This is a genomic window from Arthrobacter sp. Soil736, from assembly GCF_001428005.1.
In the GTDB taxonomy this organism is placed as follows: Bacteria; Actinomycetota; Actinomycetes; order Actinomycetales; family Micrococcaceae; genus Arthrobacter.
Map to the genome: position 1 here is coordinate 1 of NZ_LMSB01000073.1, position 111521 is coordinate 111521.

The 111521-nt window shown below is 64.1% G+C and carries 110 protein-coding genes and 5 pseudogenes (1 of these 115 running past the window's edge); 56 read left to right on the forward strand and 59 right to left on the reverse strand.

All coding sequences use genetic code 11. The annotated features are described in order from the left end of the window. Positions 1–622: 622 nt before the first annotated feature. Complete coding sequence (locus ASG92_RS27925) at positions 623–1693, forward strand: TM2 domain-containing protein (protein ID WP_082579743.1); 1071 nt, start codon at positions 623–625, stop codon at positions 1691–1693. A 1109-nt stretch (positions 1694–2802) separates the two neighbouring features. Here the strand turns inward: ASG92_RS27925 and ASG92_RS25485 are convergent. Further along, a complete protein-coding gene (locus tag ASG92_RS25485) occupies positions 2803–3021 on the reverse strand; it encodes a hypothetical protein (RefSeq protein ID WP_157372489.1) in 219 nt (72 codons plus the stop codon). Between the two features lie 216 nt (positions 3022–3237). Here ASG92_RS25485 and ASG92_RS25490 point away from each other — a divergent pair, with 216 nt between their 5' ends. Further along, a complete protein-coding gene (locus ASG92_RS25490) occupies positions 3238–3600 on the forward strand; it encodes a cupin domain-containing protein (protein WP_056635409.1) in 363 nt (120 codons plus the stop codon). 89 nt (positions 3601–3689) lie between these two features. Here ASG92_RS25490 and ASG92_RS25495 read toward each other — a convergent pair whose 3' ends face one another. The 11 genes from ASG92_RS25495 to ASG92_RS25545 all read right to left on the reverse strand — a co-directional run bounded on the left by ASG92_RS25495 (position 3690) and on the right by ASG92_RS25545 (position 14679). After that, positions 3690–4361 (reverse strand): GntR family transcriptional regulator, encoded by a 672-nt coding sequence (locus ASG92_RS25495; RefSeq protein WP_056635412.1) that lies wholly within the window; start codon positions 4359–4361, stop codon positions 3690–3692. Between the two features lie 123 nt (positions 4362–4484). Next, a complete protein-coding gene (locus tag ASG92_RS25500) occupies positions 4485–5252 on the reverse strand; it encodes an amino acid ABC transporter ATP-binding protein (protein WP_056635415.1) in 768 nt (255 codons plus the stop codon). Further along, complete coding sequence (locus ASG92_RS25505) at positions 5249–6145, reverse strand: amino acid ABC transporter permease (RefSeq protein ID WP_056635418.1); 897 nt, start codon at positions 6143–6145, stop codon at positions 5249–5251. The genes ASG92_RS25500 and ASG92_RS25505 overlap by 4 nt, the downstream gene beginning before the upstream one ends. Before the next feature lie 44 nt (positions 6146–6189). Next, complete coding sequence (locus ASG92_RS25510; protein WP_056635422.1) at positions 6190–7116, reverse strand: ABC transporter substrate-binding protein; 927 nt, start codon at positions 7114–7116, stop codon at positions 6190–6192. A 245-nt stretch (positions 7117–7361) separates the two neighbouring features. After that, complete coding sequence (locus ASG92_RS25515) at positions 7362–8054, reverse strand: GntR family transcriptional regulator (RefSeq protein WP_056635425.1); 693 nt, start codon at positions 8052–8054, stop codon at positions 7362–7364. A gap of 37 nt (positions 8055–8091) precedes the next feature. Beyond that, positions 8092–9546, reverse strand: a complete 1455-nt coding sequence (locus ASG92_RS25520) for an NAD-dependent succinate-semialdehyde dehydrogenase (RefSeq protein WP_056635428.1) — start codon at positions 9544–9546, stop codon at positions 8092–8094. A 28-nt stretch (positions 9547–9574) separates the two neighbouring features. Next, a complete protein-coding gene (locus ASG92_RS25525; RefSeq protein ID WP_056635431.1) occupies positions 9575–10828 on the reverse strand; it encodes an aspartate aminotransferase family protein in 1254 nt (417 codons plus the stop codon). Between the two features lie 78 nt (positions 10829–10906). Then, a complete protein-coding gene (gene solA, locus ASG92_RS25530; RefSeq protein ID WP_056635435.1) occupies positions 10907–12043 on the reverse strand; it encodes an N-methyl-L-tryptophan oxidase in 1137 nt (378 codons plus the stop codon). Beyond that, positions 12044–12811, reverse strand: a complete 768-nt coding sequence (locus tag ASG92_RS25535; protein WP_056635439.1) for an amino acid ABC transporter ATP-binding protein — start codon at positions 12809–12811, stop codon at positions 12044–12046. It lies immediately after the preceding gene. Next, entirely contained in the window at positions 12808–13695 is an 888-nt protein-coding gene (locus tag ASG92_RS25540; RefSeq protein ID WP_240987308.1) for an amino acid ABC transporter permease, read from the reverse strand. The genes ASG92_RS25535 and ASG92_RS25540 overlap by 4 nt, the downstream gene beginning before the upstream one ends. A 57-nt stretch (positions 13696–13752) precedes the next feature. Next, positions 13753–14679 carry an ABC transporter substrate-binding protein gene (locus ASG92_RS25545; protein WP_056635445.1) on the reverse strand — a complete coding sequence of 309 codons (927 nt, stop codon included), beginning with the start codon at positions 14677–14679 and terminating at the stop codon, positions 13753–13755. Positions 14680–15085: 406 nt separating this feature from the next. On the opposite strand from ASG92_RS25545, the gene ASG92_RS25550 reads away from it, so the two are divergent. From ASG92_RS25550 to ASG92_RS25580, 7 genes and pseudogenes are all read left to right on the forward strand, one after another. Beyond that, the gene (locus tag ASG92_RS25550; protein WP_056635449.1) at positions 15086–15760 is read left to right on the forward strand and encodes a haloacid dehalogenase type II; all 675 of its coding nucleotides are present in this window, start codon (positions 15086–15088) and stop codon (positions 15758–15760) included. 27 nt (positions 15761–15787) lie between these two features. Further along, positions 15788–17065, forward strand: a complete 1278-nt coding sequence (locus ASG92_RS25555; RefSeq protein WP_056635451.1) for an FAD-binding oxidoreductase — start codon at positions 15788–15790, stop codon at positions 17063–17065. 143 nt (positions 17066–17208) lie between these two features. After that, on the forward strand, positions 17209–18633 hold the full coding sequence (locus tag ASG92_RS25560) for an aldehyde dehydrogenase family protein (protein ID WP_240987309.1): 1425 nt from the start codon (positions 17209–17211) through the stop codon (positions 18631–18633). Beyond that, the gene (locus ASG92_RS25565; protein WP_056635460.1) at positions 18630–19727 is read left to right on the forward strand and encodes a tartrate dehydrogenase; all 1098 of its coding nucleotides are present in this window, start codon (positions 18630–18632) and stop codon (positions 19725–19727) included. Before ASG92_RS25560 ends, ASG92_RS25565 begins: the two co-directional genes overlap by 4 nt. Then, positions 19724–20707 (forward strand): D-2-hydroxyacid dehydrogenase, encoded by a 984-nt coding sequence (locus ASG92_RS25570; RefSeq protein WP_056635462.1) that lies wholly within the window; start codon positions 19724–19726, stop codon positions 20705–20707. The genes ASG92_RS25565 and ASG92_RS25570 overlap by 4 nt, the downstream gene beginning before the upstream one ends. A gap of 96 nt (positions 20708–20803) precedes the next feature. Continuing rightward, positions 20804–22346, forward strand: a pseudogene (gene aspA / locus ASG92_RS25575) (aspartate ammonia-lyase). Then, complete coding sequence (locus ASG92_RS25580) at positions 22279–23322, forward strand: NAD(P)-dependent alcohol dehydrogenase (RefSeq protein ID WP_056635465.1); 1044 nt, start codon at positions 22279–22281, stop codon at positions 23320–23322. Before aspA ends, ASG92_RS25580 begins: the two are co-directional and overlap by 68 nt. Positions 23323–23402: 80 nt before the next feature. On the opposite strand, the gene ASG92_RS25585 is transcribed toward ASG92_RS25580, so the two are convergent. The 6 genes from ASG92_RS25585 to ASG92_RS25610 form a co-directional block, all read right to left on the reverse strand. Further along, complete coding sequence (locus ASG92_RS25585) at positions 23403–24149, reverse strand: YoaK family protein (protein WP_056635466.1); 747 nt, start codon at positions 24147–24149, stop codon at positions 23403–23405. A 71-nt stretch (positions 24150–24220) separates the two neighbouring features. Continuing rightward, entirely contained in the window at positions 24221–25510 is a 1290-nt protein-coding gene (locus ASG92_RS25590) for an amidase family protein (protein ID WP_240987310.1), read from the reverse strand. Beyond that, entirely contained in the window at positions 25507–26577 is a 1071-nt protein-coding gene (locus ASG92_RS25595) for an acetamidase/formamidase family protein (RefSeq protein ID WP_056635759.1), read from the reverse strand. Before ASG92_RS25595 ends, ASG92_RS25590 begins: the two co-directional genes overlap by 4 nt. Positions 26578–26671: 94 nt before the next feature. Then, entirely contained in the window at positions 26672–27325 is a 654-nt protein-coding gene (locus ASG92_RS25600) for an FCD domain-containing protein (protein WP_056635468.1), read from the reverse strand. 197 nt (positions 27326–27522) lie between these two features. Then, complete coding sequence (locus ASG92_RS25605) at positions 27523–28854, reverse strand: MFS transporter (RefSeq protein WP_082579745.1); 1332 nt, start codon at positions 28852–28854, stop codon at positions 27523–27525. Positions 28855–29115: 261 nt separating this feature from the next. Continuing rightward, on the reverse strand, positions 29116–30126 hold the full coding sequence (locus ASG92_RS25610) for a 1-aminocyclopropane-1-carboxylate deaminase (RefSeq protein ID WP_056635470.1): 1011 nt from the start codon (positions 30124–30126) through the stop codon (positions 29116–29118). 148 nt (positions 30127–30274) lie between these two features. Here ASG92_RS25610 and ASG92_RS25615 point away from each other — a divergent pair, with 148 nt between their 5' ends. From ASG92_RS25615 to ASG92_RS25650, 6 genes and pseudogenes are all read left to right on the forward strand, one after another. Continuing rightward, the gene (locus ASG92_RS25615; protein ID WP_056635471.1) at positions 30275–30694 is read left to right on the forward strand and encodes a hypothetical protein; all 420 of its coding nucleotides are present in this window, start codon (positions 30275–30277) and stop codon (positions 30692–30694) included. A 122-nt stretch (positions 30695–30816) separates the two neighbouring features. Then, on the forward strand, positions 30817–31503 hold the full coding sequence (locus ASG92_RS25620) for a DUF6308 family protein (RefSeq protein WP_056635473.1): 687 nt from the start codon (positions 30817–30819) through the stop codon (positions 31501–31503). Between the two features lie 212 nt (positions 31504–31715). After that, a pseudogene (locus ASG92_RS25630) lies at positions 31716–32635 on the forward strand (integrase core domain-containing protein). 43 nt (positions 32636–32678) lie between these two features. Then, on the forward strand, positions 32679–33122 hold the full coding sequence (locus tag ASG92_RS25635; RefSeq protein WP_056635476.1) for a helicase-related protein: 444 nt from the start codon (positions 32679–32681) through the stop codon (positions 33120–33122). A gap of 1086 nt (positions 33123–34208) precedes the next feature. After that, positions 34209–34901 (forward strand): metalloregulator ArsR/SmtB family transcription factor, encoded by a 693-nt coding sequence (locus ASG92_RS25645; RefSeq protein ID WP_056635478.1) that lies wholly within the window; start codon positions 34209–34211, stop codon positions 34899–34901. Next, positions 34871–35170, forward strand: a pseudogene (locus tag ASG92_RS25650) (integrase core domain-containing protein); the annotation flags it as partial. The gene ASG92_RS25645 and the pseudogene ASG92_RS25650, both read left to right, overlap by 31 nt. A 315-nt stretch (positions 35171–35485) precedes the next feature. On the opposite strand, the gene ASG92_RS29400 reads toward ASG92_RS25650, so the two are convergent. Both ASG92_RS29400 and ASG92_RS25655 read right to left on the reverse strand, forming a co-directional pair. Next, complete coding sequence (locus ASG92_RS29400; protein ID WP_240987311.1) at positions 35486–35656, reverse strand: hypothetical protein; 171 nt, start codon at positions 35654–35656, stop codon at positions 35486–35488. Between the two features lie 235 nt (positions 35657–35891). After that, positions 35892–36965, reverse strand: coding sequence for an amidohydrolase family protein (locus ASG92_RS25655; RefSeq protein WP_240987312.1), 1074 nt, complete (start codon positions 36963–36965; stop codon positions 35892–35894). A 645-nt stretch (positions 36966–37610) separates the two neighbouring features. Between ASG92_RS25655 and ASG92_RS25660 the strand changes: the two genes are divergently transcribed. Continuing rightward, positions 37611–37946 (forward strand): cupin domain-containing protein, encoded by a 336-nt coding sequence (locus tag ASG92_RS25660; RefSeq protein ID WP_056635480.1) that lies wholly within the window; start codon positions 37611–37613, stop codon positions 37944–37946. Between the two features lie 123 nt (positions 37947–38069). Here ASG92_RS25660 and ASG92_RS25665 read toward each other — a convergent pair whose 3' ends face one another. Further along, positions 38070–39155 carry a glycerophosphodiester phosphodiesterase family protein gene (locus tag ASG92_RS25665; RefSeq protein ID WP_056635481.1) on the reverse strand — a complete coding sequence of 362 codons (1086 nt, stop codon included), beginning with the start codon at positions 39153–39155 and terminating at the stop codon, positions 38070–38072. 207 nt (positions 39156–39362) lie between these two features. Between ASG92_RS25665 and ASG92_RS25670 the strand changes: the two genes are divergently transcribed. The 4 genes from ASG92_RS25670 to ASG92_RS25685 all read left to right on the forward strand — a co-directional run bounded on the left by ASG92_RS25670 (position 39363) and on the right by ASG92_RS25685 (position 41915). Then, positions 39363–39716 carry a VOC family protein gene (locus ASG92_RS25670; RefSeq protein ID WP_056635483.1) on the forward strand — a complete coding sequence of 118 codons (354 nt, stop codon included), beginning with the start codon at positions 39363–39365 and terminating at the stop codon, positions 39714–39716. Between the two features lie 224 nt (positions 39717–39940). Beyond that, positions 39941–40546 carry a DUF1326 domain-containing protein gene (locus ASG92_RS25675; protein ID WP_277310815.1) on the forward strand — a complete coding sequence of 202 codons (606 nt, stop codon included), beginning with the start codon at positions 39941–39943 and terminating at the stop codon, positions 40544–40546. Further along, on the forward strand, positions 40524–41420 hold the full coding sequence (locus ASG92_RS25680; RefSeq protein WP_240987313.1) for a DUF2182 domain-containing protein: 897 nt from the start codon (positions 40524–40526) through the stop codon (positions 41418–41420). Before ASG92_RS25675 ends, ASG92_RS25680 begins: the two co-directional genes overlap by 23 nt. Before the next feature lie 78 nt (positions 41421–41498). Further along, the gene (locus tag ASG92_RS25685) at positions 41499–41915 is read left to right on the forward strand and encodes an ester cyclase (RefSeq protein ID WP_056635489.1); all 417 of its coding nucleotides are present in this window, start codon (positions 41499–41501) and stop codon (positions 41913–41915) included. Here the strand turns inward: ASG92_RS25685 and ASG92_RS25690 are convergent. After that, complete coding sequence (locus ASG92_RS25690) at positions 41884–43488, reverse strand: beta-lactamase family protein (protein ID WP_240987314.1); 1605 nt, start codon at positions 43486–43488, stop codon at positions 41884–41886. The two genes, ASG92_RS25685 and ASG92_RS25690, sit on opposite strands and share 32 nt — an antisense overlap. Further along, the gene (locus ASG92_RS25695) at positions 43485–44558 is read right to left on the reverse strand and encodes a hypothetical protein (RefSeq protein WP_056635491.1); all 1074 of its coding nucleotides are present in this window, start codon (positions 44556–44558) and stop codon (positions 43485–43487) included. The genes ASG92_RS25690 and ASG92_RS25695 overlap by 4 nt, the downstream gene beginning before the upstream one ends. 423 nt (positions 44559–44981) lie before the next feature. Here ASG92_RS25695 and ASG92_RS25700 point away from each other — a divergent pair, with 423 nt between their 5' ends. Continuing rightward, the gene (locus ASG92_RS25700; RefSeq protein WP_157372490.1) at positions 44982–45611 is read left to right on the forward strand and encodes a hypothetical protein; all 630 of its coding nucleotides are present in this window, start codon (positions 44982–44984) and stop codon (positions 45609–45611) included. A gap of 617 nt (positions 45612–46228) precedes the next feature. After that, positions 46229–47593: an MFS transporter gene (locus ASG92_RS25705; protein WP_157372491.1), complete on the forward strand. Its 1365-nt coding sequence runs from the start codon at positions 46229–46231 to the stop codon at positions 47591–47593. Positions 47594–47619: 26 nt separating this feature from the next. Here the strand turns inward: ASG92_RS25705 and ASG92_RS25710 are convergent, their stop codons facing one another. Together ASG92_RS25710 and ASG92_RS25715 are read right to left on the reverse strand one after the other, a co-directional pair. After that, a complete protein-coding gene (locus tag ASG92_RS25710) occupies positions 47620–48132 on the reverse strand; it encodes a hypothetical protein (RefSeq protein WP_056635498.1) in 513 nt (170 codons plus the stop codon). Continuing rightward, entirely contained in the window at positions 48129–48989 is an 861-nt protein-coding gene (locus ASG92_RS25715) for a DMT family transporter (RefSeq protein ID WP_157372492.1), read from the reverse strand. Before ASG92_RS25715 ends, ASG92_RS25710 begins: the two co-directional genes overlap by 4 nt. Positions 48990–49162: 173 nt before the next feature. Here ASG92_RS25715 and ASG92_RS25720 point away from each other — a divergent pair, with 173 nt between their 5' ends. From ASG92_RS25720 to ASG92_RS25765, 10 genes are all read left to right on the forward strand, one after another. Then, positions 49163–50740 (forward strand): ABC transporter substrate-binding protein, encoded by a 1578-nt coding sequence (locus ASG92_RS25720; protein ID WP_056635504.1) that lies wholly within the window; start codon positions 49163–49165, stop codon positions 50738–50740. After that, positions 50740–51696, forward strand: coding sequence for an ABC transporter permease (locus ASG92_RS25725; protein ID WP_056635508.1), 957 nt, complete (start codon positions 50740–50742; stop codon positions 51694–51696). Before ASG92_RS25720 ends, ASG92_RS25725 begins: the two co-directional genes overlap by 1 nt. After that, a complete protein-coding gene (locus ASG92_RS25730) occupies positions 51693–52586 on the forward strand; it encodes an ABC transporter permease (RefSeq protein WP_056635510.1) in 894 nt (297 codons plus the stop codon). The genes ASG92_RS25725 and ASG92_RS25730 overlap by 4 nt, the downstream gene beginning before the upstream one ends. Then, the gene (locus tag ASG92_RS25735) at positions 52586–54514 is read left to right on the forward strand and encodes an ABC transporter ATP-binding protein (RefSeq protein ID WP_056635512.1); all 1929 of its coding nucleotides are present in this window, start codon (positions 52586–52588) and stop codon (positions 54512–54514) included. The genes ASG92_RS25730 and ASG92_RS25735 overlap by 1 nt, the downstream gene beginning before the upstream one ends. Then, positions 54508–56535, forward strand: coding sequence for a CocE/NonD family hydrolase (locus tag ASG92_RS25740; protein WP_240987315.1), 2028 nt, complete (start codon positions 54508–54510; stop codon positions 56533–56535). The genes ASG92_RS25735 and ASG92_RS25740 overlap by 7 nt, the downstream gene beginning before the upstream one ends. Positions 56536–56560: 25 nt before the next feature. Continuing rightward, positions 56561–57211, forward strand: a complete 651-nt coding sequence (locus tag ASG92_RS25745; RefSeq protein WP_082579747.1) for a TetR/AcrR family transcriptional regulator — start codon at positions 56561–56563, stop codon at positions 57209–57211. 201 nt (positions 57212–57412) lie between these two features. Then, positions 57413–57844 carry an ester cyclase gene (locus tag ASG92_RS25750; RefSeq protein ID WP_056635519.1) on the forward strand — a complete coding sequence of 144 codons (432 nt, stop codon included), beginning with the start codon at positions 57413–57415 and terminating at the stop codon, positions 57842–57844. 390 nt (positions 57845–58234) lie between these two features. Further along, a complete protein-coding gene (locus ASG92_RS25755) occupies positions 58235–59746 on the forward strand; it encodes an MFS transporter (RefSeq protein ID WP_056635523.1) in 1512 nt (503 codons plus the stop codon). Positions 59747–59950: 204 nt separating this feature from the next. Continuing rightward, the gene (locus ASG92_RS25760) at positions 59951–60271 is read left to right on the forward strand and encodes a GYD domain-containing protein (RefSeq protein WP_056635526.1); all 321 of its coding nucleotides are present in this window, start codon (positions 59951–59953) and stop codon (positions 60269–60271) included. A gap of 245 nt (positions 60272–60516) precedes the next feature. Then, positions 60517–60897 carry a VOC family protein gene (locus ASG92_RS25765; protein WP_056635529.1) on the forward strand — a complete coding sequence of 127 codons (381 nt, stop codon included), beginning with the start codon at positions 60517–60519 and terminating at the stop codon, positions 60895–60897. Positions 60898–61047: 150 nt separating this feature from the next. Here ASG92_RS25765 and ASG92_RS28790 read toward each other — a convergent pair. After that, positions 61048–61293, reverse strand: a pseudogene (locus ASG92_RS28790) (DUF664 domain-containing protein); the annotation flags it as partial. Then, positions 61280–61537 carry a PhzF family phenazine biosynthesis protein gene (locus tag ASG92_RS28795; protein ID WP_056635532.1) on the reverse strand — a complete coding sequence of 86 codons (258 nt, stop codon included), beginning with the start codon at positions 61535–61537 and terminating at the stop codon, positions 61280–61282. The gene ASG92_RS28795 and the pseudogene ASG92_RS28790, both read right to left, overlap by 14 nt. 91 nt (positions 61538–61628) lie before the next feature. On the opposite strand from ASG92_RS28795, the gene ASG92_RS29405 reads away from it, so the two are divergent. Next, positions 61629–61973, forward strand: coding sequence for a hypothetical protein (locus tag ASG92_RS29405; protein ID WP_056635535.1), 345 nt, complete (start codon positions 61629–61631; stop codon positions 61971–61973). 28 nt (positions 61974–62001) lie between these two features. Here ASG92_RS29405 and ASG92_RS25785 read toward each other — a convergent pair whose 3' ends face one another. From ASG92_RS25785 to ASG92_RS25795, 3 genes are read right to left on the reverse strand one after another with little or no spacing between them, the layout of a single operon-like run. Next, a complete protein-coding gene (locus ASG92_RS25785; RefSeq protein WP_056635538.1) occupies positions 62002–62442 on the reverse strand; it encodes a VOC family protein in 441 nt (146 codons plus the stop codon). 15 nt (positions 62443–62457) lie between these two features. Next, entirely contained in the window at positions 62458–62919 is a 462-nt protein-coding gene (locus ASG92_RS25790; RefSeq protein WP_056635540.1) for a hypothetical protein, read from the reverse strand. A 33-nt stretch (positions 62920–62952) separates the two neighbouring features. Beyond that, positions 62953–63765 carry an AraC family transcriptional regulator gene (locus ASG92_RS25795; RefSeq protein ID WP_056635544.1) on the reverse strand — a complete coding sequence of 271 codons (813 nt, stop codon included), beginning with the start codon at positions 63763–63765 and terminating at the stop codon, positions 62953–62955. A gap of 73 nt (positions 63766–63838) precedes the next feature. Between ASG92_RS25795 and ASG92_RS25800 the strand changes: the two genes are divergently transcribed. Continuing rightward, positions 63839–64351 carry a VOC family protein gene (locus tag ASG92_RS25800; RefSeq protein ID WP_056635547.1) on the forward strand — a complete coding sequence of 171 codons (513 nt, stop codon included), beginning with the start codon at positions 63839–63841 and terminating at the stop codon, positions 64349–64351. An 18-nt stretch (positions 64352–64369) separates the two neighbouring features. On the opposite strand, the gene ASG92_RS25805 is transcribed toward ASG92_RS25800, so the two are convergent. The 6 genes from ASG92_RS25805 to ASG92_RS25830 all read right to left on the reverse strand — a co-directional run bounded on the left by ASG92_RS25805 (position 64370) and on the right by ASG92_RS25830 (position 70436). Further along, a complete protein-coding gene (locus ASG92_RS25805; RefSeq protein WP_056635550.1) occupies positions 64370–65644 on the reverse strand; it encodes an MFS transporter in 1275 nt (424 codons plus the stop codon). After that, positions 65641–66018 (reverse strand): MarR family transcriptional regulator, encoded by a 378-nt coding sequence (locus ASG92_RS25810; RefSeq protein WP_082579757.1) that lies wholly within the window; start codon positions 66016–66018, stop codon positions 65641–65643. Before ASG92_RS25810 ends, ASG92_RS25805 begins: the two co-directional genes overlap by 4 nt. Positions 66019–66243: 225 nt before the next feature. After that, positions 66244–67389: an NAD(P)-binding domain-containing protein gene (locus tag ASG92_RS25815; protein ID WP_056635553.1), complete on the reverse strand. Its 1146-nt coding sequence runs from the start codon at positions 67387–67389 to the stop codon at positions 66244–66246. After that, complete coding sequence (locus ASG92_RS25820; protein WP_056635556.1) at positions 67367–67690, reverse strand: hypothetical protein; 324 nt, start codon at positions 67688–67690, stop codon at positions 67367–67369. The genes ASG92_RS25815 and ASG92_RS25820 overlap by 23 nt, the downstream gene beginning before the upstream one ends. A gap of 107 nt (positions 67691–67797) precedes the next feature. Beyond that, positions 67798–69483: a helix-turn-helix transcriptional regulator gene (locus tag ASG92_RS25825; protein WP_056635559.1), complete on the reverse strand. Its 1686-nt coding sequence runs from the start codon at positions 69481–69483 to the stop codon at positions 67798–67800. A gap of 158 nt (positions 69484–69641) precedes the next feature. Then, complete coding sequence (locus ASG92_RS25830) at positions 69642–70436, reverse strand: alpha/beta hydrolase (protein WP_056635562.1); 795 nt, start codon at positions 70434–70436, stop codon at positions 69642–69644. A 138-nt stretch (positions 70437–70574) separates the two neighbouring features. Between ASG92_RS25830 and ASG92_RS28805 the strand changes: the two genes are divergently transcribed. The 3 genes from ASG92_RS28805 (at position 70575) to ASG92_RS28810 (ending at position 71735) form a co-directional block, all read left to right on the forward strand. Beyond that, positions 70575–71162: a hypothetical protein gene (locus tag ASG92_RS28805; RefSeq protein WP_162256366.1), complete on the forward strand. Its 588-nt coding sequence runs from the start codon at positions 70575–70577 to the stop codon at positions 71160–71162. Between the two features lie 93 nt (positions 71163–71255). Beyond that, positions 71256–71477 carry a hypothetical protein gene (locus ASG92_RS25840; protein WP_056635568.1) on the forward strand — a complete coding sequence of 74 codons (222 nt, stop codon included), beginning with the start codon at positions 71256–71258 and terminating at the stop codon, positions 71475–71477. 3 nt (positions 71478–71480) lie between these two features. Next, entirely contained in the window at positions 71481–71735 is a 255-nt protein-coding gene (locus ASG92_RS28810; RefSeq protein ID WP_157372494.1) for a hypothetical protein, read from the forward strand. Positions 71736–71941: 206 nt separating this feature from the next. On the opposite strand, the gene ASG92_RS25845 is transcribed toward ASG92_RS28810, so the two are convergent. Further along, a complete protein-coding gene (locus ASG92_RS25845; RefSeq protein WP_056635571.1) occupies positions 71942–72700 on the reverse strand; it encodes an IclR family transcriptional regulator in 759 nt (252 codons plus the stop codon). 158 nt (positions 72701–72858) lie between these two features. On the opposite strand from ASG92_RS25845, the gene ASG92_RS25850 reads away from it, so the two are divergent. The 6 genes from ASG92_RS25850 (at position 72859) to dhaL (ASG92_RS25875) (ending at position 77732) form a co-directional block, all read left to right on the forward strand. Next, positions 72859–73614: an MIP/aquaporin family protein gene (locus ASG92_RS25850; protein ID WP_056635574.1), complete on the forward strand. Its 756-nt coding sequence runs from the start codon at positions 72859–72861 to the stop codon at positions 73612–73614. Then, complete coding sequence (gene dhaK, locus ASG92_RS25855) at positions 73611–74603, forward strand: dihydroxyacetone kinase subunit DhaK (RefSeq protein ID WP_056635578.1); 993 nt, start codon at positions 73611–73613, stop codon at positions 74601–74603. The genes ASG92_RS25850 and dhaK overlap by 4 nt, the downstream gene beginning before the upstream one ends. A 1-nt stretch (position 74604) precedes the next feature. Then, positions 74605–75255, forward strand: coding sequence for a dihydroxyacetone kinase subunit DhaL (gene dhaL, locus ASG92_RS25860; protein WP_056635580.1), 651 nt, complete (start codon positions 74605–74607; stop codon positions 75253–75255). Further along, positions 75252–75971, forward strand: a complete 720-nt coding sequence (locus ASG92_RS25865) for an HPr family phosphocarrier protein (protein WP_056635583.1) — start codon at positions 75252–75254, stop codon at positions 75969–75971. The genes dhaL (ASG92_RS25860) and ASG92_RS25865 overlap by 4 nt, the downstream gene beginning before the upstream one ends. A gap of 61 nt (positions 75972–76032) precedes the next feature. Continuing rightward, positions 76033–77040, forward strand: a complete 1008-nt coding sequence (locus tag ASG92_RS25870; protein WP_056635586.1) for a dihydroxyacetone kinase subunit DhaK — start codon at positions 76033–76035, stop codon at positions 77038–77040. A 26-nt stretch (positions 77041–77066) separates the two neighbouring features. Next, a complete protein-coding gene (dhaL, locus tag ASG92_RS25875; RefSeq protein WP_056635587.1) occupies positions 77067–77732 on the forward strand; it encodes a dihydroxyacetone kinase subunit DhaL in 666 nt (221 codons plus the stop codon). A 153-nt stretch (positions 77733–77885) separates the two neighbouring features. Here the strand turns inward: dhaL (ASG92_RS25875) and ASG92_RS25880 are convergent, their stop codons facing one another. The 3 genes and pseudogenes from ASG92_RS25880 to ASG92_RS25890 all read right to left on the reverse strand — a co-directional run bounded on the left by ASG92_RS25880 (position 77886) and on the right by ASG92_RS25890 (position 79856). Continuing rightward, the gene (locus ASG92_RS25880; protein WP_056635590.1) at positions 77886–78137 is read right to left on the reverse strand and encodes a hypothetical protein; all 252 of its coding nucleotides are present in this window, start codon (positions 78135–78137) and stop codon (positions 77886–77888) included. Between the two features lie 145 nt (positions 78138–78282). Then, positions 78283–79011: pseudogene (locus ASG92_RS25885) on the reverse strand (DEAD/DEAH box helicase); the annotation flags it as partial. 287 nt (positions 79012–79298) lie between these two features. Then, complete coding sequence (locus tag ASG92_RS25890; protein ID WP_157372495.1) at positions 79299–79856, reverse strand: DUF4190 domain-containing protein; 558 nt, start codon at positions 79854–79856, stop codon at positions 79299–79301. Positions 79857–80852: 996 nt separating this feature from the next. Here ASG92_RS25890 and ASG92_RS25895 point away from each other — a divergent pair. Beyond that, positions 80853–81992: a DUF1524 domain-containing protein gene (locus ASG92_RS25895; RefSeq protein WP_346763008.1), complete on the forward strand. Its 1140-nt coding sequence runs from the start codon at positions 80853–80855 to the stop codon at positions 81990–81992. Between the two features lie 172 nt (positions 81993–82164). On the opposite strand, the gene ASG92_RS25900 is transcribed toward ASG92_RS25895, so the two are convergent. After that, the gene (locus ASG92_RS25900) at positions 82165–83058 is read right to left on the reverse strand and encodes a potassium channel family protein (RefSeq protein ID WP_056635599.1); all 894 of its coding nucleotides are present in this window, start codon (positions 83056–83058) and stop codon (positions 82165–82167) included. 231 nt (positions 83059–83289) lie between these two features. On the opposite strand from ASG92_RS25900, the gene ASG92_RS25905 reads away from it, so the two are divergent. Both ASG92_RS25905 and ASG92_RS25910 read left to right on the forward strand, forming a co-directional pair. Beyond that, complete coding sequence (locus ASG92_RS25905) at positions 83290–83985, forward strand: hypothetical protein (protein ID WP_162256367.1); 696 nt, start codon at positions 83290–83292, stop codon at positions 83983–83985. A 502-nt stretch (positions 83986–84487) separates the two neighbouring features. Next, complete coding sequence (locus ASG92_RS25910) at positions 84488–84847, forward strand: hypothetical protein (protein ID WP_056635610.1); 360 nt, start codon at positions 84488–84490, stop codon at positions 84845–84847. 643 nt (positions 84848–85490) lie between these two features. Here ASG92_RS25910 and ASG92_RS25915 read toward each other — a convergent pair. The 3 genes from ASG92_RS25915 to ASG92_RS25925 form a co-directional block, all read right to left on the reverse strand. Then, positions 85491–87293, reverse strand: coding sequence for a BTAD domain-containing putative transcriptional regulator (locus tag ASG92_RS25915; protein WP_056635613.1), 1803 nt, complete (start codon positions 87291–87293; stop codon positions 85491–85493). Between the two features lie 69 nt (positions 87294–87362). Beyond that, complete coding sequence (locus tag ASG92_RS25920) at positions 87363–87767, reverse strand: hypothetical protein (RefSeq protein ID WP_200952097.1); 405 nt, start codon at positions 87765–87767, stop codon at positions 87363–87365. 577 nt (positions 87768–88344) lie between these two features. After that, positions 88345–89109: an FCD domain-containing protein gene (locus tag ASG92_RS25925; RefSeq protein ID WP_056635616.1), complete on the reverse strand. Its 765-nt coding sequence runs from the start codon at positions 89107–89109 to the stop codon at positions 88345–88347. Positions 89110–89203: 94 nt separating this feature from the next. Between ASG92_RS25925 and ASG92_RS25930 the strand changes: the two genes are divergently transcribed. The 3 genes from ASG92_RS25930 to ASG92_RS25940 all read left to right on the forward strand — a co-directional run bounded on the left by ASG92_RS25930 (position 89204) and on the right by ASG92_RS25940 (position 92290). After that, positions 89204–90082 carry a carbon-nitrogen hydrolase family protein gene (locus ASG92_RS25930; protein ID WP_082579749.1) on the forward strand — a complete coding sequence of 293 codons (879 nt, stop codon included), beginning with the start codon at positions 89204–89206 and terminating at the stop codon, positions 90080–90082. Positions 90083–90092: 10 nt separating this feature from the next. Continuing rightward, positions 90093–91448: an APC family permease gene (locus ASG92_RS25935; RefSeq protein ID WP_056635619.1), complete on the forward strand. Its 1356-nt coding sequence runs from the start codon at positions 90093–90095 to the stop codon at positions 91446–91448. A gap of 62 nt (positions 91449–91510) precedes the next feature. Beyond that, positions 91511–92290, forward strand: coding sequence for a carbon-nitrogen hydrolase family protein (locus tag ASG92_RS25940; RefSeq protein WP_056635621.1), 780 nt, complete (start codon positions 91511–91513; stop codon positions 92288–92290). A gap of 118 nt (positions 92291–92408) precedes the next feature. On the opposite strand, the gene ASG92_RS25945 is transcribed toward ASG92_RS25940, so the two are convergent. The 3 genes from ASG92_RS25945 to ASG92_RS25950 all read right to left on the reverse strand — a co-directional run bounded on the left by ASG92_RS25945 (position 92409) and on the right by ASG92_RS25950 (position 94328). Next, positions 92409–93365 carry a lipid kinase gene (locus tag ASG92_RS25945; protein ID WP_056635624.1) on the reverse strand — a complete coding sequence of 319 codons (957 nt, stop codon included), beginning with the start codon at positions 93363–93365 and terminating at the stop codon, positions 92409–92411. Positions 93366–93398: 33 nt separating this feature from the next. Next, on the reverse strand, positions 93399–93545 hold the full coding sequence (locus ASG92_RS28815; RefSeq protein ID WP_157372496.1) for a hypothetical protein: 147 nt from the start codon (positions 93543–93545) through the stop codon (positions 93399–93401). 66 nt (positions 93546–93611) lie between these two features. Beyond that, complete coding sequence (locus ASG92_RS25950; RefSeq protein ID WP_056635627.1) at positions 93612–94328, reverse strand: HAD hydrolase-like protein; 717 nt, start codon at positions 94326–94328, stop codon at positions 93612–93614. A gap of 76 nt (positions 94329–94404) precedes the next feature. On the opposite strand from ASG92_RS25950, the gene ASG92_RS25955 reads away from it, so the two are divergent. Further along, a complete protein-coding gene (locus ASG92_RS25955) occupies positions 94405–94872 on the forward strand; it encodes an Lrp/AsnC family transcriptional regulator (protein WP_056635630.1) in 468 nt (155 codons plus the stop codon). A gap of 95 nt (positions 94873–94967) precedes the next feature. On the opposite strand, the gene ASG92_RS25960 is transcribed toward ASG92_RS25955, so the two are convergent. Next, a complete protein-coding gene (locus tag ASG92_RS25960; RefSeq protein ID WP_056635633.1) occupies positions 94968–96380 on the reverse strand; it encodes an aldehyde dehydrogenase family protein in 1413 nt (470 codons plus the stop codon). Next, a complete protein-coding gene (locus ASG92_RS25965; RefSeq protein ID WP_056635636.1) occupies positions 96373–97425 on the reverse strand; it encodes a homoserine dehydrogenase in 1053 nt (350 codons plus the stop codon). Before ASG92_RS25965 ends, ASG92_RS25960 begins: the two co-directional genes overlap by 8 nt. A 297-nt stretch (positions 97426–97722) precedes the next feature. Between ASG92_RS25965 and ASG92_RS25970 the strand changes: the two genes are divergently transcribed. Continuing rightward, positions 97723–99162 (forward strand): amino acid permease, encoded by a 1440-nt coding sequence (locus ASG92_RS25970; protein ID WP_056635639.1) that lies wholly within the window; start codon positions 97723–97725, stop codon positions 99160–99162. 125 nt (positions 99163–99287) lie between these two features. Beyond that, positions 99288–100088 carry an IclR family transcriptional regulator C-terminal domain-containing protein gene (locus ASG92_RS25975; RefSeq protein WP_056635642.1) on the forward strand — a complete coding sequence of 267 codons (801 nt, stop codon included), beginning with the start codon at positions 99288–99290 and terminating at the stop codon, positions 100086–100088. Here ASG92_RS25975 and ASG92_RS25980 read toward each other — a convergent pair. Genes ASG92_RS25980 through ASG92_RS25990 form a run of 3 tightly spaced genes read right to left on the reverse strand, consistent with a single transcriptional unit; the run spans position 100085 to position 102092 of the window. Further along, positions 100085–100861 (reverse strand): IclR family transcriptional regulator, encoded by a 777-nt coding sequence (locus tag ASG92_RS25980; protein WP_056635645.1) that lies wholly within the window; start codon positions 100859–100861, stop codon positions 100085–100087. The two genes, ASG92_RS25975 and ASG92_RS25980, sit on opposite strands and share 4 nt — an antisense overlap. Positions 100862–100893: 32 nt before the next feature. Continuing rightward, positions 100894–101646: a cyclase family protein gene (locus tag ASG92_RS25985; RefSeq protein ID WP_056635648.1), complete on the reverse strand. Its 753-nt coding sequence runs from the start codon at positions 101644–101646 to the stop codon at positions 100894–100896. Then, a complete protein-coding gene (locus ASG92_RS25990; RefSeq protein WP_056635778.1) occupies positions 101643–102092 on the reverse strand; it encodes a hypothetical protein in 450 nt (149 codons plus the stop codon). Before ASG92_RS25990 ends, ASG92_RS25985 begins: the two co-directional genes overlap by 4 nt. A 164-nt stretch (positions 102093–102256) precedes the next feature. Between ASG92_RS25990 and mmuM the strand changes: the two genes are divergently transcribed. Continuing rightward, entirely contained in the window at positions 102257–103225 is a 969-nt protein-coding gene (gene mmuM / locus ASG92_RS25995) for a homocysteine S-methyltransferase (protein ID WP_056635650.1), read from the forward strand. Here the strand turns inward: mmuM and ASG92_RS28820 are convergent. The 3 genes from ASG92_RS28820 to ASG92_RS26005 form a co-directional block, all read right to left on the reverse strand. Beyond that, on the reverse strand, positions 103209–103379 hold the full coding sequence (locus tag ASG92_RS28820; protein ID WP_157372497.1) for a hypothetical protein: 171 nt from the start codon (positions 103377–103379) through the stop codon (positions 103209–103211). The two genes, mmuM and ASG92_RS28820, sit on opposite strands and share 17 nt — an antisense overlap. Before the next feature lie 86 nt (positions 103380–103465). Beyond that, a complete protein-coding gene (locus tag ASG92_RS26000; protein WP_240987316.1) occupies positions 103466–103849 on the reverse strand; it encodes a DUF1801 domain-containing protein in 384 nt (127 codons plus the stop codon). Between the two features lie 76 nt (positions 103850–103925). After that, the gene (locus tag ASG92_RS26005) at positions 103926–104864 is read right to left on the reverse strand and encodes a LysR family transcriptional regulator (RefSeq protein ID WP_056635781.1); all 939 of its coding nucleotides are present in this window, start codon (positions 104862–104864) and stop codon (positions 103926–103928) included. A 241-nt stretch (positions 104865–105105) separates the two neighbouring features. Here ASG92_RS26005 and ASG92_RS26010 point away from each other — a divergent pair, with 241 nt between their 5' ends. Both ASG92_RS26010 and ASG92_RS26015 read left to right on the forward strand, forming a co-directional pair. After that, positions 105106–106224 (forward strand): PrpF domain-containing protein, encoded by a 1119-nt coding sequence (locus tag ASG92_RS26010; protein WP_056635654.1) that lies wholly within the window; start codon positions 105106–105108, stop codon positions 106222–106224. 12 nt (positions 106225–106236) lie between these two features. Further along, positions 106237–107682 carry an SLC13 family permease gene (locus tag ASG92_RS26015; protein ID WP_056635657.1) on the forward strand — a complete coding sequence of 482 codons (1446 nt, stop codon included), beginning with the start codon at positions 106237–106239 and terminating at the stop codon, positions 107680–107682. A gap of 316 nt (positions 107683–107998) precedes the next feature. On the opposite strand, the gene ASG92_RS26020 is transcribed toward ASG92_RS26015, so the two are convergent. From ASG92_RS26020 to ASG92_RS26035, 4 genes are all read right to left on the reverse strand, one after another. Continuing rightward, a complete protein-coding gene (locus ASG92_RS26020; RefSeq protein WP_240987317.1) occupies positions 107999–108583 on the reverse strand; it encodes an FCD domain-containing protein in 585 nt (194 codons plus the stop codon). A 289-nt stretch (positions 108584–108872) separates the two neighbouring features. Continuing rightward, positions 108873–109511, reverse strand: a complete 639-nt coding sequence (locus tag ASG92_RS26025) for a hypothetical protein (RefSeq protein ID WP_056635659.1) — start codon at positions 109509–109511, stop codon at positions 108873–108875. Continuing rightward, entirely contained in the window at positions 109508–109873 is a 366-nt protein-coding gene (locus ASG92_RS30190) for a hypothetical protein (RefSeq protein WP_056635663.1), read from the reverse strand. Before ASG92_RS30190 ends, ASG92_RS26025 begins: the two co-directional genes overlap by 4 nt. A gap of 104 nt (positions 109874–109977) precedes the next feature. After that, positions 109978–110667, reverse strand: a complete 690-nt coding sequence (locus ASG92_RS26035; RefSeq protein WP_056635666.1) for a DUF998 domain-containing protein — start codon at positions 110665–110667, stop codon at positions 109978–109980. 311 nt (positions 110668–110978) lie between these two features. Between ASG92_RS26035 and ASG92_RS26040 the strand changes: the two genes are divergently transcribed. After that, positions 110979–111521 carry the 5' portion of a hypothetical protein gene (locus ASG92_RS26040; protein WP_056635669.1) on the forward strand. 6 nt of this gene lie beyond the right edge of the window, so 543 of the gene's 549 nt are visible here — the first part of the coding sequence; its start codon is at positions 110979–110981; the stop codon falls past the right edge of the window.

Consider the following 111521-nt stretch of genomic DNA (forward strand, 5'->3'; position numbering starts at 1 on the left):
GAAACAACGCCATCAGCAAACTCAACAGCCTTGGCTTCACCGTCACCCTCACTCCGTCCCCGGCGGCCTAACCGACTTCTACTTTCGTGTTAGTTGGGTGGGGCGCGCCACTGGCAGAACCCGAGGCAGTGGGGGAGTGCGGCCCTGCCCCGGCAGGGCGGCGCGGGGCATTTGGACGACGACGGCGGGATACCCGCCCGTCGTCGTTTTCGCCTAATGCCGGGAGCTTCACAGGCCGCCATACGGCGTGTTCCGGAACGCCACGCGGCGGTGACGCTCGGAGTCCGTGAAGGCAGGTATCATCCCTTCTGGGGGCGGGGACGCCGCACTTCAAATTGGGGGATATCAGCGCATGTGCATGCCATAAAAGCCTACGGAATCCGGCGAGCTTTCAGTGACCTGCGGGGCATCTGAAAGGTGCTTGCCGCACCGGGCCACGGCCCGTCACGCTCCGGAGGATCCGGCCTGCTCCTGCCTGCTGAACCTGCCGTCCCAGCCCCTTCCGCCGAACCAACTGCCTGCTGAGCATTACGGCTCCGTTGGCATGGCGGCAACCTCCCGCACCACCACTACTCCGCGCACAATCGGTGACCCCTGCCGTCGCCAGCCCGAAAGGACAACCATGAGCCAGCCCGGCCCAACCCCGCCGCCACCGCCTGCCTCCGACTACACCACCTACGGTGTGCCTCAGTTTCCCGCCGGGCAGCAGTATGGCGACGGGCAGTATCTTGGCCAGTTCGGGGCACCGCAGCAGTTCCCCGCTGTCCCGCAGAAGTCCTTCCTCACCACCTGGCTGCTGTCGCTGTTCCTGGGCGGGCTGGGCGTGGACCGCTTTTACCTGGGAAAGATCGGCACCGGCATCGCCAAGCTGCTCACCGCGGGCGGCCTGGGCGTCTGGTCGCTCGTGGACCTGATCGTCACGCTGGCCGGCAAGCAGACTGACAAGAACCGGCAGCCGCTGGCGGGGCATCGGCAGCACAAAGTTCTTGCAATTGTTGTCTCAGCCGTCCTGTTGGTGGGCGGCATGGTCATCGGAGCGGTCAGCGGGGCCGTGGCGGCCCTGGCCATCCAGAGCGCTGCTACCTCGCCGATCATCTCGGCTGCACCGGTTACGGATGAAGCGGCCGCTGCTGCCGATTCCTCCGAGGCGCCCTCGGCGTCCGCGGAAGCAACGGCGGACCGGCCGCACCTCGTGGCAAAGACCCTGACCGGTACCGGAGACGACATCAAGACCGTGGACCTGAAGGGAATGCCCGCGCTGGTGACCTTCACCTGCAAGGCGTGCTCCGGCAACACGGTGCTGGGGACCAACGGGGCCGAGATCATGCTGGTGAACACCATCGGAGGCTACACGGGCTCGCACCTCGTGGACACCAGCACCGGTTCACCCACGTCCGAGTTCACCGTCCACGCTGACGCGGCCTGGACCCTGAAGGTGGAGGATCTGGACGCCGTGCCCACGGCCGCGGGCAAGGCAAGCGGGCATGGCGACATGGTCATCTACTGGGATGCGCCCAGCGACCAGGCTGCCGTCACCAACAAGGGCGCGGGGCAGTTTCTGGTGGAGGGCTTTGGAACCGAGATCCCGGAACTGCCCGTTGACGGGGAGGGCGCCTACAGCGGCACCGTCCAGCTGACGCCCGGCTTCGTCCAGGTGAAGTCCGAGGGCTCCTGGACCATCACCGCGAAGTAGCAGCATCAGGGTACGGCCGCGCGAGCAGGTGGCCTGACTCGAAAACCAGACGGCCCCGCCGGACTTCCCGTCCGGCAGGGCCATCTGTTTGCCGGGCCACCTGCCAAGGAGAGACGACGGCGGGACGGCCGCCCGGGCGGGCTCCGCCGTCGTGCTGTCCAATGAGGGAACGATCAGCCCTGCGGTGCGTACGCCTTCGGCAGCTTCAGGCTGCGATCCTCCATGAGGGTGCGCAGACGGGCAGCCAGAACTGCTCATTGAACTACGTGGGCGCTCTGACATGGATCATCTTCCTGGCCGGGAATGCACTCGGCGTCGCCTACCAAGGGACGTTCTGCACAAAACGCAACGCCTGCACGAGCAGCCAGTGATCACAACGCTAAGTACAGGAAAGCTGGCTAAAGTTGCCGGCGCTCCGACATGGGCGGACAGCTTCCAAGCAAACCAAGCCTCGGACGTCGAGCGAATGCAGCCTCTGGGTCCGGCTCCTTGGGCACGGATCAGGAGGAACGCCGGCTAACCCAGCCACGTGTGCTTGGATTCACGGCACCTTGGCGCTGCCCGCTGACCTTACAGCTTTCCTTGGTGCCGTGCGAGGAGGTTTAGTTGCCGTGAAACGGCTTCTAGTCGATCGGCTCGCGACGCCGGCCTTTTGTTCATTCGGCGTTTCGGTTCGGGCGAGCCATGAGCAGACACGACACGTACGCGCGAAGGACTGGATTGCTGGTCGGACGCCGAGGTAGAGAGAGGGTCGTGGAATACCATCTCCGGACCGAGGTGTGGGGGAGCTACGGCCGGCAACGACTTCGGGCTGTTGCGGCTGGGGTCCGTGGCCATACTGGACATAGCCTCAGTCACTGGAACGCGCCCAGTTGAACATTAACAGCCAGGAGGACGGCACCCAGGGCAAGGACTCCGGCGGAGATCTGCAATGGAACGTTGCCTTCGCACTTCCTCCCGCGGCATTCACGTCTTGCTGACCACGGTAGATGCGAGACTGCGCTTGAGCTGGTTAGGAGCCCCGCTGTGATGAGCAAGATCAGGCTGAGCATTGCACCAGGCCCGACTTTCCGCAGAGGCTTTCGTGCCGACGTATTCCCATAGTCTGCCTAGTAGGAGTAGACATTGCCGGAAATCAGTAGGTCGTAGTCATCCTCGACATGGAAGAGGCGACGGTCTCCGATCTGGTCTGCCACCCAAATCGTTCGACCATCCTCAGTCCGCTCATCGATGGAACCCTTGTAGCATTCGACGCCCTGCCGGCAAAGAGTGATGACGTCTCCGCGCTGAAGGGACGTCCACATGGATACACGACGGCTCTGTCGCATTTTTGTGTGCCTTTCTGTGAATTGCCTCGGTGGCCGGGGCCTCTGGCCTCGCCATCCTTGGCTCCGGAAGGACGGTACGTTGTCCGGGGCGGCCACCGGTGGAAAATCTTCCACCCCGAGTCTATCGTCGATTGTTGACAATTGCTAGGATGAAAACCATGCCTTCCAAAGAGGTCAGGCATCTACGTACAGGGCGCAGCCCAAGAAGGAGCAACTATGGTCAAGGCGACCGTCATGAGCGACGCGACAACAGCAAACCCGGGGGAGCACAAGTCCAAGGAAACCTCAATTACCGAAGGACAGACTGAGGTGTCCCTGCGTCTTTGGGCCAGGGACGACTTCAGGACGGGCATTTGGGAGGTAACCCCGGGAACGTTCAAGAGCACCCGGCCCGGCTACGACGAGATCTGCCAGATTCTGAGCGGGACCGCCACCATCACGGAGCCGGATGGCACCAGCTTCGATATCGGCCCGGGTTCCTTGTTCGTTACTCCTGCCGGCTGGGAGGGCAGCTGGACTATCCACGAGACGCTGCGCAAGATGTGGGTTGTTAAGGACCTTCCGGCCACGACCGAGTAATCCTCAAACCGCAAGAGCTCCCGGGCAGCAGCAGCTGTCCGGGAGCTCTTGTCCAGAAGCTGTTGCCAAGTGCTGCGCCTGCATGTCAGCTATCTGCTGGCGGTGAGATCCTCCACGGCCTTTTGCATGTGCCGTTTGATGGCGTTCTGAAGTCCCCTTCTGTCTCGTGCTTCCAGGAGATCCAGGATGTTCTGGTGCTCCTGCACGAGAACATCCACGCGAGGATAGGAGACTTCCAGACGGAGAATACACATTCGGGATTCGGCGGCCAGTGTCTCGTAGATCCGGATCAGGCGGGAATTTCCTGTGCCTGCGACGAAGGAGGTGTGGAACTGCATGTCCAGCCGTGCGATCGCCTGCCAGTCGGAAACGGCAACCTGCTTCGCCATATCCTTGATGATTCCCTGCAGCACGTCGCAGGTGTCTGTGATCTGTTCCTTCCGGCCATCCAGCAGTGTACTTGCTGCGGCTATTTCCACGGCCTCCCGGACGGCGTAGATCTCCTTGATGTCCTCGGTTGTAAGGTCCAGGACGAACACTCCGCGGTTGCGGTGGTTGACCAGGATCCCTTCCTGGCACAGTCGCTGCAGTGCTTCCCGGAGCGGTCCCCTGGACGTGTGCAGTCGGCTGGCCATGGCAGATTCATTGATCTGCTCTCCCGGACGGAAGATCCCCTGCACGATTTGTTCCCGCAGTTGATCGGCAATCAACTGGGCCGTGGGCCTTCCTTCCAGGACAAATAGTCCTTCGGTTGCCGCCATGTCATTCCTCATCTCACTCTTCGGCATATTACATCTACTAGATAGCGCAGGACGCGTGCAGCCCTGGAGACCCTATCCGGCCCGAGGCCTTATGCGATTCACTTGGCTCTTTTCCGTTCATTGTTAGAGCACCTTTTCCAGGAAGGACTGGGTCCGGCGCTCCTTGGGATTGCGGAGGATTTCCCTGGCGTCGCCGCGTTCGACGATGCAGCCTTCGTCCATGAAGATCAGGGAGTCTGCGACTTCGCGGGCGAACCCCATTTCGTGGGTTACCACGACCATGGTCATCCCTTTGCTGGCCAGGTCCTTCATTACGGCGAGGACTTCACCGACCTTTTCGGGGTCCAGGGCGGACGTGGGTTCATCGAAGAGCATGATCTCGGGGTCCATCGCCAAGGACCGCGCCACCGCTACCCGCTGCTGTTGTCCTCCCGAAAGCTGCGCTGGATAGTAGTCGCCGAAACCGCTGAGGCCGACGCTGGCCAACAGCTCGTGAGCCTGCCTGGCTGCTGCCCCCTTTTCGGCCCCTTTGACCAGCACGGGGCCGGCCATGACGTTTTCCTGGGCAGTCATGTTGGGGAAGAGGTTGAATTGCTGGAAGACCATGCCGATTCTGGTGCGTTGTTCGGCGATTTTCTTCTTGTTGAGGCGATGGTAGGCGGTTTCAGTTTCGTAGTACCCCAAGTCTTCACCGTTGACTTTCAGGACTCCGGTATCGACGGTCTCCAGGCCGTTGATGCAGCGGAGGAGCGTTGATTTGCCGGAGCCGCTGGGGCCAATGATGCAACAGACCTCACCGCTGGCGATGTCCAGATCGACGTCTTTCAAGACTAATTTGGGGCCGAAAGATTTTCGGATGGCTCGGGCGTGAATGGTGCCGTCGGTGTTCATCGGGCAATACCTTCCGGTGCTGTCAGCACAACCTTTTTCGCCTTCCGGGGAAGCAGGGAAGTTGCACGGGAGTATTTTTTCTCGAGCTGGGCTTGCGGGTAGCTCAGGAGAAGGGTCATCACGAGGTACCAGAGGCTGGCGACGATCAGCAGCGGGATGGTCTCGTAGGTGCGGGCGTAGATGAGTTGGGCGCTTTGGAGCAGTTCGGCGACGCCCAGCACGCTGACGAGGGAGGTTTCCTTGAACATGCCGATGACCTGGTTTCCGGTCGCCGGGATGATCGAGGGCATGGCCTGGGGAATGATGACCTTGCGCATCTTCATCGCCCCGCTCATTCCCAGCGAGTCGGCGGCCTCGATCTGGCCCTTGCCGACGGCAGCGAACCCTCCTCGGATGATCTCCGCCATGTAGGCGGCTTCATTGAGGGTCAGGCCGATCAGGGCCGCCGTGATGGGCGCTATCAGGGCGTTGACATCGACGGCGGTGCTGATGTCGGTGAACGGAATTCCGATGGTCAGGTTCGGGTACAGCGCAGCGATGTTGAACCAGAAGATGAGCTGCACCAGGACCGGTGTGCCACGGAACAGAGTGATGTAGACGCCGGCCGTGGCCGCGATCGGTTTGATGCTGGAGGACCGCATGATCGCCAGCACCAGACCCAGAAGCGTTCCGAAGACCATGCTGGCGACCGTGAGGAAGATGGTGAGCATCAGGCCGCGGATGATGGTTTCGTGGGTGAAGTACCGGGCGACCACATGCCACTTGAAGTTTGGATTGGTCGATACGGAAAAGAGAATGCCCACGGCCAGCAGGCAACATATGATCCAGGCGAAGTATTCGAAGGTACTTCGCCGCCGCAGCCGTGGTTTGAGTGCCGGGTCTACCCCGCTCACGGTGGTTTCACGTCTGTGGCCATTGGAATTCAGCACAGTGTCCCCTAGTTAAGCTTTGCTTCGGTAATGGCGCCTGATTCGAGGCCCCAATTGGCGAGCGACTTCTTGTATTCGGCGCTGTCGAGAACGGACTGGACGGCCTTCTGCAGGGCCGGCGTCAGCGGCGAGCCCTTCTTTAGGGCAATGGCAACCACGTGATCCGAGCGCGTGTCCACCTGCGGAGTCAGAATCGTGAAAGTGTTCGGCTGCTGCGTTTCTGCCCAGACGAGCGAAACAGTGTCGTAGAAGACGCCGTCGATGCGCTTGGAGGCCAGCTGCGTGAGTGCCTCCTGGATGTTGGGAAGCGTGACGCCGTTGATGGCGGGCTTGCCCTTGGAGGTGCAGGTCCACTCAGAGACGTTCGGTAGATGCTTCAGCTGAGCATTCGAGCCTTTCGTGACCGCAATGCTCCTGCCGCACATATCATCGTTGCTGATATTTAGGGGATTGCCTGTGCTCACGGCAACAGAGACCCCTCCATTGAAGTAATCGATCATGTCCAGCACCTTCAGCCGCTCAGCGCTGGGGGACATGGTGGTGGCGGTGAAGTCATAGCGGCCACCGTCAAGACCGGGAATGATGGTGTCGAACGCAGTGTTCTCGAACTTCAGCTTCAGTCCAAGTTTCTTGGCAATCAGCCGTGCCATGTCTGGGTTGAGGCCGATGGGTGTGCTGTTGTCATCGGCGAGGAAGGTCGTGGGCGGGTAGTGAAGGTCCATGGCCACCGTGAGTTCGCCCTTGTCCTTGTAGGACTGCGGCAAGAGCTTGACCGCGGCATCGTCCGGCTGGACGCCCTCGGAGACGTCAGCCGTATTTGACGTGTTCGAGCCCTCCCGTGCCGGATCACTGCTGCAGCCGGCGCCGCTCGCGCCGAGTGCCAACAGAATCATCAATCCTGCAACTGCGCGCTGGACTTTGCTTCTGGTCTTCATCGCTGCTTCCCTGGGCGAGGGCGTGGTGCCGGAGTCGACTCCTGATCGGACCGCCCCTAACGTTCTTACCTAATAATGGAACCACCCGGATCGCAGATCATCGACAATTTACAGAAGTTTTTTTGGGTATCTTTTCGTCTCGTCTATACAGGTCGCGGGCTTCCCATAAGGGCAAAAGGGAAGAGGTGGCCAAGGTCCATGGGACCTGGCCACCTCTTTACTGTGGACCCTGCTCGAGGAATGCCCTAGGCGGTGATTTCGGTGTCTAGCCTCGCGACGGTGAGATCCTCAACAGCCTTTTCCAGGTGGCGCTTGACGGCCTGCTGCAATCCCTTCCGGTCGCCCGCTTCGAGCAGGTCCAAAAGGTTCTGGTGTTCCTGGACCAGAACATCCAGGCGGGGGTAGGCAACTTCCAGGCTGAGAATGCACATTCTTGATTCGGCCGCGAGTGTCTCGTAAATCCGGATCAGACGGGTATTGCCCGTGCCTGCAACGAAGGTGGAGTGGAATTGCATGTCCAGCCGTGCAATCGCCTGCCAGTCGGATACGGCAACGTGCTTCGCCATGTCCCTTATGATTTCCTTGAGCACCCGGCAGGTGTCGTTGATCTGGTCCTGCCCGGCGTCCATCAAGGTGTTGGACGCGGCCAGTTCCACCGCCTCGCGGACGGCGTAGATCTCCTTGATGTCGGCAGTCGAAAGCTCCAGGACGAAGACTCCACGGTTGCGGTGGCTGATCAGCAGACCCTCCTGGCACAGGCGCTGCAGTGCTTCCCTGAGTGGGCCCCTGGACGTACGCAACTGCGCGGCCACTGCAGATTCATTGATCTGCTGTCCAGGGCGGAAAGTCCCTTGGACGATTTGTTCCCGCAGCTGATCAGCGATCAGCTGCGCCGTGGGTCTTCCTTCCAGGACAAATAGTCCTTCTGGTGCCGCCATTGGCATCCCCCTTCATTTCATTCTTCGGCTTACTGCGCTAGACCGCTATTGCGGTGTACTTGGTCTCGAGGAATTCTTCAATACCGATCTTGCCGCCTTCGCGTCCCAGCCCGGACTGCTTCACGCCTCCGAACGGTGCTGCAGGATTGGAGACAAGGCCGGTGTTCAGTCCGACCATGCCTACTTCCAGTTCTGCGGAAAAGCGAAGGGCCTTGTCCATGTTCTCAGTAAATACGTAGCCAACGAGGCCCCACTCTGTGTCGTTGGCGAGGCGAAGCACTTCGTCCTCGCTGTCGAACGCGGTGATGGCCGCGACCGGACCGAAGATTTCGGTGCTCATCAGTTCAGCGTCCAGGGGCACGTCGGTCAGGATGGTGGGGGTGTAGAAGTATCCCGGACCCTCCGGGCGGTGTCCTCCGGTCAGGATGCGTGCGCCCTTGGAAACCGCATCGGCTACCAGGCTTTCAACCTTGTCCAGGCCCTTCTGCTCGATCAGGGGGCCGACCTCGGTTCCTTCCACGGCGCCGTTGCCTACGTGCAGTTCGGACATCCTCTTGGCGAACTTCTCGCTGAATTCCTCCACCACTGACCGGTGCACGAAGAAACGGTTCGCGGCGGTGCAGGCCTCTCCCATGTTCCGCATTTTGGCCTTCATAGCCCCGTCAACTGCTTTTTCGATGTCCGCGTCGGCCAGGACGATGAACGGGGCGTTTCCACCCAGTTCCATCGACGAGCGCATGACGTTGTCGGCCGCCTGGCGCAGCAGGATCTTGCCCACCTCGGTGGAGCCGGTGAAGCTGATCTTCCGTGCAATGCCGCTGCTCGTCCAGGTCCCCACGACACTGGAGGCACTGGAGGTCGTGACCACGTTCAGGACGCCGTCGGGAAGGCCTGCTTCCTTGAAGATCTGCACCAGGGCCAGGGACGTCAGCGGTGTCAGCTCGGCAGGCTTGAAAACCATCGTGCAGCCCGCGGCGACGGCGGGCGCGATCTTGCGGGCACCCATGGCCAGCGGGAAGTTCCACGGGGTGACCAGCACGCAGGGCCCTACTGGTTCCTTGGTGATCATGATCCGGGTGTTGCCGTCAACGGAGGTGGCGTGGTCTCCGCCAATGCGGACGGCTTCTTCGGAGAACCAGCGAAGCATTTCGGCGCCGTAGGCCACTTCGCCCTTTGCCTCGGCCAAGGGCTTGCCCATCTCGGCGGTCATGATTGCCGCTAGACGGTCAGTGTTAGCAATAACCAGCTCAAAGGCGCGCCGCAGAATGTCGGCCCGTTCGCGGGGTGTGGACTTGCTCCACCCCGCCTGGGCGCGACCTGCGGCCTGAATGGCGGCGCGGGCTTCGTCGGGGCCGCCGTCGGCTACCTGGGCGATGATCTCATGGGTGGCCGGGTTTTCAACGGGGAAAGTGGCGCCGCTGGCGGCCTTCTGCCAAGCGCCATCGATGAACAGGTCCGTGTGGAGAGTGGTTGGATCAAATGAGGAGCTCATGTCACGCTTTCAAGGATCGTAGGAGAGATTAGGAGGTGGCTGTCTTCAGCGCCTGGGTGAACCTGGTCAGCCCTGCCTGGATCTCATCGCTGCTGACGTTGAGCGCCGGGATGATGCGGACGACGTTGCCGTGCGGCCCGCAGGTGAGAAGGAGAAGCTCTTCCTTGACAGCGGCCTGCTGGACGGCCAGCGCGGTAGCGGCATCAGGGTCGTTGTCCGCGGTGGTGAATTCGACACCCTGCATGAGGCCGCGGCCTCGCACGTTTCCGATTCCCGCAAAGTCTGTCTTGAGGCCTTCAAGCCCTGTCCGCAGCTCGTCGCCGCGAAGCAGTGCATTCTCCACCAGGTTCTCGCGCTCAATGACGCCCAGGGTTGCGACGCCGGCCGCGGCTGCGACGGCGTTGCCGCCGTAGGTGCCGCCCTGGGAGCCCGGCCATGCCTTGCCCATTAGCTCCGCTGAGGCGGCAATGGCCGAGATCGGGAAACCGCTGGCCAGGCCTTTGGCGGTGATGACGACGTCGGGGGTGATCCCTGCCCAGTCATGTCCCCAGAACTTGCCGGTGCGTCCCACGCCTGCCTGGACTTCGTCCAGGATCAGCACGATTCCGTGGCGGTCAGCGCGTTCCCTCAAACCCTGAAGGAAGGCAGGGGGAGTGGGGATGTAACCGCCATCGCCCAAGACAGGTTCAATGATGAATCCCGCCGTGTCTGCCGGGCTGCTGATGGTGAGGAGGAGGTGGTCCAGTTCCTTCAGGGCAAAGGCGACTGCCGTTTCCTCATCCCAGCCGTACCGGTAGGCATGCGGGAAGGGCGCAATGTGCACCCCGCCCATGAGCGGGGAGAAACCGGAGCGGAACTTTGTGCCGGCCGTGGTGAGCGAGGCTGCGCCCACGGTCCGTCCATGGAATCCACCCTGGAAGGAAATGATGTTGGGCCGACTCGTGGCCATTCGGGCCAAACGGACGGAGGCCTCCACTGCCTCGGAGCCGGACGTGGCGTAAAAAACGCTGTCCAGCCCCGAGGGCAGGAAGTCTCCCAGTTTTTCGGTGAGCTCAAGCAAGGGCTTGTGCATCACGGTTGTGTACTGGGCATGGACAATCTTGCCCACCTGTTCGCGGGCGGCCGCAACGACGTCGGGGTGGCAGTGTCCCGTACTTGTAACGCCGATTCCTGTCGTGAAATCGAGGTACTTCTTGCCGTCGGTCGCGTGAATCCAGCTTCCGAGCGCATGGTCGACGACTACCGGGGTTGCCTGCTTAAGGATGGGACTGAGAGATGCCATGGCTTCATACTTTCTTACGAACTGTAAATTGTCAACAATCGGCGATGCGAGGTGAATCACCCTTTGTTACCGCTGGTGTTAGTTGGTCTTGTACCGTTGGGGCCTGAGGAAATCCAGGCCCTCAAAGGAGCGCTTGCCCAAGGCCTCATGTGCTGCCATCTCGCCATAGCCCGAAGCCATTTTGAAGCCAGCGCCGGAGAAGCCGGTGGCGCAATAGATCCTGCTGTTTTCCCGAAGGTGACCGAGCAGTGCGTGCCCGTCCTTTGTGTAGAGGTCCGGGAACGCATCCGAGCGGACGATTGTGGGGAACAGGCCGGGGAAGAACTCAGTGACGGTCTCCGTGGTTTCCGCGATTTCCGCGGGCGTGAGGTCCCGGGGCACTGAATCGGCCTGCGGCGTTGGTGCTCCGCGGCCATCGAGGGTGGCTTTGACGGTGACGCCGTCGACGGTGGGTGCCCCGTACATTGAGCGGTCTCCGGAAATCCTGATGAAGACGGGGAACCTTTCCGGTGAGAATTCCGCCGCGTCCCTGGCCACGAACCAGGACAGGAAGATCCGTTTGGTCTGGGTTGCGGCCTTCAGGTAGTCGGGCATGAGCCGCTGGGACCAGCCGCCGGACGAGACGATGACGTTCTCGAAGGTCCAGGACTTGTCGCCCGAGGTGACCACCACGCCGTCGTCCGTTTCCTGGATGCTGTCAATCGGCGTATTGGTGTGAACTGTTGCCCCATTGGCCTGGGCGGCTGCGACTGCCGCCGTCACGGCACGGTCGGTGCGCAGGGCGCCGGCATGCGGATCATAGACGGCGCAGTCGTCGGGCCGGAGGTTGTGCTGCGGATACCGTTCCGCCATGGCTTTGCGGCTCAGTATTTCGTGGTCAGCGCCGTTCAGCCGGGTCGTTTCCAACAGGTGCGGAATATAGGGACCGTCAACCGTTCCGATCGAGAGTCCGCCGCAGCGGGTCAGGATGTCCTGGCCCGAGTCCGCCTCGAGTTCGGCCCAGAGGCCGCGGGAACGTTGCAGGATGGGGTAGTAGCTGGGTGTTCCGCGATACAGCATCCGGAACAGGCGCGTGTCACCGCCAACGGCGCTTCGGGCATGGGCCGGGGACTGTGCCTCGAACCCGACCACTGAGTCGGACAGGCGGGAGGCCTGCCACAACGCCATGCTTCCGATGCTGCCCAGGCCGATAACGGCCAGCTTGCCATCCGTCATTTAGATCACCTTTTCCAGGAACGCCTGGGTGCGGGGTTCCTTGGGGTTGCGAAGGACCTCCCGGGCGTCGCCGCGTTCGACGACGCAGCCGTCGTCCATGAAGATCAGGGAGTCAGCCACTTCGCGGGCGAAGCCCATTTCATGGGTGACCACCACCATGGTCATGCCCTTCTTGGCCAGGTCCTGCATGACCATGAGGACTTCGCCGACCTTTTCGGGGTCCAAGGCGGAGGTAGGCTCATCGAAGAGCATGATCTCCGGGTCCATGGCCAGGGACCGGGCGATCGCCACGCGCTGCTGCTGCCCGCCGGAGAGCTGGGCCGGGTAGTAGTCGCCGAAACCGGCCAGGCCGACGCTGGCCAGCAGTTCGTGGGCCCGCTTGGCCGCTTCCTTCTTGTCGGCGCCCTTGACCAGCACGGGGCCGGACATTATGTTTTCGTGGGCTGTCATGTTGGGGAAGAGGTTGAACTGCTGGAAGACCATGCCCACCCTGGTGCGCTGCTCAGCGAGTTTCTTCGGGGCCAGGGCGTGGTAGGCGGTCTCGGTCTCGTAGTAGCCGAAGTTCTCCCCGTTGACTTTCAGGACTCCTGAGTCGACTGTCTCCAAGCCGTTGATGCAGCGCAGGACGGTGGACTTTCCGGAGCCGCTGGGGCCGATGATGCAGCAGATTTCTCCGCTGGCGATGTCCAGGTCGATGTCCTTCAGGACTGTCTTGGGTCCGAAGGACTTTCGGATTCCGCGGGCGTGAATGGTGCCGTCGGTGCTCATCGGGCAATACCTTCCGGTGCTGTCAGCACAACCTTTTTCGCTTTCCGGGGAAGCCTGGAGGAGGTGCGGGAGTATTTTTGCTCGAGCTTGGATTGCGGGTAGCTCAGCAGGAGGGTCATCACGAGGTACCAGAGGCTGGCGACGATCAGCAGCGGGATGGTCTCGTAGGTGCGGGCGTAGATGAGCTGGGCGCTTTGGAGCAGTTCCGCGACGCCCAGCACGCTGACGAGGGAGGTTTCCTTGAACATGCCGATGAACTGGTTGCCGGTCGCCGGAATGATCGAGGGCATGGCCTGGGGAATGATGACCTTGCGCATCTTCATCCCCGCGCTCATTCCCAGTGAGTCGGCGGCCTCGATCTGGCCCTTGCCCACGGCGGAGAAACCGCCGCGGATGATCTCGGCCATGTAGGCGGCCTGATTGAGGGTCAGGCCGACCAAGGCCGCCGTGATGGGTGCCATCAGGGCGTTCACGTCGATCGCGGTGCCGATGTCCGTGAAGGGGATTCCGATGGACAGGTTCGGGTACAGCGCGGCGACGTTGAACCAGAAGATCAGCTGCACCAGGACCGGGGTGCCACGGAACAGGGTGATGTAGACGCCCGCCGTGGCCGCGACCGGTTTGATGTTCGAGGACCTCATGACCGCTAGCGCCAGGCCCAGAAGAGTTCCGAGGGCCATGCTGGCGAGTGTCAAAAAGATCGTGAGCATCAGGCCACGGAGGATGGATTCATGGGTGAAGTACTTGGCGACCACGCCCCACTTGAAGTTGGGGTTGGTTGCTACGGAAAGGAGTATGCCCAGGCCTGCGAGGCTGCAGACCACCCAGGCGACGGATTCGAAGGTACTTCGACGCCGCAGCCTTGGTTTGAGGGCTGGATCCATCCCACTCATTGTGGTTTCACTTCTTTCGATAATCACTGGCTGCATGGAAGAACCCCGCTAGTTGAGCTTGGCGTCGGTGATGGCCAGACCGTCCAGGCCCCAGTTGTCGAGGGACTTCTTGTATTCGGGGCTGTCAAGGACGGACTGAGTCGCTGCCTGCAGGGCCGGGGACAGCGGTGATCCCTTCTTCAGGCCAATGGCAACGGTGTGGTCCGAGCGGGTATCCACCTGCGGCGTCAGGACAGTGAAGGTGTTCGGCTGCTGCTGGTCTGCCCAGACCAGCGCCGGAGTGTCATAGAAGACGCCGTCGATGCGCTTGGAGGCCAGCTGCGTGAGGGCCTCCTGGACGTTGGGAAGGGTGACGCCGTTGATGGCAGGCTTGCCCTTGGAGGTGCAGGTCCACTCGGAGATGTTCGGCAGATGCTTCAACTGGGCGTTGGAGCCCTTGGTGACCGCGATGTTCTTACCGCACATATCGTCATTGCTGATCTTCAGCGGATTGCCGGCCGCCACGGCCACCGAGACGCCGGTATTGAGATAGTCGACCATGTCCAGGACCTTCAGCCGTTCGGCGGTGGGTGACATGGTGGTGGCAGTGAAGTCGTACCGGCCGCCGTCGATGCCGGGAATGATCGTGTCGAACGCGGTGTTTTCGAACTTCAGCTTCAGTCCAAGCTTCTTCGCCACGAGGCGGGCAATGTCCGGGTTCAGGCCAATCGGGGTGACGTTGTCATCGGCCAGGAAGGTGGTCGGCGGATAGTGAAGGTCCATAGCCACGGTGAGTTCGCCCTTGTCCTTGAAGGACTGCGGGAGCAGCTTCACTGCAGCCTCGTCGGGCTGGACGCCCTCCGAGATGTCAGCCGTATTCGATGTCTTGGAGCCGCCCGCGGCCGGGTCGCTGTTGGCAGTGCCGCCGCAAGCGCTCAACGCCAATAGAACTGCCAAGCCTGCAGCTGCGGTCTGGACTTTGTTTCTGGTCTTCATGGTGCTTCCCTTCGAATGGTTTCGGCTGAATTGGATCCGCCAAAACGAGTGCATATTTTTGCCGGACCGCCCGGTCGGCAACCCCCGTGCTTCGAGGCCGGGGCCGGCACTTGCGTGCTGTGATTCATGCGGGGTGTGATCCGGATCTCGCTCCGCATCTAAGCCAATGCAACCCCCTTCAAACAAGATTGTCAACAATTGACGAAAAGAAAAATGGTGGGTTAACGGCTCCCGAAGGGGAGGCCCGAACTGTTGACAATTTACAATTTCCGGTTCTACAGTCGATGTATCGGGCAGCAGAGTCCCCTGCCACGGGGAAGAATCCAGCTCGCTCTGTACATGCCCTGGAACCACACTGAGGCTCGGCATCCCGGCCTTCGACACAACTTCAAGAAACGGACGAATCATGGCAGAAACGAACTTCCGGCCGAAGTACATCTCCTTCGATTGCTATGGCACCCTCATCAACTTCGACATTGATCCCACCACTCGCCGCCTGCTTGATGGCCGCATCTCTGAAGAGCAGTGGCCAGCCTTCAAGAAGCAGTTCCGCGGGTACCGGTTCGACGAGGTCTGCGGCGACTACAAGCCTTACGAGCAGATCCTTCAGGATTCCTTTGACCGCGTGTGCAAGCGGTGGGGCATTGGGCCGACCGAAGGTGCCGGCGCACAGTTCGCTGAGGCTGTCCGCGGCTGGGTTGCCCACGAGGACGTGCCGGCTCCGCTGAAGACGATGGGCGATAACTACCAGCTGGTGATTCTGTCCAACGCAGACGACAGCTTCCTGGACATCAGCGTTCCGAAGCTCGGTGCAGACTTCCACGCCGTCTACACCGCTGAGCAGGCCCAGGCCTACAAGCCGCGCTACCAGGCGTTTGAGTACATGCTGGACACCCTGAACGCCAAGCCGGAGGACTTCCTGCACGTCTCCTCGCACACACGGTACGACATGATGCCGATGCACGACATGGGCTTCCGGAACCTCCTGATGCTGGACCGTGGCTATGACCCCATTACCGAGGGCTACGACTACACCACTGTCAGCTCCCTGGACGAGCTCAACAAGCTCCTCGGTCTCTAAACCGGCTTCGAGGCGAAAGGTCAAACCGTGAAACTCATTCCTTACTGGCTGGACACTGCCGAGCCTTCCGGCGATTACCGGCAGACTCCGGTACCTGAGAATGTCGATGTGGCAATCATCGGCGCCGGATTTACGGGGTTGTCCGCGGCCCTGGAATTTGCCAAGCAAGGCGCGAGCGTTGCCGTTTTCGAACGCCACACGGTGGGGTGGGGCGCGTCCGGCCGCAATGGGGGAATGGCGACTACCGGGTTGGCCATCAGCTTCAGCACCGCGGTCAAGCGGTACGGGGGACCCCGTGCAGTGGAGATGTTCCGCGAATACAACGACGCCATCGACACCATCGAGAAGCTCGTGCATGACAATGGCATCGACTGCGATTACAACCGCTTTGGAAAGCTTTCGCTGGCCTTCCACAAGTCCCACTACGAGGGATTCCTGAAGTCGCAGGAGAAGCTGGCCACCCTGGCCGATCACCATGTCACCGTCATCCCGAAGTCCGAGATCCACAGCGAAATCGGCACAGACTTCTACCAGGGTGCGATGGTTGACCCGCTCGGGGCCGGTCTGCATGTGGGCAAGTTCGTGCATGGCCTGGCCGGGGCGGCTGCTGCCGCCGGAGCGGATATCTGCGAGAACGCGGCAGTGACCGAGCTGAAAAAGGTCTCCGGCACCGTGCACGACGTGCACACCACCCGCGGCATCACCCGGGCCAAGCAGGTCCTAGTCGCCACCAGCGGCTACACCGGCAAGATCACCCCGTGGCTGCAGCGCAGGGTCATTCCGGTGGGCAGCTTCATCATTGTCACCGACCCGCTGCCCGAAGACGTGGTCAACCGGATCCTGCCGAACAGGCGCCAGGCCTCGGACAGCAAGATGCTGACCTACTACTTCCGGATTACCCCGGACAACAGGCTGCTCTTCGGCGGCCGGGCCCGGTTCGCCCTGTCCAGCCCGGACTCGGACGTCAAGAGCGCCGAGATCCTGCGCAAGGCCATGCTCGAACTCTTCCCCTACCTCTCCAACGCCAAGGTCGACTACATCTGGGGCGGACTGGTGGACCTGTCGATGGACCAGATGGTGCACGCCGGCGTCCACGACGGACTCTTCTACTCCCTGTGCTACAGCGGCCACGGTGTCCAGATGGCGGCGCACATGGGCAAGAGGATGGCCCACTACATGGCCGGCGACAAGAGTGCCAATGTTTGGGAAGACCTGAAGAACCCGCCCGTCCCGGGCCACTTCGGCCCGCCCTGGTTCCTGCCCTTCATCGGCGCAGCCGCAAAAATCATCGACCGGATCAAATAGGTAAATTAAGGGTTCCCATGATCGCATCAACAACCGTGGCTGAAGCACGCCCAAAATCAGCCGAAGAAACCGCCTACAGGCGCACAAAATTTGCGAATCTCCCAGGAGGAGCGTTCTTCGAGGGCCAGTGGCAAACCGCCGACATGACCCTTGAAGTAAGGGACCCTGAAGACGGTGTCCTGCTGGGGCGCGTATGCACCTCCACGGCGGAGGACGTCCGGAGGGCGATCGCGCACATCCACCGCCACCTGCAGCTTGAGGAGTGGCCGTTGCGTGCCCGCCGTCAGGCGCTGGAAAAGGCAGCCCAGCTGCTGGCAGAACAGGCTGACAGGTTCGCCAACATCATTGCTTCGGAGAGCAGCAAAACCATCACCGAAGCCGAGCGCGAGGTCCGCCGCTGCATGGAGACCTTCAGGCTCTCTGCCGCAGCGTCCGGCGAGCTCACGGGAGAGACGCTGGGCTTTGAGGACAGCATGGCCGGTGGCAACAAGATCGGCTGGTACAGCCGCAAGCCGGTGGGGATCGTTGCCGCCATCACCCCGTTCAACGACCCGCTGAACCTCGTGGCTCACAAGCTGGGCCCGGCACTCATCGGAGGCAACGGCGTCGTACTTAAGCCATCGGCCCGCACCCCGCTGACCGGGCTGGCCCTTGTCCAGCTGCTGCTCGAAGCGGGCGTCCCGTCCGGACGCATCGCGGCGATCGTGAGCGGCCCGGGCGTTGCCGAAGCGCTCGTCACCGATGACCAGGTCGACCTGATTTCCTTCACCGGCGGTCCCCAGACGGCGGAACGCATCGCGGCTGCCGCCGGTGCCAAGAAGATCCTCTCCGAGCTCGGCGGCAACAACGCCACGATCGTCTGCGCCGACGCCGATGCGATCCCGGCAGCCAATGCCATCGTGGCTGGAGCCTTTGGCGTGGCCGGGCAGAACTGCCTCTCGGTTCAGCGCGTCTACGTGCACATCTCGCTGTTCGAGGAGGTACTCGAGCACGTAACGCGCGGCACAAAGGCCCTCGGGACCGGGCCGAAGCTCGACCGGAACACCGACGTCGGCCCTCTCATTTCCGAGGCCGAGGCCCGGCGGGTCGAGGAATGGGTGAACGAGGCCAAAGCCGCCGGTGCGCGCGTCCACGCCGGCGGGAAGCGGCGCAGCTCCTACTATGAGCCGACGGTCCTGACCGATGTGCCCGCGGAATGCAGAGTGATCCGTGACGAAGTGTTCGGACCCGTCGTCAGCATCATGCCCTTTATCAGTGTCGCGGACGCTATCCACGCCGCCAACAGCTCCGACTACGGCCTTCAGGCCGGTGTCTTCACACAATCCATCGACCAGGCGCTGGCCATCGCGGAGAAGCTGCACGTGGGCGCCGTGGTGATCAACGAGACCAGCGACGTCCGAATCGATTCCATGCCCTTTGGCGGATTCAAGAAGTCCGGAGTAGGGCGGGAAGGCGTCAGGTATGCCGTCCACGAGATGACAGAGCCTAAAAGCACCATCGTCAACCTTGGAGGATCCGGTGCCCGCTGGCAACAGCTGCCGGGCGTGCCAGAGCGGAAAATGTCATGACCACGCACAAAATCGCTGTTATCCCCGGCGACGGCATCGGGAACGAAGTAGTCCCCGCCGCTGTCGACTGCCTCGAGCGGATCGCGGAACTCCACTCCCTGGACCTGGAGTTCACGTATTTCGACTGGGGATCCGAATACTATGCCCGGCACGGACGGATGATGGCAGCTGACGGGCTGGAGCAGCTGGCCAAACACCACGCCATTTTCCTGGGCGCGGTGGGCTCCCCGGAGGTCCCCGATGCAGAGTCGCTGTGGGGGCTGCTGATCCCCATCCGCCGTGAGTTCCAGCAGTACATCAACCTTCGTCCGGTCAAAACGCTCGACGGCGTCGCGTCACCGCTCGCGGCTAAGAACCCCATCGATCTCCTCATCGTCCGGGAAAACAACGAAGGCGAATATTCGGAGGTCGGCGGCCGGATGTACCGTGGCCTGCCCGAGGAAAGCGCCATGCAGACCACCGTCATTACCCGTCTGGGCGTCCTGCGGGCAGCGCACTATGCGGCACGACTGGCTGCGACGAGGCGCGGACAGCTCACCTCGGCCACCAAGAGCAACGGCATCGTGCACACCATGCCGTTCTGGGACGAGGTCGTTGCCGAAACGGTCCGCGAGTACCCGGATGTCACCCTCACCAGCGAGCTGGTGGATGCACTCGCCGCGCACCTTGTCCTGAAGCCCTGGACCTTTGACGTCATTGTTGCCTCCAACCTGTTCGGCGACATCCTGTCGGACCTTGGCAGCTCTGTTACGGGCTCTATCGGCCTGGCGCCCAGCGCAAACCTGAACCCGGAGGGCGACTTCCCGTCCCTCTTCGAGCCGGTTCACGGCTCGGCCCCGGACATTGCCGGCAAGGGCCTGGCTAACCCGGTGGGGCAGATCTGGTCGGGGGCCATGATGCTTGAGCATCTCGGCCACCCTGAGGCGGCCGCCCACCTTCAGGCCGCGTTCGAGTCGGCCCTGCGCGACGGCTTCGGCACCCGCGACGTGGGCGGGACCTCTTCGACGTCGGAATTCACCGCCGCGGTACTGTCCGCGATCGATGCACTCGCCGCGAACCAGGCGGTCGCCGTCGCCGCAACGCCGGCCTCATGACCGTGGCCCGGGAACGCAAACGGCCGGTCGCCGCAGTCCTTTACCGGGAGGCGCTCCCGGCGCGTCTGGCAGAGATCGAGGAGCTTGCCGAGGTCCGGCTAACCAAGGCTGATGGTCTGGCCAAGGCGCTGGACGGCGCGGACGTGCTGTACCAGTGGCATTCGTTCTCGCCGGCGCTGCGGGAGAACTGGGATGCTGCATCGTCCCTTCAATGGGTCCATGTCTCTGCGGCGGGAGTCAGCCAGCTGCTTTTCGATGAACTGATCTGCAGCAATATCGTCTACACCAACTCCCGCGGGGTCCTCAGCCGTGCCATCGCAGAGTTTGCGCTCGGCTTCGTCCTGGACACGGCCAAGGACGCGCAAGGTTCGTTCAGGCTGCAGCAGCAACAGCGCTGGCAGCACCGCGTTACCCGCAAGATCCAGGGCCAACGCGTTTTGGTGGTTGGTACCGGGTCGATCGGCCGCGAAATTTCCCGCTTGTTCCGGGCGGTGGGCATGGACGTCAGCGGAGCTGGAAGGAATGCCCGCCCGACGGATTCGGACTTCGACCGGATCCACTCCTCCCGGGATCTGGCCGCAGTGGTCCAAGACTATGACTACCTCGTGCTCGCAGCGCCGCTGACCAACGAGACCCGCGGATTGGTGGATGCCGAAGTCCTCGGCGCCATGAAGCAGACCGCTTGCCTGATCAACGTGGGGCGGGGGGAACTCGTTTATACGGGCGCCCTGACGGAAGCATTGGCGTCGCGCTCCATAGCTGCCGCCGCCCTTGATGTTGTGCACCCGGAACCGCTGCCCGAAGGGCACGCTCTGTGGGGCATGGAGAATGTCATCATCACACCCCATATGAGCGGTGACACCGAAGACTACCTCGACGATCTTGGCAAACTGTTCGTCGACAATCTGAGGCGGTTCTGCAACGGCGAACCCTTGCAGAACGTCGTGGACAAGGAACTTGGCTTCGTCTCTGCTTCCTGAACCCTCCCTAACCAACCAACCCATCGATTGCTCCGTATGTGCCGTTTCGAGCGCCCACAAGGGCACTTACGGAGCAATCGACACAAGGATTGAGACATGACCGAGAAATCGTCCCTTTTGGAAACCACAGGAAGCAGGACAGAGACCGACTTTATGGGCGTCCGGGAGATCCCAGCCACCGCATACTGGGGGATCCAAACCCTGCGTGCAGTGGAGAACTTCCCGATTACCGGCACGGCGATCTCCGCGTACCCGATGCTCGTCAAAGCGCTGGCCCAGGTCAAGCATGCAGCGCTGCTGGCAAACTTCGATCTCGGCCTGATTGATCAGGTGAAAAAGGACGCAATCGCGCGCGCCTGCCAGGACATAGAACAGGGCCGGCTGCTGGAGCAGTTCGTCGTGGATGTGATCCAAGGCGGGGCCGGTACCTCGACGAACATGAATGCCAACGAGGTCATTGCCAACCGTGCACTGGAGCATCTGGGACTCGACAAAGGTGAGTATTCCACCATTCATCCGAATGGGGACGTGAACCTGGGCCAGTCAACCAACGATGTACCCCACGGCGATCAAGATCGCCACGATCCAGGGCGCCCTTGTGCTGCTGGCAGCCATGGCACATCTTCGCAGAGCGCTGGCGCGGAAGGCTGTGGAGTTCGACGACGTGGTGAAAGTTGGCAGGACGCAACTGCAGGATGCGGTGCCCATGACCCTTGGTCAGGAGTTCAGCACCTATGCGGTGATGGTTGACGAGGACGAACGCCGGATTCGCGAAGCCCTGGTTCACCTGCACGAGATCAACCTCGGTGCGACCGCCATCGGCACCGGCATCAACACCCATCCACGATATGCCGCCGAGGCCTGCACTCACTTACAGCGCATCACCGGGCTGCCGCTGGTCACGGCAGGCAACCTCGTGGAAGCGACCCAGGACTGCGGTGCCTTCGTGCTGTTCTCCGGGACCCTGAAACGCGTGGCCGTGAAGCTGTCGAAAATCTGTAACGACCTGCGGCTGCTCTCCTCCGGACCCAGGGCGGGCTTCGCCGAAATCAACCTTCCCCCACGCCAGGCAGGATCGAGCATCATGCCCGGGAAAGTGAACCCGGTCATTCCGGAGGTGGTGAACCAGGTCGCCTTTGAGGTTATCGGCAACGACCTGACCATCACCATGGCGGCCGAGGCCGGGCAGCTGCAGCTGAACGCCTTTGAACCGATCATCGCGCGCTCCCTGTTCGCCAGCCTGACCCACCTCACGGCAGCATGCACCACGCTGGCGGACCACTGCATCGACGGGATCACCGCCAACAAGGAATACCTGCGTTCCCAGGTCGAAGCGAGCATCGGTGTCGTCACCATCCTCAACCCGCTCATCGGCTACGACGCGGCAACCTCCATCGCCCGCCAGGCACTCTCCACTGGCCGTAGCGTCACCTCCCTTGTCCTCGAACGCGGACTACTCACGGCCGATGAACTCGACGAAATCCTCCGCCCCGAACACCTGGCCAACCCGCACGCCCACACCCCGGACTTTGTCGCCCCTCTAGACCGGGTCCATGTAGAAACGGAGCCATATGCCCACCCTTGCCAAAGCCTATGTCGCTGTCTCGGCGATGTCGCCCCTGCAGCCCGGCACCATTGAACGCCGCGAACCCGGTGAGTTTGAGGTGCAGATCGCCATCAAATTCATAGGGATCTGTCACTCCGATATCCACACAGCGCGAGGCGAGTGGGCTAGCGTCAATTACCCCGTGGTCGTTGGGCATGAAATTGTCGGCGTCGTGGAGGCCGTTGGAACCAAGGTGACGCGTCATGCAGTGGGGGACCGTGTGGGAGTGGGCTGCTTTGTGGATTCCTGCCGTGAATGCGACAACTGCCGTGCCGGCGAGGAACAGTATTGTTTGTCCGGGGCGACCAGCACCTACAACTCTATGGGCCGGGACGGCCTGCCGACTGCGGGTGGCTACAGCACCAGCATCGTCGTGGACGAGAAGTATGTACTGCGGATTCCTGACGGCATTTCGCTTGAGGTCGCCGCCCCTTTGTTGTGCGCGGGCATCACCATGTACTCGCCCCTGCGGAACTGGAACGCCGGACCCGGGAAGCGCGTAGCCATTATTGGTATGGGAGGGCTCGGCCACATGGGCGTCAAGATCGCGGCTGCCTTGGGCGCGGAGGTCACAGTACTCAGCCAGTCGCTCAAGAAGCAGGAGGACGCGCTCCGGCTTGGGGCGGAGCATTACTATGCCACGTCCGCCCCCTCCACCTTCGAGATTCTGAGGGGTCATTTTGATCTGATCATCAACACGGTCTCGGCTGATACCGACGTCGACGAGTACCTTTCGCTGCTTGCTTTGGACGGCTCCATGGTTCTCGTGGGGCTGCCATCGAAACCGCTGACGCAACGCGCCTGGTCACTGGTCAGCTTCCGACGCAGCCTCTCCGGATCCAAGATGGGCGGGATACGGCAGACCCAGGAGATGCTCAACTTCTGTGCCGCCCACGGGCTCGGGGCCGAGGTGGAGGTCATTCCGGCCAGCAAAATCAACGACGCCTATGAACGCGTCCTGGCCAGTGACGTGCGGTACCGCTTTGTCATTGACGCGGCAACGTTCTGAGCCGGGTCAACCGCGCGGCCCCGCGAACATCAGGACTGCAGTCCGACAGGGCCATCTGCGTATGCGCTCGACGTCGGCCGCTAGCGCGCCGCCGTCCCGGAAAGCGAGGCTGCGGGCGCCTTGGCTTCCGGCGCCTTCGCGTCCGGCCTCCGGTTGCTTGTGGCAGCTCCCAGGCCGGCTACGGCCACGCTAAGGATCGCGGACAGCAGGACTCCAAACCCGACATGAACGTTCAGGAGAGCGGCGCCCGCTGCCGCACCGGCCAGGATCAGGATGACCGCCCCGAACCGCCGGCCCCAGTGCTGCCCGGTTCCCCCGCCCAGCCTCGAATCCGCGGCGAGGCCTGTGAGCGTCGAGGTCACCACGACGGTGGTGACATCCTTGACGCTGAGGTGCCGGGCGGTGGCGGCCTGCATTCCCATGGCCGCCGCCATCGCGCCGGTGACGACGACGGTCACCGGATCGCCTTCCCGCGGTGCGTGGGCGAACAGGACGGCGGCGATCCCACCGAGGATGAGGCCCACGGCGGCAAGGAGAACGGTGGTCCTGCGGCTCCAGGCGGCAGCCTCGGGCTTGAGCGTCCGGCCGGCAATGACCGCGCCGGTCATGAACGCCGCGAGGGCGACGGCGGGGCCGAGCACGGGCAGCCCGTCGGCGCCGACCAGCGCCATGCCAAGGATGACGACGTTCCCGGTCATGTTGCCCGTGAACACGCGGTCCAGTCCGAGATAGCCGACGGCGTCAATCACCCCGGTGGAAAACGTCAGGACCAGCATCAGGACCAGATGCAGGCGGGCGGGATCAGAGTGTTTCAGGCGGGCAAACATAGGGAGTCTTTCGCTGGTTGGAATTTGGACGGGATCCGAGCGGCCGCGGGAATGGTGGCGGCCGGGAGGCGTCATGGGACGGCGAGCGTGCCGGCAAGGCGGATGAGCGCGGCGTCGCTGCCGGCCGGGCCGATGAGGCTGACGCCGCACGGCAGCCCGTCCCCGGTGGACAGCGGGACATTGACTGCCGGGAGGCCGGCGATGCCCGCGATGCAGGTCAGCTGCATGGTGGAGCGGCGGACGGCCTCGATGCTCTCGCCTCCGACGGCGGCCGCGTCGATGGGAAGGGCCACCGACGACGCGCTGGGAAGCACCAGCACGCCGCTGCCGACCACGGAGCGGATGTACCCCCTCGCGGCGGAGAGCAGTTCACGGGCAGCACCGCATTCGCCCGGCCTGATCTCTGACGCCGTCCGGAACCGCGCGGCGACGTCCGCTCCCAGGGAGTCCCAGTGCCGGCTGATCCACCACCCGTAGCAGTCCCACGCCTCGTAGCCCTGGACTGTCTGGAAGGCGGAGAGCCATCCGGGCAGCCCCGCCATCCGGAAACCGGTCCGCTCCAGCGGCGGGATTCCGGTGCCTGCGGCCCAGTCATGGAGGAATTTGTCGACAGCGGCGCGGACGTCCGGTTCGGCAAGCGCCAGCAGCTCCGGCGCGAAACGCGCCTCCTGCAGAATCCCGTCGTGCAGAGTCGCGTCCGGTGGATTCACGTCCGGCGGCGGCGCCTCCGGGCGGCTGGCCGGCAGCAGGACGTTCCCGACGGCGGCCAGCGTCCCGGCGTCGCGGGTCATCCAGCCCACGGTGTCGAAGGAGGGTGCCAGCGGCAGGAGCCCGCGGACGGAGACGGCGCCGTGGGTGGTGCGGATTCCGTACAGTCCCTGGTAGGCCGCGGGGACGCGGATGGAGCCACCCGTGTCCGTGCCCAGCCCGATGTCGGCCCGGCCAAGGGAAACCGCGCTGGCAGAACCGGAGGACGACCCGCCGCTGATCCTGTCCGGGGCCTTCGGATTGGGCGGAGTGCCGTAGTGCGTGTTGGTGCCGGCCAGGCTGTAGGCGAATTCGTCGGTGCGGGCGATCCCGGCGACCACGGCACCGGCGGCCAACAGCGCGGCCGGTGCGGCCGCCGTCGTCGTTTCCGGACGCGCCTCCGCCAGCCATTCCTCGCTGCCGGCGCCGGTGGCGAATCCTTCGAGGGCGAACAGGTCCTTGACGGCCACCCGCATTCCCTGCAGCGGCCCGGTTCCGGTCGCCGCCACGAGCGGATCGCCGAAAGTCCGCCAGACCCGGCCGTCCACGGCCGGTGCCGGGGTGGCCGGCGGGGTGTCCGTGCCTGATGCCGTCATCGCGTGCCGTCCCGTCATGGCAGGAAGTCCTCCACCCGGATGCGGGCGTGCACGCCTTTGACGACGTCGACCACTTGGGAGATGTTGAAATCCGTGGCGGCGCTAAGGTAGGCGTAAGCGAGGCTGGGATCCATGCCGTAGCGGGCCTGGAGCAGCGCGACGGCGGCGCGGACGCAGTTCTGCACCGCGGTGTCGAGGTCCTCGTCCATGCCGGTGGGCACCAGGAATTCCGGCGTCCGGGCCACCGGGCCGGACAGTTCGCCGAAGCTGCGCACGGCCTCGTCCTGGGGAACGACGTCGAAGCGCAGCCGCACCCGCAGGGACGCCTCCATGGCGGTGAGCGAGACTTCGCCGTCGCCCTGCGCAAAGTGGGGGTCTCCCACGTAGGCGAGGGCGTCGGGGACCTGCACCGGGAGGTACAGGGAGTTCCCGGCGGTCAGGAGGTTGATGTCGATGTTTCCGCCATGGCGTCCGGGCGGCACCGAATGCGGCCGCTTCGTGCCGTCGACCGCGACGCCCATGATGCCCAGGAAGGGCTTCAGCGGGAAATGCACCGACGGTTCCTCCCCGGGCCGCAGCGGCAGCCAGCCGGAGGGCGTTCCGTCCGATGTGTCGCGGACGGTGGCGAAGGCGCTGTAGGTGTCCGGGCCGAGCGGGAATTCGCCGGTCAGGGATCCCCTCCCGTGGCGGCTGGAGATGACGCCGTAGGGCACACGCGGGGTGGTTTCCAGCACCGTGATCTTCAGCAGGTCGCCGGGACGGGCCCCTTTGATGGCGACCGGGCCGGTCACCACGTGCGGGCCGAGTCCTCGCTGAAGCCGCTGGATGTCCGAGGCGGCGAGCGAGACGGCGTCGTCCAGCACCATGGAGACGTCCACGCCGTGGCCGCCGAAGAACGCGAGCGGGTCGCGGCCCTGGTCCTCGAGGATGCCTTCGTGGCTGATGGTGTCGATGGTGACTTCGGCTCCGGGATCCACCGTGAGCACGGGGCGGTCGCCGGCGCAGGGGAGGGCTCCCCAGAGCACGTTGTCCGTGGTGGCGGGAAGGTAGGCGGTTCCGTCGGGGACGCCGGCCCAGGACTGCAGGGCTGTGGCCGGCGCGGGTGCCGGTGCCGTGGACGGCAGGATGAGCGAGGTGGTCAAGATTCTCTCCCGTGGGTAGGGCAGCGTGGTTCCGTTGCTACGGCTGCTGCTGGATGAGGAGGGCGACGTCGGCCAGATGGTCGCGCATGGCGATGCCGGCGGCGGTGGCGTCCCTGGCCTGGACGGCTTCGAGGATGTGCCGGTGCCCCTCGATGGAGCAGCGGCGGCCCTCAACTGTGGAGTGCGAGCGGAGGCGGACGTCCGAGGTCCAGGAGTTGGCCAGCGTGAGGACGGTGGTCATGAGCTGGTTCCGGGCGGCCTGCGCCAGGATCGTGTGGAACTGCACGTCCATGCGCAGCGCTTCCTCGGGGGAGAGGTGCTCATTGGACGCGGCCAGCACATCCTGAAGCTGGATCAGGTCCGCGGCGCTGCACCGCAGGGCGGCCAGTTCGGCCACCAGCGGTTCCATCGCGCCGCGGAGTTCAGCCACGTCCTGCTGCGCGCGGTCAACGCTGGCGAGCCGCTCGTAGAGCTCGTTGACCGACGCCGGTGGTGCCGCCACAGAGGTGCCCCGCCCCTGGGTGCGCTCCAGGAGGTGCTTGGACTCGAGGTCCTGAAGCGCCGCCCTGACGGTTGCGCGGGAGACGGACAGCTGCGCCGCCAGTTCGCGCTCCGTGGGGAGCTTGTCTCCGGGCTTGAGGCCGCGGGAGGCAATTTCTCGTTCCAGGTAGGCGGCAACTTCCGCGCTCATCGACGCCGTCTTGCGGAGAGCGGGCTTTCCAAGCGCCGGCTGACTGAGTGCGGGCTGACCAAGTGCGGGGCGGGGACCCTGTGGGGCGATCATCATGGCCTTTCTGTGTGGGCAGGATGTGTGCGGTCTCGGTGATGGTGCGTGCCGCCGTCGGGCTTTGCCGCCGGCGGTACCGGTGCCGGTTGACCCGGCCGGCGCTAGCTGGCCGGCATGAGGGCGGGCTTCGTGAAGCAGAATGCCACGGCGCCGACGAGCAGCAGCACGGCCGAGAGGTAGAAGCCGGCCTCGAGGGCGCCCGTCGCATCTGCCAGGGCTCCGGTGATGTAGGGCGCGAATATTGAGGACAGCATACCGGCGAAGTTGAAGTAGCCGTAGGCGCGGGAGTACATGGAGCGCGGGGTGTTTTCGGCGAGGAACGCGATGAGGATCGGATCCAGGGCCAGCTTGCCCACCAGGCCGTAGACCACCAGCCCCACGATCATGAGCGAGTAGTCCCCGGTCATGGGCACCAGGATCTGGCACAGGCCGCCGAGCACCGCCAGGGCCACGATCAGCGGGCGGGTGTTGCGGAGGCGCCGGGCCAGCATGCTCAGCAGGATGGCGCCCGGAATGGAGGCCCAGGGCACCAGCGAGGCGATGATGCCGGTCTGGGAGGGTGCCACATCGCGGACCTGCTGGAGGTAGGTGGGCAGCCAGGTGAGCATGGAGAAGAAGCCGTAAAGCGAGCAGAAGATCAGCACGTAGGTGAGGATGTGGTTGCGCGTGAAGAGGGCCTTGTTCGACTCCCCCGCGTCAGCGGCGCCCTCGGCAGGGTCAACCGCGGCGGCGCTCGCGGCCTGGGCCTTGTGCTCGGCGTCGATGGGCGACAGGTAGTAGTGGATGAGGTAGGCCACCAGCAGCGTGGCGGCGCCGAAGACGACGAACGAGATGTGCCATTCCAGTCCCAGCGTGAACGTGAGGTAGCTCGAGCCGATGAAGCCCAGCGAGATGCCCACGGCCATGCCGCTGTTGATCAGCGCGGCCGAGACACCGCGCCACTTGGCCGAAATGTAGCTGGAGGAAATGCCGTAGACGGGGCTGTAGAAGGTTCCCTCGCCCAGGCCGGTGAAGGCACGCATCAGCAGGAAGATCATGAAGCCCGGGGCGAACCCGCTCAGGATGGTGCCGATGCCGAAGACCACGTAGCCGGCGACGACGACGCGTACCCGGCCGACGCGGTCGGCGAGGTAGCCGGTGGGGATCTGCATCAGCGCGTAGGTGATGAAGAAGACGGTGGACATGAGGCCGAGCTGGCCCTTGTTCAGCCCCCACTGGTCCTGGATGACGCTCATCACCGGGGACAGGATGTTGCGGTCCGCGTACATGAACACCCAGCCCAGGGAGAACAGGGCGGTGACGGCTATGGGCCCGGGCCGCTTGCCGGTGACGGGCAGGAAACGGCGGGACGACGGCGATGCTTGGGTCTCGGTGGTGGTGAGCGCCGGGGGTGTGGCAGCAGAGGGTGGCTTTTGTTCCGTGGTGACGTTCATGGAGGGGCTCCTGAAGGCGGTGGAAGATTGGTTCATTGGTCGAACCAATTCCCAAGCTAGACCACGAATTTGGCCAAAAACCCCGTGGTTAGAGTCTTTTCATGGCCCTGAAACAGGGTTTTACATGCCGTTCATGTGCCTGTTTCAGGGCCGAATCAAAGGGGCCAAAACCGGACCAATTGTCCTGGTTGACCTTGTCGAAAACCGCCGGGCCGCTGGCCTGTCGGGGCAACCATAGTTGCGCAGGCTGACCAGTGAGATCTACTGCCGGAACAGAGCCGAATAGGCGTTCAGCGCCGGCTGCCCGCCGAGGTGTGCAAAGAGCACCGTCGAATCCCGGGGAATCTCGCCGCTCGACACGAGATCGATGAGGCCCGCCATTGACTTGCCTTCGTATACGGGATCGATGATCACGCCCTCGAGACGGCCGGTGAGCCTGATTGCCTCTAGGGTCGACTCGACCGGGATGCCGTAAAACTCCCCTGCCCATTCCGGACGCACCGTGATCTCGTCGTCGCGCAGGTGGCGCCCCAGTTGGATGAGGGCGGCCGTGTTGCGTGCGATGCGCGCCACCTGGTCGCGCGTCTCCTCGATTTTCGCGGATGCGTCGATGCCGATGACCCGGCGCGGACGATCCTGCCCGGCGAAACCTACGATCATGCCGGCCTGCGTGGATCCGGTGACGCTGCAGACCACGATTGTGTCGAAAAAGATCCCGAGCTCCCTCTCCTGCTGCTCGACCTCCGAGGCCCAGTTGGCGAAGCCGAGCCCGCCGAGGCGATGGTCTGATGCGCCGGCGGGAATCGCGTATGGCACACCGCCCGCGTTCCTGACGTCATCGAGGGCACGCTGCCAGCTCGACTTGAACCCGATCCCGAAGCCGGCCGGATCGATGCGCACCTCGGCACCCATGATGCGCGACAGCATGATGTTGCCGACGCGGTCGTTGAGGGAATCCGGCCAATTGACCCAGTTCTCCTGGACGAGGACGCACTTCATGCCGATCTTCGCGGCGACAGCTGCGACTTGTCGCGTGTGGTTGGACTGGTAGCCACCGATCGAGACGAGCGTGTCCGCACCCTGCGCGATCGCATCCGGCACGAGGTACTCGAGTTTTCTGGTCTTGTTGCCGCCGTACGCCAGGCCGCTGTTGACGTCCTCGCGCTTGGCCCAGATCTTCGCACCGCCGAGGTGCTCGGAGAGCCGTGCGAGCGGGTGGACGGGACTCGGACCGAAGAGCAGCGGGTAGCGCGGGAAATCGGATATAGCCATGACTGGTTCCTTTTCGCGAGAGAGCGGCACCCAACGAAACACGGGACTATATGCAATATAGTCCCGGAGCTTTATTCGGGAGGAGAATTGATTCCATTGGATCAGGTCCCCGGCTCTCTTAGGCCGGGCCTTGGGCGGGAGGGATGACATGGATGATTTCATCGCATATCTCGATACGTCAGAGGTCCGCCCCGGCAAGCTTGACGAGCTCAAGGCAGCCATGGCGGAGTTGGCCGCGTTCGTCGAGCTAAATGAGCCTCGGATCATCTCCTACCGCGTCTATTTCTCAGCGGATGGCTCCACGATGAGCGTTCTGCACATCCACCCGGATCTGGCCTCATTGGAGTTCCACATGAAGGTTGCGGGACCCAAGTTCCCGCCCATGGCACCCTTCGTCATGATGCGGACGATCGAAATATTTGGCCGCCCCAGCGAGGAACTCGTGGCGCGGCTTCAAGCCAAGGCAAACCTCCTGGGCAGTGGAGCGGTCATTGTTCGTGACTTTCACGCCGGTTTCGCCCGCCTTCCACGCGAATGGAGCATTGGGGCAGGCGCGGCTGCCAAATAGCAACAGACAGGAAGCTGCAAGAAGGCGTCCCGGCTGCCGGCAGTATTCATTACTGCCTGCTCGCCGGGACGCCTTTCCACTTTGGGTGGCAAACACTTTGCTACTCAACAAAGGGACGGGGAATGTCGATGACGACACCAGACGAAGGTTGGAAGATTACCTCCGCGTTGGCAGCAATTACGGATGAAGCGGCTCTCAACTATCTGAAACAGTATTTTGGAATAGACGAATGGGCGGGGCGGGAATACACAGGTGCGCACTTCGACAGCTTTGTGGGGCCTGGACCCGACAGATTAACGGCGGAAGACATCATCGCAGTAGCATGCTTGTCGATTCATGTCCCTGCCCGCGCGGCACTCGAAATCCTCGGTAATGAGTCGGGAGAGATATCCCGCCTTCTAGACCTGATCCCTAATTCAGCCCTTGAGGACGTTCCATTCGAAGCGCACGATAAGTGGTTCGGCGAAGGATCTCCGTCCCTCTTATTCTGGCGACTCCTCCGCGCCCACTATAACGTGGGTGCGACAACCGCCAGCAAGATCATGGCGCGCAAACGGCTCGCGCTCATTCCGGTCTACGACTCCGTTATTGGGCGGCTAACAGGCTTTCCAACCGCGAACGGGACGTGGCGCGCGTGGCATCAAGCGTTCTCCACCGATGTTGAATTCACTGACCGGTTGCGGTCACTTCGCGAAGCGGCTGGCCTCGAACATGTCACACTTCTGCGGATCCTCGATGTTGTGCTGTGGATGCACGGTGCTCGCGGTGTTGAGGGGCCGGAAGGCGTAGATGACTCCGAAGGGGCCTGAAGAGTGACGGTGGGAGCGGCCCAAGCCGCCTTTCGTATCGCTGCCGCGCGTGACGGAATCCATTTCGAGGCGGCGAAGGTTCCCTGGATTAATCAGCCCGGTCACTTTGGACTCCCGCAGGAAGCTGCGGAAATTGGTTGGGTCCCCAGGTAGAAGTCCAGTGTTTGTGTGTTTCGTGTCCGAGAATGGACACAGGAGGAAATTCACGAATCATGGCACGCAGACACACCCCCGAGCAGGTCATCGCCAAGGTCCGGCAGGGCCAGAAAATGCTGAATGACGGGCGCCCGATGGTCGAGGTGATTAAGTAGCTTCAGGTTACCGAGGCGACCTGGTACCGGTGGCTGAATCAGTATGGGTCCGAGAGGAACGCCGAGGCGTCCAAACGGACCAAGGAGTTGGAGAAGGAGAACGCCCGGCTCAAGCGGCTGCTGGCGGAGAAGGAACTGGCCATCGACATCCTCAACGAGGTGGCTAAGGGAAATTCTGAGCCCCGAACCCCGCCGCCGTGCCGTGCGCATGGCAGTGGAGAAGTTAGGGGCGTCCGAACGTTTCGCGTGCGCGCTGCTGGGTCAGAACCGGTCCGCGTTCCGCAAGAAGAAACCCGACATGGGGTTCGAGGAAGCCCGGCTCCGAGCAGCCCTGCGCTCCATCGCCGGGAGGCACCCCGCCTGGGGCTGGCGGAAGGCCCGCTGGCACCTGCTGGCCCAGCCGGAGTGGGACGGCGTCGCGCTGAACAGGAAGCGGATCCGCCGGCTCTGGCGCGACGAAGGACTGACCTGCAGACCCAAGGCGCGGAAGAAACGCCGCACCGGGCCCGGCGCCGGGGAACAGAAGCGCCTCACCGCCGAGTACCCGATGCATGTGGTCAGCTTTGACCTCCAGTCCGATGTGACCTCCTGCGGACGGCACATCCGCTTGGCAGAAGGGCTTCATCGAATCCTTCAATGCCCAGTTCAGAAGGGAACAACTGTCCGGAGAAATCATGGACACCATGGCCGAAGCCAAATATTTGGCCGACGAATGGAAAGCTATCTACAATCATGAACGGCCCCATGGATCCCTGGACGGCATGACGCCAAACCGCTACTGGGAAACCTGGACGCAAGAAAACAAACTAGCTATCGCATAAACGCTGGACTGCTAACGGGGGCCAACCGTTAGAGCTGCACCGGATGTCTTACACGTACGATGGCGCCGCGGACCCGAGCGAGCCGGGCGGGATGTCCGCCATCTACAAGGACTTGATCGCCAATGAGGAATGCGTGCAGCAAATTTTCGACGACGTCATGGCGGCCTACGAACAGAACTCGCGAATCCTTTTACTGACGATCTGGAAAGCCCATCTTGAATCCTTCAGGTCCCGGTTCGAGGCGGCTGGTCTGAAGCCGGTGGTCTTCACCGGCGAGATGAAGGCGAAGGAACGACAGGCTGCCATCGATCGTCTTTCCGACTCCGATGACGCCCAGCCGTTGCTGGTGCTGGGAACCGGCTCCTACATTGCGGAGGGCTTTGACTGTCCGAAGCTGGACACCTTATTCCTTGCGGCACGTTTCCGAGCCGTTAGTGCTATTCGCAGGCGTGTTTTCGAGCGCACGGATAAAGCTGTGGCCAAATAACCTTGGGCTGCTCCGGTAAAGCAATCGGTGCGGCCGCCGTCGTCTCTCTCAACTCCGTGAAGCGGCTGTGGCCGCGCAAGTGGATGATCTTGCACGTGGGCCGGCAAAACCCATAAGGAAAACGGCGGCCGCGCTGCCAGATGCAGGAGTGCGGCCACCGCTCTAGGTTTTTCAAAATTGGTCAGGCAGGGTGTGTTGAGTCATTACTGTCAACACTTTCGGCGTCGGACTGGCTCGTAGAATTGGCTCGAATTGCCTATGTTTTCGGGAGTTCCCAGAGTCGGCCAGGGCTTGGGCAACATGACCTGATTCGCCCGGTGCATGACAGAGCGCCTGGCTGGATTAAGGGATTCAGTCTGTCGTGTGAGTGTCAGTCGTGTGTAATCGCGGGGCTTCGCATTCCGCTGTAGGCKGCCACGACCCCTACCAGGAAAATGAGGACGGCGAGGTAGATCAGGCCGAGGTGCCCAAGCGTGGCCAGACCCCATGGGTAGTGCGCGGGGAGGGCCACGGCGAGTCCGACGACCGGGNGCCACGACCCCTACCAGGAAAATGAGGACGGCGAGGTAGATCAGGCCGAGGTGCCCAAGCGTGGCCAGACCCCATGGGTAGTGCGCGGGGAGGGCCACGGCGAGTCCGACGACCGGGACGATAACGGCTGTGGCGAAGGCCCACCGTTCTCCGCGGCGCACCCCATACCAGGACAGGCCTGCGACGGCCAGCCCGGTCGCAGCAATGAAGCCGCTGACCGCGATGTGCAGATGGCTGATGTAGTGATACAGCTGCGGGCTGAAGGCCTCGATCTCCGCCTTCCCCTTGTCCACTTGCTCGGGGCCGATGCCCAGCTCGAGGAAGGCGTCCGTGAAGTTGAGTACCAAGAAGATTACGGCGTACCCCACGAAGGCCAGCCCGGCCAGCGTCATGAGAGCGGCTCCTGTCCGGAGGCGGGACTGTTGCCCTTGGGGAGTTTGGATGGTGGACACGGCCACCACACGGCCACCACCCCCTTTCTTATTCAAGTAGGTACTTGAATAAGAATCCCCTGACGGTAGGCTTGTCAAGAGAACTCTTGAATAGGAGGCGCGAGTGGGCGACCAGCAGGAAAAGGATGCGCTCTTCGACGCCCTCGTAGAAGCTGCCAAGGCGTTGGGGAACGGCAGGAGGGCGCAGCTGATCGATATCCTTGGGCAGGGCGAGCGGTCGGTTGACGAGCTGGCCGCAGAGATCCACCAGAGTATGGCCAACACATCCCAGCACCTGCAGCGCTTGCTGCGAGCCGGCCTCGCCTGCTCCCGACGCTCGGGGACGCGGATCTACTACTCCCTTGCCAGCCCGGCAGTGGAGCGGCTATGGCGAGCACTTCGGGAGACAGCCGAAGCGCACTCGGGGGAGCTGGGCGATCTCGTCCGTGCCTACGTCGGCGATCGCGCCGACCTGAGCATGATCACGCGCGACGAACTGCTGCTGCGGCTGCGGCAGGGCGACGTCGTTGTGCTGGACGTGCGGCCGCAGCCAGAGTACGAAGCCGGACATATCCCGGGTGCGCTTTCCGTGCCCTTCTCGGACGTTAAGTCTCGACTGCGCGAGGTTCCCCAGGGGAGCGAAATCGTCGCCTACTGCCGCGGACCATACTGCCTATATGCGGACGAGACCGTGCGGCTGCTCACAGACGAAGGGTGCCTCGCCACAAGGCTTGAGGAGGGCTTCCCCGAGTGGAAGGCGGCAGGGCTCCCGATAGAACAGTCGGCCATGGCCCGGAATTCACCGCCACGGCCCTGATCGAGTGGTGCAACACCGCCGGCGTGGACACTGCGTTCATCGACCCGGGATCACCCTGGCAGAACGGCTTCATCGAATCCTTCAATGCCCAGTTCAGAAGGGAACAACTCTCCGGAGAAATCATGGACACCATGGCCGAAGCCAAATATTTGGCCGACGAATGGAAAGCTATCTACAATCATGAACGGCCCCACGGATCCCTGGACGGCATGACGCCAAACCGCTACTGGGAAACGTGGACGCAAGAAACAAAACTAGCTATCGCATAAACGCTGGACTGCTAACGGGGCCCAGCCATTAGACCTTCCGGCTACAAACACTTGAGTTGTACCCGCCTAGCGTCCCTCTCGGTTTTGAGAAAGGTCAGTACGAGAGTCTTTGCCGACAGTGGGCGCCCCGTGCGGACAAGTACCGGGCCGCGAAGGACGCGGCTGGCTTCGGGCCAGGTGGCAGGCAGCGCGCCTAGTACGATGCATCGCGCGACCTAGCAACTCCCGCAATGGGCCACCCACCCGTCATCCGCATTCCGATTCTTGACGACAACGGTGAGGCAGCTTATTCACGGCATCGCGAAATGCTCCTGTCTAAGCTTTCACGCTAGGTCCGGGCTTCAGGCCGCGCTCTTCCATGAGGTTGCGCAGTCGCGTCGGGTGGTCGGTGATGATGCCGCCGAGGTTGGGGCTGGCGCCGGGCTTGCCCACCTCGAGCCAGGCGTCGCCGCTGGAGAGGGCCACGAGGGACAGCTGTGGGGCCATCGAGAACGCTGCCAGCCAGGAGGCGCGACAAAAAACAGCGCGCTGACCACGTCGTACTTCCCATGCTCGCACCTGCAACTCGGCTACCTTTCTCTTCACGGTATGGATGGCCAGGTGGAAGACACTGCACGTGGTGCGCGCGACTGAGCGATTGGTTCTGCTAGGCGCAGTCGAAGCTGGTGGGGGCGCCGGACCCCGGGGACGCCGCTGCGCACGGGATCCGACCCGCTACGGCTCAGAGCCCGTTGCGCACCAGCGCTCCCTGGGCCACCACGGCGCTGACTTTCTCCAGGGCGGAAGCGCTTGCCAGGGGATCGGCGTCCACGACGATCGCGTCGGCGAAGGAGCCGCGCACCAGTCGGCCCGCAGTTTCGTTCCAGCCGAGCAGGCGGGCGGCGTGGACCGTCGCGGACCGCAAGGCCTCCAGCGGGGAGAGCCCGGCCTCGGCGAGGAGACGCGCTTCCGTGCCGATCGGCGTCACGTCGGTCCCGAAGGAATCGGTGCCAGCCACGATCGTCACGCCTGCCTCCTGCGCGGCACGCACCGCAGCCTGGAGAATCGGCGTGTACTCCTTGCCGCGCGCGGCGAGGATGGGGTTGGCGGACGCTGCCATGCTGGTGATGGCATCCATGGTGGGCGTGAAGTAGGTCCCGCGCCGGGCCATCTCCGAGATTGTCTGCTCGCTGACGAAGACGCCGTGCTCGATGCTGCGCACCCCGGCCCGGACGGCGCCGTCGATTCCCTCGGCGCTGTAGGTGTGGCACAGGACGCCCGCGCCCTTGGCCGCCTTGACCACGGCGGAAAGCTGCTCGTGGTTATAGACCAGTTCGCGGGGATCCTGCTCCGGCAGCCCGGCGCGGGGATTGGCGCGGGTCTTGATGACCTCGGCGCCGCGCTTGATGTTGACCCGGGTCAGGTAGGCGAGGTCCGTCGTTTCCTTGACGCCCCCGGAGAGCGTGGCCAGCGGCGCGAGATCGGGGTCCGCGAGGAGGGAGTCGCCGAGCTCCGGAGAGATAAACAGTCCTGCAGGCACCATGCGCGGCGAGAGGCCGGGGGCCCAGTTGGGGAGCGCCGCAAGCGCGACGTCCTGGTAGAAACTGCTCGATCCGCTCCTGACGCTTGTCGCGCCGCTCTGCAGGATGGCGCGGGCATCGGCCAACGCATTCGCGTGGACATGCTCGTCGATGAGTCCGGGGAGCACCCACCGGCCCGAGGCGTTGAGGACGCGTGCACGGCCTGCGACGGCGGCGACGGCCTTGCGCGTGGCGTCCCGGCTTCCGACGGCGGCGACCCTGCCGCCGTCGAGCACAGTACGCCGTCTTCGACGGCGTCACCGGTCTTGGGATCTACGATGGTGCCGCCCTCGATGATCAGGGGCGGGTGTGCGATGGGGCTGCCCGGGTAGTCGGGCCCGGAGGGGCGCTCTGCGGCATGTGCGGCAGGGGCCCCGCCGAGCTGGGCTGCGATGCTCGCCACGGAGATTCCGGCGAGGGCGGCGGCACCCGCCAGGATGCCGCGGCGCGGGACATCGGCTGGCAGCAGCGGGGCTGAGGTGTGGTCGTGAAGGCACATCGTTGTCTCCTTGGGGAAGGCCGCCCTGGGGCGTCGGCGGGTTCCCCTTAAAGTTACTTGGTATTCCAAACAGAGACCACTACTTCTGCGGGGATTCTGGAACTCGGGCATGATTTGTCTGGAATCCCGGGCATTTTTGATCATATTGGCCGGCGCTGTGAAGGCTAGGGTCGTGACGGATGCGACGTTTGGTATTCCAAAGTGCCTCATCGCGCTCTTTGCCGGATGGCGGCACCGCGCAGTTCAATGCCATGGCTAACCCGTCCGAGTTGCCTCAAGCCGAGGGGAGACGGCGCGCAGCGTTTGCCGGCGTGAGAGCGTATTGAGCATGCAGGTCCACCGGCCTATATCGCCGGAAGGGCCTTCTGAGTACCGTGGCCTCATGCAGAAAATATCGATCGACGCCCTGGCCCGGCAGCAGCTTGTCGCGGCCCTTGCCGCGAGCAACGGGCGGGCCGCCGACACGGTCTATGGCGGGCACGAGAAGGTGCTCCGCCAGACCGTCATGGCGCTCAAGGCCGGCACCCAGTTGAGCGAGCACCAGAACCCGGGCGACGCCACGGTCTTCGTACTCCAAGGCAGCCTCCGGTTGCGGGCAGGTGGGAACTCGTGGGATGGAAAGCCCGGTGACCTGCTGATCGTCCCGGACGGACTGCACAGCCTCGAGGCCGAAGAAGATTCGACCTTCCTGTTCACGGTGGCGAAGAGCGCAAAGTAGCGGAGGCCGCTGAACTCATCCACGAGAATGCCCCCAAGGGCCGGGTCTGAGCGCAGGCAGCATCCCAAAGCGGACCGCCCCCAAAAGGGACGGCCCGCCGTCGTGCGTCTTGGCTGGAAAACTCTAGCCCTGCAGCGCGTAAGCCTTCGGCAGCTTCAGTCCGCGCTCTGCCATGAGCGTGCGCAGGCGCGTCGGGTAGTCGGTGATGATGCCGTCCACGCCGAGGTCCATCAGGTTCGCCATGTCGGCGGCGGTGTTCACGGTCCAGGGGATGACGGGCAGGCCGAGTTCGTGGGCTTCGGCGATCATTGCAGGCGTGACGGAGCGGAACGTGGGGGAGATGACGTCGTACCCCTGGGCCTTGGCGGCCTTGGCGAGGGATCCGCCGTAGGTGTCGATGTCGATGCCGCCGAGGTTGGGGCTGGCGCCGGGCTTGCCCACCTCGAGCCAGGCGTCGCCGCTGGAGAGGGCCACGAGGGGCAGCTGCGGGGCGATCTTCTTGGTCAGGTTCAGCGAGGACCAGTCGAAGGACTGCACGGTGGTGCGCCCGGACATGCCGGCCTTGTAGATCTCGATGACCACGGCCTTGGTCAGCGCCGCCATGCCTTCGCCGCCGGACTTGCCGTCCTCCACCTTGGTCTCCACGTTGAAGCGGACCTTCTTGGCGTCGTAGTCGCGGGCCAGCTGGTAGACGTCCTTGAGCTCGGCGATCTTGTTGCCCAGGATGACCTGCTGCTCCGGGTAGCCGGGCAGCTGGGTGAAGCCGCAGTTCAGTGTCTTGATCTGCGCGAGGGACAGCTCGGCGACGCGGTCCCCGACGTACGGGAATTCGGCGTCGCCCGGGATGGCCGGTGCAGTGTCGGCGCACTTGTTGGCCTGGATGGTGTCGTCGTGCCAGACGATGACCTTGCCGTCGTCGGTCAGGTGCGTGTCCAGCTCGAGGGTGGTCACGCCGAGCTTCAGCGAGTTGGCGAACGCGGCCAGGGATTCCTCGGTCCATTCACCGCGGCCCCCGCGGTGGGACTGCAGGTCAAAGGAGCCGTTGCCCTCGCTCGTCTTGACGGCGGACGTTGCGGTTCCCGCAGCGTTCGACGACGGAGCAGCGTTCGACGACGGCGCGCCGGCTTCGGCGGCAGGGGCGGCGACGGCGGGGCTCGCCAGGGAGGTGATGAGCGCGGCGGCGGCCGCGGCGGTCAGGACTGTGCGCATGGGAATGGTTCCTCCTGGATGAGACCGGTGCCGGCGCTGCGCCGGCTGACCCGTCCAAGCTATGGAGGCCAGATGGCGTGTGGTGTTCGGGGAGTTGGATGGGAGGTTAACAAGTCTGCTGATGGTCTGGTGCGAAATGGTGCGCTGACCTATCGGCCCGCCGTCGCGGCGGCTCAGGACTTCCCAGGACAGCGGTAGGCTCGGGAAATGATTGGACGCGTTGATGAGGTTGTAGTGGATTGCGAAAACCCGGCCGGACTTGCGGAGTTCTGGTCCTCGGTCCTCGGTGGCGAACCGGTGCATCGAAACGATGCGTGGTCCTTCATCGATCCGCCGGGATGGACGCGCCTAGCCTTCCAACGCGTGTCCGAGAACAAGCAAGGGAAGAACCGTCTTCATATTGATGTGCACGTGGATGACGTGCCGGCAGCCTCGGCCGCAGCTGAAGCCCTCGGAGCTGTCAGGATCGGCACGATCCACATAGATACTGTGGGCACGTTCCAAGTGCTCCAGGATCCGGAAGGCAACGAATGGTGCGTTGTGCGCCCAGCTACAAGCTAATGCTCTAGTTTGCCCCTGCTGCGCGTGTGTTTTTCGCTGTTTTGGCAGCACCGAAAATGAACTGATTTCACCCGTAATGGCGGCATATTGACATGCAGATTGGGCGGGAATACCGTCTGCCTTAACGGGGCGTTCTGCCCCGTTCCTAAGTATTTTCGGCGCTGAATCCGGGCCACTCTTGCTTGGCGACGGCGCCAGCGAGGAGGGTTCCCATGTCTTGGGAAATGTCCGGAAAGTATATTGCGAATTGCAACTGCCAGATGATCTGTCCGTGCGCGGTGGACGGTCCGCCCACGGGGCCGAACGGGGAATGCCGCGGCTCTGTGGTTTTCCACATCGCCAGCGGCCAGCTGGATGACACTGATCTTTCGGGCGTCGACTTCGTCTTCTGCATCCAGCTCCCGTCGAACCTGACCTCGGGCAACTGGAAGGTTGGCATCGTCGTCGGCGACGGCGCCTCGGACGGCCAGGCCAGTGCCCTGGAGCGCATACTCCATGGCGACGAGGGCGGGCCGTTCGCCGATTTCGCCGCCTTCTACGGCGACTGGCTCGGCGTCGAGCGCGGAAACGTCACCTTCTCCGACGGCGACACCCCGTCCGCCTCGGTGGCAGGGCACACCAACCTGGCGATCGAGTCGCTCCCGGGACCGGGCGGGGGAGTCACCACCGTCAAGAACGCGATGTTCGGCTTCGCCCCCGAGTACCAGATCGGTAAGGGCAAAGGCAGCTCCGACCTCTTCGGCCTCGACTATGCGGCGGTCTATGGCGAGACGGCGGACTTCACCTTCGCGAGCGAGATGGCTGAAGGTGCGTCCAAGGGCCGCGCATGAGCCCCGGCCGCACAAGCAGCGCAGCACTCTGATCCCGGGACCGGGCAGGCAGGCCAACGGCGGCGTTGCACGTTCCGGGACGGGCCTGCGCGGCTTCGATCTTCACAGGATTGACCTGCACAGGATCGACGTGCGCCAGACCGGGCTGATTGCCGTTCTGCTCCTCCTCGCGGCGGCGGGCTGGGTGTTCACCGCTGACCGGATGAACGGGATGGACATGGGAGGCTGGACGGATCCGGGGCCGCTGGACTTCTTCCTCATCACCTGGGTGGTCATGCTGGCCGCCATGATGTTTCCGTCGGTGGCACCCATGGTGACGGCGTACGCGAAGATCAGCCGCCGCCGTCGGGAAACGGGGCGGTATGCCCCGCGTGGTTCCACCGCGCTGTTCGTGGCCGGCTACCTCGTGGCATGGACAGCGTTCGGGCTCGTCGCGTACGGGCTCTATGAGGCGGTGGCATCGCTGGTGCCGGGCGGGCTCACCGCGGATCCCGGCGGGCGCTACGCCGCAGCCGGGGTGATCCTGGCGGCGGCCGTTTACCAGCTGACTCCGGCCAAGAACGTCAGTCTGATGAAGTGCCGGACGCCCCTGGACTTCATCCTGCACCGCATGCGGCCGGGGTATGGCGGGGCGCTGACCATGGGAGTGCAGCACGGTGCGTGGTGCGTCGCGTGCTGCTGGGCGCTGATGGTGGCGCTGTTTGCGTTGGGCGTGATGAGCGTCGGGTGGATGGCGCTCGTGGGCGCGTTCATTGCGGTGGAGAAGCTGCTGCCCTGGAAGCGGCTGGCCAACCGCTCAGTCGCGGCGGCGCTCGCCGTCATTGCCGTCAGCATCGCCCTTACGCCGGCGGCCATGGGCGGGACTGGGATGTAACAGCACGGTCCGCACGTCGTCTGTGCGGCAATGCACGCGGGGGAAATTTGAACGGTCTCATGCACAGAGGAGTCGGAAATGTCTGAAGGGACCGGACTGATCAAGCGTTTTTACACGGAGGTAATCGAGGGCGGGAATCTTGCCCTCATTGATGAATTGTCGACGAATGACTTTGTCGATCACGAAGAGGGTCTTCCTGGACAACCGCCCGGCTTGGACGGAGTCCGGTACTTCGTGAATGCGGTGCGCACTGCGTTCCCGGACATCAAAGCCAAGGCGATCGAGCCGTACCTGGCGGACGGAGACATGGAAGCGTGCCACGTAATTCTCACGGGCACTCACCGCGGGGAGATGGCCGGCATTCCGGCAACGGGCAAGACTGTCGAGTTCGGCGGCACCGACATCATTCGCGTCGTGGACGGCAAGGTCGCCGAGCACTGGGGAACTACCGACAACATGAGGCTCATGCAGCAGATCGGCGCGATCCCCGAGTAGCGGCGCGCATCCGGGCAAGCAGCCAAACCGTTCGGGGGACCGGCCAGAGGAGGGCAAGCGCGAGCACCGGCCCGAGCGAGACTCCGACGTCGGGAAACTGGCGGACGATTACGGCCAGATGGGTGTCGAACCGGGCCGGGGCGTAGACCAGGCACAGCCACAGCGCAAAAGCGTCGAGGGCGAGCGCTGCGGCGCCCCCTGCCCACGGCACCCACCGCTTCCGGGCCGCGGCGGGTCTCCGGAGCAGAACGGCGAGGGCCAGCGCCAGGCTCGCCAGCTCCGCGAATAGCAGCGTCAGCGAGACCGCCCAGCTGTAGCGCTGGAGCCAGTCCTCCTGCACTACCGTCGGCACCGGGGGCTGCCCGTGGAGGATCCGCAGGACGTTGGTGTCAATGGCTTTGAGCCGTGACGGGGCCGACGTGTCATTCGCGTTGATGACCAGCGCGACGCCGAGTCGCGAGGCCGGAACCATGGCCTTGTAGGTGTGGCTGTTGCCCCATTCGCCTTGATGCTCCAGGAGCAGCGGCAAGGCTTTGTTTGCTTCGGCGGGCGGGGCTGCGGGGTCAACGGACTCCACGAGCGGACGCGTGAACCAGCCCATGGCGTAGCCTTTCGACTCGTCGATCTGCACCTGTGGCTTGAGCAGGGTTTCCACGCTTTCCGGCCGGAGGAAGGGGCGGTCACGGTACCGGCCCTCGTCCAGCAGGGCGGTCAGTTCGTGGCCGATGTCCTCGGCCGAAGAGTACATCGTGGAAGACGGCATTCCCGTGGTGGGGGCGGGTACATCGGTCTGGCGCCAGAACGCGCCAAACCACAGTGAATAGCCGGCAGCCGCATTGTCCGCGCTGGCTGCCGCGCGCGTCGTGTAACTGTGGGCCATCCCCAGGGGCTCGAAGACGTGTTCCTTCATGTAGTCCCCGAACGGCTGGCCGGAGACCGTCTGCACCAGGAGGCCCAGGATGTTGAAGTTGGCGCTGGCGTACCGGAATGCGTCACCCGGTGCCCCGGCCAGCGGTGAGCCAGACAGGGCGCGCACGCCTTCTTCGATGGCCTCCGGGCCCTGGGCGTCAGAGGCTTCGAAGGCCGTGTCCTTGGAGGCCATGCCGCTGGTCTGGTGGAGCAGATGGCGCACCGTGATCTCAGCGGAGCGGCTGTCCCGCAAAGTGAACCAGGGCAGGTAGGTCCGCACCGGCTCATCCAGCCGCAGCCGGCCGGCCTCAACCTGCTGCATCACGGCCATGGCGGTGAGGGGCTTGGTGGTTGAGGCCAGCAGCACCGGCGTCTGGGCCGTCATCGGCCTCCCCGAGTCGTCCGCGCGGCCGAACGCGGCAGAGTGCACCTGCACGCCGTCCTTGACGACGACGACGGCAGCTCCCGGAAGTCCCATGGCGTCAATCTGCTCCCGCAGGAAGGCGTCCACCGCTTCGTAGGTTGGTTGCGGAGTGGCAGATCCGGTTGCCGGCGGTCCGGCAGGGTCTGCTGCGGGTGAGCCGAAGGCGCCGAGAACGCCCACAGCCAGGAAGCACGACAGAACAAAGCGCGACGACCGGGGGATCTTTCGGAGCGTCGTCACATCCTGCCTTCAACAACCCCGGCGTCCTGTGCGGAACGTGTGGCGGGGCCCCAGGAACTCAGGAGGGCAAGGCCCGCGGCGGCCGCTGCGCTGAGCACCACCGCCCCCAGCCAGAGCGATACTGGCCAGCGGATCCCGTCCGCCACCGCGTAGGCCGCCAGCTGGCCCGTCCACAGGAGCGCCGCGATTCCGGCTGTCACCGAGGGCAGCCGCCGGTCTACCCAAACTTTTGGCAGACGGGCAAGCAGCACGTCCGCCAAAATTGCGGCCGCAGTGGCTCCGGCAGCTCCGGCGACGGCGAAGGGGCGGAAGCCCACCATCGCGACGGGCAGCCAAGCGGCAGCTGCCACCAGCATGGTGACAATCCCGCGGGCAGGGCGCCGGGAGGCGGAGAGCGTAAAGAGGAAGGGCGCAATGATCAACGCCGTAGTCAGCAGGTAACTGGTCAGGCTGATGACCACCGGCATCTCCGACTGTAAGCGGCCAGGGGTGCCGACCGGCGTCGGGATGAAGAGGGCCGTCGGCCCGGGCCGGACGAAGGCGGAACAGTAGATGAGGAAAAAGGCTCCCAGCCCGGTCATCAGGACGACGGCGAACAGCGCCGCCGGGGTCCACTCCAAGTTTCCGGCGCGGCAGGCTGACCGGGCGCTTCGGACCGCGGTGCCCAGGATGAGGAAGAGGCTGAAGCCGAGCAACAGGTGCGTGGGACTGACCAGGGCATCCAGCGAGACTTCGATACCCAGAACTTCGTGCCACAGCAGGTCCAGGCCGCCGGCGACGGCGAAGAGGACCACCCCTACCGCCGTCCCGCGGTAGCCGGGCGGAACGGCCTGCGAGAGCGGCTGGCCGGGCCCCCGATTCCGCCAGATCACGGAGGCCGTCCACAGCGCCATGGCCACCATGCCGGAGTAGAGGGCCGCGTGCCATGGCGTAAAGAACGTCTCCAGGCTGGGGAGGTTCAGGTGCGCCCAGCCGTCCAGGAAGACGGCCAGCAGCAGCCAAACACCCAGGAGCTCTGTGACCAGGTCGCGGCGTCCGGTCGTCACAGAGTTGTCTGCCGTATCGAGCATCGTTGCCCACTTCCACGGAGCTGTTCGGTGAGGGGATGGTACTGCTCTGACCGGGGCGCTCACAAGGGAAGAACGACCGGTGAGCGGCGGGGCGTTAAACCTGATCCCATCCTGCGCCCTTGGGTTACGAGACGCTCCCCACCATCGGGATCGTACGGCGCTGAATGTTGAGGGTCCTGCCTGCCGCCTGCGATGGAAATACCTTCTTGCTGACATGGGCTGGGGCCAAGTCGCCGAAGGCCATCGCCTGGGACAGGTGTGGCAGGTACATACGTTGCCAGATGGCCCCTCCACTCGCAGGCCTTAGGGATCCCTTCTAATGTTCGGCGCCGGGGATGGGCGTTCGCGTTGACGAGACAGCTGCAGCGTCGTCACGTCATCATGTGGACCATGTTGAGGTCCAGCATCATGGATGATTGTCGAGTGGAAAAACTGCCTGAGCTCATCGGACAAGCCTGGACCTCCGTCGGACTGCCCATCATCGTCGCGCTCCTGACAACCATCGTTGTTGAAGCGTTCGCCAAGCCGCGCCTAGAGGCGCGGAAGGCACGTCTGATCAGGGATCGGCAGCAACTGGATGAACTCATCTACGCTTTTCAAAAAGTGTCTCTACTTGGATCATCCCTTCTGAGCCAGCCCCAAATGACCTCTCGATTCAAGGACATAGTCTCGTCGCAATTGGACGATTTTGTGGCTTCCATTGACGCTCTGCTGTCCTGCTTGTCGCGGTTGTCCCCGAAGTACGTGGGAAAGCATAAGACCCATATTGGAAGGACGGCCTCTTTTATGGGCTATCTCAAGGGACTTGCTGTCAGTGCAAGGCAGAGCGAAGGTTCTGAACTGGAGGGGCTAAGGAGTGCGGTCGGCTATCTGGAGCGGTTTGATGTTTATTTCCTAGTGCATCTCGATTTCAAAGATAGCCAAGAGAAGTTGATCAAACGCCTTTTCTGGAAAAACTTCTCGGCCAAGGACTATGAGGTAGACGCCGAGATGGCTCTCGCGAAATGTGGGTTACGTCCTAAGCCAAGCGCAACGCCAACATCAAACATCTGACAGCTTATTGGTACGACCACATTTTGGCTTCCCCCAGAGTGATGTTGCCCCGTGCCTTCGGAAGTAGGAAGAACAGAATTGGCGCTGTCTCACCTCGGCGGGCGGGATTTGCACCACGGCCCCCTGTTTGCGGGGATGAAGGCACAATGTGTTTGTCATCGGCGCTGAACACGTACATCCCGTAGCTTCCTTTGTCGGTATTGACCTTCGGGGAGCCGCATCGCGCTCGAGGTCAGGGCCATTGGGCGTTGGTAGACGGCGCTCAAGGTTGCCAGGCTTAGCAGAGTGCCTCAATTCACCTGACCTAACCAGTCCCGGAAGTCCTTGAGTGCTGGGCCCTAGATGATCTTTCAACCGCGGCCGCCAGCTCCCAGACGTTGAGGGAGGCACTAAATGGCGGCAACGCGCCGGAGTGCCGGAGTTCTGAGGCGGCGGTCAGGGCGCCGGTCGGCAATCGGCCGCGCGTCGGTACAGTCGGTGAGAGAGTCTTGCAAAGGCTCCATTCACGGAACTCGTGGAGCACGTAGCGCTGTTGGCGATGCAATGCGCTCGCGGCCGCAGCGCCTCAAATGTCACCAAGTTCGTGGCGAAACGGCCCGGTGCGTAAGACTGTTGCCGTGAGCAACACTTCCCGCGCCGGCCTCGCGGTGGCCGGACTTAGCCTCGGCACTTCGCTGAACCCGCTGAACTCATCGATGATCGCCGTCGCCCTGGTGGTGCTGCGCCAGGATTTCAGGCTCGACGTCGCCACGGTCACCTGGGTGATCACCGCCTTCTACATCACCTCGGCCGCGGGCCAGCCGCTGATGGGGCGGCTGGCTGACAGGTTCGGGCCGCGGCGGCTCTTCATGCTCGGCATGGCGCTGGTGGTGGTGTCCTGCGCGCTGGCGCCCTTTTCGCCCAACTTCGTGTTCGTCTGCGTCGCCCGCGCGCTCATGGCGCTGGGGACGGCGACGGCGTACCCGAGCGCCGTCGTCATGGTCGGTGTCCTGGCCAGGCAGGCGAACTCGACGTCCACCCGGCCGCTGGGGCGTATCCAGATGGCCAACACGTCCGGGGCGGCGGTCGGCCCGGTGGTGGGCGGGCTGCTGGTGAGCCTGGTGGGCTGGGAGGCGCTGTTCCTGATCAACGTGCCGCTGGCGCTGGCCGCCCTGTTCATCGTGCGGAGGGTCGCCCCTGCGGACCACGCGCGGGAGCAGGGCAGTGTGGCCAGCCTGCTGCGCGACTCGGACATCCCCGGCATCCTGGCATTTGTGGGCGGCATGGTGCTGCTGCTCATGGGGCTGCTGGATGCGCTGCCCGGGCTCCGTTGGTGGCTGCTGGGCGGCGCCATGGTTCTGGCCGTGCTGTTTGCCTGGCGCGAGCTGAGCTTCGGCCGGCCGTTCCTGGACCTGCGACTGCTCGGCAGGAACCGGCCGCTGCTGCTGGTATATCTGGGCTTCGTGGTGTTCAGTGCGGTCTACTACTTCGCGTTCTTCGGGCTGCCCCAGCTGCTGCAGGAGGCCGCGGGCTACGACCCCGGCCTGGTGGGCGTGCTGATGCTGCCGCTGGCAGCTATGTCCGTGGTCATCACACCGCTCGCCGTGCGCGCGATCGACCGGTTCGGCGTGCGGCGGGTGCTGATTGCCGGCGTCGTGCTGCTGACCGTGGCGGCAGCGGCGCTCTGGCTGCTCACGGCGTCGTTCGCCGTCCTGCTGGTGCTCGCCCTCACTGCCTTGATGGGAGTGCCCTACGGTTCGGTGAGCATCGCCTCCAACCAGGGGCTGTACCTTTCCGCGGCGCCGCAGGACAGGGGTGTGGCCGCCGGGATCTTCCAGACCTGCCGGTACGTCGGGGCCATCGGCGCCACCGTGATGATCGGCATCTTCTACGGCAACGGGGTGAACCAGGAGAACTGGGGCCGCATGGTCCTGGTCATGCTGGGCCTCTGCGCGGTGACGTTCGTGGTGGCGCTGCTGTGGCGGGAGCGGAAGGCGGGGTAGGCAGCTCCGCTCCAGGCGTTGATTGCCTACCCACTCGTGTAACTTTCCAGCTCCGTCAATGCGTCGACCAGTCCGGTAGCCAGGTTCTCGGCGTCGCTGACGCTTCGCTGGGTGTAGGAGCCCTTGCTCCCCAGCAGGTTCAGGCAGCCGAGGAAGACGCCGTCTCTCGCCACCACTGCGTTGATCGCGGCTTCCAGATGCAACGCGCCCAGCATGTCCTGGTGCTCGAAGGCATCCGAATCCAGCGCATCTTCATCCTCGGCCAGGAACGATTCCAACCCCACCACGCACCTGCGTGTCCAGTCTGCTCCCAGGGCGCTGGAAATACCGCCGATGCGGTAGAGCCTGGGCATGTTGGAATAGACGCGGACCAGATCGCGGGTTGAGGGGCGCCACAACGAGACCGTGATCAGCCGCCCGCCGACCAGCCGGGTCGCGGCGCCGGCCACGGATTCCAAGGCGAGGGCCGCTCCGGTGGGAACGGTGAGCTGCGCAAGGCTCTCGGTGATGGGCTCGAGGTCGGCGGGCTCCTGCTTCACGGCACCAGCCTCAATTCCTTCATTTCGGACGCCGGCGGTGTCGACCGGGAGAGGAGTATGACGCCCGCCAGGGCTGCAGCACCGCCGATCAAGGACGCGCCCGTGGGCACTTCAGCCAGCAAACCCCAGCCAAGTAGCAGGGAAATCACGGGGACCACGTAGAGCAGGGCGCCGCCCTCCGCGACGCTGGTCCGCGCCAGCGAGATGTTCCAGAAAGCGTAGGCGACGGCGGTGCTGACCACCACCAGGACGAAAAGCGCCGCCCACGAGGTCGGGCTGAACCTGGTCGGGTCGACATTGAACGTCGCAGTAGGCAGGGTGACCAGGCCGCCGATGACGCAGCCCCAGAACACAACTTCGACTGGTGGAATTCCCTTAAAGAGCGGCTGCTGGACGATGAGGAACACCGACAGCACCAGCGCAGCGGCCACGATGTACATCGCGTCGCCGTTGAAGCCGACGGCGCTGCTGTCCCCGAGCGTAATAATCACCACGCCCGCCACAGCAACAAGGATCCCCACATAGCCAAGCCGCGTAGTCCGTTCCTTGAGGATCAGGTAGCCGAGCATAAAGGCGAACACGGGGGAGATGTTCAGAAGCAGGCTGGTTGTACCCGCGGGGACGGTGGCCTGCCCCAAGTTCAGCAACAGTCCGTAGCCGGCGTAGCCAAGAAGCCCGGCCAACAGCATGCGCGGGACGTCCCGGCGGGTCAGCGCCAGCCGCTTCCGCCGGAACAGCAGGAAAATGCCAAGGACGACGGCGGCGCCCAGAAAGCGGACCGGCGTCAGGTCCTGGGGTGAAAGTACCTTCAGTGACTCCCTGGTCGCTACGTACGTAGGCGCCGAAGTGAGGACCATCAGCACATCTGGTCTTCGGTACCATCCCGTCACAATGTGGGCCTTCCAGGTGAAATGGCCCGTTGTTTCAGGGCTGTAAATTTATCGGCGAGCTATTGCTCTCTCAGACGATTTATTCGTACAGTACATGAATTAGCTCGTTCACAAAAGCAAAAAGCGAAGGATTCAGCACGATGGATTCAAGGATCGAAGCATCATCAGGGCGGCTGTCACGGCGCACCCTCCTCGCCGGTTCGGCGTTGCTGTTGGCCCCCGCGGTCCTCGCGGCTTGCGGGGTCAGCAAGTCGCCGTCGACAGCCGGTGCTGCTACCGGAACCGCCCGCCAGGGCGGCACGTTGCGCATTGCCCGCCCGCCGGCGTCGAAAGCCGAAACCCTGGACCCGGCAAGCTCCCTTTCCGCCTATGAATACCTGGGCGCCCTCTACAACCGCCTCGTCAAGCTTTCGCCCACAGGCGAGATCCTTCCGGACCTGGCCGAATCATGGTCGCTGTCAGCCGATGCCAAGACCTGGACCTTCCTGCTGCGCAAGGGAGTGACCTGGCACGACGGCAAGTCGTTTACGGCGAAGGACGTCATATTCTCCATTCAGCACATCCTCGATCCCGCCACAAAGTCCCCGCAGGCAGGGGTGCTTTCGCCGTTCGTTGACGGCAACTCGATCACCGCCCGGGACGCCAACACCGTGGTCTTCGCGCTGAAGTCCCCGAACGCCGAATTCGCCAGCCTGCTGACCGGCTACAACTGCTACATCATCCCCGCGGGGTCCGCGGCCACCATCGGCGCCAGCGGCATCGGCACCGGCCCGTTCAAGCTGAAGAGCTTCACGGCTGCCGGACCCGGCGCTGTCGTGCGGAACGAGAACTACTTCGGCGACAAGCCCAAGCTGGACAGCATCGAGTTTTCCTCCATCGCCGATACCCAGGCACGCGTGAACGCCCTGCTGGCCGGACAGGTCGACCTCATCGCCCAGACCAACCTGGACTTCGCCACCGCCAAAACGGTCTCCGCCTCGTCCGTGGCGACGGTTTCCAGCGTCAAGAACGCGCAGTGGTACCCGGTACCCATGCTCAACACCAGCGAGCAGTTCAAGGATGCGGACATCCGCCGCGCCTTCGCCCACGCCTACAACCCGGACGAGGTCTTCAAGCTCGCGGTGCAAGGCAACGGGACCATCGCACACAACAACCCGGTGCCGCCCACGGAGGCCTACTACCTCGACTACGGCCTGGGCTATGACCCGGACAAGTCGAAGTCCCTGCTCAAGGCCAAGGGTTTCAGCAGCTTTGATGTGCCGATCTACACCTCCAGCTACGACCCCGTCCTGTCCCCGCTGGCCCTGGCCCTGCAGAGCTCCATGAAGTCCGCCAACATCAACCTGTCGGTGACCAACTCACCCGCGGATTCCTACTTCACAGATGTCTGGATGAAGAAGCCGCTGATGACCACCTACTGGTACACGGGCCGGCCGATCGACCAGTTGCTGAACCAGATCTTCCGCACCGGCTCCTCCTACAACGAGACCGCCTACTCCAACGCGACCTTCGACCAGACGCTGGACGCGGCCCGCGCCACGGTGGACGCCGGCAAGCGCAAGACGCTCTACCAGGATGCCCAGAAGATCCTGATCGACGACGGCGGCTCCCTGACTCCCTTCTTCTCCGACCGCATCACCGGGCTGAGCAAGAAGGTCGTCAACTACAGCGAGCACGGTTTCGAGTTCGACTACATCAACATCGGGCTGCTGGCCTAATGCTGACGTTCTTCGCCAAACGGATAGGCTGGTCCGTCTTCACGGTGCTGCTGGCTACGGTGCTGGTTTTCAGCGCTATCCAGTCGCTGCCGGGAGACGCGGCCAGCCAGATACTGGGCCAGAATGCCACGCCGTCGGCCGTTGCCACGATGCGCCAGCAGCTGGGGCTGGATGATCCGCCGGTTTCGCGGTTCGTCTCCTGGCTGGGCAATGCGCTGCAGGGCAACTTCGGCAACTCGCTGGTAAGCGGGGGCAGCGTGGGGGCTGAGGTTGGCTCCGCACTGATAAACACTTCGCTCCTTGCCGGGATTACCATCGTGATCGGTGTCCTGCTGTCACTGGTCCTTGGCCTGGTTGCGGGCCTGACGCGTGACCGCTGGCCGGACATTTCAATCTCCACGCTTGCGCTGGTGGGGATGAGCGTCCCGGAGTTTGTGGTGGCCACGGTGCTGGTGCTGCTGTTCTCCATCTACATCCCGCTTTTTCCTGCGGTGGTGATTGCGGGGCAAAACGCCTCGGTCGCGGAGATCCTGCCGTCCGTCTGGCTGCCCGCCGGGGCGCTGATCTGCGTTCTTGCGGCGTACATCATCCGTATGATGCGCACCTCCGTGATTGATGTGATGGACAGCGAGTTTGTCCGCACAGCCATCCTGAAAGGGAACTCGACGCCGCGGATCGTGTTCAAGCACATCCTCCCCAGCGCCATGCTCCCGACGCTGAACGTCATCGCCATGAACGTCGCGTGGCTGGTCGGCGGTGTTGTGGTGGTGGAGAGCATCTTCAACTACCCGGGCATCGGCACCTTGATGATCCGCTCCGTCCAGACGCGCGACCTTCCCGCCATCCTGCTCATCACGGTGATGAGCGCCCTGACGTACGTGGTGTGCAATCTGTTGGCGGACTTTGCGGCGTTCCTGCTCAATCCACGACTGCGGTACCCGAGGAGCGCCAAATGAGTGCAACGACGACGACGGCGGCACCCGCCTTCACGGCGCCCGGCAGCTTTGGCCGGGTGGTCCGGTCCATCCTGAAATCACGGACGGCAACCTTCGGTTTCGCCCTGGTGATCCTGAACATCCTGCTGGCGCTGCTCGCGCCGGTGCTGACGTCCTTTGATCCGATCGCCACGGATGCGATGAATGCGCTGCAGGAAAGTTCCGGCGAGCACCTCCTGGGTACGGATGCGCTCGGCCGGGATACCTTGACGCGGACACTGTTCGGCGGCCAGTACGCACTGGCCATCAGCTTCACCGCCACCGCGCTAACGGTGTTGCTGGGATCAGTCATTGCCGGCATCGCCGCCTACCGCGGCGGCATCGTGGATGACATCATCACCCGGGTGCTGGATTCGGTGCTGGCCGTTCCGGCCATACTGTCCATGCTGGTGGTGGTGACCATCTTCGGCACCGGTCCGTGGGTGATTATCCTGGCGGTAATGGTCGTCTACACCGGCGGCGTGACGCGGATTGTCAGGGCAACGGTGATGGATGTCCTGCCCAAGGACTACATCACGGCGGCCAAGGCCCGCGGCGAAGGCATGTTCTCCATCCTGGCTCGCGAAGTGTTTCCGAACGTACTGGACATCATCCTGGTGGAGTTCGCCATGCGGGCTTCCTGGGTGGTGCTGCTGATCAGCTCGCTGTCCTTCCTGGGCTTCGGCGCCAGTCCTCCCACGCCTGACTGGGGACTGATGGTGGCGGAAAACCGCAACCTGATGTCAGTTGTCCCGCTTGCAACCCTGTCCCCGATCGTGGCGCTCGCCACCTTGATCGTCGGCCTGAACCTTGCAGCCGACGGGCTCGCCAAGAGCCTCGGTGTTGACCGTATGAAAGAAGTGCTGGGCTGATGACACCAGAGACCATAACCTCCAACGCCGGACGACGGGCTGTCAAGGACGGCGACGTGGTGCAGCTCCGCAACCTGGGGATTTCCTACCGGACCGGCAAGCGCGAGGTGGCGGTGCTCAAAGGCATCACCCTCACGCTCGGTAAGGGCCGCATCCTGGGGCTCGTGGGCGAATCCGGTTCCGGAAAATCCACGCTCGCCACCGCCCTGCTGGGATCTTTGCGTACCGGCTCCTTCGTTTCCACCGGAACCGCCAGCGTTTCCGGGCAGGACGTTTTCGCCTTAGGCTCCAAGGAATTACGCCGGTTCCGCATCAGCGAAGTAGCGATGGTTCCGCAAAATGCCGGCAGCGCGCTGACGCCGACCATGAAGATTCACGAGCAGATCGCAGAGGCACTGCATTCGCTCAAAGGCAACAGGGCTGCCCAGCGCAGTCGCGCCGAAGAATTGCTCCGGCTGGTCCGCCTGCCCAACCCCGCCCAGGCCCTTGAACGCTACCCACACCAGTTCTCGGGTGGCCAGCAGCAGCGCATCGGGATCGCCGTCGCGCTGGCAGCGAACCCCACCCTGCTGGTCCTCGACGAGCCGACCACGGGCCTGGATGTGGTGACGCAGGCCGCCATCCTGGACCTGCTTTCCGAGCTGCAGGGTTCGCTGGGCATGTCCATGGTGATGGTCAGCCATGACCTGGGCGTGATCGACAAGATGTGCACCGATGTTGCCGTGCTGCGGCGCGGCGAAATCGTGGAAGCCGGCGCCACACGGGAGGTGTTGGCGAATCCCAAGCACCCCTATACCCGGGGGCTCGTGGCGAGCGTCCCACGCATCGATGTCCCCGGCATCCCGCCCAGCATGGTCCAGGACGCGATCGACGCCGGCGAGGACTGGGTGCAGCACCAGGACGTTTACCGGCGTACTGCCCCGCAGGGGGCGGTTCCGGTGCTGAGCGTGGAGTCCCTCAGCATCGACTACCGGCGCAAGCACATTCCCGGCACCGGCGCTACGGTGCAGGACGTCAGTTTCACCGTAAATGCCGGCGAAGTGGTGGCTTTGGTGGGCGAGTCCGGCTCGGGCAAATCGTCCATCGCCAACGCGATCGCCGGCCTCCAGAAAACTGGCGGAGGCCGGATCGCCCTGGCCGGTGGCGGTGGAGCTGGCGGCGAGCTGGCCAAGACAGTGTCCGGCCGGCCCAAGAACCTGCGGCAGGCCATTCAGCTGATCTTCCAGAACGCGGATACGTCGTTGAATCCGCGGCAGACTGTCCAGACCGCCATCCAGCGGCCGATCAATCTCTTCAGCGTCAAGAATGCCAGCGTGCAGCAGGCCCTTGCCGACGTGGACCTGCCGGCGAGCTATGCGCGGCGGCTTCCCGGCCAGCTCTCCGGCGGCCAGCGCCAGCGGGTGGGAATCGCCCGGGCCGTGGCTGCGGCGCCGTCGCTGGTGCTGGCCGATGAAGTGGTGTCCGCACTGGACGTTTCGGTGCAGTCATCCATTCTGCGCCTGATGGATGAGCTGAGCCGGGAGAAGTCCTTGGGGTTCCTGTTCATCACCCATGACCTGGCCGTGGTGCGCGCCATCGCGGACCGCGTAGTGGTGCTGTACCTGGGACGTGTGGTGGAGGAAGGGACCGTCGAGGAGATCTTCGCCTCCATCTCGCATCCGTACACCAGGCTGCTGCTGGATTCCGTCATTGAACTCGGCGACGACCATGACGCCAAACTGAAGGCCGTCAAGGACGAGATCCCGGCCGCACCGCCGGAGCTGGGCTGCCCCTTCGCCAGCCGCTGCCCCTTGGTCCGGGACGTCTGCCACACTGTCGCGCCGCCGACCATTGCCGTCAGCGCCAGCCACAACATCAAATGCCATGCGGACGTCGCCGAGCTCACTGGCGTGTCCGCCGAAGCCTTGGAAGGAACCCGGACGTGCTGATCCGCACCGACTTCCCACACGCGGTTACCGTGTTGGAAAACGTCATGATCCCCATGAAAGACGGCATCAGGCTCGCCGCCACCATTTGGCTGCCCGAGAATGCTGCCGCGGAGCCGGTGCCGGCGCTGCTGGAATACCTGCCATACCGCCGCGGGGACTGGACTGCGCCGCGTGATGCCCAGCGGCATCCTTGGTACGCGGGCCACGGCTATGCCTCCGTCCGGGTGGATATCCGTGGCTGCGGAGACTCCGAAGGAGTCATGCTCGATGAATACCACCAGCAGGAACAGGCCGACGGCGTGGAGGTCATCCAGTGGCTGGCAGCCCAGCCCTGGTGCACCGGAAAGGTCGGTATGTTCGGCATTTCCTGGGGCGGATTTAACTCACTCCAGCTAGCTGCCGAGCAGCCGGAGGCGCTGAAGGCAATCGTCACGGTGTGCTCCACCGACGACCGCTATGCCGACGACGTGCACTACTTTGGCGGCGCCATGCTGGGCATCGACATGACCTCGTGGGCCGGGACCATGCTTGCGTTCCAATGCCGCCCGCCCGCTCCGTGGCGGGTCGGGGAGTCGTGGGAGACCTTGTGGAAGGAGCGGCTGGAAGCCCTCCAGCCCTTCTCCGAAATCTGGATGGACCATCAGGAACGCGACGACTACTGGCGTCACGGCTCCGTCAATGAGGACTATTCGAAGATCAAAGCGGCGGTAATGGCCGTGGGAGGCTGGGCGGACCCCTACCGGAACACGGTGTTCCGGCTGCTGGAAAACCTTGGCTCGCCCGTTCAAGGGCTGATCGGGCCGTGGTCGCACCAGTACCCGGACATTGCCCGCACTCCGGGGCCCACTATCGGATTCCTTCAGGAAACGCTGCGCTGGTGGGACTACTGGCTCAAGGGCATCGACACCAAGATCATGGACGAACCCGCAGTGCGCGCCTACCACCAGGACTCCGTCCGGCCCGCAACTTTCTATCCTGAGCGGGCCGGCACCTGGGTGGGCCTGGAGGGCTGGCCGTCCGCCGCCGTCGGCCGCTCTTCCTTTAACCTGGCCACAGAATTGCGCAGTCTCGCCGCGGACGCTTCCGGACACGTTGTGGTGGACACGCCGCAGCACAACGGGGCGGACGCAGCCCGTTGGTTCCCCTTTGGCAACGCCTCGGACCTGCCTCCGGACCAGCGGTCGGAGGACGGACGCTCGGTTGTTTTTGAGACTCCGGTGCTGGAAGAGGACATCAATCTGCTCGGCTTCGCGCGCCTGGGGTTGCGGGTTGCCAGCACGACGCCCAGGGCGAACGTCATTGCGCGGCTGTGCGATGTGGCGCCGGACGGCTCGTCCACCCTGATTACCCGTGGGGCCATCAACCTGGCCCGCCGTCATGGGATGGACCGGGCCGATGAGCTGGTTCCCGGGGAGTTCGTGGATGCGGAGATTGCGTTTGTTGCCATGTCCTGGCAGATACCTGCCGGGCATAGGCTGCGGCTGGCGCTGTCTACCACCTATTGGCCGTGGATCTGGCCGCACGGGGAGCAGGGCGCTGTGACCGTCGACGCCGCGGCAAGCCGGCTAACGCTCGACGAACTGGATCCGTCGGCGATCGGGGCGGCTGACATCAGCTTTGAGGAGGCCGAGCAGGCGGCTCCGCTCAAGATCCTCGCAGGTCCGCCGCTTCCGGTGCGTCCCGAGCGCGAGGTCCGCTACGAGCCGCAGTCGGAGAGCTGGACCCTCACGGTTGATCCGAACTATGGCGGAAACCGGATCTACCCGGACGGGCTGCATTTCGGCGAAGACGCCCTGGAGTCGTATTTCATCTCCGGCAGTGACCCCCTGAGCGCCAAGGCTGAATCACAGTGGAAAATCAGCATGAGCAAGGATGAGTGGGAGGTCCGGATTGAAACCCACGCCACGGTAACGGCCTCGGCACAGCATTATCTGCTGCACAGCACGGTGCGTACGTTTAAGGGCGAGGACCTATTCTTTGAAAGAACCTTTGAGAAGAAAATTGTCCGGACGTCCGCGTAAATCGGGGGAGAGCGAGCACAAGGAGATGGCAGCTATTTCACAGGATCATTTGGACCGCCCGCGGGCTAAGACAGCGGGGGAGCGCCAGCGCCACCCCACCGAGGTCCGTCGCCAGCTGGTGGTGGACGCCGCCCGGGACCTGATCGCGGATAAGGGACTGTTCAATGTGCTGATCCGGGATATCTCCAAGGCCTGCGGTGTCTCTCCTGGCACCATCTCCTACCACTTCAAGGGCCTGGATGAAGTGCTCATGGAAGTGGTGAAGGCCGAGACCGCCGATTTCTACGTGCCCCTGCAGCAGAGTGCGCAGGGCTCCGGGGACCCGGCGAAAGAGCTGCTGTATTTCCTGGAAGGCATGTTCGGCTCCGATGCCAGCTCCCGCCGGCACTGGCTGATCTGGCTGGATTTCTGGTCCGCCGCGGCCAGGGACGAAGAATATGGCCAATGGATGAATGACCACTACACGGCCTGGCGCAATGCCCTGCAGGACGTGACCGAACGCGGAGTCAGCGAAGGGGCGTTCCACTGCGCTGACCCACGCGGGTTCGCCATCGAAACCGCTGCACTGGTGGACGGGCTGGCAGTGCAGTGCTATTCGCGCGGATCCGTGATCCCGGTGGAGATGGCCCGGGAGCTGCTGATCAAGTTCGTTAAGCGGGAGTTGCGGATTTCGTAGGACCTGCCGCTATCTTGGCGCGATCACCGCCACCGTGATGGTGTTGGTCATGCTGGGTCTTTGCGCGGTGACGTTCGTGGTGGCGCTGCTGTGGCGGGAGCGGAAGGCAGGGTAGGGGACCGGTTTGCGCGCGGGCATTGACCGCCGCGCCGGAAGGCCTACCATGGGCCGCACCAGTACATTTCAAGGAGGAGATGTGTGATGTCACGCGCTGAAGTAGAGCAGCTTGATGACCGCGGAATGGCGGCCTGGGACCAGCATGATGCGGCGGCGTTCACCGCCCTGCTGGCAGATGAATTTACGTTTTCGGATGTGATGGCGCCTGAGCCGTTCCGCAGCCGGGAGCAGGTGCAGGCGTACATGGAAGGGTGGTTTACGGCGTTTCCGGACATGCGCGTCAAGACCACCAGCCGGGTAGTCACCGAGGATCAGGTGGCGGCGGAAGTGGAGTTCACCGGCACCAACACGGGGCCGTTGCGGATGGGAAGCCAGGAGGTCCCGGCCACCGGCAAGTCGGTCACCGGCACCGGTACATACTTTGCATCCATCGAGGACGGAAAGTTTGTCTCCTTCCGCGCCTATCCGGACGTGGCCGGCATGATGGCGCAACTGGAGCTGATGCCGGGGGCATGAATTGGGGCCGCGTTGGCGGCTTGGAGTCCGGTCCGGGCGCTGGCCAGTCGGTGTTGGTTACCTGACTGGCTGGTGCCGGTGGCCGCTGCCCTGCCCAATTCCATTGCCGTGCCAGTGCTGCAGTGGGAAAATGACCGGAGTTGCACCCATAGAGCCCGAACGGCCGGCGGGACAGGACTGATCACAGGGTCCTTCAAAGACATTCCCACTGGCGGACATCTCGGGCTCTTCTCGACAACCCGGAACATTGCCGGGCACCGGGCTCGGCCATAACGCTGAGACCAAAGCCAACGACGGCGCCAGTTGGGGATGACGCACGACCTCCACGGGAGGAATGAAGATGCCGCAGAGCCAGTGCCGCAGGAAAGTCGACGCGGGAGCGCCGCAGCTATGACCGTACAGCCGAAAAGCCGCCGCCTCCGCGTCTCCGACGTCAACGTCGTTGACCATCCCACGCTGAAGAAAGCGCTCGGCGGGACCATCGTGGGCAACACGATGGAATGGTACGACGTCGGTGTGTTCGGGTACCTGATCACCACCATGGGTCCGGTGTTCCTGCCCGAAGCAGACAAAGCCGTGCAGAACCTGTTCCTGCTGGGCACCTTCGGAGCCACGTTCATCGCCCGCCCGCTGGGCGGCGTCTTCTTCGGCTGGCTTGGCGACAAGATTGGCCGCCAGAAGGTGCTGGCCATGACCCTGATGCTCATGGCTGCGGCGACGTTCGCCGTCGGCCTGCTGCCGGGCTACTCGGTGCTGGGCATCTGGGCCGCGGTGCTGCTGGTGGTCACGAAGCTGGTGCAGGGCTTTTCCACCGGCGGCGAGTACTCCGGAGCCACCACGTTCGTCTGTGAGCATTCGCCGGACAGGCGCCGCGGCTTCTTCGCCAGCTTCCTGGACATGGGCAGCTACCTGGGCTTTGCCATTGGTGCGGCGCTGGTTTCCGTCCTTCAGCTGACCATGGGCCAGGACCAGATGGAGGCGTGGGGCTGGCGAATTCCGTTCCTGGTCGCCGGTCCGCTCGGCATCATCGCCATCTATTTCCGGTTGAAGATTGAGGAGTCACCGGTGTTCCAGGCAACCCTGGAAGCGGAAGAGGAATCGGCCAGGCACCCCGAGACAGGTGAGGTGCTCGGTGCCATGGGCCCGGTGGGGATCTTCAGGGCCTACTGGCACAGGATCGTGCTGGCCATGATCCTCGTGGCGGCTGCCAACACGGTGGGCTACGCCCTCACGTCCTACATGCCCACGTACCTGACCAGCAACAAGGGATATGACGAGATCCATGGGACGCTGCTGACCATCCCCGTCCTGGTGGTCATGTCCCTGTGTATCCCGCTCACCGGGCATCTTTCGGACAGGATCGGGCGCCGTCCGGTGCTCTGGATCGGAGCCGTCAGCACCGTGGTGCTGTCGATCCCGGCGTTCCTTCTGATCGCGCTGGGAAATATTCCGGCCACGCTCACCGGCCTCGCCCTGGTCGCATTTCCCGTCACGTTCTACGTGGCCAACCTCGCCTCGGCGCTGCCGGCGCTGTTCCCCACAGCCCATCGCTACGGGGCCATGGGCATCGCCTACAACTTCGCCGTCGCCATCTTCGGCGGCACCACGCCGTTCATCATTGCCTCCCTCATTCAGGCGACGGGCAACGACATGATGCCCGCCTACTACCTGATGGCCACCTCGGCGATCGCCGCCGTCACCATTTACTTCCTGCCGGAATCCGCCCGGCGGCACCTGCCCGGGTCAATGCCCAGCGTGGACTCGGAGGAAGCGGCCCGCGAACTGGTGGCGACGCAGGACGAGAACCCCCTGCTGGACATGGACACGCTGCCGTTCGACAGCAGCTACGAGGCCGCGAGGGCGGCGCACGTGGGACATCAGAGAAGGCCGGGGGAGAGCTGACGAGGGAGCGCGCCCAGGCGGGGACGAACGGGTACAGCAGGCCTCCCGTCCGCGGAGTTTTGCAGCAGCCGTTGTCAGTCCGCGGAAGTGGGCCTAGGCTGTGCGCACGGCCCCACCCCGGGGACCGCTCCAGGACCCTCCGTCACGGGTGTCAGGCACACCCCCGGGTGCCCGCGTCCTGGACATCACGGAACAGGAAAGACCATGACCAAGTATCTGTTTGAAGCGAATTACGTGGGCGAGGGAATCAAAGGACTCATGCGCGAAGGCGGCACCAAGCGACGTGACGCGGTGGTGGACGCCCTCAATTCCGTAGGAGGATCGCTTGAAAGCTTCTACTACGCCTTCGGGGACACCGACGTCCTGGGCGTCTTTGATATCCCGGACCAGGCCGGCGCCGCGGCCCTTTCGCTGATGATCAATTCGACCGGCAACGTGAACGTGCGTCTGAAGCCGCTCATGACGCCGGAAGACATCGACGAAGCGGCCAAAAAGACACCGGCATACCGCGCCCCCGGGCAGTAGCGCGAGGGCGGCTACCGGCCGCCGCGCACTATTTCCGTAGCCATGAATCGGTTCCATAATGGCCCCATAAGCTTCGGGGACCCTCGCGCCGATGATGGCAGGCGGGGCGTAGCAGAGTCCCAGGTGGCCGCCCCGGTAATTGGCGGAACTGGCGGCCACGCGGCCACGGGACAGAGACGTTCCGGAACCGCCACCGGGGGAGAGCCTCGCCATCAACGAGACAACAACGCACAAAGGAAATCATCATGCTCACGGATTCAGACATCATGGCTGTCCTGCCCGCGAAGGACATCAACAGGGCGAAGGATTTCTACCGGGACAAGCTGGGACTGGAACCTTCCGAGCCCGGGGCGGAGGACAACCTGATCTACAGTGGCGGCCACGGAACGGGTTTCCTCCTTTATCAGACTGAGAATGCGGGGACGGCGAAGAACACCCAGATGGGTTGGAGCACGGACAACCTCGAACGCGAGATGGAGGAACTGCGGGGCCGCGGCATCGTCTTTGAAGAGTACGACCAGCCTGGGTTGAAGACGGAGAACGGCGTTGCCACGGACGAGTGGGGGAAGGCCGCCTGGTTCCTGGACAGCGAAGGGAACATTCTCAACATCTTCCAGCGCGCATAACAACTGACGCCCGGGCGGAGCAATGCGGCGAGCGCCACAGGAAGCTGGGGCCGCGGCGTTCATGCTGAAAGAACGACGCCGGCGCTCGCCGCCGCGGTCCCCTCGCCGGCCGGGACGGGCGCCAGCGTCGTTAGGTTATGCAGCGTGTAGTCAGCCGTTGAGGATCTGCTCGCGCAGGATGTCTGCGTGTCCGCAGTGCTGGGCGAGTTCGCGCAGCATGTGAAGGTACACCCAGCGCAGCGGGAGCGGACCTCTTCGGTTGCCGTGAACCAGATCGTCCAGCCCCAGGGACGACGCCGTGCGGCGGGATGCCTCGCACGCCTCGCGGTGTGCCCGCTGGACGCTGGCGATGGAATCGCCGTCGTCGAGGATGAGCGATTCGTCAGGCGTGGCAGGGGGGCATGGCCGCAAAAGGCACCTCGGCAATCGGGGAGAAGTACCGGACACGGTTTCGGCGGAAGTCTCCGTCAACCGTCGCCTCGGTGACAAAGACCGTTTCCGCATATCCGATGTCGGCCGCGATGGCCTGCATCCGGGCGTCGTCGAGGCGGGTTGCGTCCAGGACTACTCCCGCCGGATTTCCGCCGTCGTGGGTGGTGGTAAAGGCGGCATAACGCAGTACTTCCGTGGTCGGTTCCATTCCGACATCGTCGCACAGCGTCCGGCATGGCCAGCCTGGTCAGCCCGGTCCGGGGTTGTTCCCCGGTGTCCGGGGGCGGGACGATGATTCCATGCTTCCTGAGGAGCGTTTCAACGCGCTGGTCGACGAATTCAGAGCCAGCCCAGGGGTCGCGGTTCCGGGTGAACCGGGACGCCGAGGGTTCGGATCGTCCGCATTGAAGGTCAACGGCTCGATTTTCGCGATGATCGCCGGAGGCAGGCTTGTTGTGAAGCTGCCACGTGATCGCGTCACCGCACTGATCGGGTCCGGGGCCGGTGCACCGTTCGACGCCGGCAAGGGCAGTGCGATGAAGGAGTGGCTCACCGTCACGACGGATGATGAGGGGTCATGGCTTGCCCTGGCCCGTGAAGCCCTGAACTTCGTGGGGTCTGCGCACCGTTCCAGCCGTGGATAACCCGGCTGACCCCAGCTGCCGACAGCGGTCAGCCGATCCGCTCGGCCAGGGACACGATGATTCCCTCCGGACCGCGCACGTAGGCCATGCGCCAGATGTGCTCGTACTGACCGATGTCGCCTACAAGCCCGTAGCCGTCCGCGGCCAGCCCGTCGACGGCCGCTTGGAGGTCGTCGACCTCGAAGGCCACGTTGCGCAGCCCCAGCTCGTTGGCCATCGCGGTGGGCGATCCGGGCTGGTGGTCGGGCCGGACGAAGCTCGAGAGCTCCAGCCGGGTACCTCCGTCGGGCGGCCGCAGCATGACGATCTCGGTGCGGGAGTCGGGGATGCCGATGACCGTGTCGAGGAACTCGCCCTCCACGAACATCCTGCCCTCGACCTCGAGACCCAGCCCGACGAAGAACGCCGTCACCGCGTTAAGGTCCGCAACGGTGATACCGACATGGTCGAAACGTCGTACATGTGTCATGGGGCCATCCTCCGGTCAGTACTCGCCCTTGATCACGAAGTAGGAGCCGCGAATAACGCCCGCCAGCTTCGATTTTTGGCGGGCGAACTTGAAGCGCGGCGCCAATTCCTCCGGAATTTCCATGCCGTCGGCGAGTTTGAACCCGACCGCTCGCTTCCCGCCGTCGATGCTGTACATGACGTTGATCGACAGCCCCGACTCGTAGAAAACGTACGCCATCCGCAAACCGTCGACTTCGAAGGCGGTCGCTTCTAGCGGCCGGGACTCGATGACGATGTCACGCTCGTCCCGGAGGATCCGGCTCACCCGGTCGACCACCTCTGGAACCCCGCTTGCAGGGCTCACTGTGAAGGCGTGGTCGTATTTGTTCCGGTAATAGCGAGCCTCGTTGGCGCGCAACCCGGCGAGGGCCTCGGCGACCGGAGACGATTCCAAGCCGACAGTAGAAACGTTCTTGAAGTCAACGATGTGCGGCATGCGCCCTCCTGGTCAGGCGTGTTGGGACCAATGCTAACGCGACGACGTGCTCCCGGCTTGGTCCTGGACGACGGATCGCCGGTACGTGCTTGGCGTGAATCCCAGGGTCTTTTGGAAGTCGTTCGTCAGATGGGCATGATCGGTGTAGCCGAGTTCGGCGGCTATCGTCGCGAGGTCCGCCGCCGGGTCGGTCCGTGACCGGTCAGCGGCCTCCTGCAGGCGGCGCCTTCGGATGAGCGCGGACGGGCTCAGGCCGATGTACTTCCTCGCCACCCGTTGAAGGGTTCTCGGCGAAACAAACAGGCGCGCGGCAACGTCTTCAACGCGGGTCACGTCGGTGCATGTTCCGACCATATCCATCATCGCGTTGGCAAGAAGCCCCTCCTCGGACACCTCTGGGCTCTCCAATACCAGCCAGTCAGTGAAAGCCTCCACCGCGCGTTGCCGGCGTTCCAGTGGATCGGTTCCGCTCATCGCCGCCGACACGGAGGCCTGCAGATCCGCGAGCGGTAGTGGCAGCTGGGCATCCCGCAGGCTCCCCGGATTATCCGTGAAACGCGGAACCAGCGCGGGACGCAGGAGGGCCCCCACCGCCCAGCCCCGGCCCGTGAGGTTGCGGTGTGACCGGCGGGTTGTTGGGCCTGAGAACTCAACGAGATCCTTCTGGACCACAAGGTTGGACGCCGGGAACGCGATCAGCTGCTGGCGTGACGTGTGCCCCGGCTCGACGTCCCATTCGGGGATCCAAAACCACTGCACCAGGTCCGTGACGGACTCAGGTGCGGGCACGCGGTGAAACGTGGGAAGCCGGGCCGGGTAGAGGATTCCCTTGAACGAATCCACCATCGGAGGCCACTCCTTATCCAGGCTGTCGCAATTCTCCAAGCCGCGGGACGGACCGCTGCGTACCGTGAGATTTATGACTGATACTACAAGCACCGAACTGACCGCTGCCGCCGACGGCAAGCACACAACATCCGGCATCCCGCACGGCTTCACGAGCCTCACGCCGTTCCTTGCGATCACCCCTGCCAAGGAGGCGATCACCTTCTACCAGGACGTTTTCGGCGCGCGCACCGTGAATGTCACCGAGATCGGCGGAATCGTCGTCCACGCTGAACTTGACTTCGGTCAGGGGCGGCTCCAAATTGGTGAGCCCAACCCCGACTATCACCTCGTCCCGGCGCCGAACGGCGACGATGATTGCTACTCCGTCGGCTTGTACTGCGCCGATGCGGACGCTCTGGTTGCGCGCACCGAGCGGTCAGGGGCTACCGTTCGGGAGCCGCTGTCCACCTTTGTGTCAGGAGACCGATACGCCAGCATCCGGGACCCCTACGGTGTGCGCTGGTCCATCATGACCCGCGTCGAGGACCTCTCCGAAGAGGAAAGCACGCAGCGAGTCGCCGACTGGGCCTCCAAGCAAGGCTGAACCCACGCATCTCACGGACTAGGATTCCGAGACCCTCATGCCGCGGGCTCGTTTACCGGGGAATGCGGTCCGAAGCTGTGCCCGGAACGTCAGCGGGCTGCGCCGGGTGACCGCGATTACCGCGAGCAGGCCGGTTAGCAGCACGATGATGCCGCCGGCGGCCACCGACCAGCGCGCGCCGAATTCCGTGCCGATCCACCCCATGAGCGGCGCCCCAACGGCAGTGCCGCCCTGGAGGACGGCCAGGTAGAGGGCCAGCACTCGCCCCCGGAACTGCGGCTCCACGGAGAGCTGAATGCTGGTGTTGCAACTGTTCAGGAAGGTGATGGAGGCGAGGCCCACCGGGATCAGCACTACGGCGTAGAGCCAGAACGACGGCGACACGCTGCCTACCAGCGTGAAGAACCCGAGTGCGAGGGCCCCGCCGAGCAGGAAACGCAGCCGGGGGCCGGAACGGCGGGCCGCGAGCAGGGCGCCGGCCAAGGTCCCGACGGCCATGATGGAGCCCAGAAGCCCGAATTCACCCGGTCCCATTCCGAACTCCGCGGTGGACATCAGCGCGTTGGTGATGGGGAAATTCATGCCGAACGCGCCAAGGACCCCCACCATGACCAGTACGAGCACCAGATCCGGCCGGCGCCGCACATAGCGCAGCCCCTCGGCCACCTGGTGCTTGCCGCGGACGGCCAGCGTGGCCGGGGCCAACTCGGAGGTACGGATCCGGAACAGCGAGATGATGACGGCGGCGAAGCTGGCTGCATTGAGCAGGAAGACCGGTCCCGTGCCCACCCATGCAATCAGGACACCGGCGATGGCAGGACCGGTGAGCCTGGCGGTGTTGAAGGACGCGGAGTTCAGTGCCACCGCATTAGCCACTTTGTCCTGGCCCACCAGTTCGGAGACGAAAGCCTGGCGGGCCGGCGCGTCAATGGCGCTGGCCAGTCCAAGGCACAAGGCAGCCAGGTAGGCGTGCCACAGCTGGGCGGTGCCCGTCACCACCAGAAGCCCGATGGCCAGCCCGCACACACCCATCGCCAACTGAGTCCACAGCAGGATCACACGTTTGCGGTGCCGGTCCGCGAGCACACCGCCGTAGGGGCCAAGCAGCAGCATCGGCAGGAACTGAAGGCCTGTAGTGATGCCGAGGGCGGTGCCGGAATGGTCGGTGAGCACGGTCAGTACCAGCCAGTCCTGTGCCACCCGCTGCATCCACGTGCCGACATTGGAGACGAGTGCCCCTCCGGCCCACATACGGTAGTTGGGGTTCTCCAGTGCCTGGAACATGGCGCTCATTTGGCGCTCAGCTGCTGCATGATGTGGGCGGCGCGGCTCAGGATCTGGCGGTCCTCGACGCTAAGGCCGGCGACGCGTTGGGCCAGCCAGGCCGTCCGCTGCCCGCGCGCCTCGGTCAGGACGGCCACGCCCGCCGGAGTGATTCCCACCTGGACCTGTCGGCCGTCCAGCGGATGGGCTGTCCGGGTTACAAAACCTTGCGCTGTTAGGGCGTTGACGATCCGGGTCATGGACGGTGCCTGCACGTGCTCGCGTTCTGCCAGTTCACGCAGGGTCTGCGGGCCGCTGCCGTGCAGTTGGGCGAGAACCGTGTACTGGCCGGGCGTGATGACGTCACCGGTCGCTTCCACGCGGAGCCGGCGGGAGGTGCGCATCACCGCTGTCCGAAGGTCGATGGCCAGAGTATCCGGTTTGATGCTGTCCCTGGGCTCCCGGTCCGTTGCTGTCACTGTGCGTTGCGCCTCCCGCGAATTTACTTAGCAGTGCTAATTAGCTCTGCTAACCATTATGCTCCGGTGCGGGTGCACGCGGCAAGTGGGGGCCGAGCGACGGGTTGAGTTAGGCGGTGCCGACCAGGGACGCGGACGTGTCCACGTCCGTTATGCCGCCAGCCCGCTCAGGATCTCCGCTTCGTCCTGCGGAGCCCGGGTGGCGGCCAGCCGCTTCGCCAGGTACTTGGCGTCCCGGCACACGCCGGGGAGGGTTTCCGATGCTGCCGCGAAGATGAGATCCTTCCCCAGCAGGTACAGGCCCGGCAGCGCAGCCACGATCCCGCGGTGCTGCTGCTCCCGCCAGTTCGCGGGCAGCGCCGGGATGTCCAGCCATGGGTAGGCCTCGGTGAAGCCGGTGCACCAGATGACGTTTGCCACCGGAAGGCTCTGACCGTCGTCGAGTATTACTTCGCCGTCCTGAACTCCGGCGACCCGCGGCACCAGGTGGACGCCGGCGGCGCGGAGGTCCGCGAGCTTGGTGCGGATCAGCGGCGTAGCCATGGCAGCCATCTTGGGCAGCACCTTGCGCCCGACCGGCGTGTTGGTGTTCAGCACGTGCAGCCCGGCGAAGCGGACCACCGGGATAAAGAACCGGGCCGCGGTCCGGCCGTGCCGGAACGGGATCTCGGCACTCGGCTTGCCGGCCAGCCAGGTTTCATGCGTGCGGCTGGTCTCCAGGGCGATCTCCGCCCCGGAGTTGCCCACCCCCACCACCAGGACCGGGCCGGGCTTGAGCTGGGCCGGGTTCTTGTAGCTGTGGGAGTGGAGCTGTACGACGCCGGACGGCAGTTCCGCCGCAAAGCCCGGCGTCTTGGGCAGGTGGCAGGCGCCGGTGGCGAGGACGACGTTCGCCGCCGTCCAGCGGCGCGCCCCGGCCGTGACATGGAACCGCTGCCCGTCGTGGCTCACCCTGGTGACGGTCGTGTTGGGCCGGACCGGCAGGTGGAACCGGGAGGCATAGTCCTCCAGATAGTCCGCCTGCTCGTCCTTGGTGGGGAAGGCGAGACGGTCGCCGGGGAAGGGCCGGCCGGGCAGGCCGTCGTACTTGGCCGGGGTGAACAGGCGCAGCGAGTCCCAGCGGCTCCGCCACGCCTCACCAACGCGTGAGCCGGCGTCGAGAATGACAAAGTTCCGGTGCTGCTGCGCCAGGTAGTAGCCCAGCGCCAGGCCGGACTGTCCGGCTCCGATGATGACGGTGTCGACGGCGGCAGTGCCGACGGCGCCGCCGGTGTCAGTTGCTGGGGTGGTGTTCATGGTGGTGCCTCCTTGGTGATGCATGTGCAGTTGGGTGGTTATGAACGCTCCGGAAGCGCAGGTACCAGATGAGCAGCAGTGCGGAGGCCACGACGTAGAAGCAGTGCAGCAGCCAGATCGGCCCCAGCGGGAGGCTGAAGACGTAAACGGAGTGCACTGTGTTGGCGGCGTTGCTCAGCGCGAGGTAGCCGAGGCTGTACGAGTCAAGATCCCTTGTGCGTAGGGCCTTGAGCAGCATGGGCAGGTAGCTCACCGCGAAGAGGACGGTGGAAACCATTCCTGCGAGCACTGAAACGTTCATGCCATTAACGCTATTTTTCGTCGCGGCGCGGCGAATCGGGCGAATCACCCATTTCCGGGGCGAAATCCGGCGGGCGGGGAATGGGTAATTTTATGCAGGGAGGGAGGTCAGACGAGTCCGTGCCGGTAGGCGTAGGCCGTGGCCGCGGCTCGGGAGGTCAGGCCCAACTTGGTGAAGATATTGCTCAGGTGCCGGGCCACCGTTTTCTCGCTGATGAACAGCTCGGCGGCGATGTCCCGGTTGCTCAGTCCGGCGGAGACGAGCTGGATCACCTCGGTTTCGCGGGCGGTGAGCGGCCCGGCGTCGGCGGCGTGACCGAAGTCGTTCCCGGAGGTTGGCAGCGGGGCTGTCCGGGCGTCCGGCGCAACGGACACCGATTGCTCAAGCGCTGATAACTCAAGCCCCGACAGCGCCGGCGCGGCGCCCAGCTCGGAAAATACTGCCCGGGCCGCCGCACGCTCCAGCCGGGCGGATTCCTCATCGCCGAGCGCGGCGCACAGGCTGGCCAGGAGGGCGCGGCAGCGGGCCGCTTCGAACGGTGCGTCGAGGCTGAGCCAGCGGGACCACGCGCGGCGAACCAGGACCAGGGCAGCCTGGGGGTCGCCTTCGTGGAACAGGACAGAGGCCTCGGACTGCTCGGCGAGGGCGTGCAGCAGGGGCATGTCGATCGAGGCGCAGAGCGAAGCCAGCTCCTCCATGGCGGCCCGCGCTGCCCGTGCATCGCCTGCTGCCAGTTCGATCTCCACCCGGGCGGCGAGCATCCGGCGCCGGTAGTCGGGGGCGGCACCGTCCATGGCCTGCCGGAGCAGGGACTGGGCCTGGTCCGGCTTGCCTTGGGCCAGGCGCAGGAGCGCCAGCCCGGGGTGCGGCGGGAATCCGGTCTCCTGAGCGTGCAGGTAGGCGGCCTCGGCGGCGTCAAAGTCGCCGCGGAGCCGGTGGATTTCGCCCTGTTCGTAGAAGCCGCCGTAGGTGGCCATGCGGTCGCCGCGCAAGGCGAGGTCCTGCGCGGTTTTGGCCGCGTCGATCGCCTCCGTCCAGGCGCCGTGCAGCCGGTACAGCTCGGCCCTGTGCATCTGGCACTGGCCGCTGAAGGCCACCAGGTTCTGTTGCGCGACGCACCACCGGTCCAGCGCCCGTGTCCACTCGTGGGCGCGGTGCAGGTCGAAGGCCAGATGGCAGGTTTCGATCACTGCGCAGTAGATGATCCCGGCGGGGACCGGCGAGATTTCCCCGACCGTGACGGCCACCATGGCTTCGTCGAGCAGGGCCAGGCCGTCGTCGAGCTGGCCCAGCATGATCTTTGCCTGCCCGAGGCCCAGCGTGCCCAGGGCCGCCGTGTCAGCGTCGCCACGTTCCCGCCCGAGGTCAGCCGCCCGGGTGAAGGCTTCCGCGGCGGCGGCGCCGTCGCCCTGGTAGAGGGCGCCCAGCCCGGCAGGGACGAACAGCAGGCCCTCGACGGGGCAGGGCTCGGGCAGGTCCTCGACGATCCGGTGGGCGCGGCCGAGCCAGCCGGTGCTGCGGGCCGGTTCGCCCAGCAGGATGAGATTCATCCCGGTCCAGAAGGCGCAGCGGGCGGCGGCGGGGTAGTCGCCGTCGGCGAGGTACTTCAGGTGCGCCCGGGCCAGGATGTCCACTCCCTCGGAGGCCCGGCCGGTGAGGATGACGGAGGTGGCCAGCTGTTCCAGATCGCTGGCCGGCAGTTCGGCGTCGTGGTCGGCAGCGGTGTACTGCCCGACGGCGTCCGGCCAGCGCCGTTCGGCGTAGGCTTCCCGGCCGTGTTCGAGTGTAGACATCGCGCCTCCCCGTTCCCGGTGGCGGGTCTGAGCCTGTGGGCGCTGCCGGGGCCGGCACTCTCGGAACCGGTGGTGGGTGGCGCGGCCCGTCATCTGCTTTTCAGGCTACCGCCGGGGTTGAGAGGGCGGCAAGGTGCGGGGCCCCTCCGTCACGGGTGTCAGGCACACGACGTGAGGAACGCCGCCGCGTCCTCGGCGACCCGCTCCGGACACTCCCACAGGACCAGGTGCGCCACGTCGGGGTACACCTTCAGCACCGCGCCGGGGATCCGGGCGGCCAGGGTTTCCTGGTCGCCGCGTGGCAGCAGGTTGTCCTTGGCGCCCCAGAGGATCAGCGTGGGGGCATGGATGGTTCCCGATTCCGCGGGCGGCGTGGCCTCGCACAGGCCGTTGAGGATGCCTTTCCACGCGCGGGCGGGCATCCTGAGGCCGTCGCGTACGCGGTCCGCGAGGAACCAGGCGGGAACCTGGTGCAGCATGGGAAACCAGGTCAGGGACTCCCGGACCCAGTCCGCGTCGAGCGGGTCGGTCAGGCCGTCCACTTCGTCGGCGAAGGCGGGCCGGCTCTGCAGACTCAGGGGAGAGCCCACCAGCACCAGGGCCGCAACCCGCTCGGGGTGCGTCGTTGCCAGCTGCTGGGCGACGTAACCGCCGCTGGAGGAGCCGACGACGAACGCCCGCGGCACGTTGAGGGCTTCCAGGATCGCCGCGGCGTCGTCGGCCTGTTCCGCCAGGGAATAGCCGTCCTCCGGTTTGTCCGCCTCGCCCTGCCCGCGGAGGTCGGGGGCGTAGACCCTGAGGCCGGTCAGCAGGGGAATCAGGCGGTCAAAGCTTCCGCGGGATTCGCCCCACGCATGCAGCAGCAATACCGGCTTCGCACCGGCGTCGCCCTGGACCTGGCACGGCACCGTGATGCCGGTGCGGAGCCTGAGATCCCGGACTTCGGATTCCATAGCCTCAGGGTACGCCGCGTCAGGACCGCCGGGCGGCGGTGCGTTGCCAACGCGGTATTCTTCCTTGGTTTGATCGCCGTTGTTCTTGCCATCATCGCTCTGGTTATCACACTTCGGGGACGCTCAACGATGCGGGGGATGGCCGTAGCCTCGCTGATTGTTGGCGTTCTTTCGCTTGTCGGAGTGCTTTCCACCCAAGCCTTCTACGCCTCTGTACTGGATGGTGTCTCGGATGCGGTCAGCGGATCCAACGAGAATGGATCTAACACCGGCGGAACGTCAGCGTCGAAGTCATCGTCCGGATCAAATACCACAGTGGCCCCGACTCCTAGCGCGATCGCTGGCTCAGCAAGCCAGCCGCTGGCTGTCGGCACGGCTGCCGCTGTGGGGAATGAATACCGGGTCGCCGTTACTTCGGTGAAGTTGGACGCCAATGCCGAAGTGCTGGCTGCCAATCAGTTCAATGACGCGCCAACGGGTCAATACGTTCTCGTGCAGTTGAGCGTTACTTACGTCGGAGCCAAAGAGGGCAACCCTTGGATCGACTTATCGGAGACCTTCGTTGGCACAGATGCCAGACAGTACGACGCATCCGACTGCGGTGCTGTCGTTGACCAAGGGGTCATGGACGTTCCCACCTTGGAGAAGGGTGGCAAGGCCTTCTATCAGCTCTGCATGGACGTGCCGACGGCCGCCATTGAAGGCGGCAAGATTTTCATCGAGTAGACCATCTCTTTCAACGACAAGTCACGCATCTACTGGGCGATTCGTTAGGCCAAAGGCTGGGCAGCAAGGTCCACCCATGAATCCCGCCACCCGATGCCTCTGGCCTCCGCCCAGCTCCGCGACGCGATCAACTCAGCAAACCCGGCACGGGCAGCACTCACAGCGATCGTGGCCTTCCACGGACTGAGATCCGGTCAACTACGCAAGCTGCAACTGACCGACATCCACGACGGACGCCTGCATCTGGACCAGCGCACCATCCCGCTGGCCCAACCGGTCCGGGGCCGGCTTTCCCATCTGGCTGGCCTACGGTGAACAGTGCTGGCCGTCGACGAGGAACCCCCACATCTTCATAAGCAGGCGCACCGCCCTGGACAGGGCCCTGTCGGCGTCCAGTGGATCACCACCTCGATGGGGATGACCGCCCAGGAAGCCCGCGAGGACCGGATCCTGCACGAACTGCATGCCACCGGCGGCGACCTCCGCCGAATCTGCGACATGTTCGGCCTGAGCATCACCGGAGCGAGCCGCCACTCCGCCGTCCTGGCCCACACAGGCCTCCAAAACGCCTAACGCCACCCACCCAAATATGCTGGCGCGCCCAACCGCTTCACGATCTCCCGAGGTCAGAACATGTGGTGAAGGAAGTAGTCTCCACGGAATGTCCGAAGTCGCCTGCACGACTTCCACTGCCTATTGCCGATCTCGGGAAGTCCTGGGCAGCGGTCGTCGCAGTGAGACATCCTGGCAACGCGTCCCAACACTGGTTGGCGCAAGGTCTAGCGGGCACCTTGGGAGGACCAGACGGAAGCTCCGAGTTCCCGTGAAATTGTCCAAGCGGCGTCGCGGAGTTCGCGGACAGTGGCCTCGCTTGCCGGCCACTCGCTCGCGGAGAGCACTACCGACAACACGGCGATGACGGTCCCGCTTTCATCGTAGACGGGGGTCGCGATTGAAGCCTCGCCAATCACCGCTTCCTCGTATTCCAACCCGAGCGCGTTCTTGCGCACTTCCTCAAGCTGGGATCGGAGGACGGCAGGGTTGGTAATCGTTTCGCCGGTGAATTCGGCCAGCGGCTTGCTAAGCACGTCATTTTCGAGCTCGGGGTTGTAGGCGAGCAGCACTTTTCCGAGAGCAGAGGCGTGGGCGGGCAGGTTGAGTCCTGTTTCCGGCATTTGCTCGGTGCCGTCGGGGCGGCGGTCGTGATGAATGATCAAAACCTCGCCCAGAAGGTTCACACCCAGTCGCGTCGCGTAACCGGTCCGTCGAGACAACTCGTGCATCCACCGCATCGCGCGAGCCCGGACGTCAAGCGTGTCCAGGTAGACGCTCGAAAGTTTCAGCAGCGCGGGCCCGAGCATGTAGCGGTTTCCGGAGCTTTCCTGGGCGACCAGCCCGTGTGCCTGCAGTGACTTCACGAGTCCATGGACGGTGGAAGGCGGAAGCTCCAACGCGGCGGCCAGTTCGGAGATTCCAAGGCGCCTGGCGCCCTGGAGGAGCCCGAGGATCTTGGCCGCGCGGTCAATCGACTGGATCACGGACCCACTCTCCCATCGTCGATTGGCTTCTCATTCCTCCGAGTCAATTTAGCCCCTTGACAGTCGGGAACGCTAATTCGATAATAACGAATACAAGTCGACAATGTCGAATCGGACTCGTCGTCTAATCACCCACCGTTCAAAGGAGAACTTTCGTTATGGACGAAAACCGCATGTGGCAGCGGCTAGCTGCCGAGTTCCTGGGGACCGCGTTCCTCGTATTCGTGGGCGTAGGATCCGTCCCCGCCCTCGCTATGGCGCGAGGCAATGAGCCGTTTACCGGTTCGGAGCTGGGCTTCATCTCGCTGTCGTTTGGTGCAGTCGTCATTGGCACCGTCTACGTTTTTGGCTATATCTCCGGAAACCACATCAATCCCGCAGTGACCGTGGCGCTTGCAGCAACAGGGAAGTTCCCGTGGCGCGACGTCCCGGGATACCTCGGAGCCCAGGTACTGGGTGCTGTTGCAGGTTCCTTCGCGATCATCGCAGTGCTCGGTCAGCACGCCAGCGAGCTGGGCCTCGGAGTGGCCGCCTATGGTGACATCCCCGTCTGGCAGGCATTCACCGCTGAATTCATCGGCACTTTCCTGCTGGTCTTCACAGTGTTCGGCGTGATCCACCGCAAGGCCGCACCGGGCTTTGCCGGGATCGTCATCGGGTTCATCGTGTTCGCCGCAATCATCCCCGTCGCACCGGTCACCGGAGCCTCGATCAACCCCGCCAGGACCACCGGGCCGATGCTCGTACAGTCCCTGATGGGCGGAACCGTGGCCTGGGAACAATGGCCCGTTTACGTGATCGCCGAACTTGCCGCGGGCGTCGCCGCGGGACTGCTGTTCGGTCTCATCTCACGCACCCAGGCTGACCGCACCTCCCTCACCGAGGCGCTGACCGAGCAGGAAACCCGGGCATGAACAAGCTGATCAACTCCCCGCAGACCCTGCTGGCAGACGCCCTGCGAGGCTTCGCCGCAGCCCACGGACAACTGTCAGTGGACTTCGAGAACCGCATCGTTTTCAGTGCCGCACCAAGGGAGGGCCGCGTCGCGCTGGTCTCCGGAGGCGGCTCGGGCCACGAACCGCTGCACAGCGGGTTCGTCGGCGCTGGAATGCTGGACGCCGCGTGCGCAGGTGAGATCTTTACGTCGCCGACGCCAGACCAGATTCTGGCCGCCGCTATCCGGGTGGACACCGGGGCGGGCGTGCTCTTCGTCGTCAAGAATTACACCGGCGACCTGCTCAATTTTGAAATGGCCGCCGAGCTCGCCCGGGAACAGGGTATCGAGGTCGCCTCGGTCGTCGTCGCCGACGACGTCGCAGTAGAGGACTCCACCTGGACAGCGGGCCGACGCGGTGTCGGCACCACGCTGATACTGGAAAAGGTTGCCGGCGCCGCCGCGGCCCGCGGCTGGTCCCTTGAGAAGGTACATGTGCTCGCCAAACGGATCGCCGACGCGGGACGTTCCATGGGGGCGGCGCTCACGAGCTGCACTGTTCCTGCCGTAGGTAAGCCCAGCTTCGATCTCCCCGAGGACGAAATGGAACTCGGCGTCGGCATCCACGGCGAGCCAGGACGTAAGCGCGTACCCGTGATGTCGGCCGCGGAACTGTCCCACGCGTTGGTCGAGTCGATCACCACCGACTATGACTTCAGCGGCAAACCGGTCATCGCCCTGCTGACCGGCCTGGGAGGAACCCCGCTGATCGAGCTCTATGCAATGTTCGCCGAGGTCTCCGAGCGGCTCAACGAGCGCAACATCACGGTGGCCCGATCCTTGGTCGGAAACTATGTCTCCAGCCTCGACATGGCGGGTTGTTCCCTGACTCTGGTCGGTGCAGACGACGAAATTCTCGACCTCTGGGACGCGCCGGTGAACACCCCGACCCTGCGTTGGAAGGATTGACATGCCGGAAACACTCACGATCGATGCGATCCAGCAGTGGCTGCACCGCTTCGCGTCGGAGATCACGACGCAGGCAGACTGGTTGACCGAGCTGGACTCGGCGATCGGCGACGCCGACCACGGGACCAACATGGTTCGCGGCACAGCCGCGGTGGTCGCCAAGCTCGATGTCAGGTCGACAAGCACCGTACAGGAACTGCTCAAGGCCGTCGGCATGACCCTGGTGTCCACCGTCGGTGGGGCCAGCGGCTCCCTGTACGGCACCTTCTTCCTTGAAATGGGCCGAAACAGCCCTTCGAGCGTGCAATTGGACGCATCGGAACTGGAGAACGCACTGCGTGCCGGCGTGAACGGCGTCATCGCCCGCGGCCACGCGGCAGTTGGCGACAAGACCATGATTGACGCCCTCGAACCGGCCGTCACGGTCCTGTCCCGGTCCCTGGCTGACGGCCGGCAACTGCATGGCTCCATTGCGGCCGCCGCCGCTGCGGCGACGACCGGCCGGGACTCGACCGAACCGCTCGTCGCACGCAAAGGCCGGGCGTCCTACCTTGGTGACCGCAGCGCCGGACACATCGACCCAGGAGCCGCGTCAGCGACCATCCTGGTTGCCGCGCTGGCCGCAAGCGTCGATGAAGGAAACGCACGATGATCGGCATCGTACTCGTCTCACATAGTGAAGCGCTGGCAAACGCTGCGATGGAACTCGCCCTGCAAATGGTTCACGGCACGCAACCTCCCATCCGGATCGCCGCCGGCGCCGCCGGAGGATTCGGAACCGACGCAACAGCAATCGCGTCCGCCATCGATGACCTCGTCACCACGGACGGCGTGCTCGTCATCACCGACCTGGGATCAGCGATCCTCAGCGCATCCTTGGCCTTGGAGATCCGCGCCAGCACCCACCAGGTGGTGATCAGCGACGGCCCCTTCGTCGAAGCAACGATGGCGGCCGTGGTCGGCGCCGCCGCAGGCAGTTCGCTGGCCGACATCACCGCTGAAGCGAGTAACGCCCTCAGCGCCAAGAAGACGCAGACCGTCACAGCCCCGGACGCTTCAGCTGGGGACGACACCGCCGCCGGGAGCCCAGCCGCCAGCGCGGAGGAACGCCTGATCAATCCGATGGGCCTCCACGCCCGCCCGGCATCGCTGCTGGTACTGACCGCCGGGGAGTTCAGTGCCGACGTCGAACTGACCAACACCACCGCAGGGCGCGGGCCGGTCAACGCATGCAGCGTGATCGGTCTGCTGTCCCTCGCCGCAAGCAGGAACGACCGGATCCGCATCGACGCCAACGGCCCCGACGCCTCCCAGGCCGTGAACGCCGTAAAGCAACTCGTCCTTCAAGGCTTCGGCGAACTTTCCTAGCCCTCCCCGTCCCCTTTTCGTCTCTCATTCCACTGCCCTAACAAGAACCGGAGTACTTTCCATGCCTACAGCCGTGCGCCGACACATCATCAACAACCCTCACCGCGTCATCGACGAAGCCCTGGACGGATTCGCCCTGACCTATCCGGAGCTGGTGACGTTCAAAAACGAACACAACCTCATTTCCCGCAGAATCCTGACACCCGGCAAGGTCGGCCTTGTTTCAGGCGGAGGCTCCGGCCACGAGCCGCTGCACGCCGGATTCGTCGGCAGCGGAATGCTCGACGTCGCCGTATGCGGCGCAGTGTTTGCCAGCCCCACTGCAGACCAGGTGCACGCAGGCACCAAACTCGCCAACACCGGCGCAGGCGTCGTGCAGATCGTGAAGAACTACACCGGCGACGTCCTCAACTTCCAGATCGCCGCGTCACTGGCCGATGACGACGGCGTCCCTGTCGAGCAGGTACTCGTTGACGACGACCTCGCCTCCGACAACGGCAACGACGGTCCCGGACGCCGCGGCACCGCCGCGGTCGTCACCGTCGAAAAGGTATGCGGCGCCCTCGCCGAGCGGGGCGCCGACGTATCCATCATCGCCGCCCGCGGCCGCGACGTCGTCGCCCGTTCCCGCAGCCTGGCGATCGCCCTGGACGCAGCCGCACATCCCGGAGAGTCCGCTGCGGCATTTGAGCTCGAACCCCACCAGGTCGAATTCGGGGTGGGCATCCACGGCGAACGCGGCACCGGCCGCATCGCCTACGCACCCGCCGATGACCTGGTCGAACAGCTCGTCACGCCATTGGTCTCCAACCTGGAGGTCAAGCGCGGCCAGTCGGTAATCGCCATCGTGAACGGCCTCGGCGGCGCCTACCCGCTCGAGCTCTCCATCGCAGCCCGCCACGTGCACAACCTTCTGAACTGTCGTGGCATCAGCGTCGCGCGCTCCCTCGCCGGCACGTACGTCTCTTCCCTGAACATGCACGGCCTCTCCGTGACCCTGACCGTCGCCGACGACGAACTGATCAGCCTGTGGGACGACACCGTTCGCACACCAGCCCTCACTTGGTAACAACACAACAAACCGAAGGAAACACCATGACCAACCTCATCAACGGCACCGCTGCACTGACGTGGATCACCTCGTTCAGCGAACGATTCGACTCGACTCAGGCCTACCTGACAGAGCTGGACCGGCTCGCCGGTGATGGCGACTTCGGCGTCAACATCGCCTCCGCCCTGGACCGCACACGAGCAGGTCTGCCGACCGCCACGGAAGCGACCTTCACCACTGTGTTCCAAGCCGCAAGCCGTGGCTTCATGGCCACCGGAGGCACCAGCGGACCGCTGTTCGGGATGTGGTTCCGCGACATCGCCAAAGGTTCCAAGAATGACGCAGCAGCCGTCACTGACATCGCCCAAGGCATCGCGGCGGGGCTGTCGACCATCCAGAAACTCGGCGGTGCCCGGGTCGGTGACAACACGATGATCGACGCGCTCCAACCGGCATCCGTTGCTCTCACCGCGGCCGCCGAGCGCGGCAGCACGCTGGGCGGCGCACTCCTGGAAGCAGCCCTGGCTGCCCGGGCCGGCGCTGAGTCCACCGCCGACCTCATCGCCGCCCGCGGCAGGGCCACCTACGTGGGCGAACTCGCGCGGGGGGTGCTCGATCCCGGCGCGGTGACCATCGCTTTGTTCTTTGAGGCCGGCGCGGACACTGTCGGCGCCGGCAAGGCCTGGCAACCGCTGGGCGCCTCGGCCTAGTGGGGTTGACGGCGATCACGCTGCCCGTTGAAGGTTCGGAACCGGACCGGCAGCAGCACCCCCAGCCAACATCACGGTGATGCTGCGCGCGGAATGTGCCACGAACCACGAGCAGCTAGCATCGGGCTGGCAGCTTTAGGAGACATACCCTAGCTAGGGGTGCTCCGCGTTCTGCCGGCGGATTTCTTCGCGGGTCCGTCGCCCGCGACGCAGCGCTCCGGACGGGACGCCCGGCCATTTCTTGCCGGCGTTGTGCTTGCCCTGCAGGCGCCTGACCTCGCGCATGGTTGCTGCCACGATGAGGTCCGACACGGAGGCGTACCCCTCCGGGGCGCCGCCGGCCAGGAACGCCGCGCGGACCTGGCCCGCCTCATCTTCCGTTGATCCTGCCGGCCGGGTTCGCATCCTTGCCGAACCACGGGTCGTCGTCGGCGTACTCCCGGTCGCTGATGGTGAACTCGTCCACCGGATGGGCACCCCCATTTACCGCACTTTCTGGCCTTGGGTTCGCGCTGGAAGACGCTTCACTTTTAGTGAACCCACGGGGGACGGCGGCGTACAGCAGGCCGGAACCCTTGAGCCCGGCCACCTGCTCCGTCACGGCGCGGCGCTTGTCCCGGTCGGTGAGGTGGCGGACCACGTCCAGCCGGATGTTGGGCCGGTCGAAGCCGCGCACCAGCACCAGCGGGTCCTTCATGCGCAGGCGCTGCTGGATTTCGTCGCGGACCGGGGGAGAGGCAGTGGCGGTGAGGCCGACCACGGGCGGGTTGCCCAGCTGCCCGCGGACCTCGCCCAGGCGCAGATAGTCGGGGCGGAAGTCGTGGCCCCAGGAGGAGACGCAGTGAGCCTCGTCCACCACGAACAGCGAGATGTCCAGGGCAGCGAGCCGTTCCACGGTTTCGGTCCGGGCCAGCTGCTCGGGGGCCAGGAAGACGAAGACGGCGTCGCCGCGCTCGGCGGCTTGCCAGGCGTCGTTCACCTCGGAGTCGCTGCGGCCGGAGTTGATGGCGACGGCGGCGTCCCCGCCGAGGTCCTCCAGCAGGCCGTCCAGCTGGTCCTCCTGCAGGGCGATCAGCGGGGAAACGACGACGGCGGGACCGCGCCTTGCCCTGCCCGGCCCGTCTGGGCTCTGGGCTGCTTTGACCTGGTGCTGGTTTCCGTGCAGGTACAGCGCGGCCACCTGGTAGATGGCTGACTTGCCGTAGCCGGTGGGCATCACGGCGAGGACGTCCCGGCCGGCGACGAGAGCGCGCATCCCGGCGAACTGGCCGGCGCGCAGATGGGGGAGCCCTAGGGTGCCAGCCGCGAGCTGGCGGAGGCCGGCGTCGGGGTCGTCGGGAACCGTTTCACCGGCGGTGGGTCAGTGGGGAATGCGGGGGTAGGCGCCTCGGTCATGATGACAGCTCCGTGGGTGGGATCCGATGGCCGGGTGTCTTCAGCCGAGGGTCCCAGCATAGCGCTGGCCGGCAGCACCCAAGAAAGCTCCCGGCGCCCGGTGGCACCGTCAGACGTGAAGGGCTGGTACGGGTAAAGAACTGAGTGCCCGGTACCAGCCCTTCAACGACTCTACTTCTGCCAGGTGCTTCCCGAGCAGTAAGCGTGGGCACCGGTGCCCTTGCCCGTGTTCTTCCCTGCGCTCTTGCCGTCGATCAGGATCTCGCAAGTGACAGCGGCGGAAGCGTCGGAGTAGCTCCCGGTGACAGTGAGGCTCGTGATACTGAATTCCTTCGAGGTGATGGACTTCTTCCATTTAGCCGTGATGTCTTCCGTGGAGGTTCCGCCCGGTGTCCAGTACGAAATGTGTGCCGGACCTGACGTAGTGACGACATACTCCACGGTGTGCTCGGCATTGATGCTTTCGTCAATGGACTTTGCAGCGACGCTCACGCCGGCGGTCACCAGCCCGGCGACGATGAGGCTGACGACGCCGAGGATGAATCCAGTGACTGCCATTCCCTTTTTCCGATTCTTGAGGAAGAGGGCGATGATGCCGAGGATGATGGCGACCGGCCCGAGGAAAAAGGCAATCATTCCTACCAGCGGAATGATGCTGAATACTGCGGCGACGATGCCCACGACTAGAGCCGCGACTCCCAGACCGTTCTTGCGCTTATCCTCGACCAATTTGACATGATGAATCTTTGGCTGATTGGCGGCCGGAATTGTTTGGTTCTCTGACACTATTTCCCCTTTTCAATGCGTTCTATTCAATGCGTTCTGATTCGGTAGAGCCCGGTTGACTGATGCAGATACGCCATTGTTGATCGCTACGGCCCTTGAGTTCATGACCTGCCTTCAAGAGGAGAATCATCGTGGAGAGCTTGTTGTAGCAAAAAAATTATGTCTCTAATTCCGCTTACCTAACCGAGTTTGCGGAAATCCTCAGGGAATACTGCGGGAAGGCTCAGGAGAAGTTGATGCAGGCAAAAGCCGCTGCACCAAAGCTCTCATCAGGAGTCGCTGCCGGGTTCGATCTCACGATCGGGTTGAAGACGGAGAACAGCATTGCCACGAATGACCGGGGAAGTCCGCTTGGTTCCTGGACAGCGAAGGGACATTCTTAACATCTCCCACCGCGCGTAACAACTAAAGCCGGAGCGGAGCAAAGCGGCGAGCAACACATGAAGCTGCGGCGTGGCGTTCATGCAGAAAGAGAACGACCTCGGCGCTCGCCGTTGCGGTTCCCTCACCGAAACGGGCGCCAGCGTCGTTTGCTTTATGCGGGTGCCCAAGCGCGGAAGGAGGACCGCCTTTTTATATAGCGAAAGCACAAATTTGCGCTATCGGAGCCTTTGCTTCCAATCATTAAGTACTGAGTTCACGGTGTGACATGCGCGCTCAAGATTGCCTCAAGGCTCAATCAAAGTTGTGGCAGGATCCGCGCAGTTTCGGCTTCCCGTAGGCGTCGTGAAATAGGCTCGGCATCGACGCAACTGTCGAAAAGTAAAAGGCCCTACTTTTTGTCGAGCCTTCAGTAATGGGGAAAGAATGTCGAACCATAAGTCGCTTCCGGGGTCGGCGGCGTCTGCTCCGGAGCCCGGGCCGAGGCCACCGCGTAAGCCACGAGCTTCCACTTTCATTGTCGGAGCCTTCACGGCCCTGTTCATGCTCATCGGGGCCTTGAGCGGCGGATTTGGAGGCGCGCTGATCTTCCTGTCCATCACGGCGGCCCTCACCGGTCTCTATGTCCTGGCGACCGGACGCCGTTCCTGGGCGTGGCTCCCGGCCAAGCGGAAGGCGGGGGCCATCGCCCTTGCCGTCTCCTTTGCCCTCTTCATCGCCGGTGCCGTCCCGTTGCCGCGGACCACTACGGGGGACCTTCAGGCCGCCTCATCGGAAAGCACTGCCTCGCCAGCCACCGCTGAAGCGAGCGCAACCGCCAAAGCGACGCCGACGCCGTCGCCCGCTCCAACCGTCCAGGAGACGGGCACCCCGGGCGTCAGCGTGACGGCTCCGAAGACGCAGCCTGCCTTCGCCACCAAGGCGATCGACCTGCTGGCCACCCTTCCCATCAAGGGCCGGGCACCCAAGACGGGATATGATCGTGCGCTGTTCGGGCAGGCGTGGGCAGACGTTGACCGTAACGGTTGCGACACCCGGAATGACACCCTCAAACGCGACCTCACCGGTATCACCTACACCAACAGCGTCCCCTGCAAAGTGCAGTCCGGAACGCTGGCGGACCCGTACACGGGCACTACCCTCAACTTCCTGCGGGGGGCTGCCACCAGCATTGCCGTCCAGATCGACCACGTTGTTGCCCTCAGCGACGCCTGGCAGAAGGGCGCGCAGCAGCTGACTACGGAACAGCGGACAGCCTTCGCCAACGATCCCCTGAACCTCCAATCGACGGACGGCCCGACAAACATGAAAAAGGGCGACGGCGACGCAGCCACCTGGCTGCCGCCGAACAAGGGCTTCCGGTGCGAATATGTCGCCCGGCAGATTTCGGTGAAGGCAACGTACAACCTATGGGTCACCCAGGCGGAACACGACGCGATGGCCAGGATCCTGGCCGACTGTTCCGGCCAGCTCGCACCGACAAACGACAAGGCGTCAGTCGTCGCGGCACCAGCACCGGCTCCTGAGCCTGCACCGGTGGTGGCACCTGCCCCGGCACCGGCAGCTCCGGCACCGGCAGCCGCCTATTACAAAAATTGCGACGCTGTACGATCGGCAGGTGCCGCACCGTTGGACGCCGGTTCAGCGGGCTACCGAGCAGCGCTTGACCGCGACTCCGACGGGATTGCCTGCGAGTAGCCGCTCCTTTGTTCCGTTCCTGACACATGCCGTGGATACGTCCTCTTCTGGAAGGTATCCACGGCAGACGGCTTTAAGGACCAAAGTTCCCCGTCCGTCAACGCAACCTGGGTCCGTGCCGGGCTATGCCACACCGCAGCCCGCCTCCAGGTGCCGGGGTTCCGGATGCACGCTAGTTTGGGTCCGGTTTCCCCGGCCGTCGGTGTCGGTGGTGCAACTCGTAGCTGTTGAACACATCGGAAGACGTGGTTCCTGAATGGCCGAATTTGCCGCGCAGGACCTCCGCAAGTCCGTCCAGCGCCGCGTGGAGCATCCGTCCGGCGAACTGTAGTTCAGGGCTCTCGCTGAGCTGGGCCTGGGATGCCAGCTCCTGCGCGTAGGCGACCGTGGCCGGCAAGGAGCCGCGCTGCTCGACTTCACGGAAGTAATAGGTTTCATGGAACGCAAGCAGATCTATGCTCACCGAAGCCACGTTTCCGGCCATTGACTCCAACAGCCCGGCGGCATGCCTGGGATCCAGCGACAATACGCCGGCCGGACCTGCAGCCTCCCTGAACAGGTTCAGCTGGTGGGCAAGGGCCCGGCGGCGGTTCAGGGCCGGGTACGTCTGCTGGATCCAAGCGACCGTTGCTGTCAGCAAGCCGAAACCGGTGACGGCCTGGAGGGCCACAACCAGCCTCAGCAGCGGATGCGCTGCCACGATATCGCCGAACCCCACGGTGGAAAGAGTGACCAGGGAAATGTAGAGGGCTTCGGCAAAGTCGGCCCGCAGCGGAACCCCGGCTCCGTAAACAAAACCCTCCGTCAGATGGGGCAGGTACAGCAGCGCCCAACCGATGGCTGCCAGGCCTGCCCAGGCGCCGATGACAGCGGCCATCGCCAAGGGTCCGGCGATGAAAGAGCCCCGGCCCCGCAGTTTTCTCGACACCAGCCAGAATCCGCGGATGATCGTCCGGCCCACTGGGCCGGAACCGTGCGGATAAAGGAGCGTACGAAACACGTCGACGAGCATCAGAAGAACCAGGCCGGCCCCCAAAACCGTCCAGAGCGTGTCCTCGAAGTCCATGCCTAATCTTATGGGCGGCATGGCCTGAGGAGCAGCCACAAGGTTCGGGGGAACGGGCGGGGGATAGCCCCGGCGGGCGGGTTCCCCAGCTGCTCGCAGACCTCGCGTAGGCAGGTTGTGGGCAATTTGGGTGCCAAGCGTGCGACCATCAAAGTGCCGGCAGCCTGTGGGTGTGCCGGCTGTATCGGTTCCTCGCGCAGAGTGGGCCAGAATGACGTCAAGGGGAGCGTTGTGGGTGGATCTCGGCCGAATGAAAGGGCCCTGCCGCGCTGGGCCAGAACCGCCGTCGTCGTCTATTTGTCGGTGACGGTTACCGTTGTTGTAGCCGCGCTCCTTACCAGAGGCTTCGAACTGGACCTGGATGCCAAGTTCAAGGAGGGCATGCTGCTCGTCATGGTGGTTCTGACACTGCCCGTTTCGGCGGCGTACTTCGTCATCGGCACTTTTGGCTCCGGGGGCGGATTGGGCCTGACGACGGTCCTCTACTATGCGGGATACCTCCTCCTAGCGGTGGTCAACGCGGGTGTCTTCCGATGGATTGTCCTCAGCACCCGGAAGCGTATACCGGTTCCCGCTGCCGGCACCCCCGGCGCCTCGCCTCAGTATCCGCCGGTGACGATCCGCGGGGTCACCCCGGACGTCAGAAAGCTCTTGTGGACCGTGCCGCTGGCAGTTCTGTTGAGTCTTCCACAGTGGATGGTGGCCGGTTTTGCCTGGTGCGGTATCAGCGGTTGCAGCGGCGGAGGCTTCGGGGTGGTCACCGGGACCGAATGGGTCGCGGTCATCCTGAGCGTCGTTAACGGCGTCATCCTGGCAGTCGCCGTGTTCGCAGTGCGCTGGCTGTACCCCACCCGGAAACGTGCCCTCATTGCCTTGGCGGCCGGGACGTTGTTCGGCCTGGTGGGTGCTGCAGTCACCCACGGGTAGCCGCTGGGCGTCGGCTGTTCCGCGTGGGTTTCCGCGGCCGTTCGCTTCTCAGGGGCGGGCTCATGTCCGCCGTTCGATTTGTGCAGCAGCGCGATCGTGTAGCGGATGAATTAGGCGAAGGACCGCATCGCGGTCACGTAGCTCTTGTGCGGAGTCCAGCCTGTTGTGCGTCGACCGTCCGAGTCGATTCGCCACGACGCTCAGGCGTCTCATAACTAGTGGTGAGTACCGCAATTCAACCTCACGGTTTCGACACATAGTTATGAGAGTCGTGGTCCCGCCGTCCGACGCCATTTCAAAGCGCGATCACCGGCGACCAACGAGACGCCTCGTATCTCTAGGCTTGCGAAACAGGGGCAGCGCCTGTTCACGAGGATGCTCTTCATGACCAAGGACCGGGGAGAGTGAAGGTACGCGGCCGGTCAGCGCGCCATGGTTCACACGCCTGCTCACACGGTGATGCCGCAGCCTTCTGTTATGGAATCGAACAGGAGAACAGGCCATGGAACTGAATGAACTACTCAATCGCACCGCCGATCACATTGTTGCCGATGGGACGCAGACCGAATCACTGACCCTACAAGCGATGGCCTCTGCCGCCGGGGACCTGAACCAGGGCGCAGCGGCCGCGCTCGTGGATTGGAACGGTTCGGAGATTGCGCGCCTTCGTGCCTTTGGCATTGTGCATGGCGTGTTGCTTCGGGAACTTCCGGACAGCGCACAGGCAGTATTGCTCACACACCTGCTGGACACTTCCTCTGCTGTGGTACTCGCGAGCGAACCGGCCATATTGCCGCCCCGCAGACACGATGCCTCGGCCACGCTGTCCATACTCTCAACTGGGGCCGGCTCATACCGGTGAAGAAGTTATGGCATCGTGCCGAAGGGGCACCGGCAGCGAATGCCAGATGACGCATGGCCGAGGCCTGGATTCGATTGCTCGGGATTCCTGGAAATTTTACAGCCTGAGGGAAGCCAGGTTCAGCAGCATGGCCGGAAGTGGGCACTTCTCGCATACCTGATTCTTGAACGCAGGAAGGCGACCAGATCAAGTCTTGCGTCGCTTCTTTTTGCCGATGCTGACGACCCGCTGGGCGCCCTGCGGTGGAACCTGTCTGAGCTCCGACGCGCGCTCGGCCCTGAGATCGAACTGACCGGTGATCCACTCACGCTCGTTCTGCCTGAAAACTGGCACTGTGATGCGGAATCAATACTCGGTCCGCCAGCATCCGGGTTAGTCGACCCTTCCGCTGTGGAAGGGGAGCTGCTGTCGTGGCGGCGTTTGGGTGCTGCAGGGCCGGTTGTGTCGGGACTGCCGGGTGTTCCTCCGGCCCCGCGAGGTATTTGCTCGCGTTCAGCAAGACGGTGATGAGCTGTTTCTCCGGCGCCGCGGAGGGCCGCAGCGATGGGTTCTGTGGCCCGCGGGTCATGACCTTGTCTGCCGCGGCGAATCGAGAAGCAATTCAAACCGCGAGGGACCGCCCGTGGCTATGAACCCGGCCAGTTCAGAGCTGCTTCCTCTCGGCCAGATGGGCGAGGAGTCCTGGGTTCTGGATGTCCCGTGCCAGCAACGGGATGGCTACGGCCGCTGCAGTGTCCCCGAGAAAGGCTCGGTGAGAGTGGGCGTGGAGGAGCAGTTCGCGCATGCCGCTTCGGCTGGCCAGGTTGCTCAGTTCTTCGGCGTAGGACACGGCCTTCGGCGACTTCTGGTCGATGGCGAATTGGCATGCAGTGTCCAGGACGCGGGCGCGAAACCACACATACCAGGGATTGGGCATCAGCCCCCGGGCAATCCACTGCGCAGCTCCCTCCGCATCTCCACGGGCCATATGGAGTTTGACCTCGGCGTTGGCGGCTGCGTCCATGTAGCATCGATCCCCGGATAGCTCTGCGAGGACGGCTGCATGGTCGATGATCTGCTCAGCTTCATCTAGCTGGCCAGCAGCAAGGTAGGTCTCACCGCGCAACGATTCAGGCAGCGGGAGGAAAACCACCCAATGTTCGGACTTGGCCGCCGCGATGGCGTGGTCCAGGGAGGCTGCGGCTGCGGGATAGTCGGCGCGAAGGAGCTGCACACGCCCCACCATCGCGGCTGTGAATGCTTGCTGACGGCCGCTGCCGACGACCGTAGCCAAGTAAGCTGACTGTTCCAGCGCTCCCAGCGCTGTGTCGTATTGAGCGGTGTCTGTGGTTGACATTCCGCGTACGCCGAGTATCTTCGCCTGCTCGTCCGGCAGACCTAGGGCTGCCGTCGCGGCCCGATCGAGCCATCGGCTCGCCCTGGCTGGCGTCCCTCGCTGAGCGGAAACAAAACCAAGCTCGCGGTAGGCAGCGGCCGCGATTCCGGATACGCCGCGAGGGGTGAAGGACAGCGCCCTATTAAGGAGGTCGTCAACTTCGGCTCCGCGTCCGCCTGCAGAGTGAATCAGGGCACCTGCCAGGGCGAGGAGGGATTCTGCCCGAAGGTCACTGTTTGCCGAGCGATCGGCGAGATCGTTCGCGAGCCTCAAGTGCTCCAAGGCCCTGTCCACGGCTCCGGCGGACAGGCAGGATTTGGAAGCATCAAGGTAGGAACGAACGGTGACCGGCGTGGCGGGCAACTGGGCCCCGGTGCGGAGGATAGGTGCCGCGAGGGCACGTTGGACTTCCGGCGGCATTCCGACACCGAGTTCACGTTGAAAGAGTTCGGCGCAGCGGACGGCATGGTCGCGGGCCCGGGCCTGATCGCCGGCCGCAACGAGTGCCCGCACGAGTACGGCATGGAAGTTGGCATTGAACGGATCGAGCCCGGTGGCCTGGGCAGCAAGCTCTGCCGCGCGCCTTGGTTCCCCTGACGCCAAGGCCGCCAAGGCGGTTTCGTAGATCAGCGTCTGCACGCAGTTTCGGATCCTGTGGCGCTCCCCGGCCAGCCAGGTTTCGAATGCGGGGCAGTCCGTGAAGTTGAGCCCTTCGAGGAGCTCGACGTCTGGCGGCTCGAAGTCACCTCCCTGCGCCTCCTGGATTCCCGTGGCGAGATAGACGTCACAGCGGTATTTGGCTGGCATCGAGACGGAGAGCGGGTCGCCGCCCAGCGTCACCTCAGGGCCCAAAGCCTTTCTTAGCTCCGATAAATTCCAGCGGAGTGCGCCGAGAGGGTCTTCGGCGTCGGGGAACAACATCGACGCAAGGTGGATGCGGTGGGTTGCCCTCCGCTGGACCACGAGGTAGGCCAGTAGCCCCCAGGCCTTACGGCCGCGCGGCTGTCTGCGGTTTCCAGCGGTATCTTCGATCGCTGGCGGCCCGAGAAGTCGAATTGTCACCTCGACCATGGCTAATCTTACTTCCACTCGGATGCGGGACGCCTGCGCCCTCCGCCGGCCACTGCTCCTGTCGATTGTTCAGCGTTCGACTGCACGTCTTCGTGCGGCCAGACGGCAAATCCAGATGGCGCTGGACACCGCATGGTCAGAGTCATGCGTTATTGATGAGGCAAGGCCTGGCTGGCGCACGCAGTTGGTTCCTTCCTTGCTTTCACGAGTGCCCCGCGCTTGTCTCCGCTCGTGCCGCAGAAACGCAAGGAACCGGTCGGCGTCAGATGGCGACGCCGTCCAGAGAGGCCGTCCCAGGAAACGGGAGAACTCGAAGATCACTGAACGCTCCGTCCCGATGAGCTGGTCGGTCAGACCCGCACCAACCTGCGCCAGCGCGAACTGGTCGACCAGTTCCTGCTCGAAGTCTTCCTCGTCCTGCGAAGATTGCAATGCCCGACTGAATCCGATGGAACGGACGGCGGCAAGGACCATCACCGAGTGCGAGCCGGAAGCCAGCTGTCGCGGTGAAGGTCACCCACGCGGGCCGGTAATCTCTACTCTCACCGCGTCCGGGGGCCACCCACTGTCTCGTAACCGAAGTGCTTCATAACCCATGGGATGTAAGACGACGCGAAGCCCGGGAGTGCTACATCGAACGGTCACAGAACGCCGTCAATTACCGCCAACTCCACACCAGCCAGTTCGCGGACGCGCGGGCACAGCGGAGTTATCGTTCATTGTTCCCCCAAAGGAAAGTGTGGCAGGTGAGCGGAATCACGCTAGCGACGGCGACTCAAGGATCCCTCAAGAAAGCGCAGGTCTCGTAAAAGTCGCGGACGGTGCCACAGGCAGGTTCTGAGTGAATTCGTGACGTACCGCTTTTGACGCGAGCAACACTTCCGCGCCTGCCTCGCGGTGGCCGCCCTCAGCCTGGGCACATCGCCTAACCAGCTGAATTCATCGATGTTCGCCTTCGCTGAGGTGGTGCTGGGCAAGGATTTCAGGCGGATCGCCATCCGGTTCTTCAGAGCGATCGGGCTGCTGCCGTCGTGCTCTAAGTCGCAGTGCCTCAAACAGGGGTGGATTGAGCTCCGCCCTCCGTCAGGCCGATGAACATGGTCTTGTGCAGGATGTCCACGTGCTTGCGGGCGATCTCCACGGCTTCGCCGCCATCGCCGGCACGCAGGGCTGCCACCAGCGCGACGTGGTCGCAGTTCGATTTGTGCAGCAGCTCGATCGGGTAGGGGATGAAGTAGGCGTAGAGCTCGGTCAGCGTCTCGTGGTAAACCTCGACGGCGGTCCCCAGCCCCGACGCCGTGCCCACCAGTTGGTGGAACTGCTCGTCCGCTTGATGATAGTCGGACCAGTCCGTGGATTCGGCCATGTCGCGGGTCAGCCGGCAGAGCTCATCCAGCTGCTCGGCCGTGGCATTGATTGCCGCGTAGTGCGTCACGGCGCATTCAAAGAGCAGCCTCCGGTCCACCAGGCGGTTCACGGCCTGGGATTCGGCCGGTGATGCAGAGAGTTCGGCCAGCACGCTCCGCGGGGGCTCGTCGGCCACGAACGTCCCGCCGCCCCGGCCGCGGCGGCGGACCACCACGCCCTGTTCCGCCAGGCTCGCCAGCGCGCGGCGGGCGGTGATCGGGCTGACCGACAGGCCCAGGGCCACGTCCTCCTGGTCGGGCAGGCGCTCGCCGGGCTTGAGCAGCCCGAGCGAGATCGCCATGCCGATCCGCAGCCGCACGGCATCGATGGCGCTGCGGCGGTCGATGCCAGCGAGCATGCCGGCGCCGATCGGCGACGGCTCGGCGGTGTCCTCCAACTGACGGGTCATATCCGCTACTTTACGGCCCAAACCTGCCTCTTCCCATAATTGGATCATTCTGATCTAATATAGTGCAGATCACATCCCCAACGTGGAGAACACCATGCAACGCATCCTTCCCCTCATCGCGGCCCAGGCCCGGCCGCGGCTCATCGGCGAACCCGTTTCGGCGTTCGCGGACGAGGTCAAGGCCGCCCTCGCCGTCCAGCCGCACAGCAGGCTGGTGGTGTTTCCGGAGCTGCACCTGTTCGGGGATTCCGACCCCGACCATCAGCGCACCGAAATGCTTCAGGCCTCCGCCGAGCCGCTGGACGGACCCCGGGTCAAGGAGCTGCGGCAGCTCGCCGCGGACCTGGGCATCTGGCTGGTCCCGGGCAGCGTGTGCGAGCGGGGCCCGGAAGGGCAGCTGTTCAACACCCAGCTGGTCCTGTCCCCGGAGGGGGAGCTTGCCGGCTACTACCGGAAGGTCTTCCCCTGGCGCCCGTTCGAGCCGTACGACCCCGGCGACCGGTTCACCACCGTGGACCTGGCCGGCGTCGGCAGGGTGGGCCTGAACATCTGCTACGACGCGTGGTTCCCGGAGGTGTCCCGCCAGCTCGCCTGGATGGGCGCCGAGGTCATCCTCAACGTCGTGAAAACCACGACGCCGGACCGCCGGCAGGAGCTGGTGCTCGCCAAGGCCAACGCCATCGTGAACCAGGTCTTTGTGGTCAGCGTCAACTGTGCCGGTCCCACCGGCAAGGGCCTGAGCATCATCGTCGACCCCGAGGGCAACACCCTGGCCGAGGCACCCGATGACGCACCGGTGCTGCTCACGGCGGAACTGGACCTTGCCGCCGTCGAGCATGTCAGAACCCACGGCACCGAAAACCTCAACCGCCCCTGGTCCCAGTTCCGCGACGGCGAGGACGCCGTCGAGCTCCCCGTCTATCAGGGCCGGATCAGTCCGGCCACCTGGGCTCCCCAGTCCTTCAACGCCTAAGGAACCACCCGTGACAACTTCACCCACGCTCACCCGCACGCTGAAACTGCCTTCCCTGGTCCTGTTCGGCCTGGCGTACCTGACCCCGCTGATCGTCCTGGGGATATTTGGCATCATCGCTGAAACCACCGGCGGGGCTTCGCCGGCCGCCTACCTGGTGGCGATGGTCGCCATGCTGTTCACGGCGCACAGCTACGGCCGGATGGCCATCGCGTATCCGGTGGCCGGTTCCGCCTACACCTACGTCCGCCGGTCCATCGATCCCAGGGTGGGGTTCCTCGTCGGCTGGGCCATCCTGCTGGACTACCTCTTCCTGCCGATGGTCATCTGGCTCATCGGCGGCTCCTACCTGAGGGCCCAGTTCCCCGGAATCCCCATCGGAGTCTGGATCGTGGGCTTCATCCTCATCACCACACTGCTGAACATCCTGGGCATCAAGGTGGCGGACAAGGCCAACTACGTGCTGATGGCGTTCCAGCTGCTGGTCATCGTATTTTTTGTGGCGCTGTCCATCGGCAACGTGGTGTCCACCCAGGGTGCCGGCGGCCTGGCCAGTACGCAGCCGTTCTTCAACGACACCTCCAGCTTCGCCACCATCTCCGCCGGTGCCGCCATCGCCGCGTACTCGTTCCTCGGGTTCGACGCCGTCACCACCCTCACCGAGGAGACCATCGAACCGCGCAAGAACATGCCACGCGCCATCATGCTCATCGCCCTGATCGGAGGCGGCACCTTCGTGACCGTGTCCTACGTGACCCAGCTGGTCCACCCCGGCGGCGTGTTCGAGGACTCGGCCTCCGCGGCCAGCTCCATCGCCCTGCAGATCGGCGGGCAGCTGTTCGGGGCAGTCTTCCTCGCCGGCCTGGTGGTGGCGCAGTTCGCCTCCGGCCTCGCAGCGCAGGCCAGCGCCTCCCGCCTGCTGTACGCCATGGGCCGCGACTCCGTCCTCCCCAAGGCGGTCTTCGGACGGCTCAGCGCGAAGTTCCACACCCCGGTGGTCAACCTGATCGTCACCGGCATCATCGGACTGATCGCGATCTTCCTGGACGTGGCCACCTCCACCTCGTTCATCAACTTCGGTGCCTTCACCGCCTTCACCCTGGTCAACGCCTCGGTGGTGTTCCACTACGTGCGCCAGCGCCGTGCCGGGCACCAGCTGAACCCGGTGTCCTACGTGGTGGTCCCGGTCATCGGAGCCATCATCTGCGCCTACCTGCTCTCCCAGCTGGACAGCAACGCCATTACGCTGGGATTGTCGTGGCTGGCGCTGGGCATAGTGGTCCTGGCCCTGATCACCCGCGGCTTCAAAGCGGCACCGCCGGAAATGACGGCGACTGAAAAGGCGACGGTTGAAGCGGCCGCCTGACCCGGACGCCGAGTATGTGCCGCCGCCGGAGCCGGTCGGCTGACCACAGGGAAGGAACAGCCGTGAGGATAGCGCTCGGGCAGCTGGAGTCGGGCACCGACATCCAGGCCAACCTCGCCGCGATAGACCGGTTCGCCTCCGAGGCAGCGCGCGACGGCGCCGCGCTCGTTGCCTTCCCGGAATACGCCACGTACGAGAAAAAGACCGTGGACGCGACGTTCCCCGAGGTAGCCGAGCCGCTGGACGGCCCAGTCTGCCAGGAGCTCGCCACCACAGCCCGCCGCCGCCGCATCGCGCTGGTGGCGGGCGTGGTGGAAACCTCGGACGAGCCGGGCAAGGCGTACAACACCCTGGTTGCGTTCGGGCCCGACGGAAAGCGGCTGGCCTTCTACCGGAAGATCCACCTCTTCGACGCGCAGGGCTTCGGGGAATCGACGTTCATCAAGCCGGGCCCGTCCACCGAGCCGGTGGTGTTCGAGTCCGGGGGAGCACGCTTCGGCCTGATGACCTGCTACGACCTGCGGTTCCCGGAGCTGGCCAGGTCACTGGCCGACGCCGGCGCGCAGGTCCTGCTGGTCTGTTCGTCGTGGGTGCCGGGCACCCACAAGACGGAGCAGTGGCTGGCGCTGAACGCGGCGCGCGCCATCGAGAACAGCGTGTACGTGGCAGGGGTGTGCCAGGCCCCGCCGGTCTCCGTGGGCCGCAGCATCCTGGTCGATCCCATGGGGGTCGTGGAAGCCGATCTGGGACTCGAACCCGGTGTTCGGGTGGTGGATGTCTCGCTTGAGACGGTTGCGAGGGTGCGGAAGCTGTTCCCGATGTTCCGGCAGCGGCGGTTGTAGTCCAGGACCTCTGTGCTACTGCGTGGCTACGTATGCATTGGGCAGCTTCAGACCGCGTTAAGGGGGCAGGTTGGGTGCTTGGTGCCTCAAGTTGGAGGGGAGCTTAACTAATAAGCTTTCAACTGGACGGCCAGTTCGCGGCGCCAGGTCCGTCGAACAACGCGCTGGTGCTGCTCTGGGGCACCACCACGTGGACGGCGTTGCGCTGGACAGTGAAATCGGCCGGCGTGGTGGTCGCGATCTCGCCGTCGAGGTTCACCGGCAGCGGCGGCTCAGTGACCAGTCGCACATGTCGGCTGGTCAGGTGGTACACCCGGTCGTGTTCGATGAAGCTTCCGTCCTTGAGTAACCGTGCGATACTCACGTGCTCCCGGAGCGGGCCGGCCAGGATGGCGTAGATGTCAAGGATGTGGTCATCGATCCCTGCGGTGGGGGAGACCGTGTTGCCGCCGCCGTAGTGCCGGCCGTTGCCGACCGCTACCTGAAGCAGGTTTTCCAGTTCCATCGGCTCGTGGTCGCCCTCTGGGAACTCGAGGCGGGCCCGGAACGGCTTGTGCCGGGCATAAGCCCGAAGCGTGGCGATGCTGTACGCCAATGGCCCGATGTACCGCTTCAGGCGGGGGCTCAGAGCCTCCGTCACAGCCACCGACAGGCCCACGGACGCGACGTTGAGGAATGGCTCACCGTTGGCCCGGCCGAGGTCGATGTCCACCACCTTCCCGTCGGCGACGGTGGCGCACGCCTCGGCAAGATTGTTCGGTATCTCCAGCGTCCGGGCGAAGTCGTTGGCGGTGCCCAGTGGAAGAACGCCGAGCATGACGTTGGTGCCGGCAACGCGACCGGCGGCGTAGGACACGGTCCCGTCGCCGCCGCCGACAACCACCAGGTCGTGCCCGTCCGCAAGCACTCGGTCAAGCGTCCCGGCCAGCTCGCCCCCGGACAGGACGTGGTGCACGGAGGAGATCGGCACGCCTGCCTGTTGCATCGTCTCCACCGCAAGTTCGTGCGCCGCCCCTCGGCCTGATCCGGCGTTGATCACAACGGCGGCAGAGCGTGCGTCCCGGGCAGCCTTCATGTGGACATGTTAGGTGGTGGACCTGTGAATTCCTTAGCCCGCCACGGCCGCCTTCGCGGCCTCCATCCATTCGCTCAGCCACGGGGCCCGGACGCTCGACGTGATGCGGCAGTCGGCCACGAAGGTTCCCCTGGCGCCGCCGTCGGGCCGTGACGTTTCGACTGCCCGGCCCGCCGCCACGGCCAGTGCCGTCAGCGGCAGTCCCGCGTCCTCAAGTTCGGTACTGCGTCCTTGTTATGTCACGCCTTACCCTCCCGCTCGGTCATCCGACCGGGGGCGTTTGGCCACGATCAGTGGCAGCAGGGCTGCAGGAGAGGAGACAACGGCGGCCGCCTGCGATGCTTCGCCCGCGTCCCCGTAGCCCCAGTGCGCGAATATTGTCGGGATTCCGTGTTGGGCGGCTCCGGCGATGTCGTAGCTCCGGTCTCCAATCATTACGGGACTGGAGATGTCTACGCCTTCGGATTGAAGGCGGAGCAGCAATTCGGCGACGACCTCTGCCTTGCTTGCTCTTCCATCGCGGTCGGACGCCCCGCAGATGTTGATGAAGTGGCCTTCGATGCCAAATCTTCGTGCGAGTCTTACCGCTTGATCTTCCACCTTGGATGTGGCCACAGCCATCGGAATGCCGGCCGAGTGCAGATGATCAAGCAGTTCGATGATCCCGTCGTATGGGCTGGACTGTTCAGCGCCATGGTCGGCGTATGCCTTGCGGTAGTGTTGGAGGGCCCTTTGGGCGGTTATGTCGTCCAACTGTGAGACTGTTCTGAAGGACTCGATCATCGGCGGGCCGACGAATTGCCGCAGTTTGTCCATCGCGGGGACCGGCGCGCCTACGGCTGCCAGGGCTCGGGCAGCACTTGCCGTAACGCCGGGTGCTGAATCCAGCAGCGTTCCGTCCATGTCGAACAGGACGCAGCTAATGCCAGTGAGAGGTGGACGGTCTTGCTGCAGAAGTGTCATTTTTTCGAGTGCTTTCGGTCGTGGAGTTGGTTCGGTTCTGGGTGTGCCGGGGAAAATTTTGGTGTGAAGGGTAGGCATGGATCGAGTGAGTCTTGATCAGATAGACCAGAGGATTCTTGCGGAGCTAACGAAGAACGCTCGGATGAGCCACGCGGAGCTGGCGACCAAAGTCCTGCTGTCGAGGAATGCCGTGCGCCAACGGATCGAACGGATGGAACGGCAAGGGTATATCCAGGGGTACACGATCGTTGCCGGCCCACCGGGGCAGGGGCCGGTGTCCGCCTTCCTGATGGTTTACAGGAAGGACCGGGTGCGGGGGTCGGACGTCATCACCGTACTGCGGTCGATTCCGGAAGTGGTCTTGTGTGATGTTGTGAGCGGTGACTTTGATCTGCTGGTGAGGGTCGAGGCCCGGTCGCTGGAGAGGGTTCAGGAGATCTGGGAACAGATTGCGGCCATTCCCGGCGTCACGGACACGGTGACGGCCATGACGCTGTCCAGTTACATCAGGCGGGGCCCCGGAGGTGCCCGCGCCACCGAGTGAAGCGATCAGACTCCGGACAGGTCCGCACTTCCGGCGGGCAGCACAGCGAGGAACTGGAGGGGGCGCACGGCGCCGCCGCGCCCCCTCCGGTTCAATCAGTTCCTGATGCAGATGACCTTTGGCTGGGTCATCTCCTCATACGCGAAATGGACGCCCTCCCTGCCCATGCTTCCGTACTTGGCCCCGCCGAACGGCATGCCGTCGAAGCGGTAATCAGAGGAGTCGTTGATCATGACGCCGCCTGCTTCGAGCTGTTGGGCTGCGTCCATGGCCCTAGCCAGGGAGTCGGTGAAGATGCCCGCATGAAGACTGAACTCGATGGCGTTGGCGACTTCGATGGCCTCTTCGAACGTGCTGAACTGGTGGAACATGACCACGGGCCCGAAAACCTCCTGCTTCCACAGCCGGCTGTCCGTCGGGACCGCTTCCAGGACGGTCGGGTGAAGCACATTGCCGTCCGTGACATTGCCTGAAAGAAGGACAGCGCCGGCGCCGAGGGCCTCGTCCAGCTTGGTTTGGAGCTCATGCAGCGCAGCCGGGCTGATCATGGGCCCGACGTCCGTCCGTTCATCTGAAGGATCTCCAACAACCAGCTTGTCCGCCGCCTCCAGGAAGCGCCGGCGGAACGCGCCGTAGACCGGGGCTGCTATGAGAATCCGCTGCACCCCCACGCAGTTCTGGCCGGCGGCCCAAAATGCTCCGGAGACGCAGGATTCCACCGCCTTTTCGATGTCGGCATCGTCCAGGACGATCACGGGTGCGTTTCCGCCGAGATCCATGGACAGCTTCTTCAAGCCCGCCGTGCGGGCGATGCTTTCACCCGTGGAGAACCCCCCGGTGAAGGACACCATTCGTACGTCCCTGGACCTGATGATTGTTCCGGCCAATTCCCGGCCGCCGTGGACAATTGTGAGGGCCTCCGGCGGGAGCCCCGAGCTCACGAGGGCGTCCACGAGCAGCTGGGCTGACAGCGGCGTCAGCGCAGAGGGTTTGAGAATCACGGCGTTTCCGCCGGCGATTGCCGGGCCGACCTTGTGCACCACCAGGTTCAGGGGGTCGTTGAACGGGGTGATCGCGGCAACGATGCCCAGTGGTTCGCGTGAGTACCACCCGGTGCGGTCCTCTGAGCCTTCATAGGAGTCGAAGGGGATGACTTCGCCTGCGTTCCGGCGCGCCTCGGCAGCGGACAGGCGGAGCGTGTTGACCGCCCGCAGCACTTCCTTTCGTGCCTGGCGGATCGTCTTCCCGGCCTCGGACACAATCGTAAGCGCGAACTCCTCGCTGCGCTGCTCGATCTCGGTTGCGGCGCCCTCCAGGATCTTCCCGCGTGCGCCGCGGGACAGGGCCCGGGCCTTCCGGGCGCCGACGCGCGCCGTTTCAATCACGGCTTCGCCGGCGGTGGCTTCGGTCAGCGAAACCGCACCGACCACCCTGCCGTCGTAGGGGCTCGTCACGTCATGGAACTGTGGCAGCGCGCTTTCTGCCGAACACACTGTGGATTCAGGCATTTGCGGATACCTCCGTCCTGGCTGCGTGCATGGCGATGATGTCAGAGAGCAGCGCGTAGGCGGTCTCCACGCGCCCGGCTCCTGGTCCGGAGATGGTTACTGCGCCCAGAAGATCGGTCTCGAAGGACACAGCATTGGTCGCCCCGGAAACCCCGGCCAGCCCATGATCAAGGGGGAGCGCCACAGGGGAAACGCCTGCAGTCACGGACCCGTCCGGATTCCGCCCTGCCGCGCCGATGAGCTTCCAGCGGCGCCCCTCGCGGGCTGCCTTCCGAATATCTTCCGGCGTCACGGTGGAAATCCCCTGCCGATGAACGTCCTTGAGCTCTATGCTGGCGTCCAGCAGTTCGTTGGCGAGGATGAGGACCTTGAGCTGAACGTCGTAGCCCTCGATGTCGGCTGCTGGGTTTGCTTCAGCGTAGCCGAGTTCCTGTGCCTCCCTGATGGCCGCGTGGAAGTCCAGGCCGGCGTCCATGCGCCCGAGAACATAGTTGCTGGTGCCGTTGAGAATGCCTTCAAATCCGTTCAGTTTCAGCCCCGCGAACATCTTCTTGGCCAGGCGGATGACGGGAGTGCCGCTCATGACGGCGCCCTCGAACTCGAATTGCACGCCGTTCTGCTCGGCGAGGGAGCTCAGTTCGGCGCCGCGGAGGGCAACCGGGCCTTTATTTGTGGTGCAGACGCCTTTGCCGGATTCGAGTGCCCAGCGCACATGTGAAACTGCCGGCTCGCCGTCTTCGGGATTAGTGAAGGTGGCCTCGCAGATAATGTCCGCTGTGCAGTTGCGGATCACGGATTCGTTGTTGGTGTCGGCAGATCCGCCGTGGGCTGCAAAGGTTTCATTTTCGCCACCCAGTTTGAGGGCAACGGAGAGGTCCACGCCTTCGGGCTGGACCAGGGATCCGAGACGCAGGTCGGTGATGGCCACGATCCGCAGGCCGAAGCCCAGTTCGGAACGAAGTCTCTCACCACGCATCGCGATCAGTTCGGCCAGCGTCCTGTTGACGCCGCCGAAGCCGATCAGCGCAATGTCGTAGGTGGTCATGGTGCTCCTTCAGTCAGTTACATCGGTCCTCCAATGCTGACCGCATTCCATGTCTGTCAGCGCATGTGATTGTGACCGAAAAGCAGGGCGAACTGACCATCCGCCTGTCGATTCGTCATTCACGCCGGAACGCAACTTACGTTCAACATAGACATGTGTGGATGTTTTTAATGACCAAAATGGCCGTTTCGTGTTACTTTCATCACTGTCGCTACTGCGCAGCTCGAGTCGGCGTGACCCACGCCAGGCCACGTGCGCATCCTTCGCATCACACCTGCCACTCACCTGGGAGAAATCATGGAACCGTCATTACCTGTCCAGCTAGAACCGCAGCCAACCATTCCGCCGTCGACCGATTCGGGGCTCCGGCGGTCCATGGGGGCACGGCATCTGGTCATGATCGCCATGGGCGGGGTGATCGGCTCCGGGCTTTTCCTAAGCTCGGGGTACACCATTTCCCAGGCCGGGCCGCTTGGGGCGGTCATCGCGTATCTCATTGGCGCCTTTGTTGTGTACCTGGTGATGGCCTGCCTCGGTGAACTTGCCATCGCTTATCCGGTCTCAGGGGCCTTCCATATCTACGCGGCGAGGTCGATCGGGCCGGCCACCGGGTTCACCACCGCCTGGCTCTACTGGCTCTGCTGGGCGGTGGCCATCGGATCGGAGTTCACGGCTTCCGGTCTCCTGATGCAGCGCTGGTTCCCGGGTGTTGACGTCTGGGTCTGGTGCCTTATCTTCGCCTCGGTCCTCTTCGGCTTCAATGCGGTTTCTTCGAAATTCTTCGGCGAATCTGAGTTCTGGTTTGCCATCGTCAAGGTCGGCGCCATCGTGGTTCTCATCGTTTTCGGCGGCGCGGCGCTGTTCGGCTTCCACCCGCTCAGCGAGGCGGCCAACCATCCCAGCATGTTTGAAAACTTCAACACTTCCGGCGGTCTCTTCCCCAACGGCTTCACGGGTGTCCTGGTCACTGCGCTTGCGGTGTTCTACGCCTTCTCGGGTTCAGAGCTCATCGGTGTGGCGGCGGGCGAAACCGCTGACCCGGCCACCAGTATCCCCAAAGCGATGCGCAGCACCGTCATCCGTCTGCTGATCTTCTTCGTCGGGGCAATCGCTGTCATTGCCGCCACCATCCCCTTCGAGCAGGTTGGGCTGGATGAAAGCCCGTTCGTGACGGTCTTCTCATCCATCGGCATTCCTTATGCCGCCGACTTCATGAACTTCGTCATCATCACCGCGCTCCTTTCAGCCGGTAACAGCGGCCTCTTCTCCTGCGCACGGATGCTTTACTCCCTTGCCGACGAGGGGCACGCGCCCCGGGCGCTGAAGAAGCTGACCCGGCGCGGTATTCCCATGACTGCACTCTCCGTCAGCATGCTCGGTGGCCTGGCATCCCTCATAAGCAGCGTCGTTGCACCTGAAACGGTATATCTGGCTCTCGTATCGGTGGCGGGTTTTGCCGTCGTCGGGGTCTGGATGTCCATCACCGCCTCGCATTTCTTCCACAGGAGATCCTTCGTCAAGAACGGCGGTGATGTCGCTGCGCTTCCCTACAAGGCCCCGCTGTTCCCGCTGGTGCCGATCCTGGCCTTCTCGCTCTGTGTCATCTCGCTCATCGGCATCGCCTATGACCCGAACCAGGTGGCAGCGCTCTATTTCGGATTCACTTTCGTTGGCGCCTGCTATGCCTTCTTTTACTTCAAGTACGGACGCAAGGCGCGCGCAAACCAGCCCTCCTGACGCCGTCACAAACTATCGTCCACGTAGCTTGGTGGCGGGAGGCTTTCGTCCCCCGCCACCAAGCTCGGCGTTCTGTGGGGACATGTGAGAATAGGCGTAGTTATCAGGCGGAAGGAGCACGGAGCATGGATTCTTCCTCGGAAGCGTCATCCATGGCCCAAGGCCTTCGGATAGTTCGGCTGGTCGCAGACCGGGAGAAGTGGGGAAGGCGGCTACTCGGCGTTTCTCAGATCGCATCCGAGCTGGAGATGGACCAAAGCCGTGTCTCCCGATTGACTCAGGAATTGTGCGAGCTGGGACTGCTGGAACGGGTCGAACGCGGGCCATTCCGGACCGGTCCACGTTTTTTTAGCCTGGCTGCCGCTTTGAATACAGGCTGGGTCCGCGAATCAAGAACCGAACTTGAGGCTTTGGTGGCCTCGTTCGGCCTTAGATCCAGACTTTCCGTCCGGGAGGGCTTCCGCGTCATTCTCCTGCGGACCTCCAGCAATGACGCGGTTCCCGGCGGCTTCGTGAAACCCGGCATGGTGACACCCGTGTGGTGCACAGGGTCCGGCCGGGCCCTGCTGTGGGACGAGGAGCAGCCAGCCGTTGAGGCCCTCCTTGCGGACGTCAACTTCATTGGCGTGGGCGGTCCGGGGGCGGCCCATTCGCCGCAGGAAGTCGTCAAATTGATGGACCGGGACCGGGCGCGGGGCTTCATTGTCGCGGAGGAAGAGTTCGAGCATGGAGTCTACGAACTGGCGGTTCCGGTCCGCCCTGCCGACGGTTCCGTTCTTGCAGCGCTCAGCGTCCTGGGCAGCCAGGCCGAGATCATGTCCGGCGCAGATGACATTGCAAAGGCCCTGTGGGAAGCAGCCCAACGGCTGGGCTCCTGCCAGGGCGGCACGCGGAACAGCGCTGGCCGGAAGGGTCTTGCCAGCTAAGGCACATTCTTCGGCGGGACCTGACCCAGCATGGACTCAAGCCACCTTCCCCAGGACACGAGAGCCGTGGCGCATGCCTCCAACCTCGGCTGCAGGCGGGTCTTGGCGCCTACGACCTGCAGCGCTGCCACCACGTCGCCCTTGAAGTCCCGAATCGGAACGGCCAGGGAATACAGCCCCGGCTCGGCTTCCTCGTCGACGATGGAGTATCCCCGCGCCCGGGCCGCGCGTAGTCGTGACAGGAAGTCCTCCGCGTCAAGGGGCGTATTGGGGCCATGGCGCACGAAAGCGACACCGGAGAAAAGGGTCCGGACCTCGTCGTCGGACGCTTCCCACAGCAGCGCCTGGCCGGCATCGCTGCAGTAGGCCGGATAGGGCCGGCCCAGCCATGAACCGATCATGTTGCTACTTGCCGGAACATGCTCACCGATGGTGACGGTGCTGTCTCCGCTCAGAATTCCAAGGAAGCATCCTTCATCAGTTTCACGGGCCAAGCCTGCCAGCGCGGTGGCGCCGTCGGTCTGCAACCGTTGTTCGGACAACAGTTGCGCGTCCGTCAGGAGCGACCAGTCCACGGTGTAGGTCCGGTGGTCTTTGCGGACCAGAAACCGCTCCTGCTGGGCCGTCCGCAGGCTGCGCGCTACTTGGCTGCGGTCCTTGCCTAGGTCGGTTGCTATATCAGCGACCGTTCCGCCAGGCAGGCCTTCTGCGTTGCGGGAGCCCACCGCTAGGACAGCCATAATTCCCCGGCCCATGCTGGATGTCTTAGACATGGGTCCGATTCTAGTCACTGGAGGAACGCCTCCTAATGGATGGCGAAGACCCGGGCAGGAAAACCGCTGCCCCGCAGTGGCTTGGGCCAGGTGGCAATGAGGGCAGCGCCCGCTTCTGGAAGTCCGTCCAGGTTCGCCATCAGCTCGATCTGCCACCGGTTCTGCGCCAGGACATAGGTCTCCAGTGTGAAATCCTGGCTGGATGTGGCCAGTCCCGGGTCTGTGTCCGTCTGTTCATGACCGACGGCGGTAACCGACCGCTCCTCAATCAGGAAGGAGAGGACTTCCTGCGACCAGCCCGGTGTGTGGCTGACACCGTGATCGTCCCTGTTTGCCATGGCGGTAGCGTCAGGCCAACGGTCACTCCAGCCTGTCCGCAATGCCACAAAGGCCCCGGGTGGGATGGCACCATTGCGGTGTTCCCAGGCCTGGACGTCCTCCATCCGGGGAGTGGCGTCCGCATTAGCGATGACGCGCTCGGTGATGTCCAAGACGACCAGCGGAAGTAGCATCTCCTCCACGGGAATCTGGTCCAGGGTCCTTCCCCCTGAGATGAAATGCGAGGGAGGATCAACGTGTGTTCCCCATTGTCCGATGATCGAGTAGCGGTGAGCGGTGAAGCCGTCACCTTTCTCCAGATCGAAGACGGGCTCCCTGATTTCGTCGGGGAATGCCGGGAAGTGTGGCTGGCCAGGGCGGAAGGCGTGCGTCAGGTCAGTGAAAGATCTGCCGGCAATCAGCGTCCGCAGGCCGTCCCAAAGGGCGGTTGTGGTGACTTGAGTCATGACGTGGCCTGGCTTTCAACCAATGCAGGAAAGGCAGTGTTGGAAACGCGGATTGGCCCTGTCAGCTCAATGACGGGTACCTCCCAAGGGTGGATATCCACGATGTGCTGCAGCAAGCGTTCCACGACACGCTCGTCGAGCGCAGCATCGAAATACGTCGTCAAGACTAGGGTCGGCGAAATTGTCTGCTGACCAACCTGCCCCAACGTAGGATTGGCGCCTTCAGCGCAAGTGAACCCCTCAAAACCCAAACCGGATTCGAAGACATGCCGGTAGTTGCCAAAGTCCCCGAGGTCAGGGGATTCCGCGACAGCGTCGAGCAGGGCCGCAATGCCCGCCTCGTCTTTGAATGCTTCCGCGTCGCCGCTGGCGAGCCGCGAGAAGGTTTCCGAAGCCACGGGCCAATGCACACGCAGCTTGCGTACTGGTTTCATTTCAATCTTCAAGGGAAGTCTCCTGATCGGTTCGTAACGTGTTTGCATGCCATCGTGGCACGGTGTGATGATCATTACAAGCATTGAAAGATGCTTATTATGAACATAGCCACCAGGCATCGGACGTGCACCGTGCCCGACAGCCATGGACGAACGAACCGCTTGGAGCCCAAACAATGCCCAGTAACACCAAGCTCTCCCGCATGCTGGATGCCCGAGCGAACATGACCGTGGACGGCGCACTTGCCACCGAGCTGGAAGCGCACGGCTGCGATCTGGACGACCCCCTATGGTCGGCCAAAGTCCTCCTGGAACAGCCGCAGCTCGTCAAGCGCGTGCACCGCGATTACTTCCGCGCCGGAGCCGCGGTCGCGATCACGGCGAGCTATCAGGCAACACCCCAGGGATTTGCGCGGCGCGGCTTTGACGAAGAAGAGGCCCTGGAGCTGGTGGCACTGAGCGTACGCCTGGCCGACGAGGCTCGCAGCGAGCACCTGGCCGAAAACCCGGGTGCAGGCCCCCTGCTGATTGCCGGATCGGTCGGTCCGTACGGCGCATACCTGGCCGATGGGTCGGAATACCGGGGAGACTACTTCCTCAGCCGAAACGAGTTCATGGAGTTCCACCGGCCTCGAATTGCCGCGCTTGTGGACGCCGGAGCGGACATTCTTGCCTGTGAGACGCTGCCGTCCTTGCCGGAGGCCGAGGCCCTGACGGCACTCATGAAAGAGTTCGACGTCGAAGGCTGGCTCTCCTTTACGCTGCGGGACGGAGGGCACATCAGCGACGGCACACCGCTGGCTCAGGTGGCAAAGCTCGCCCGGACGCAGTCGTCCGTCGTTGCCATTGGCGTGAATTGTGTGCCGCTGGAGCTGGTTTCCCGAGCCCTGGGCGCCCTGGGTAAAGCCACGGACACGCCCCTGATCGCGTATCCAAATTCCGGCGAAATCTACGACGCGGTCACCAAAAAGTGGCGGCCGGCCTCGTCCGGGGACACATCTGGGGGAGCCGGTAACAAGCAGCCCGCAAGCCTGGCCGAAGGAGCCGCCGTCTGGCGTGAACTTGGTGCCCGGCTCCTCGGCGGGTGCTGCCGGACGACCCCCGAGGACATTGCCGCCGTGGCCAGGCTTACGGGAAATCCCTGACGGCTGGCTGCCTCAGCAGGCCGGCACGCCCGCATCGCTGGCCGATCATCACCACCGGCAGCCAGGCGGCCGCCGCCACCAGCAGGGTGCCCGTATTCGATTGCCGGGGCCGCGGGCCAACCTTTGCCGCCGTCGTCGCCGACCTGCTGCTCACCCGGGTTCCTGAAACCTGCGCGTGGTACTGCCGTAACTGGGCAGGAACAACGGAAGGGACGATCAACGTCTCTGGCAGTAGTGCAGCTACTGGCTTCCTTTGATCATCCGCCAGCCACCGGCACGGTTGTGGGCGATGATCGTCCTGAACATTTCGCCGAGTGCTCGCTCGTTCACGGCCTCTCCCTCTCGGAAGGCGACGGTCCGGGCTGTTTTGTTGTTATGTCCTGCAGTGATGATCTGTTCCGGATCCGGGACGATTCCGCCGTCGTACAGGAAGACGTTGACGTGGTCCTTGCCGCGAGCAGGGCGCAGATGTCGCCATTCAGGACGACGTATGGCTGGAGGTTCGCTTGATTGTTTCCTCGACGGCGGGATCGGCAGCGTGCACCAGGTCCCGTACCTGCCGGCGGATTGTTTGCTGCCACGCGGAGAGAGCGTCATGTACTCCGGCTGAACCAGCTGCTGCACGCAGCCTGAACCCCGGCGTTGCTACGACAAGTTGACTTTGCTGGGCACCCCACCGCAGAAAGTACCCGCTCCGTTGCTACAGGTAGTCTCCGGCTCGTTCGCGGGCGATCTCCAGCAGGGTGGAGTGGAATGCGACTTCAGCCGGGGCATAGACCTTGTCTTGTCGTTGGGCCAGCAATACGCGCCGCAAGGGTGCGCCGGGGCCGAGGCTGATGACCCTGACGTCGGGGTGTTGGAGGGCGACGGCGGTTTTCGGCACCATGGCCACGCCCATACCGACGCTCACCATGGCTTGCGCTTCCTGGTAGTCGTTGGCCAGGAAGCCAATCGTTGGTTCGAAGCCGGCCTCGTGGGCGGAGCGCTGCAGCACTTCCACCACAGGGTGGGCCTCGGCCCGCACTATCCACGATTCCTTGCGGAGCTCTTCCATCCGGATCTCATCGCGGCCGGCAAGCGGGTGCCCGCGGGATACCAAGAGGACGGTGCTTTCCTGGAAGACTTCCGTTATGCGGATTGAATCGTCTTGAAAGCGGTTCCAAGGGTAGTCCCACAGCAGGCACAGGCCGGTAACTCCAGACTGCAGGTCTGACACGAGGTCATCGAAGCGTGCGCTTCGCACGGAGAGGCCAATGGCCGGGTACCTCTTTTTGAAGGCCCGGATAACAACCGGCAGGAATGACCCAGCGAGAGTCGGAAATGTTCCGATGGTCAGGGAGCCGCGTTTGAGTCCGGCGATTTGGTCCAGGTCGGACTGCGCTGCGCGCATTTGCCCGACGATCTTGCGGGCATGACCGGCGAGCACCTGTCCTGCCTCGGTGGGCACCACTCCGCGGGAGCGGCGGTTGAGGAGAGGCTGTCCAACTTCCTGCTCGAGCTTGCGCAACTGCTGGGAGACTGCTGAGGGCGTGTACATCATCAGCTCGGCAGCGGCGGTGATCGATCCTTGCTCAACGACCTCGACCAGCAACGCCAACCGGCGAATATCGAATAAATCCTGGCTATCATCCTTAAGCAATAGTTCACCCTTCTGTGCAACATGTTCATTCGGTGCAGACACCGCTTCCCTCCCGGGAAGCCGCTGGTCTTTCCGGGCGCCCGGAGCCAGATTTTTGATGGCCCACCCCTTCAGGATAGCTGAGTTAAGCGTTTCTACATCCTGCATCACAAATCCGACATTGTCTTCATTTGTGATCTGCCTCAATCTCGAATCAAGCCCTCGAACATCCTTGGGCAGCAGAGAAGCTAAGGAACAGACCATGAAGATCGAAGCGGAATGGATGCGCGGAGGCACCAGCAAATGCTGGGTCTTTGAAAGCGGACAGTTCGGTGAGACTGAAACCAGCCCGGACGTGCTGCTTCCCCGGCTGTTCGGCAGTCCCGACCACAGGCAGATCGACGGTGTTGGCGGGGCGACTTCAACTACCAGCAAAGCGATGATCCTTCAACGTCCCGTTGGCGACGATGTCGACGTTGAGTTCACCTTCGCCCAGGTGGGGATTGAAGAGGCCGCAGTGGATTGGGGAAGCAATTGCGGCAATTGCTCGGCTGTGGTTGGCCTGTACGCCATCGAGAAGGGCTGGGTGGTGCCCACCGGTGATGTCACCCGGATCATTACCCGCAACACCAACACCGGCCAGATCATCATCCAGCGGGTGTCCACCCCGTCCGGTGCCCTGCCAATCGTCCCGCAGGCACAGATGCCCGGTGTCCCGTTTCCCGGATACCGGGTGGGGCTCGGCTTCCAGGACCCTGCTGGCAAAACCACCGGCAAGTTGCTTCCCACCGGGTCAGCCTCAGACTGGATCACCGCCAGCGGAACCCGCTGGACCGTCTCCATGGTCGATGCCGGAGCGCCGGTAGTGATTTTCCGTGCCGAGGACCTTGGCCTTGACCCGGAGCGCTACGACAGCTGGCTCGCCGGGGTGGAGCTGCAACTGGAAACCCTGGAACTCATCCGGCGTCAGGCCGCAGTGCGTATGGGGCTGGCAGCGACCACGAGCGAAGCGGCCCGCGCCGTCCCCAAGGTGGCCATCGTGGCTCCGCCGGCCCAGTCCGATCCGGACAGCGACTTCAGCGTCATGATGCTCTCGATGGGCAAGCCCCACCCGGCTTTGGCCATCACCGGCAGCATCGCACTGACCCTCGGCGCCCGCACCCCGGGCACCCTACTCGACGACATCACCGGCGACACCCTTCAACCCACCCTGCGGCTGCGCACACCGGCCGGGGTCATCGAAACCTGGAGCGAGGAACGGGACGGATCGCTGCTCGTCGGCGTCGACCGAACAGCCCGCACCCTCGCGACCACCGTCATCCACCTCCCCGAGGCCCTCGGCAGCGCCGTAGACGCCTCCCTTGCCAGCGCCACTCAATGAGGAGACAGCATCATGACTAAGACCGCAGAACAAACTGCACCCCTCGAAAGCGACACAAGCGCGGCCCGCTCCCAGCGCCCCAACCGTCGCCGCCGTATCCTGCTGATGACGGTAGCCGCCGCCACTATCCTGGGTCTGGTCGCCCTCCTGTTCGGGGGTGTCCTCTTGAACCCCGCGGACGCCTCGGGATCGGAGCCGACCATGACCGCCACCCAGATCATCCCGCTCGTCATCCTCGTCGTGATGTTCGTCGTCGCCACGAAATGGCCGCTGAACATCGGCGTCATGGGGCTGGTGGCATCCTTTGGCGTCGGCTACTTCATGCTCGGAATGAGCGACAAGGAAATCCTTGAGGAGTTCCCGGCCAGCATCGTCCTGACGATCATCGGCGTCACCTACTTCTTCAGCATGGCCCAAAGGAACGGGACCATCGACATCATCGTCCAGACCTGCGTGCGCCTGGTCAGGGGCAAGACAGTGCTCCTCCCGTGGGTGTTCTTCCTCATGGCTGCCGCGCTGACCGCCCTGGGCACCTTCTCCCCGGCCGCCGTCGCACTGCTGGCACCGGCAGCCCTCGGACTTGCCTACGAGTCACGCATCCACCCGGTCCTCATGGGCGCCTTCGTCATCAACGGGGCCCACGCCGGCGGCTTCTCCCCGCTGTCCGTTGCGGGCGTGCTGGTGCACGACATCGCACTGAAAAACGGATTCCCCATCTCCCAAGGGGCGCTTTTCACGGCCAGCTTCGCCCTCAATCTCATCCTCTCAGCCCTGACCATCGTGCTGTTCGCCCTTTTGGGCAAGCTGCGCGACAACCACGCCAACGAGTACGCCGGCCTCGACGCAACCCGCGTCGGACGTCCCCACGGCCAGCAGATCTTCACGCTGGCGTTGATCGCTGTGATTCTCGTGTGCACCCTGGGCTTCCACATGCCCATCGGATTCGTCGCCCTCTCGGCCGGCCTCCTCCTGGCATTCGTCAACATCAAGGAACACAAAACGTTCATCGGCGGCGTTTCCTGGTCCACGGTCCTGCTGGTGGCAGGCATGATCACCTATGTCTCCCTACTCCAGCACGTCGGCGTCATCGACACCCTCGCTGAGCAAGCCCTCGCCCTGGGTGCGCCCCTGCTGATCGCCCTAGTGCTCTGCTACGTCATCGGCGTCGGCTCAGCCTTCGCCTCCTCCACCGCATTGCTGACCGCATTCATCCCCCTCGCAGGCCCCCTCCTGGCGTCCAGCTCGCTGAGCGCCTCCGGAACAGTCGCTGCACTCGCCATCGCCGCCACCGTCGTGGACGTCTCCCCCTTCTCCACCGACGGTGCCCTCGTTGTAGCCAACGCCCGCGACGACGACCGCCAACGCGTCTATAAGCAGCTGATGATGTACGCCGGAGCGGTCGTCCTCGCAGCCCCCGCACTGGCTTGGGCCCTGCTCGTACCCACCGGCATCATGTGACGCGTGCAACCGGCGCTCACCGCGAACTCATGCGGTCGACTGCTTCAGGTAACGACATCAGTCGATGATGCGACTAAGGACCGCCGGATCCATGTCCGGCACGCGCACGGGACAACCCTGCACTCCACCGCAACAGGAAACCCGATAGTCGGGCGCAGGTATTCCCGTACGCACTAAGGCAGGGCGGCTTTCACAGCCGCCCTGCCTTTTGTCCTTGCATCAATTCGGGACCCACAGCCACCGGTGATCGATTTGGCGTTTTGGGGAGGCGGCAGTTCCGCGACCGCCACCGGCCAAAAGGTCAAAACTTGGAGGCTTAGGCTCCGCCCTCCGCCAGCCCCATAAACATCGTCCGGTGCAGCACATCCACGTGCTTGCGGGCGATCTCCACGGCTTCCTCAACGCGACCGGCACGCAGGGCCGCCACCAGTGCCACATGGTCGCAGTTCGATTTATGCAGCAGCTCAATGGGGTAGGGGATGAAGTAGACATAGAGCTCCGCCAACGCCTCGTGATAAACCTCGACGGCGGTGCCCAGCCCTGACGCCGTGCCCACCAGCTGGTGGAACTGCTCATCCGCCTGGTGGTAGTCGGACCAGTCCGAGGACTCGGCCATGTCGCGGGTCAGCCGGTCCAGCTCGTCCAACGGCTCAGCCGTGGCGTTGACCGCCGCATAGTGCGTCACCGCACATTCGAACAGCAGCCTCCGGTCCACCAGCCGGTTCACGGCCTGGGACTCGGCCGGTGAAGCCGAGAACTCGGCCAGCACGCTCTGCGGAGGCTCATCCGCCACGAAAGTCCCGCCGGCCCGGCCCCGGCGACGGACCACCACACCCTGCTCAGCGAGGCTCGCCAGCGCACGGCGGGCGGTGATCGGGCTGACCGGGAGTCCCAGGGCCATGTCCTCCTGGTCAGGGAGACGTCGCCCGGTTTCAGCAGCCCAGCGAAATTTGCCATGCCAATCCGCAGGCGGACGGCATCAATGGCGCTGCGGACGTCCAGCCTCTTATTGTGCATCTAGACCAGGATTAACCGGGCGCGAGCAATTTCAAAGCGAGTAGAGGAATGCTGAACACACGTACTCGACTTGCTTGTTTCGCACAATCGGCAGCCCGCGACCACAACGGAAGCACGATCAAAAGACTGATCAGAGCGATGCGCCGCGGGCCGCGGTAGGAGTTCTGGACTCCTTAGTCGGATGATGCCGGGGCGCTCTTAATACCGAAGTGCCACAGTGCAGCGTCCAGGTCCTCAGTGCGCCACCCTCGTGAGTCAGCAGCAGCGCGGACCACGGCCGACACATTGGCGTAAGACGTGTCCTCGATACCGGCGGCCTCGGCCACCCTCCGTATCCGCACATCAGTAGTCACCTGCGATGAGAGTCCACTGAGAACGTCGATGTAATCCAACGTCTTGGGGCTTACATGGCGTACACCTGCGAGGGCATCGCGAAAAACCGGCCTTTCAGCTGGGTCAGTGAGTCTGGCCCGGAGTTCCTCGACAGTCTCGATGCCCTGATCCTCAAACACACGTGTTATGTCGTCTATCTGGGCAAGACGGCCCGGCGACGGCCAATCGATGACTTCCGAGAGGCTTCCCGTCGCTAGACGTTTCCGGAACCCACTCGTAGTTTGGGCATCTGGCCATGCGGCAACCAGAGCGTCAACGCGCGGCTTCACGGTCGCCTCGTAATTCTGCCGTCGCTGCAAGGAGGCATCGACAATGATCGCTCCGACGGAAGCCCAACCACGGCTGACCTCAGTCGAGGCGTCGATGCCGTGGGAGTCAACGAAGGCAAGGAGTTTGGCGGTGTCGCCATCGATAGTCATACGTGAATACTTGCACGTAACCGAGGCGGTCGAGGAGCGCCGCTATCATCCAGTACGACGGCGGCACCCGCTTGGGCGGCGAGTTCACGTCGGCTTGCGGTCGCTTTGCGCAGATCGGATGCTGCCGTGGTTGCGCCGCTCTCAAGGGGAGTGCGCCAGATCACGACGGCGGTCCACGCCGCCGTCGCCAGCATGCCGGAGTAGAGTGCGGCGTGCCACGGGGTGAAGAACGTCTCCAGGCTGGGCAGGTTCAGGTGCGCCCAGCCGTCCAGGAAGACGGCCAGCACCAGCCACAGGCCCAGGAGTTCGGTGACCAAGTCGCGGCGTCCGTCGGTCCTGGTATTGCGCGCAGTTTCGAGCATCGTTGGCCACTTCCACGGAGCTGTTCAGTGAGGGGGTGGTACTGCTGCGGCCTGCCGCTCACAAGGGAAGAACCTTCACGGGCGGAGACAGGCAATGAGTGCGCTTATGGCGCCTGAAGCTGTGATGTTCTGTCAGCCGCAGGCCGCTTCCACAGGGAAACTGCGAGGACCGCTACCCAGAGCAGGAATGCGCCGATGCTGATTCTTTCGCTGATGTCCAACACGAGGTTAGGTCCCGGGGCCGCCATGAACGCCACCATGCCCATGACCGCGGAAACAACAAGCGAGACGATCGAATACACCCGCATCCGGCCGTGGAACCCTGCAGCCACGAAACACATTGCTGCGACCATGAGGGCGAGCTGGATGTTGGTGGCGAGGATATGCATGGGAACGGAAGCCTCGTCGCCCAGTGTCAGGGGGTAGAGGGCGCCCATGATGTTCCACAGTCCGTAGGCGGTAAGCAGGCCGGCCCCTATGCGCAGGGCGCGGTTGCCTCGTACGGAGTTCCAGACGCCCACCCCGAAGGCGGTGAACAGCACGGTGTAGACCCATGTGAAGGGGAGCAGGACGTCCCGGCCGGGGGAGCCGACGGCGAAGAGCTCGCTCACCATCTGTTCGGTGCGCCGGTACCCGTCCCACCTGGAGGCCGCCACGACGTCGGTGGCAATCACGTAGAGCAGCGAAGACAGCGCTCCTGAAGCGAGAAGGGCCTTGCGAGTCACGTCACTGCGCTGGCTTCCCTGCGTCGCGGCCCATCCGCGCTGCGGTGGCTGGCGCTTGTCGACTGACATGTCCGGATGTCCTCAGAGCCCGCGGTCTGGCAAGGCTCGGTGCAGGGGCCCGCGGGCGTCCGCCCCAGCGCCTATCTGTTTTAAGCTTTGGGCCCGTTGCCGCAGGTTGATAGGGCCGAACGGCCTTGCCCTGCCGCCACGCGGAGGTTCGGCTGGACGGGCTGGGCCGGCGCGGCGTGGGACTGATGGCACCCGACGCATGCCCGGCGTGACTGGGATAGGCTCCCTTGGGACCTTGAACAGGCATTGCTTGGGACCGGAACAAGCATCAACTGCAAAGGGTGGGGAATTCATTGGATCTACTGGGCGGCATGAGCCGCGACGAACTCCGCCTCTTTTCTTGGGTTGCCGCCGCCGTCTTCGCGCTTGTGGCCGGCGTCTGGCGTCCGCACCGGCTTCATTGGACTGCCCTTGGTTCCGTCCTGCTCTTCGCAGCCCTCAACGCGGGTGCCGGCATCTACGTCCTGAACCATTTCAGTGACTCGCGCTGGTCGGCCGGGGGAGAACCGCCGCTGAGCGTTCCGTCGTTTTCCGGGGCGCCTGTCGTGGGGCAATTTCTGGAGCCCCTGGACTCCGCTCTGAACGGAGTGGTCGGCGGGGTGAACGAGTTCCTGGCATTCAAGCAGGCACTTCCCATCGCCCTGGACTTCCTTGCCGTGTCCGGCTGGGCCCTGCTGCTCTCGTTCCCGCTTGCCATTCTCGCCGCGGTCATCAGTTCTGCCATGGCGAGGCGCCGATCGGCGGACTTCGAAAAATACCGTGCCACCGTTGACCTGCTCAAAGATGAGCTTGAGCAGGTCAAGCGGCAGATCTCTGCAGGGCATTCCGTCGACAGAAATCCCTGCACGGAGTGC

What these genes read in the sequence shown, in the direction of transcription:
- ASG92_RS27925 (WP_082579743.1), top strand. Translation starts at nt 623, where the DNA reads ATGAGCCAGCCCGGCCCAACCCCGCCGCCACCGCCTGCCTCCGACTAC.
- ASG92_RS25485 (WP_157372489.1), bottom strand. Translation starts at nt 3,021, where the DNA reads ATGCGACAGAGCCGTCGTGTATCCATGTGGACGTCCCTTCAGCGCGGA.
- ASG92_RS25490 (WP_056635409.1), top strand. Translation starts at nt 3,238, where the DNA reads ATGGTCAAGGCGACCGTCATGAGCGACGCGACAACAGCAAACCCGGGG.
- ASG92_RS25495 (WP_056635412.1), bottom strand. Translation starts at nt 4,361, where the DNA reads ATGGCGGCAACCGAAGGACTATTTGTCCTGGAAGGAAGGCCCACGGCC.
- ASG92_RS25500 (WP_056635415.1), bottom strand. Translation starts at nt 5,252, where the DNA reads ATGAACACCGACGGCACCATTCACGCCCGAGCCATCCGAAAATCTTTC.
- ASG92_RS25510 (WP_056635422.1), bottom strand. Translation starts at nt 7,116, where the DNA reads ATGAAGACCAGAAGCAAAGTCCAGCGCGCAGTTGCAGGATTGATGATT.
- ASG92_RS25515 (WP_056635425.1), bottom strand. Translation starts at nt 8,054, where the DNA reads ATGGCGGCACCAGAAGGACTATTTGTCCTGGAAGGAAGACCCACGGCG.
- ASG92_RS25520 (WP_056635428.1), bottom strand. Translation starts at nt 9,546, where the DNA reads ATGAGCTCCTCATTTGATCCAACCACTCTCCACACGGACCTGTTCATC.
- ASG92_RS25525 (WP_056635431.1), bottom strand. Translation starts at nt 10,828, where the DNA reads ATGGCATCTCTCAGTCCCATCCTTAAGCAGGCAACCCCGGTAGTCGTC.
- solA (WP_056635435.1), bottom strand. Translation starts at nt 12,043, where the DNA reads ATGACGGATGGCAAGCTGGCCGTTATCGGCCTGGGCAGCATCGGAAGC.
- ASG92_RS25535 (WP_056635439.1), bottom strand. Translation starts at nt 12,811, where the DNA reads ATGAGCACCGACGGCACCATTCACGCCCGCGGAATCCGAAAGTCCTTC.
- ASG92_RS25540 (WP_240987308.1), bottom strand. Translation starts at nt 13,695, where the DNA reads ATGGATCCAGCCCTCAAACCAAGGCTGCGGCGTCGAAGTACCTTCGAA.
- ASG92_RS25545 (WP_056635445.1), bottom strand. Translation starts at nt 14,679, where the DNA reads ATGAAGACCAGAAACAAAGTCCAGACCGCAGCTGCAGGCTTGGCAGTT.
- ASG92_RS25550 (WP_056635449.1), top strand. Translation starts at nt 15,086, where the DNA reads ATGGCAGAAACGAACTTCCGGCCGAAGTACATCTCCTTCGATTGCTAT.
- ASG92_RS25560 (WP_240987309.1), top strand. Translation starts at nt 17,209, where the DNA reads ATGACCCTTGAAGTAAGGGACCCTGAAGACGGTGTCCTGCTGGGGCGC.
- ASG92_RS25565 (WP_056635460.1), top strand. Translation starts at nt 18,630, where the DNA reads ATGACCACGCACAAAATCGCTGTTATCCCCGGCGACGGCATCGGGAAC.
- ASG92_RS25570 (WP_056635462.1), top strand. Translation starts at nt 19,724, where the DNA reads ATGACCGTGGCCCGGGAACGCAAACGGCCGGTCGCCGCAGTCCTTTAC.
- ASG92_RS25580 (WP_056635465.1), top strand. Translation starts at nt 22,279, where the DNA reads ATGCCCACCCTTGCCAAAGCCTATGTCGCTGTCTCGGCGATGTCGCCC.
- ASG92_RS25585 (WP_056635466.1), bottom strand. Translation starts at nt 24,149, where the DNA reads ATGTTTGCCCGCCTGAAACACTCTGATCCCGCCCGCCTGCATCTGGTC.
- ASG92_RS25590 (WP_240987310.1), bottom strand. Translation starts at nt 25,510, where the DNA reads ATGACGGGACGGCACGCGATGACGGCATCAGGCACGGACACCCCGCCG.
- ASG92_RS25600 (WP_056635468.1), bottom strand. Translation starts at nt 27,325, where the DNA reads ATGAGCGCGGAAGTTGCCGCCTACCTGGAACGAGAAATTGCCTCCCGC.
- ASG92_RS25605 (WP_082579745.1), bottom strand. Translation starts at nt 28,854, where the DNA reads ATGAACGTCACCACGGAACAAAAGCCACCCTCTGCTGCCACACCCCCG.
- ASG92_RS25610 (WP_056635470.1), bottom strand. Translation starts at nt 30,126, where the DNA reads ATGGCTATATCCGATTTCCCGCGCTACCCGCTGCTCTTCGGTCCGAGT.
- ASG92_RS25615 (WP_056635471.1), top strand. Translation starts at nt 30,275, where the DNA reads ATGGATGATTTCATCGCATATCTCGATACGTCAGAGGTCCGCCCCGGC.
- ASG92_RS25620 (WP_056635473.1), top strand. Translation starts at nt 30,817, where the DNA reads ATGTCGATGACGACACCAGACGAAGGTTGGAAGATTACCTCCGCGTTG.
- ASG92_RS25635 (WP_056635476.1), top strand. Translation starts at nt 32,679, where the DNA reads ATGTCTTACACGTACGATGGCGCCGCGGACCCGAGCGAGCCGGGCGGG.
- ASG92_RS29400 (WP_240987311.1), bottom strand. Translation starts at nt 35,656, where the DNA reads ATGGCCCCACAGCTGTCCCTCGTGGCCCTCTCCAGCGGCGACGCCTGG.
- ASG92_RS25660 (WP_056635480.1), top strand. Translation starts at nt 37,611, where the DNA reads ATGCAGAAAATATCGATCGACGCCCTGGCCCGGCAGCAGCTTGTCGCG.
- ASG92_RS25665 (WP_056635481.1), bottom strand. Translation starts at nt 39,155, where the DNA reads ATGCGCACAGTCCTGACCGCCGCGGCCGCCGCCGCGCTCATCACCTCC.
- ASG92_RS25670 (WP_056635483.1), top strand. Translation starts at nt 39,363, where the DNA reads ATGATTGGACGCGTTGATGAGGTTGTAGTGGATTGCGAAAACCCGGCC.
- ASG92_RS25675 (WP_277310815.1), top strand. Translation starts at nt 39,941, where the DNA reads ATGTCCGGAAAGTATATTGCGAATTGCAACTGCCAGATGATCTGTCCG.
- ASG92_RS25685 (WP_056635489.1), top strand. Translation starts at nt 41,499, where the DNA reads ATGTCTGAAGGGACCGGACTGATCAAGCGTTTTTACACGGAGGTAATC.
- ASG92_RS25695 (WP_056635491.1), bottom strand. Translation starts at nt 44,558, where the DNA reads ATGCTCGATACGGCAGACAACTCTGTGACGACCGGACGCCGCGACCTG.
- ASG92_RS25715 (WP_157372492.1), bottom strand. Translation starts at nt 48,989, where the DNA reads ATGGTCCTCACTTCGGCGCCTACGTACGTAGCGACCAGGGAGTCACTG.
- ASG92_RS25720 (WP_056635504.1), top strand. Translation starts at nt 49,163, where the DNA reads ATGGATTCAAGGATCGAAGCATCATCAGGGCGGCTGTCACGGCGCACC.
- ASG92_RS25725 (WP_056635508.1), top strand. Translation starts at nt 50,740, where the DNA reads ATGCTGACGTTCTTCGCCAAACGGATAGGCTGGTCCGTCTTCACGGTG.
- ASG92_RS25730 (WP_056635510.1), top strand. Translation starts at nt 51,693, where the DNA reads ATGAGTGCAACGACGACGACGGCGGCACCCGCCTTCACGGCGCCCGGC.
- ASG92_RS25735 (WP_056635512.1), top strand. Translation starts at nt 52,586, where the DNA reads ATGACACCAGAGACCATAACCTCCAACGCCGGACGACGGGCTGTCAAG.
- ASG92_RS25745 (WP_082579747.1), top strand. Translation starts at nt 56,561, where the DNA reads ATGGCAGCTATTTCACAGGATCATTTGGACCGCCCGCGGGCTAAGACA.
- ASG92_RS25750 (WP_056635519.1), top strand. Translation starts at nt 57,413, where the DNA reads ATGTCACGCGCTGAAGTAGAGCAGCTTGATGACCGCGGAATGGCGGCC.
- ASG92_RS25755 (WP_056635523.1), top strand. Translation starts at nt 58,235, where the DNA reads ATGACCGTACAGCCGAAAAGCCGCCGCCTCCGCGTCTCCGACGTCAAC.
- ASG92_RS25760 (WP_056635526.1), top strand. Translation starts at nt 59,951, where the DNA reads ATGACCAAGTATCTGTTTGAAGCGAATTACGTGGGCGAGGGAATCAAA.
- ASG92_RS25765 (WP_056635529.1), top strand. Translation starts at nt 60,517, where the DNA reads ATGCTCACGGATTCAGACATCATGGCTGTCCTGCCCGCGAAGGACATC.
- ASG92_RS28795 (WP_056635532.1), bottom strand. Translation starts at nt 61,537, where the DNA reads ATGGAACCGACCACGGAAGTACTGCGTTATGCCGCCTTTACCACCACC.
- ASG92_RS29405 (WP_056635535.1), top strand. Translation starts at nt 61,629, where the DNA reads ATGCTTCCTGAGGAGCGTTTCAACGCGCTGGTCGACGAATTCAGAGCC.
- ASG92_RS25785 (WP_056635538.1), bottom strand. Translation starts at nt 62,442, where the DNA reads ATGACACATGTACGACGTTTCGACCATGTCGGTATCACCGTTGCGGAC.
- ASG92_RS25790 (WP_056635540.1), bottom strand. Translation starts at nt 62,919, where the DNA reads ATGCCGCACATCGTTGACTTCAAGAACGTTTCTACTGTCGGCTTGGAA.
- ASG92_RS25795 (WP_056635544.1), bottom strand. Translation starts at nt 63,765, where the DNA reads ATGGTGGATTCGTTCAAGGGAATCCTCTACCCGGCCCGGCTTCCCACG.
- ASG92_RS25800 (WP_056635547.1), top strand. Translation starts at nt 63,839, where the DNA reads ATGACTGATACTACAAGCACCGAACTGACCGCTGCCGCCGACGGCAAG.
- ASG92_RS25805 (WP_056635550.1), bottom strand. Translation starts at nt 65,644, where the DNA reads ATGAGCGCCATGTTCCAGGCACTGGAGAACCCCAACTACCGTATGTGG.
- ASG92_RS25810 (WP_082579757.1), bottom strand. Translation starts at nt 66,018, where the DNA reads ATGCGCACCTCCCGCCGGCTCCGCGTGGAAGCGACCGGTGACGTCATC.
- ASG92_RS25815 (WP_056635553.1), bottom strand. Translation starts at nt 67,389, where the DNA reads ATGAACACCACCCCAGCAACTGACACCGGCGGCGCCGTCGGCACTGCC.
- ASG92_RS25820 (WP_056635556.1), bottom strand. Translation starts at nt 67,690, where the DNA reads ATGAACGTTTCAGTGCTCGCAGGAATGGTTTCCACCGTCCTCTTCGCG.
- ASG92_RS25825 (WP_056635559.1), bottom strand. Translation starts at nt 69,483, where the DNA reads ATGTCTACACTCGAACACGGCCGGGAAGCCTACGCCGAACGGCGCTGG.
- ASG92_RS25830 (WP_056635562.1), bottom strand. Translation starts at nt 70,436, where the DNA reads ATGGAATCCGAAGTCCGGGATCTCAGGCTCCGCACCGGCATCACGGTG.
- ASG92_RS28805 (WP_162256366.1), top strand. Translation starts at nt 70,575, where the DNA reads ATGGCCGTAGCCTCGCTGATTGTTGGCGTTCTTTCGCTTGTCGGAGTG.
- ASG92_RS25840 (WP_056635568.1), top strand. Translation starts at nt 71,256, where the DNA reads ATGCCTCTGGCCTCCGCCCAGCTCCGCGACGCGATCAACTCAGCAAAC.
- ASG92_RS25850 (WP_056635574.1), top strand. Translation starts at nt 72,859, where the DNA reads ATGGACGAAAACCGCATGTGGCAGCGGCTAGCTGCCGAGTTCCTGGGG.
- dhaK (WP_056635578.1), top strand. Translation starts at nt 73,611, where the DNA reads ATGAACAAGCTGATCAACTCCCCGCAGACCCTGCTGGCAGACGCCCTG.
- dhaL (WP_056635580.1), top strand. Translation starts at nt 74,605, where the DNA reads ATGCCGGAAACACTCACGATCGATGCGATCCAGCAGTGGCTGCACCGC.
- ASG92_RS25865 (WP_056635583.1), top strand. Translation starts at nt 75,252, where the DNA reads ATGATCGGCATCGTACTCGTCTCACATAGTGAAGCGCTGGCAAACGCT.
- ASG92_RS25870 (WP_056635586.1), top strand. Translation starts at nt 76,033, where the DNA reads ATGCCTACAGCCGTGCGCCGACACATCATCAACAACCCTCACCGCGTC.
- dhaL (WP_056635587.1), top strand. Translation starts at nt 77,067, where the DNA reads ATGACCAACCTCATCAACGGCACCGCTGCACTGACGTGGATCACCTCG.
- ASG92_RS25880 (WP_056635590.1), bottom strand. Translation starts at nt 78,137, where the DNA reads ATGCGAACCCGGCCGGCAGGATCAACGGAAGATGAGGCGGGCCAGGTC.
- ASG92_RS25900 (WP_056635599.1), bottom strand. Translation starts at nt 83,058, where the DNA reads ATGGACTTCGAGGACACGCTCTGGACGGTTTTGGGGGCCGGCCTGGTT.
- ASG92_RS25910 (WP_056635610.1), top strand. Translation starts at nt 84,488, where the DNA reads ATGGAACTGAATGAACTACTCAATCGCACCGCCGATCACATTGTTGCC.
- ASG92_RS25915 (WP_056635613.1), bottom strand. Translation starts at nt 87,293, where the DNA reads ATGGTCGAGGTGACAATTCGACTTCTCGGGCCGCCAGCGATCGAAGAT.
- ASG92_RS25920 (WP_200952097.1), bottom strand. Translation starts at nt 87,767, where the DNA reads ATGGTCCTTGCCGCCGTCCGTTCCATCGGATTCAGTCGGGCATTGCAA.
- ASG92_RS25925 (WP_056635616.1), bottom strand. Translation starts at nt 89,109, where the DNA reads ATGACCCGTCAGTTGGAGGACACCGCCGAGCCGTCGCCGATCGGCGCC.
- ASG92_RS25930 (WP_082579749.1), top strand. Translation starts at nt 89,204, where the DNA reads ATGCAACGCATCCTTCCCCTCATCGCGGCCCAGGCCCGGCCGCGGCTC.
- ASG92_RS25945 (WP_056635624.1), bottom strand. Translation starts at nt 93,365, where the DNA reads ATGAAGGCTGCCCGGGACGCACGCTCTGCCGCCGTTGTGATCAACGCC.
- ASG92_RS25950 (WP_056635627.1), bottom strand. Translation starts at nt 94,328, where the DNA reads ATGACACTTCTGCAGCAAGACCGTCCACCTCTCACTGGCATTAGCTGC.
- ASG92_RS25955 (WP_056635630.1), top strand. Translation starts at nt 94,405, where the DNA reads ATGGATCGAGTGAGTCTTGATCAGATAGACCAGAGGATTCTTGCGGAG.
- ASG92_RS25960 (WP_056635633.1), bottom strand. Translation starts at nt 96,380, where the DNA reads ATGCCTGAATCCACAGTGTGTTCGGCAGAAAGCGCGCTGCCACAGTTC.
- ASG92_RS25965 (WP_056635636.1), bottom strand. Translation starts at nt 97,425, where the DNA reads ATGACCACCTACGACATTGCGCTGATCGGCTTCGGCGGCGTCAACAGG.
- ASG92_RS25970 (WP_056635639.1), top strand. Translation starts at nt 97,723, where the DNA reads ATGGAACCGTCATTACCTGTCCAGCTAGAACCGCAGCCAACCATTCCG.
- ASG92_RS25975 (WP_056635642.1), top strand. Translation starts at nt 99,288, where the DNA reads ATGGATTCTTCCTCGGAAGCGTCATCCATGGCCCAAGGCCTTCGGATA.
- ASG92_RS25980 (WP_056635645.1), bottom strand. Translation starts at nt 100,861, where the DNA reads ATGTCTAAGACATCCAGCATGGGCCGGGGAATTATGGCTGTCCTAGCG.
- ASG92_RS25985 (WP_056635648.1), bottom strand. Translation starts at nt 101,646, where the DNA reads ATGACTCAAGTCACCACAACCGCCCTTTGGGACGGCCTGCGGACGCTG.
- mmuM (WP_056635650.1), top strand. Translation starts at nt 102,257, where the DNA reads ATGCCCAGTAACACCAAGCTCTCCCGCATGCTGGATGCCCGAGCGAAC.
- ASG92_RS26010 (WP_056635654.1), top strand. Translation starts at nt 105,106, where the DNA reads ATGAAGATCGAAGCGGAATGGATGCGCGGAGGCACCAGCAAATGCTGG.
- ASG92_RS26015 (WP_056635657.1), top strand. Translation starts at nt 106,237, where the DNA reads ATGACTAAGACCGCAGAACAAACTGCACCCCTCGAAAGCGACACAAGC.
- ASG92_RS26020 (WP_240987317.1), bottom strand. Translation starts at nt 108,583, where the DNA reads ATGGCCCTGGGACTCCCGGTCAGCCCGATCACCGCCCGCCGTGCGCTG.
- ASG92_RS26025 (WP_056635659.1), bottom strand. Translation starts at nt 109,511, where the DNA reads ATGACTATCGATGGCGACACCGCCAAACTCCTTGCCTTCGTTGACTCC.
- ASG92_RS30190 (WP_056635663.1), bottom strand. Translation starts at nt 109,873, where the DNA reads ATGCTCGAAACTGCGCGCAATACCAGGACCGACGGACGCCGCGACTTG.
- ASG92_RS26035 (WP_056635666.1), bottom strand. Translation starts at nt 110,667, where the DNA reads ATGTCAGTCGACAAGCGCCAGCCACCGCAGCGCGGATGGGCCGCGACG.